Source organism: Rhizobium hidalgonense (assembly GCF_005862185.2).
Classification (GTDB): Bacteria; Pseudomonadota; Alphaproteobacteria; order Rhizobiales; family Rhizobiaceae; genus Rhizobium; species Rhizobium hidalgonense.
Genome location: NZ_CP054027.1, coordinates 1011997 through 1125030, shown reverse-complemented (window position 1 = coordinate 1125030; position 113034 = coordinate 1011997). Strand labels below are relative to the sequence as shown.

At 59.4% G+C, this 113034-nt stretch carries 112 protein-coding genes and 3 pseudogenes (2 of these 115 cut by a window edge); 63 read left to right on the top strand and 52 right to left on the bottom strand.

Features of this window, described 5'->3' with window-relative positions; genetic code table 11:
- On the bottom strand, positions 1 to 636 hold the 5' portion of the coding sequence (locus FFM81_RS05260) for a putative phage abortive infection protein (protein ID WP_138384935.1). It extends 177 nt beyond the left edge of the window; 636 of the gene's 813 nt are visible here — the first part of the coding sequence; the start codon lies at positions 634 to 636; its stop codon lies beyond the left edge, outside the window.
- Positions 637 to 811: 175 nt separating this feature from the next.
- On the opposite strand from FFM81_RS05260, the gene FFM81_RS05255 reads away from it, so the two are divergent.
- The 3 genes from FFM81_RS05255 (at position 812) to leuS (ending at position 5372) form a co-directional block, all read left to right on the top strand.
- A complete protein-coding gene (locus tag FFM81_RS05255; RefSeq protein WP_138384934.1) occupies positions 812 to 1453 on the top strand; it encodes a hypothetical protein in 642 nt (213 codons plus the stop codon).
- A 4-nt stretch (positions 1454 to 1457) separates the two neighbouring features.
- Entirely contained in the window at positions 1458 to 2513 is a 1056-nt protein-coding gene (locus FFM81_RS05250) for a helix-turn-helix domain-containing protein (RefSeq protein ID WP_138384933.1), read from the top strand.
- A 333-nt stretch (positions 2514 to 2846) separates the two neighbouring features.
- Positions 2847 to 5372: a leucine--tRNA ligase gene (leuS, locus tag FFM81_RS05245; RefSeq protein WP_138384932.1), complete on the top strand. Its 2526-nt coding sequence runs from the start codon at positions 2847 to 2849 to the stop codon at positions 5370 to 5372.
- Positions 5373 to 5636: 264 nt separating this feature from the next.
- Here the strand turns inward: leuS and FFM81_RS33315 are convergent, their stop codons facing one another.
- Positions 5637 to 5882, bottom strand: a complete 246-nt coding sequence (locus tag FFM81_RS33315; protein WP_375165025.1) for an HNH endonuclease — start codon at positions 5880 to 5882, stop codon at positions 5637 to 5639.
- A gap of 435 nt (positions 5883 to 6317) precedes the next feature.
- Here FFM81_RS33315 and FFM81_RS05235 point away from each other — a divergent pair, with 435 nt between their 5' ends.
- Entirely contained in the window at positions 6318 to 7694 is a 1377-nt protein-coding gene (locus FFM81_RS05235) for a peptidoglycan L,D-endopeptidase MepK (protein ID WP_138384931.1), read from the top strand.
- 226 nt (positions 7695 to 7920) lie between these two features.
- Here FFM81_RS05235 and FFM81_RS05230 read toward each other — a convergent pair whose 3' ends face one another.
- Positions 7921 to 8859, bottom strand: coding sequence for a sialate O-acetylesterase (locus FFM81_RS05230; protein WP_138384930.1), 939 nt, complete (start codon positions 8857 to 8859; stop codon positions 7921 to 7923).
- Between the two features lie 157 nt (positions 8860 to 9016).
- Here FFM81_RS05230 and FFM81_RS32630 point away from each other — a divergent pair.
- Positions 9017 to 9121, top strand: a pseudogene (locus FFM81_RS32630) (SOS response-associated peptidase); the annotation flags it as partial.
- Between the two features lie 383 nt (positions 9122 to 9504).
- Here FFM81_RS32630 and FFM81_RS05225 read toward each other — a convergent pair.
- A complete protein-coding gene (locus FFM81_RS05225) occupies positions 9505 to 10443 on the bottom strand; it encodes a sialate O-acetylesterase (protein WP_138385012.1) in 939 nt (312 codons plus the stop codon).
- Between the two features lie 293 nt (positions 10444 to 10736).
- On the opposite strand from FFM81_RS05225, the gene FFM81_RS05220 reads away from it, so the two are divergent.
- Both FFM81_RS05220 and FFM81_RS05215 read left to right on the top strand, forming a co-directional pair.
- On the top strand, positions 10737 to 12257 hold the full coding sequence (locus FFM81_RS05220) for an FAD-dependent oxidoreductase (RefSeq protein WP_138384929.1): 1521 nt from the start codon (positions 10737 to 10739) through the stop codon (positions 12255 to 12257).
- Between the two features lie 129 nt (positions 12258 to 12386).
- A complete protein-coding gene (locus tag FFM81_RS05215; RefSeq protein WP_138384928.1) occupies positions 12387 to 14669 on the top strand; it encodes a PBP1A family penicillin-binding protein in 2283 nt (760 codons plus the stop codon).
- Between the two features lie 204 nt (positions 14670 to 14873).
- Here FFM81_RS05215 and FFM81_RS05210 read toward each other — a convergent pair whose 3' ends face one another.
- From FFM81_RS05210 to FFM81_RS05180, 7 genes are all read right to left on the bottom strand, one after another.
- A complete protein-coding gene (locus tag FFM81_RS05210; protein ID WP_003565768.1) occupies positions 14874 to 15416 on the bottom strand; it encodes a GNAT family N-acetyltransferase in 543 nt (180 codons plus the stop codon).
- A gap of 188 nt (positions 15417 to 15604) precedes the next feature.
- Positions 15605 to 16297 carry an amino acid ABC transporter permease gene (locus tag FFM81_RS05205; protein ID WP_003565769.1) on the bottom strand — a complete coding sequence of 231 codons (693 nt, stop codon included), beginning with the start codon at positions 16295 to 16297 and terminating at the stop codon, positions 15605 to 15607.
- Between the two features lie 19 nt (positions 16298 to 16316).
- The gene (locus FFM81_RS05200) at positions 16317 to 17024 is read right to left on the bottom strand and encodes an amino acid ABC transporter permease (RefSeq protein ID WP_097533838.1); all 708 of its coding nucleotides are present in this window, start codon (positions 17022 to 17024) and stop codon (positions 16317 to 16319) included.
- Between the two features lie 56 nt (positions 17025 to 17080).
- On the bottom strand, positions 17081 to 17908 hold the full coding sequence (locus tag FFM81_RS05195; RefSeq protein WP_003565771.1) for an amino acid ABC transporter substrate-binding protein: 828 nt from the start codon (positions 17906 to 17908) through the stop codon (positions 17081 to 17083).
- A gap of 16 nt (positions 17909 to 17924) precedes the next feature.
- A complete protein-coding gene (locus FFM81_RS05190; RefSeq protein ID WP_003565772.1) occupies positions 17925 to 18665 on the bottom strand; it encodes an amino acid ABC transporter ATP-binding protein in 741 nt (246 codons plus the stop codon).
- Between the two features lie 7 nt (positions 18666 to 18672).
- Complete coding sequence (locus FFM81_RS05185; protein WP_003565773.1) at positions 18673 to 20148, bottom strand: NAD(P)-binding domain-containing protein; 1476 nt, start codon at positions 20146 to 20148, stop codon at positions 18673 to 18675.
- Positions 20145 to 21134, bottom strand: a complete 990-nt coding sequence (locus FFM81_RS05180; protein ID WP_037091671.1) for a LysR family transcriptional regulator — start codon at positions 21132 to 21134, stop codon at positions 20145 to 20147. Before FFM81_RS05180 ends, FFM81_RS05185 begins: the two co-directional genes overlap by 4 nt.
- Positions 21135 to 21300: 166 nt before the next feature.
- On the opposite strand from FFM81_RS05180, the gene FFM81_RS05175 reads away from it, so the two are divergent.
- The 4 genes and pseudogenes from FFM81_RS05175 to FFM81_RS05160 form a co-directional block, all read left to right on the top strand.
- Positions 21301 to 21783 carry a CMD domain-containing protein gene (locus tag FFM81_RS05175; RefSeq protein ID WP_003565775.1) on the top strand — a complete coding sequence of 161 codons (483 nt, stop codon included), beginning with the start codon at positions 21301 to 21303 and terminating at the stop codon, positions 21781 to 21783.
- Positions 21780 to 22355: a peroxidase-related enzyme gene (locus FFM81_RS05170; RefSeq protein ID WP_003565776.1), complete on the top strand. Its 576-nt coding sequence runs from the start codon at positions 21780 to 21782 to the stop codon at positions 22353 to 22355. Before FFM81_RS05175 ends, FFM81_RS05170 begins: the two co-directional genes overlap by 4 nt.
- 157 nt (positions 22356 to 22512) lie before the next feature.
- The gene (locus FFM81_RS05165; RefSeq protein WP_003565777.1) at positions 22513 to 23718 is read left to right on the top strand and encodes an MFS transporter; all 1206 of its coding nucleotides are present in this window, start codon (positions 22513 to 22515) and stop codon (positions 23716 to 23718) included.
- A gap of 26 nt (positions 23719 to 23744) precedes the next feature.
- Positions 23745 to 23834 (top strand): annotated as a pseudogene (locus FFM81_RS05160) (GYD domain-containing protein); the annotation flags it as partial.
- Positions 23835 to 24020: 186 nt separating this feature from the next.
- Here FFM81_RS05160 and FFM81_RS05155 read toward each other — a convergent pair.
- Together FFM81_RS05155 and FFM81_RS05150 are read right to left on the bottom strand one after the other, a co-directional pair.
- The gene (locus FFM81_RS05155) at positions 24021 to 25019 is read right to left on the bottom strand and encodes an ABC transporter permease (RefSeq protein WP_003565778.1); all 999 of its coding nucleotides are present in this window, start codon (positions 25017 to 25019) and stop codon (positions 24021 to 24023) included.
- Between the two features lie 67 nt (positions 25020 to 25086).
- Positions 25087 to 25764, bottom strand: coding sequence for an ATP-binding cassette domain-containing protein (locus FFM81_RS05150; protein WP_244597486.1), 678 nt, complete (start codon positions 25762 to 25764; stop codon positions 25087 to 25089).
- Positions 25765 to 26079: 315 nt separating this feature from the next.
- Here FFM81_RS05150 and FFM81_RS05145 point away from each other — a divergent pair, with 315 nt between their 5' ends.
- Entirely contained in the window at positions 26080 to 27060 is a 981-nt protein-coding gene (locus FFM81_RS05145) for an NAD-dependent epimerase/dehydratase family protein (RefSeq protein WP_003565781.1), read from the top strand.
- Positions 27061 to 27108: 48 nt separating this feature from the next.
- A complete protein-coding gene (locus tag FFM81_RS05140) occupies positions 27109 to 28098 on the top strand; it encodes a substrate-binding domain-containing protein (RefSeq protein WP_003565783.1) in 990 nt (329 codons plus the stop codon).
- Positions 28099 to 28157: 59 nt separating this feature from the next.
- Here the strand turns inward: FFM81_RS05140 and FFM81_RS05135 are convergent, their stop codons facing one another.
- The gene (locus FFM81_RS05135) at positions 28158 to 29036 is read right to left on the bottom strand and encodes a LysR family transcriptional regulator (protein ID WP_003565785.1); all 879 of its coding nucleotides are present in this window, start codon (positions 29034 to 29036) and stop codon (positions 28158 to 28160) included.
- An 8-nt stretch (positions 29037 to 29044) separates the two neighbouring features.
- Positions 29045 to 29212, bottom strand: a complete 168-nt coding sequence (locus FFM81_RS05130) for a hypothetical protein (protein WP_164895901.1) — start codon at positions 29210 to 29212, stop codon at positions 29045 to 29047.
- On the opposite strand from FFM81_RS05130, the gene ampC reads away from it, so the two are divergent.
- From ampC to FFM81_RS05085, 9 genes are all read left to right on the top strand, one after another.
- Complete coding sequence (ampC, locus tag FFM81_RS05125; RefSeq protein WP_003565787.1) at positions 29169 to 30323, top strand: class C beta-lactamase; 1155 nt, start codon at positions 29169 to 29171, stop codon at positions 30321 to 30323. The genes FFM81_RS05130 and ampC overlap by 44 nt on opposite strands.
- Before the next feature lie 345 nt (positions 30324 to 30668).
- The gene (locus FFM81_RS05120; protein WP_138384927.1) at positions 30669 to 31625 is read left to right on the top strand and encodes an NAD-dependent epimerase/dehydratase family protein; all 957 of its coding nucleotides are present in this window, start codon (positions 30669 to 30671) and stop codon (positions 31623 to 31625) included.
- A 76-nt stretch (positions 31626 to 31701) separates the two neighbouring features.
- On the top strand, positions 31702 to 32880 hold the full coding sequence (locus FFM81_RS05115; RefSeq protein WP_003565791.1) for a glycosyltransferase family 2 protein: 1179 nt from the start codon (positions 31702 to 31704) through the stop codon (positions 32878 to 32880).
- Entirely contained in the window at positions 32874 to 35876 is a 3003-nt protein-coding gene (locus FFM81_RS05110; RefSeq protein ID WP_003565793.1) for a trifunctional glycosyltransferase/class I SAM-dependent methyltransferase/polysaccharide deacetylase, read from the top strand. The genes FFM81_RS05115 and FFM81_RS05110 overlap by 7 nt, the downstream gene beginning before the upstream one ends.
- Positions 35877 to 35883: 7 nt before the next feature.
- Entirely contained in the window at positions 35884 to 36954 is a 1071-nt protein-coding gene (locus tag FFM81_RS05105) for a glycosyltransferase family 2 protein (protein WP_003565795.1), read from the top strand.
- Entirely contained in the window at positions 36951 to 38705 is a 1755-nt protein-coding gene (locus tag FFM81_RS05100) for an ABC transporter ATP-binding protein (protein ID WP_128397557.1), read from the top strand. The genes FFM81_RS05105 and FFM81_RS05100 overlap by 4 nt, the downstream gene beginning before the upstream one ends.
- Positions 38706 to 38710: 5 nt before the next feature.
- Positions 38711 to 39862, top strand: coding sequence for a glycosyltransferase family 2 protein (locus FFM81_RS05095; protein ID WP_375164582.1), 1152 nt, complete (start codon positions 38711 to 38713; stop codon positions 39860 to 39862).
- 514 nt (positions 39863 to 40376) lie between these two features.
- The gene (locus FFM81_RS05090) at positions 40377 to 40712 is read left to right on the top strand and encodes a hypothetical protein (protein WP_138384926.1); all 336 of its coding nucleotides are present in this window, start codon (positions 40377 to 40379) and stop codon (positions 40710 to 40712) included.
- Between the two features lie 354 nt (positions 40713 to 41066).
- Positions 41067 to 41273 (top strand): hypothetical protein, encoded by a 207-nt coding sequence (locus FFM81_RS05085; protein ID WP_003565801.1) that lies wholly within the window; start codon positions 41067 to 41069, stop codon positions 41271 to 41273.
- Positions 41274 to 41688: 415 nt separating this feature from the next.
- Here FFM81_RS05085 and FFM81_RS05080 read toward each other — a convergent pair whose 3' ends face one another.
- The 6 genes from FFM81_RS05080 to FFM81_RS05055 form a co-directional block, all read right to left on the bottom strand.
- Complete coding sequence (locus tag FFM81_RS05080; RefSeq protein ID WP_138384925.1) at positions 41689 to 41937, bottom strand: hypothetical protein; 249 nt, start codon at positions 41935 to 41937, stop codon at positions 41689 to 41691.
- A 102-nt stretch (positions 41938 to 42039) separates the two neighbouring features.
- Entirely contained in the window at positions 42040 to 42747 is a 708-nt protein-coding gene (locus FFM81_RS05075; protein ID WP_138384924.1) for a TfuA-like protein, read from the bottom strand.
- Positions 42744 to 43934, bottom strand: a complete 1191-nt coding sequence (locus tag FFM81_RS05070) for a YcaO-like family protein (RefSeq protein WP_138384923.1) — start codon at positions 43932 to 43934, stop codon at positions 42744 to 42746. Before FFM81_RS05070 ends, FFM81_RS05075 begins: the two co-directional genes overlap by 4 nt.
- 217 nt (positions 43935 to 44151) lie before the next feature.
- On the bottom strand, positions 44152 to 44577 hold the full coding sequence (locus tag FFM81_RS05065) for a helix-turn-helix domain-containing protein (RefSeq protein ID WP_003565809.1): 426 nt from the start codon (positions 44575 to 44577) through the stop codon (positions 44152 to 44154).
- Positions 44578 to 44627: 50 nt separating this feature from the next.
- On the bottom strand, positions 44628 to 44930 hold the full coding sequence (locus FFM81_RS05060) for a hypothetical protein (RefSeq protein ID WP_003565811.1): 303 nt from the start codon (positions 44928 to 44930) through the stop codon (positions 44628 to 44630).
- Between the two features lie 80 nt (positions 44931 to 45010).
- Positions 45011 to 45313: a hypothetical protein gene (locus tag FFM81_RS05055; protein WP_164895902.1), complete on the bottom strand. Its 303-nt coding sequence runs from the start codon at positions 45311 to 45313 to the stop codon at positions 45011 to 45013.
- On the opposite strand from FFM81_RS05055, the gene FFM81_RS05050 reads away from it, so the two are divergent.
- The 13 genes from FFM81_RS05050 (at position 45213) to FFM81_RS04990 (ending at position 57932) form a co-directional block, all read left to right on the top strand.
- Positions 45213 to 46097 carry a DUF6030 family protein gene (locus FFM81_RS05050; protein WP_138384922.1) on the top strand — a complete coding sequence of 295 codons (885 nt, stop codon included), beginning with the start codon at positions 45213 to 45215 and terminating at the stop codon, positions 46095 to 46097. The genes FFM81_RS05055 and FFM81_RS05050 overlap by 101 nt on opposite strands.
- 559 nt (positions 46098 to 46656) lie before the next feature.
- A complete protein-coding gene (locus FFM81_RS05045; protein ID WP_003565815.1) occupies positions 46657 to 47730 on the top strand; it encodes an endo-1,4-beta-xylanase in 1074 nt (357 codons plus the stop codon).
- A gap of 31 nt (positions 47731 to 47761) precedes the next feature.
- Positions 47762 to 48913 carry a glycosyltransferase gene (locus FFM81_RS05040; protein WP_003565816.1) on the top strand — a complete coding sequence of 384 codons (1152 nt, stop codon included), beginning with the start codon at positions 47762 to 47764 and terminating at the stop codon, positions 48911 to 48913.
- Positions 48913 to 49419: an acyltransferase gene (locus FFM81_RS05035; protein ID WP_003565817.1), complete on the top strand. Its 507-nt coding sequence runs from the start codon at positions 48913 to 48915 to the stop codon at positions 49417 to 49419. Before FFM81_RS05040 ends, FFM81_RS05035 begins: the two co-directional genes overlap by 1 nt.
- On the top strand, positions 49416 to 50318 hold the full coding sequence (gene pssM, locus FFM81_RS05030) for an exopolysaccharide glucosyl ketal-pyruvate-transferase (RefSeq protein WP_003565818.1): 903 nt from the start codon (positions 49416 to 49418) through the stop codon (positions 50316 to 50318). The genes FFM81_RS05035 and pssM overlap by 4 nt, the downstream gene beginning before the upstream one ends.
- A gap of 150 nt (positions 50319 to 50468) precedes the next feature.
- Positions 50469 to 51971, top strand: coding sequence for a lipopolysaccharide biosynthesis protein (locus FFM81_RS05025; protein WP_003565820.1), 1503 nt, complete (start codon positions 50469 to 50471; stop codon positions 51969 to 51971).
- Positions 51972 to 52002: 31 nt separating this feature from the next.
- Positions 52003 to 53034 carry a polysaccharide pyruvyl transferase family protein gene (locus tag FFM81_RS05020; RefSeq protein ID WP_003565821.1) on the top strand — a complete coding sequence of 344 codons (1032 nt, stop codon included), beginning with the start codon at positions 52003 to 52005 and terminating at the stop codon, positions 53032 to 53034.
- Between the two features lie 12 nt (positions 53035 to 53046).
- Positions 53047 to 53868 carry a hypothetical protein gene (locus tag FFM81_RS05015; protein ID WP_003565822.1) on the top strand — a complete coding sequence of 274 codons (822 nt, stop codon included), beginning with the start codon at positions 53047 to 53049 and terminating at the stop codon, positions 53866 to 53868.
- Positions 53869 to 53953: 85 nt separating this feature from the next.
- Positions 53954 to 54898, top strand: a complete 945-nt coding sequence (locus tag FFM81_RS05010) for a glycosyltransferase family 2 protein (RefSeq protein WP_025416848.1) — start codon at positions 53954 to 53956, stop codon at positions 54896 to 54898.
- 24 nt (positions 54899 to 54922) lie between these two features.
- Positions 54923 to 55807, top strand: a complete 885-nt coding sequence (locus FFM81_RS05005) for a glycosyltransferase family 2 protein (protein ID WP_003565824.1) — start codon at positions 54923 to 54925, stop codon at positions 55805 to 55807.
- Positions 55804 to 56787, top strand: a complete 984-nt coding sequence (locus FFM81_RS05000) for a glycosyltransferase family A protein (RefSeq protein WP_025416849.1) — start codon at positions 55804 to 55806, stop codon at positions 56785 to 56787. The genes FFM81_RS05005 and FFM81_RS05000 overlap by 4 nt, the downstream gene beginning before the upstream one ends.
- A gap of 213 nt (positions 56788 to 57000) precedes the next feature.
- Entirely contained in the window at positions 57001 to 57459 is a 459-nt protein-coding gene (locus FFM81_RS04995) for a glycosyltransferase family protein (RefSeq protein WP_003565826.1), read from the top strand.
- Positions 57456 to 57932, top strand: a complete 477-nt coding sequence (locus FFM81_RS04990) for a glycosyltransferase (protein ID WP_025416851.1) — start codon at positions 57456 to 57458, stop codon at positions 57930 to 57932. Before FFM81_RS04995 ends, FFM81_RS04990 begins: the two co-directional genes overlap by 4 nt.
- A gap of 40 nt (positions 57933 to 57972) precedes the next feature.
- Here FFM81_RS04990 and FFM81_RS04985 read toward each other — a convergent pair whose 3' ends face one another.
- The 4 genes from FFM81_RS04985 to FFM81_RS04970 all read right to left on the bottom strand — a co-directional run bounded on the left by FFM81_RS04985 (position 57973) and on the right by FFM81_RS04970 (position 64011).
- A complete protein-coding gene (locus tag FFM81_RS04985; protein ID WP_138384920.1) occupies positions 57973 to 58668 on the bottom strand; it encodes an SGNH/GDSL hydrolase family protein in 696 nt (231 codons plus the stop codon).
- A 151-nt stretch (positions 58669 to 58819) separates the two neighbouring features.
- Positions 58820 to 60127, bottom strand: coding sequence for an HlyD family type I secretion periplasmic adaptor subunit (locus FFM81_RS04980; protein ID WP_003565830.1), 1308 nt, complete (start codon positions 60125 to 60127; stop codon positions 58820 to 58822).
- A 15-nt stretch (positions 60128 to 60142) separates the two neighbouring features.
- Complete coding sequence (locus tag FFM81_RS04975; protein ID WP_003565832.1) at positions 60143 to 61906, bottom strand: type I secretion system permease/ATPase; 1764 nt, start codon at positions 61904 to 61906, stop codon at positions 60143 to 60145.
- 488 nt (positions 61907 to 62394) lie between these two features.
- A complete protein-coding gene (locus FFM81_RS04970; RefSeq protein WP_138384919.1) occupies positions 62395 to 64011 on the bottom strand; it encodes a right-handed parallel beta-helix repeat-containing protein in 1617 nt (538 codons plus the stop codon).
- Between the two features lie 689 nt (positions 64012 to 64700).
- On the opposite strand from FFM81_RS04970, the gene rapA2 reads away from it, so the two are divergent.
- Entirely contained in the window at positions 64701 to 65411 is a 711-nt protein-coding gene (rapA2, locus tag FFM81_RS04965; RefSeq protein WP_003565837.1) for a calcium-binding lectin RapA2, read from the top strand.
- A 117-nt stretch (positions 65412 to 65528) separates the two neighbouring features.
- Here rapA2 and FFM81_RS04960 read toward each other — a convergent pair whose 3' ends face one another.
- The 5 genes from FFM81_RS04960 to FFM81_RS04940 form a co-directional block, all read right to left on the bottom strand.
- Positions 65529 to 66233, bottom strand: a complete 705-nt coding sequence (locus tag FFM81_RS04960; protein WP_003565839.1) for a hypothetical protein — start codon at positions 66231 to 66233, stop codon at positions 65529 to 65531.
- Entirely contained in the window at positions 66233 to 68509 is a 2277-nt protein-coding gene (locus tag FFM81_RS04955) for a polysaccharide biosynthesis tyrosine autokinase (RefSeq protein WP_025416854.1), read from the bottom strand. The genes FFM81_RS04960 and FFM81_RS04955 overlap by 1 nt, the downstream gene beginning before the upstream one ends.
- A 47-nt stretch (positions 68510 to 68556) precedes the next feature.
- The gene (locus tag FFM81_RS04950) at positions 68557 to 69201 is read right to left on the bottom strand and encodes a hypothetical protein (protein WP_025416855.1); all 645 of its coding nucleotides are present in this window, start codon (positions 69199 to 69201) and stop codon (positions 68557 to 68559) included.
- An 82-nt stretch (positions 69202 to 69283) separates the two neighbouring features.
- A complete protein-coding gene (locus tag FFM81_RS04945) occupies positions 69284 to 70495 on the bottom strand; it encodes an SLBB domain-containing protein (protein WP_037091494.1) in 1212 nt (403 codons plus the stop codon).
- Between the two features lie 286 nt (positions 70496 to 70781).
- Entirely contained in the window at positions 70782 to 72206 is a 1425-nt protein-coding gene (locus FFM81_RS04940; RefSeq protein WP_138384918.1) for an O-antigen ligase family protein, read from the bottom strand.
- A gap of 309 nt (positions 72207 to 72515) precedes the next feature.
- On the opposite strand from FFM81_RS04940, the gene FFM81_RS04935 reads away from it, so the two are divergent.
- Entirely contained in the window at positions 72516 to 73115 is a 600-nt protein-coding gene (locus FFM81_RS04935; protein ID WP_003565849.1) for a transglutaminase-like cysteine peptidase, read from the top strand.
- A gap of 268 nt (positions 73116 to 73383) precedes the next feature.
- On the top strand, positions 73384 to 74712 hold the full coding sequence (locus FFM81_RS04930) for a UDP-glucose dehydrogenase family protein (protein ID WP_003565853.1): 1329 nt from the start codon (positions 73384 to 73386) through the stop codon (positions 74710 to 74712).
- A gap of 119 nt (positions 74713 to 74831) precedes the next feature.
- On the opposite strand, the gene FFM81_RS04925 is transcribed toward FFM81_RS04930, so the two are convergent.
- A complete protein-coding gene (locus tag FFM81_RS04925) occupies positions 74832 to 75626 on the bottom strand; it encodes a metallophosphoesterase (RefSeq protein ID WP_003565855.1) in 795 nt (264 codons plus the stop codon).
- Positions 75627 to 76177: 551 nt separating this feature from the next.
- Between FFM81_RS04925 and FFM81_RS04920 the strand changes: the two genes are divergently transcribed.
- On the top strand, positions 76178 to 76429 hold the full coding sequence (locus tag FFM81_RS04920; RefSeq protein ID WP_003565857.1) for a KTSC domain-containing protein: 252 nt from the start codon (positions 76178 to 76180) through the stop codon (positions 76427 to 76429).
- Positions 76430 to 76510: 81 nt separating this feature from the next.
- On the opposite strand, the gene FFM81_RS04915 is transcribed toward FFM81_RS04920, so the two are convergent.
- The 3 genes from FFM81_RS04915 to ung all read right to left on the bottom strand — a co-directional run bounded on the left by FFM81_RS04915 (position 76511) and on the right by ung (position 78900).
- Positions 76511 to 77116 (bottom strand): alpha/beta hydrolase, encoded by a 606-nt coding sequence (locus tag FFM81_RS04915; RefSeq protein WP_003565859.1) that lies wholly within the window; start codon positions 77114 to 77116, stop codon positions 76511 to 76513.
- Between the two features lie 12 nt (positions 77117 to 77128).
- Positions 77129 to 78061 carry a VOC family protein gene (locus tag FFM81_RS04910; protein WP_003565861.1) on the bottom strand — a complete coding sequence of 311 codons (933 nt, stop codon included), beginning with the start codon at positions 78059 to 78061 and terminating at the stop codon, positions 77129 to 77131.
- Positions 78062 to 78180: 119 nt separating this feature from the next.
- A complete protein-coding gene (gene ung / locus FFM81_RS04905) occupies positions 78181 to 78900 on the bottom strand; it encodes a uracil-DNA glycosylase (RefSeq protein ID WP_003565864.1) in 720 nt (239 codons plus the stop codon).
- 236 nt (positions 78901 to 79136) lie between these two features.
- Between ung and FFM81_RS04900 the strand changes: the two are divergent.
- The 3 genes and pseudogenes from FFM81_RS04900 to FFM81_RS04890 form a co-directional block, all read left to right on the top strand.
- Positions 79137 to 80558, top strand: a pseudogene (locus FFM81_RS04900) (phosphomannomutase); the annotation flags it as partial.
- Positions 80559 to 80597: 39 nt separating this feature from the next.
- Complete coding sequence (locus FFM81_RS04895) at positions 80598 to 82025, top strand: mannose-1-phosphate guanylyltransferase/mannose-6-phosphate isomerase (RefSeq protein ID WP_025417616.1); 1428 nt, start codon at positions 80598 to 80600, stop codon at positions 82023 to 82025.
- Between the two features lie 126 nt (positions 82026 to 82151).
- Positions 82152 to 82457 (top strand): hypothetical protein, encoded by a 306-nt coding sequence (locus tag FFM81_RS04890; protein ID WP_003565867.1) that lies wholly within the window; start codon positions 82152 to 82154, stop codon positions 82455 to 82457.
- 15 nt (positions 82458 to 82472) lie between these two features.
- Here the strand turns inward: FFM81_RS04890 and FFM81_RS04885 are convergent, their stop codons facing one another.
- Positions 82473 to 83429: an endonuclease/exonuclease/phosphatase family protein gene (locus FFM81_RS04885; RefSeq protein WP_003565868.1), complete on the bottom strand. Its 957-nt coding sequence runs from the start codon at positions 83427 to 83429 to the stop codon at positions 82473 to 82475.
- A gap of 278 nt (positions 83430 to 83707) precedes the next feature.
- Between FFM81_RS04885 and FFM81_RS04880 the strand changes: the two genes are divergently transcribed.
- Positions 83708 to 84724, top strand: a complete 1017-nt coding sequence (locus FFM81_RS04880) for an NAD-dependent epimerase (RefSeq protein ID WP_025416861.1) — start codon at positions 83708 to 83710, stop codon at positions 84722 to 84724.
- Positions 84725 to 84962: 238 nt separating this feature from the next.
- Here the strand turns inward: FFM81_RS04880 and FFM81_RS04875 are convergent, their stop codons facing one another.
- Positions 84963 to 85277, bottom strand: coding sequence for a hypothetical protein (locus FFM81_RS04875; protein ID WP_003565870.1), 315 nt, complete (start codon positions 85275 to 85277; stop codon positions 84963 to 84965).
- Between the two features lie 252 nt (positions 85278 to 85529).
- On the bottom strand, positions 85530 to 85682 hold the full coding sequence (locus FFM81_RS04870; protein WP_003581757.1) for a hypothetical protein: 153 nt from the start codon (positions 85680 to 85682) through the stop codon (positions 85530 to 85532).
- A 320-nt stretch (positions 85683 to 86002) separates the two neighbouring features.
- On the opposite strand from FFM81_RS04870, the gene FFM81_RS04865 reads away from it, so the two are divergent.
- The 6 genes from FFM81_RS04865 to FFM81_RS04840 all read left to right on the top strand — a co-directional run bounded on the left by FFM81_RS04865 (position 86003) and on the right by FFM81_RS04840 (position 92222).
- On the top strand, positions 86003 to 86710 hold the full coding sequence (locus FFM81_RS04865) for a CerR family C-terminal domain-containing protein (protein ID WP_003565874.1): 708 nt from the start codon (positions 86003 to 86005) through the stop codon (positions 86708 to 86710).
- Positions 86707 to 87717 (top strand): secretion protein HlyD, encoded by a 1011-nt coding sequence (gene hlyD, locus FFM81_RS04860; RefSeq protein ID WP_003565877.1) that lies wholly within the window; start codon positions 86707 to 86709, stop codon positions 87715 to 87717. Before FFM81_RS04865 ends, hlyD begins: the two co-directional genes overlap by 4 nt.
- Positions 87714 to 89459, top strand: a complete 1746-nt coding sequence (locus tag FFM81_RS04855; RefSeq protein ID WP_003565878.1) for an ATP-binding cassette domain-containing protein — start codon at positions 87714 to 87716, stop codon at positions 89457 to 89459. The genes hlyD and FFM81_RS04855 overlap by 4 nt, the downstream gene beginning before the upstream one ends.
- Complete coding sequence (locus FFM81_RS04850; RefSeq protein ID WP_003565880.1) at positions 89456 to 90583, top strand: ABC transporter permease; 1128 nt, start codon at positions 89456 to 89458, stop codon at positions 90581 to 90583. Before FFM81_RS04855 ends, FFM81_RS04850 begins: the two co-directional genes overlap by 4 nt.
- A gap of 1 nt (position 90584) precedes the next feature.
- The gene (locus tag FFM81_RS04845) at positions 90585 to 91697 is read left to right on the top strand and encodes an ABC transporter permease (RefSeq protein WP_003565882.1); all 1113 of its coding nucleotides are present in this window, start codon (positions 90585 to 90587) and stop codon (positions 91695 to 91697) included.
- A gap of 129 nt (positions 91698 to 91826) precedes the next feature.
- Positions 91827 to 92222, top strand: a complete 396-nt coding sequence (locus tag FFM81_RS04840; RefSeq protein ID WP_003565884.1) for a DUF1236 domain-containing protein — start codon at positions 91827 to 91829, stop codon at positions 92220 to 92222.
- Positions 92223 to 92321: 99 nt separating this feature from the next.
- Here FFM81_RS04840 and FFM81_RS04835 read toward each other — a convergent pair whose 3' ends face one another.
- The 5 genes from FFM81_RS04835 to FFM81_RS04815 form a co-directional block, all read right to left on the bottom strand.
- Positions 92322 to 92759: an EamA family transporter gene (locus tag FFM81_RS04835; protein WP_003565886.1), complete on the bottom strand. Its 438-nt coding sequence runs from the start codon at positions 92757 to 92759 to the stop codon at positions 92322 to 92324.
- 40 nt (positions 92760 to 92799) lie between these two features.
- Positions 92800 to 93843 (bottom strand): Gfo/Idh/MocA family protein, encoded by a 1044-nt coding sequence (locus FFM81_RS04830; RefSeq protein ID WP_003565888.1) that lies wholly within the window; start codon positions 93841 to 93843, stop codon positions 92800 to 92802.
- Between the two features lie 9 nt (positions 93844 to 93852).
- Positions 93853 to 94638: a ThuA domain-containing protein gene (locus FFM81_RS04825; protein WP_003565890.1), complete on the bottom strand. Its 786-nt coding sequence runs from the start codon at positions 94636 to 94638 to the stop codon at positions 93853 to 93855.
- Between the two features lie 194 nt (positions 94639 to 94832).
- Positions 94833 to 95174: an SMR family transporter gene (locus FFM81_RS04820; protein ID WP_003565892.1), complete on the bottom strand. Its 342-nt coding sequence runs from the start codon at positions 95172 to 95174 to the stop codon at positions 94833 to 94835.
- An 18-nt stretch (positions 95175 to 95192) separates the two neighbouring features.
- Positions 95193 to 95756, bottom strand: coding sequence for a TetR/AcrR family transcriptional regulator (locus FFM81_RS04815; RefSeq protein ID WP_003565894.1), 564 nt, complete (start codon positions 95754 to 95756; stop codon positions 95193 to 95195).
- A 203-nt stretch (positions 95757 to 95959) separates the two neighbouring features.
- Between FFM81_RS04815 and FFM81_RS04810 the strand changes: the two genes are divergently transcribed.
- Both FFM81_RS04810 and FFM81_RS04805 read left to right on the top strand, forming a co-directional pair.
- Positions 95960 to 96349, top strand: coding sequence for a group II truncated hemoglobin (locus FFM81_RS04810; protein ID WP_003565896.1), 390 nt, complete (start codon positions 95960 to 95962; stop codon positions 96347 to 96349).
- A gap of 2 nt (positions 96350 to 96351) precedes the next feature.
- Positions 96352 to 96723 (top strand): DUF423 domain-containing protein, encoded by a 372-nt coding sequence (locus FFM81_RS04805; protein ID WP_003565898.1) that lies wholly within the window; start codon positions 96352 to 96354, stop codon positions 96721 to 96723.
- On the opposite strand, the gene FFM81_RS04800 is transcribed toward FFM81_RS04805, so the two are convergent.
- From FFM81_RS04800 to FFM81_RS04775, 6 genes are all read right to left on the bottom strand, one after another.
- Complete coding sequence (locus tag FFM81_RS04800) at positions 96720 to 97091, bottom strand: bleomycin resistance protein (RefSeq protein ID WP_138384917.1); 372 nt, start codon at positions 97089 to 97091, stop codon at positions 96720 to 96722. The two genes, FFM81_RS04805 and FFM81_RS04800, sit on opposite strands and share 4 nt — an antisense overlap.
- On the bottom strand, positions 97088 to 97402 hold the full coding sequence (gene hmuQ, locus FFM81_RS04795; RefSeq protein ID WP_003565902.1) for a heme-degrading protein HmuQ: 315 nt from the start codon (positions 97400 to 97402) through the stop codon (positions 97088 to 97090). Before hmuQ ends, FFM81_RS04800 begins: the two co-directional genes overlap by 4 nt.
- 9 nt (positions 97403 to 97411) lie before the next feature.
- The gene (locus FFM81_RS04790) at positions 97412 to 97684 is read right to left on the bottom strand and encodes a hypothetical protein (RefSeq protein ID WP_003565904.1); all 273 of its coding nucleotides are present in this window, start codon (positions 97682 to 97684) and stop codon (positions 97412 to 97414) included.
- Complete coding sequence (locus tag FFM81_RS04785; RefSeq protein WP_003565905.1) at positions 97681 to 98088, bottom strand: DUF2325 domain-containing protein; 408 nt, start codon at positions 98086 to 98088, stop codon at positions 97681 to 97683. The genes FFM81_RS04790 and FFM81_RS04785 overlap by 4 nt, the downstream gene beginning before the upstream one ends.
- 107 nt (positions 98089 to 98195) lie before the next feature.
- A complete protein-coding gene (locus tag FFM81_RS04780) occupies positions 98196 to 99509 on the bottom strand; it encodes a TonB family protein (protein ID WP_138384916.1) in 1314 nt (437 codons plus the stop codon).
- Positions 99510 to 99566: 57 nt separating this feature from the next.
- The gene (locus tag FFM81_RS04775; protein ID WP_003565909.1) at positions 99567 to 99989 is read right to left on the bottom strand and encodes a hypothetical protein; all 423 of its coding nucleotides are present in this window, start codon (positions 99987 to 99989) and stop codon (positions 99567 to 99569) included.
- A gap of 178 nt (positions 99990 to 100167) precedes the next feature.
- On the opposite strand from FFM81_RS04775, the gene hemP reads away from it, so the two are divergent.
- The 7 genes from hemP (at position 100168) to FFM81_RS04740 (ending at position 105176) form a co-directional block, all read left to right on the top strand.
- The gene (gene hemP, locus FFM81_RS04770; RefSeq protein WP_003565911.1) at positions 100168 to 100350 is read left to right on the top strand and encodes a hemin uptake protein HemP; all 183 of its coding nucleotides are present in this window, start codon (positions 100168 to 100170) and stop codon (positions 100348 to 100350) included.
- Positions 100351 to 100358: 8 nt separating this feature from the next.
- Positions 100359 to 101408 (top strand): hemin-degrading factor, encoded by a 1050-nt coding sequence (locus tag FFM81_RS04765; RefSeq protein ID WP_003565913.1) that lies wholly within the window; start codon positions 100359 to 100361, stop codon positions 101406 to 101408.
- A gap of 11 nt (positions 101409 to 101419) precedes the next feature.
- Positions 101420 to 102343 (top strand): heme/hemin ABC transporter substrate-binding protein, encoded by a 924-nt coding sequence (locus FFM81_RS04760; RefSeq protein WP_003565915.1) that lies wholly within the window; start codon positions 101420 to 101422, stop codon positions 102341 to 102343.
- 2 nt (positions 102344 to 102345) lie between these two features.
- Complete coding sequence (locus FFM81_RS04755; protein WP_003565917.1) at positions 102346 to 103455, top strand: FecCD family ABC transporter permease; 1110 nt, start codon at positions 102346 to 102348, stop codon at positions 103453 to 103455.
- Positions 103456 to 103478: 23 nt separating this feature from the next.
- On the top strand, positions 103479 to 104273 hold the full coding sequence (locus tag FFM81_RS04750) for a heme ABC transporter ATP-binding protein (protein ID WP_025416872.1): 795 nt from the start codon (positions 103479 to 103481) through the stop codon (positions 104271 to 104273).
- A 147-nt stretch (positions 104274 to 104420) separates the two neighbouring features.
- Positions 104421 to 104765, top strand: coding sequence for an ElaB/YgaM/YqjD family protein (locus FFM81_RS04745; RefSeq protein ID WP_003565920.1), 345 nt, complete (start codon positions 104421 to 104423; stop codon positions 104763 to 104765).
- Between the two features lie 9 nt (positions 104766 to 104774).
- Positions 104775 to 105176 carry a hypothetical protein gene (locus FFM81_RS04740; protein WP_003565922.1) on the top strand — a complete coding sequence of 134 codons (402 nt, stop codon included), beginning with the start codon at positions 104775 to 104777 and terminating at the stop codon, positions 105174 to 105176.
- A gap of 287 nt (positions 105177 to 105463) precedes the next feature.
- Here FFM81_RS04740 and FFM81_RS04735 read toward each other — a convergent pair whose 3' ends face one another.
- A complete protein-coding gene (locus tag FFM81_RS04735; protein ID WP_003565924.1) occupies positions 105464 to 106021 on the bottom strand; it encodes an RNA polymerase sigma factor in 558 nt (185 codons plus the stop codon).
- A 10-nt stretch (positions 106022 to 106031) separates the two neighbouring features.
- Positions 106032 to 106238 carry a NepR family anti-sigma factor gene (locus FFM81_RS04730; protein ID WP_007630755.1) on the bottom strand — a complete coding sequence of 69 codons (207 nt, stop codon included), beginning with the start codon at positions 106236 to 106238 and terminating at the stop codon, positions 106032 to 106034.
- A 253-nt stretch (positions 106239 to 106491) separates the two neighbouring features.
- Between FFM81_RS04730 and FFM81_RS04725 the strand changes: the two genes are divergently transcribed.
- The 5 genes from FFM81_RS04725 to FFM81_RS32620 all read left to right on the top strand — a co-directional run bounded on the left by FFM81_RS04725 (position 106492) and on the right by FFM81_RS32620 (position 111904).
- Positions 106492 to 107286 carry a response regulator gene (locus FFM81_RS04725; protein ID WP_003565927.1) on the top strand — a complete coding sequence of 265 codons (795 nt, stop codon included), beginning with the start codon at positions 106492 to 106494 and terminating at the stop codon, positions 107284 to 107286.
- 192 nt (positions 107287 to 107478) lie between these two features.
- The gene (locus FFM81_RS04720; protein ID WP_025416874.1) at positions 107479 to 108474 is read left to right on the top strand and encodes a sensor histidine kinase; all 996 of its coding nucleotides are present in this window, start codon (positions 107479 to 107481) and stop codon (positions 108472 to 108474) included.
- 420 nt (positions 108475 to 108894) lie between these two features.
- The gene (locus FFM81_RS04715; protein WP_025416875.1) at positions 108895 to 110256 is read left to right on the top strand and encodes an NAD(P)-dependent oxidoreductase; all 1362 of its coding nucleotides are present in this window, start codon (positions 108895 to 108897) and stop codon (positions 110254 to 110256) included.
- A 15-nt stretch (positions 110257 to 110271) separates the two neighbouring features.
- On the top strand, positions 110272 to 111585 hold the full coding sequence (gene preA, locus FFM81_RS04710) for an NAD-dependent dihydropyrimidine dehydrogenase subunit PreA (RefSeq protein ID WP_003565932.1): 1314 nt from the start codon (positions 110272 to 110274) through the stop codon (positions 111583 to 111585).
- On the top strand, positions 111479 to 111904 hold the full coding sequence (locus FFM81_RS32620) for an SEC-C metal-binding domain-containing protein (protein WP_245271519.1): 426 nt from the start codon (positions 111479 to 111481) through the stop codon (positions 111902 to 111904). The genes preA and FFM81_RS32620 overlap by 107 nt, the downstream gene beginning before the upstream one ends.
- Positions 111905 to 112006: 102 nt before the next feature.
- Here the strand turns inward: FFM81_RS32620 and prfH are convergent, their stop codons facing one another.
- Complete coding sequence (prfH, locus tag FFM81_RS04700; protein ID WP_003565934.1) at positions 112007 to 112618, bottom strand: peptide chain release factor H; 612 nt, start codon at positions 112616 to 112618, stop codon at positions 112007 to 112009.
- On the bottom strand, positions 112605 to 113034 hold the final stretch of the coding sequence (locus tag FFM81_RS04695; protein WP_003565936.1) for an RNA ligase RtcB family protein. The gene runs 761 nt beyond the window's last position; 430 of the gene's 1191 nt are visible here — the last part of the coding sequence; its start codon lies beyond the right edge, outside the window; its stop codon occupies positions 112605 to 112607. Before FFM81_RS04695 ends, prfH begins: the two co-directional genes overlap by 14 nt.

Below are 113034 nucleotides of genomic sequence, written 5' to 3'. Positions count from 1 at the left end.
GTGGCTTGTCAGCTGGCTCCGGAGTAAATTGCCAAATCGATGCTTTTCATCGGGTGTAAGCTTAGTATCGGTCTTGATCCTGATCAGAATGGTGTAGAGGAGGCGGTAATATGGCGCAAATGTACTCTCGTATCGATTGTGCACGCATTGAAGATAGATGTCTGCGACTGATTCTGTCGTGAAATGATCTGCGTCCAGACGGTCGGCTTCCACCCAATATTTCATTTCGAACTGAGCACGTTTGAACGCTTCGGTACCGGTGACCCGATCACCGTAATTAGGTTCTTTTTCGCGAGAACTCCCTTTGTAATTGTCGCTGTAACGAAATTCGACATCGTCTCGCGCTTCGCGAAGAAGCCTTAGCAACTCGTAGAACGTGCGCTCAAACCGCTGCAAATGCTGGTCAGTGGCTGCATCATCGATCTGCTTCTGCTGTTGTCGTAATGTATAAAGTACTGCGACGAATGCGAGGGCCGAGAAAAGAGCATTAAGTGCGCCGAACGCGTCGCCCCATTGGCCCAAAATTTCTGGTTTCCAATCAAAGCCGATTACCGGCGCAATATAGGGCAGCATTGCCCATCCAAACCAAACGGTCAGAGCGGTGGCGCTAACGCCAACAACCAATAATCTTTGCATCTGAGTCCCTGTTTTTGACGACGGTTCAACATCGCCTTGAATAGGTCAAGTCTAAAATATGACGCCTGAAGGCGGTTACGCGGAAAACAACCGCTTTTCTGAATGGCCACTTTAAAAGTTGACGGCGATAATTTTTTCGAGCACAAATGAGGTCGAAAATATTATCGAGGCTCACATGGTCGCTATCCATCTTTACGTCGACGAAATTGAAATCAACACGCGCCTTTCGGCGTTTGATGTAACCCGCAAAGAGTTGATCAATGTCGTCAGGGAAGTTGTTGGTGCTCGAGCGGACGCCGTCGATGATGATCCGATAACCGCCGCTGGTTTGTTTGCCTACATTCATGGCACCCGCAATACTCGCGCGCTTTTTCGCTCCAAAGGCTGGCGGCACGAGCGCAGGGAAAACATCGAAGCGGTTAGGCACTTTGAGCGCAATCTCAAGGTGATCTATCAAAGCGTTGACGTGGCGTGTGACGAGAAACACGTGCCGCAGGCAATTTCCGGGAAAGGGAGCGGGGCAGAGCGGGCTATTGATCAGGCTCAGGGGAGCCTTTTCGCAGACGGCGAGCTTGACGCGGTGACGTTCCAGCCTGTAACGGCTGCGCCGTCCGGTGTTTGGTTTTTCTGCGTGTCCGTCAATGGGGAAGACGTACGTGCAGAACTTTCAAAGGCTGCTGGGGTTTCAAACGGAAATTTCCGGCAGTTTGAAGAACGTATTTTCATCATCCGCAAGGGTGAGTGGGAAAGTGTTCGTGTGAAGGGAGACATTGAGCCGGACGGTGTTGAGTTCGAACCCGTAATACGCCGCAAGTAGGAAAATGTTCAATTTCACAAGGTTGGAACTTGCTAGACAGCGGCGACGAGTGACGGCGAAGGCGTTGGCAGAATTGGCTGGCATCGCACCTGTCACGTTGTCTCGCATTGTCAACGCTCAGCAAACGCCTGACGACAGCACCGTAGATGCGTTGGCAAGGGCCTTGAAATATCCCCGTGATTTCTTCTTTCTCGATGATGTGAACCCTATTGATGTTCAGGCTGCCAGTTTTCGCAGCTTGACGTCAATGAGCGCAAGGGAACGGGATGCTGCTCTTTCGGCAGGCGTGTTGGCGTTTGCTGTATTGGAATGGGTCAAGCAAAGATACGATTTGCCACCCATCGATCTCATCGATCTCAGCCATGAGCGAGACCCCAGCAAAGCTTCACGTCTTTTAAGACAGCACTGGGCGATAGGTGAGAAGCCCATCAGCAATATGATCAAGTTGCTCGAGACCAAAGGCGTCAGGGTTTTTTCGCTCGCCGAGGAAACGAAAAAAGTTGATGCGTTTTCCTGCTGGCGTGACAACGAAGCCTTCGTGTTCTTGAACACCTTCAAATCGGCAGAACGAAGCCGCTTTGACGCCGCCCATGAGCTTGGGCATCTCGTAATGCACAAGCACGGAGGGCCGCAGGGGCGTGAGGCTGAAAACGAGGCGAACGCCTTTGCATCGGCATTTCTCATGCCGCATGACGATCTGGTTTCTCATGTTCCTTATGTGAGCAGTGTCGAGCAGATCATAAGAGCTAAGAAGCGTTGGGGCGTTGCTGCGGTTGCTCTTGCATATCGGCTGAATAAGCTGGGACGATTGACCGAGTGGCAATATGTCCAGATCAATCGCCGCTATCGGTCCGCTGAGCCGGATGGCTTACCCCACGAAAAATCCGCAGTGTGGGAAATGGTGCTTAAGGATCTGTGGAAGCAAGGCGTATCAAAAAATCATATTGCGCGTGATCTTTTCATACCCACTCAAGAGATTGAGGATTTACTCTTCGGGCTGACGATCGATCCATCACCGCCATTGCGCAACGACAGCAAAGAGCGGTTCCGCTTGCTCTAATTCGCAAGTCATTCAAGGAAGGGTCCGTTCCGGACATTGCAATTAAACTCAAAACGTCCAAGTTTCCTCCCAGCACCTCTGCAACACTAACCGCGCCGCCGGCGTCTGGACAGGAAAGCGGTTCCGTGGCATCAAAAAAGACATGAACGCTGCGCGCACCAACTCACAGCTCCTACTCGCCATCATTCCGATGGTGGGTTAGCACGCGCTTGCGTTTCTAAGATGCAGCAACCCGCCGAAGAGGCGGGTTTTTTTGTTGCCATTCCTCTTCGGTCAGAAATTCAGCTTCCGGCCCCGCCCGGACCCGTCCGAATAGACAGAAGGGAATTCGCAATGCCATATGACCCCAAGACGATCGAGCCGCGATGGCAACGATACTGGGAAGAAAGCCAGACGTTCAAAACCGAGGACGACACAAGCCGCCCGAAATATTATGTCCTTGATATGTTTCCCTATCCGTCCGGCGACGGCCTGCATGTAGGCCATCCCGAAGGCTATACCGCGACCGACGTGGTGGCTCGCTACAAGCGCATGATGGGCTTCAATGTCCTGCACCCCATGGGGTGGGATGCCTACGGGCTGCCCGCCGAGCGATACGCCGTGCGGACGGGCATTCATCCCGCAATCACCACGCGGAGCAATATCTCGAATTTCAGGCAGCAGGTCCGGCGTCTGGGCTTTTCTTACGATTGGAGTCGGGAGATTTCGACCACCGATCCCGAATTCGTTCGGTGGACGCAATGGATCTTCCTGCAAATGTATAAGGCCGGCTTGGCCTACCAGGCAGACGTTGCTGTCAACTGGTGCCCAGCACAAGGTACGGTGCTGGCCAACGAGGAAGTGAAGGATGGCCGCTACGTGGAAACCGGAGACCCGGTGGAACGTCGCACGATGCGCCAGTGGATGCTGAAAATCACCGCCTATGCCGACCGCCTGCTCGCGGATCTGGATGAACTGGACTGGCCGGAAGGCATCAAGGCGATGCAGCGCAACTGGATTGGAAGATCGGAAGGCGCTGAAGTGACTTTCGCCATCGAGGACAGAGAGAGTTCCATGACCGTATACACCACGCGTCCGGAAACGATCTTCGGCGCGACGTTCATCGTCCTGTCCCCCGAGCACCCTGCTATCGATGCCATCACTTCCGTCGGCCAACGCGAAGAGGTCGACGCCTACCGCACCCGCGCGGCGGCAATGAGTGCGATAGCGAAGTCGCAAGCCCAGTCCAAAAGCGGCGTATTCACCGGAGCGTATGCGATCAACCCGGCGAATGGTTCGCGGATACCGGTATGGGTCGCTGACTACGCACTGATGAACTACGGCACAGGGGCAATCATGGCCGTTCCCGCCCATGACGACCGCGACCGCGATTTCGCTGAGGAGTTCGGGCTGCCGGTCGTCGAAGTCGTGTCGGCATCCGGCTCCCTCTCCGGCGAAGTGCCGCCTGCCGCGTGGACGGGCGAAGGCTCGATGATCAACTCCGGGTTCATGGATGGAATGGAGACGAAGACGGCAAGAACGGCAGCGATCTCGTGGATGACCGCGCAAGGCGTTGGCGTGGGGCGCGTCGAGTACAAGCTGCGCGACTGGCTGTTCTCGCGGCAGAGATACTGGGGAGAACCCTTTCCTATTCTGCATGCCGCCGACGGCAGTATCGTGCCCCTGCCGGAAGACGCCCTGCCATTGCTGCCTCCCGAACTGGACGAATATAGGCCAACGCCGGACGGGGAGCCGCCGCTGGCACGGGCGGGCGATTGGGTTCGAACAGTCGATCCAAAGTCCGGCATGGAAGCTCTGCGGGAAACCAACACGATGCCCCAATGGGCGGGATCGTGCTGGTATTACCTGCGTTTTGCCGATCCTCGGAACGTGACCGCGCCGATCGATCCCGAGAAGGAGAAATACTGGCTGCCCGTCGACCTGTACGTCGGAGGAGCCGAGCATGCGGTGCTGCATCTGCTCTACGCGCGCTTCTGGCACAAAGTCCTGTTCGACATCGGCGTCGTGACGTCCAAAGAACCGTTCCGCAAGCTGTTTAACCAGGGAATGATCCTGGCCTTCAGCTACAAGGATGCGGCTGGAAGGTACTATCGCCCGGAGGACGCGGCCGAGCGCGACGGCCGCTGGTATGTCGGAGAAATCGAGGTCGAGCGCCAGGTCGAGAAGATGTCGAAGTCGAGGCTCAATGTCGTCAATCCTGACGAGGTTGTCGAACGATACGGCGCCGACGCCATGCGTCTGTATGAACTCTTCATGGGACCATTGGACGTTGCCAAGCCGTGGCAAATGTCCGGCGTGGCCGGGGTCAGCCGCTTCCTCCATCGCGTATGGCGGATCGCAATTGGAGAGGATGGCACGTTGTCGAGCAAGATTCTGGACGCGGAGCCGTCTCGAGAGATCGCGCGCGTTCTTCACAAAACGATCAAGGCTGTCGGCAACGACATCGAGGCCCTGCGTTTCAACACGGCGATCTCCAAGCTGATGGAGCTGTCAAACGCATTGACGGGTCTGGACATCAAGCCACGGCCAGCAGTCGAATCCTTCGTTCTGCTGCTGGCACCATTCGCGCCTCACATTGCCGAGGAACTCTGGCGAATGCTGGGGCATCCGCAAAGTCTGTCGCATGAACCCTGGCCGACATACGACCCCACTCTCGCCGACGATGGTATCCGCGAAATTATCGTCCAGGTGAACGGCAAGCTGCGGGGAAGGATTCAGGCCGCTCCGACGATCAGCGATGGCGAACTCGTGGCGCTGGCTGCGAGAGAAGCTGACGTTGCGGCGAGGCTCAAGGGGAAGACCGTGCTGAAGGAAATTGTCGTCCCCGGGCGTCTCGTCAACTTCGTGCTCGCCGACTAGCGAATGAACGATTAGCCGTCAGCTTTTAAGCGTTGAGGAGCTGCTTCGCCGTGGCCGAGCTCTTTCTGCGGTCAGCATTTGCAAGAGCATAGAGGCGTTTTAGCCCGCCTCCTCCTTGGCCCAACGATATATATCAAACATCGCGGCATCACACTGCTCGAGTAAGCTCACGTTAGCGCCTTCTTGTCCTCATCAGCGCTTGCGAGGGTCGATTTGTCCGCCGCTGGGGGTGCTCCGGCTCCTGCGAGGGCCATACTTCACATGCTATACGCACGTCGCGGCGCTAGTCGCCAAAGCTCGCATCAATCTAGCTTTGGTAGACAGCCAGGTCGGCTTGGCCTTCTTGGTCCGACGCTCCTGATTGCAGGCGAAACAAACAAGATGAAGATTTTCGAGGCAACTGTTTCCGCCCTGGCTTGCGGGCTTGATGTGATCCCATGTGGCCAAGTTTGAGACCGCGGCGAGCCTATTGCGTTTGCGATCCTTGTTATGAAATCCAGGAAAAACCATTGGGGCCTCGCAAATACCGCATTGCCCGCCCTGAAGCTCGAATGCTTGCCGCTTTCGGCGGTGTCTGTACTTCGCGAGTTTGCTCAAGCGTGATTGCCCTACTGCAATGCCTGGTTGATTTAGGAAAGCCGCAATTCGGACCGCTGTCAATTCTCCTTAATGGGTACTTCCCGGCGCACTGCAGTCGCCATCCCGGCTTTGTCGCATCCGGCACGGTCGGCCAGCGCCCTCCTCGTTGACCGGCGGAAAGGCCGATTTGTGCTTAGCGTCCGACGAATGGGTGCACCGTCCGATTACGCCTCGATGGCCCGCGCCCTCAACTTCACGGCACCTCCGCTTCTCCTCGTTAGCAATTTGTTGACCATAAGCTGGCTTTACTGGACCTGATGGATGCGGAGGTTTCCGCTCGTCGTCGAATGTTTGGTGTAGGACGGGTTGTTCGTGTTGAAGTATCCACTGCAGGGATTGTCGAGCGGAGCCTTGGGCGGAGTTGCCACGCTCCTGTCGCGAGCAAAACGCTTCGCAGCGCAGACCATTCTGCCAGCCCTGTTTGCGCTGCCGGCTCTTGTCGGCTCTGCATCCTTTGCCTCAGCGGAAGATCGTGCCCTAAAGCTGTTCTTTACCCATACGGGCGAGAGGGCGACGATTACCTACAAGCGGGACGGAAAGTTCGATCCCAAGGGCCTTGCCCAGATCAATCGGTTTCTGCGCGACTGGCGACGGAACGAGCCGACTCGGATGGATCCGCGGCTGCTCGACCTGGTCTGGGAGGTGTATAAGCGCAGCGGCGGCAAGGATTATATCCACATCGTCTCCGCCTATCGTTCGCCCGCGACCAACAACATGCTGCGCAACCGCTCGCGCAGCACCGGTGTCGCCAAGAAGAGCCAACACATGCTGGGCAAGGCGATGGATTTTTACGTGCCCGGCGTGAAGCTTGCGACGTTGCGGGCAACTGCCATGCAGATGCAGGTCGGCGGTGTCGGATATTATCCGACCTCGGGATCGCCCTTCGTGCATCTCGACGTCGGCAATGTCAGGGCCTGGCCGCGCATGTCGCGGCAGGAACTCGCGCGCATATTCCCCAATGGGCAGACGATGCATCTTCCGGCCGATGGCCGGCCGCTGCCGGGATACAATCAGGCGGTTGCGAGCTACAAGAAACGCGGCGCCGCCGCCTCGATCCAGATCGCCAGCAGCGCTGGAGAAGACGAAGATGTGGCGGGATCGAGCACGCCTGGCGGCAACACTGGAGATAGCAAGCTGGTGACGGCGCTGCTGCCGGCGCCGAAAAGCCGTGCCTTGAATGCGCTGGCGCAGCAGACCGGCGTGGTCGAGCGGGATGACAAGGGCCCGGCTGGTGATGTTCCAGCTTTCCCGGTTCCGATACCGGCGATGCGCCCGGTCCCCCTGGCGCATGATGCGGGCGCGGCCGACACACTGGTGACTGCGTCGATCGGCCCGACCGATGCCCTTCCGGAGAGACGGCCGCCTGTATTGCCGGCCCACGCCCGTTTCCATCCCCTCGTTGCCGCACAGGAGAGTTCCAGGCGGGGCGTCGATATGATCGCCTCGCTGCCGATGACCGCGTCCTGGGAAGAAGCGAGATTCTTTGGATCGACATCCCAAGCGGCGCTGATGAAATGGGCGCTGCATTCTCCCGGCAAGGCGATCGGGTTGAGCGCGCCTCGCGTCTCGCCCCGTACGGTTCATCGTCAGGCGAATGTCGCGACCCCAGGTGAGGCTGTCATTCCGGTCGCCGCCGCAGGACCATTCGATGCCAGCCGGTTTATCTCGCCTCCGGAGGGCTGACGTCCATCATCAGAGCTTGATCCGATGAGATCAGTAAGCCGGTCCTCTGCTTCCTTTTCAGTCGTCACGTCTGGCGGCGGATAGATCGGCGCGCTGGACGACATCATCTTCGCCACCGTCCACTTCGTCGGAGAGCGGGGTGAAATCAATGACAAGTGATAAGGGGCCGATACCCGACGGGGCCGGGGCCGAAGCATGCGAGGGTGCGAAACCGGTTCAGGCAAGACTATCGCGAGGCTTCCAGGCGGCCACCCCCGCGCAGAAGGTTCAGCCAGGCGCGCGACACTTTCTCCGCGCCAGTGCCCCCGAAATGGCAATCGTCGTAGCGATCATCTCCATCGAGCAACATGTCAGAATTTACGCCCTCTCGGATACCGTGGCCGCTTTTTGACAGGGCCAGTTGCGCCCGCACTATCGCATTGTCTGGAATATGCTCCTTGAAGCCGCCGTTGCTCGGTTCCAGACATTTCGATGCGGTCGAAATGTAAACGGGCGCCTCCACGCCGTGCTGACGCAGCGTGTCAACCATCGACATGAAACGTTGCTGATAGGCCTCCGCAGTGGTGCCCAGAACGAGGTCCGCCTCACCTTGCACCCAGAGGACGCTCGTTATCCGATAGTTGGAATCCTGAAGCTGTTTCATTGTATCGACCAGCACTGGATTGATGTCGCCGCCTGCCGCCCATCGTGCGACCTCGGATCCAGAATATGCGAGAGGCGCGAGAATGACGCTGTCATACTGTCCCGATGCAATCAAATTGTTCGCAAGGAGCGTCCAGTATTCTCCCTTGGTATCGGTCGATCCAAGAAGTGGCGACGCCGCGACGAAGCACCGTTTGTCAAAGGCGTTGACGACGCGAGCGCCATAATTCGACCTGTGTCGTTGTCCACCGTCATTGGCCGCGTTCGATTGGCCAAGAATGAGCAAGACAGCCGTTCGATCGGTTTGAGTGGGGCAGGTCACAGAGGTTTTTGATTCATCCCCGATGAGGCGTTCCTTGTCGTCGAAAGTATATCGGCTTGGGGCCGCCGGCTTCTCTCCAACAACCGTTTTCCTCAGCGCGGAAAGTTGTGGCCAAGGAAAGATCTCATGTCTCGCACTCATGCCGCCAAGGAAGTATATGGCGATTAAGGCGCCCCCGCATACTGCCAGCGTGTTACGCATCTCGTTACCCTTTACTCATCACACAATGACATGGAGCCTATTGGACTAATCAAGGCCGGTCCAGTTATGCAATAGGGGTAATCCAAGCATCACTCGATATTGACGTCATTCATCGAAGACACATATCGAAAGACTATGAGTGCAGACGGAGTTTCGCATGTGCCGCCGGATCTACATCGATCAAGCGTTTGACGAGATGGCAAGAAATTTCGCTTTCGCTGAGCGAGGTGACGTCGATGACTTGGGTGATCGCCTCCCCCGCGTAAAAACCGTGAGAAACCCTGGAGCTGGCATCATTGATCAAAATTGATCCAGCGCCGAACGGGTTCTGCAATTAGATTAGTAACTTAAGGCTAATTGAATAGCTTCAGAACCATGTCATTCTTCTGCATATCGCGTCCCCCGGTCGCGAAAACCCCTGATACAAAGTGCCCCGCAAACTCCGCGGGGCATTTTGCTTTTCTGATCACCGAAGCAGGAAATTCCGGGGCTGCAACCGCGCCGATCGCGGCAAACAGCCGCGGCCGGTCGCTCGGCAAATGGGCGCTGCATTCTCCCGGTGGGGCAATTGGATTGAGCGCGCCTCGTCTTTGCCCGGGGCCGAGGCCGAAGCGTGCGACGGTGCGAAAACCGGTTCAGGCAAGACTATCGCGAGGTTTCCAGGCGGCCGTCGCTGCGCAGAAGGTTCAGCCAGGCCTGCGACGCTTTCTCTCCGGCTGTGCCCCCGAAATGGCAATCGTCGTAGCGGTCGTCTCCATCGAGTAGCGCGTCGGAATTAACGCCCTCCCGGATACCGTGGCCGCTTTTTGACAGGGCCAGTTGGGCCCGTACTATCGCATTGTCCGGAATATGCTCCTTGAAGCCGCCATTGCTCGGTTCCAGGCATTTCGATGCGATCGAAATGTAAACGGGTGCTACGACGCCGTGCTGACGCAACGTGTCGACCATCGACATGAAATGATCCCGATAGGCCTCCGCGGTGGTGCCGATAACGAGATCCGCCTCTCCTTGCACCCAGAGGACGCTGGTTATGCGATAACCGGAATCCTGAAGCTGTTTCAGCGTATCGACCAGCACAGGATTGAGGTCACCGCCTGCCGCCCACCGGGCGACCGCAGATCCCGAATATGCGAGAGGTGCGAGGATGACGCTGTCATTTTGTCCCGATGCAATCAAATTGTTCCCGAGAAGCGTCCAGTACTCTCCCTTGGTATTGCTCGATCCAAGAAGGGGCGACGCCGCGATGAAGCACCGTTTGTCAAAGGCGTTGACAAGGCGAGCGCCGTAATTTGACCGGTGTCGCTGTCCACCGTAGTTGGCCGCGTTCGATTGGCCAAGAATGAGCAAGACAGCCGTTCGATCGGTTTGAACCGGGCAGGTCACAAGCGTTTTTGAGTCATCCCCGATGAGCCGTTCCTTGTCGTCGAAACTATATCGGCTTGGAGCCGCTGCCTTCTCTCCGCCAACCATTTTCTTCAGCGCGGAAAGTTGTGGCCAAGGAAAGATCTCATGTCTCGCGCTCATGCCGCCGAGAAGGTACATGGCGATCATGGCGGCCCCGCCGACTGCTAGCATTTTGCGCATGGCGTCACCTTTAATCATCATCCGATGACTAATCGAGGCTGGTCCAGCCACGAAGGTTCCTTTACACCAGCCATTTCTGCTTGCTCGGGCGTGATCTCACTGACTTCGTGGAGATCGACCCCGTCGCCACTCTCAACTATAGCCCGGACCAGCGATTGCAATTATCCGATTGGGTGAGAGATCCTGCCTGCTCGTAAGCAGCGTGCAGTAGCATGAAGAAAGTCCCGTTGCTCCAAGCGGAACTTTTGTGTGCCTTCTCCAATTTAGCTAGTAGTTGTTCGGAGATGTCCGCCATGAATGTGAGCGACGAAAGAACCGTCTCCTTGTGGGCTGCGCTTAGGGTTATGCCCGACGCGACACCACTCACGCGGAACGATGAGGCTGATGCCGTTGTCATCGGCTCCGGAATTGCCGGCCTGTCGGTAGCCTACGAGCTCGCCCTTGCGGGGCAGAAGGTTGATGTCATCGATCGCGGCCAGATCGGCAGCGGTATGACGGCGCGCACGACGGCGCATCTATCATCCATATGCGACGACTATTTCTCCAAGTTGATCGACCTCCGCGGGCGGGACGGGGCGCGGCAATTCTACGAGAGCCAATCGGCCGCGATCGATCGTATCGAGGCGATCCAGGGGACCGAAGGCATCGCCTGTGATTTCAGACGCGTCGACGGGTTTCTGTTTCCATCGTCCGAAGGACAGGAAGCCGATCTCAAACGAGAATTCGACGCCGCGCTGCAGATCGGCGTCGCGGTCGAACGAGTCACGGGCCTGCCATTTGCGGAATTTTCTGCGACACCCGCCCTTCGTTACACCAGTCAGGCGACATTCCATCCGCTCAAATATCTCCGTGGGCTGGCTGCGGGCATTCGCGCTCGCGGCGGCAAACTTTTCTGCGATACAGTGGTCGAGGCGGTCGAGGAGACCGAAGGCGGTGTGCGCGTGTCGACGAGTTCCGGCTTCACCGTCACCGGAAAATCGGCCGTGGTCGCCACCAATTCGCCGATCAACGACCGTGTCGCCATCCACACCAAGCAAGCGCCCTATCGCACCTATGCGATGGCCTTCGAGATCGACCGCGGGGCGATCGCCGATGGGCTCTATTGGGACATGGAAGATCCCTACCATTACGTGCGCCTGCAACCCCGTGACGGCGCGACGGATTTTCTTATCGTCGGCGGCGAAGACCACAAGACAGGGGCCATCGACGATGCCGAAGAGCGCTTCGCCGCTTTGACCGCCTGGACCAGGCGTCTGGTGCCCGATATTGGCGCCGAGACCCATCGCTGGTCGGGCCAGGTCATGGAGACGATCGATTACGCCGCCTTCATCGGCCGCAATCCCGGCAATGACCGGGTTTTCGTCGTCACCGGCGATTCCGGCGAAGGTATGACCCATGGCGTGGTCGCTTCGCTGTTGATCCGCGATCTCGTTCTCGATGGCGACAGTCCGTGGCGGGAACTTTACGAGCCCTCGCGCAAGACGCCCCGGGCGATCGGCGATTACCTGATGGAAAATGCGACGGCGATCAAGAATTTCGCAGAATATGTCGCGCCCGGCGAACGCGAGTCCGTCGACAAGCTACGGCCCGGAGAAGGCGCCATTGTCCGAGAGGGCCTCGCCAAGATCGCCGCCTTCCGAACAGAGGATGGGACCCTCTACAAACGGTCGGCATCCTGCACCCATATAGGCTGCCACGTGCACTGGAATTCCCTTGAACGCTGCTGGGACTGCCCTTGCCATGGCTCACATTTCGCTGTCGACGGCACCGCTTTGAATGGTCCGGCTGTCTCGCCCTTGGCCGACATTTGGTAGCCAAGTCTGTCCTGGCGCCTGTCGGGCAACTGCGCCTATATATTCAGGCCGCCCCTTTGCGGTAGAACACTCAGCGTCGCCCCATTATGAAGCTAATGCTTGATGGGAAGGAGCCTCTTGCGGTAACCGATGCCTAATCCTCCCAAATCCTCCAACGAAAGCGTCAGCAACTCGAGCCAGGCTGGCCATCAGACAGCGGATTCGGCAGCGCCGGTGGACGCACCGGATTCGCCAGAATCCAACCGGGCTGGCGACCGGCAACAGCCCGACGGATCGTTCGGCCAAAGTCGACAGGCTGTGCGAAAACTGTTTCATGCGCTGCGCCAGGATTTGAAGGCGAGTTCCGCCTTGCGAAAGAGCAAGACGGTCGCTTCGAACCTGAGGACGAATCTGGGAGGATTGACCCGGCTGGAAAAGCCATCAGCTGCGGCAGCCGCACTGATCAAAACCGGGCGCGGTATTCGCAGCCTGCGCACCAAGTGGCGTCACTCCGGCCGACGCGCTCCGTTTGCTGGCCGCTGGTGGAAATTGACGATGGGGCTGGTCTTTGTCGTCTGTCTCCTCGTCGCAAGCGTTCTGGTGTGGGCGCTGAAGGATGTGCCGTGGAGCGAGATCCGCGACGGAACGTTGAAGCCCGTCGTGGTGCTGGAAACTGCAGACGGCGCACCGTTGGTAAGGCAGGGACCATATCAAGGCCCCTATGCTCAATACGACCAGTTTCCGCCCGATCTGATCGATGCCGTTCTTTCCATTGAGGATCGCCGCTTCATGGATCACTTCGGTATCGATCCCCGGGGGATCGGAAGGGCGCTGCTGCGGAACCTGAAAGCCGGCTCGGTGGTAGAGGGCGGCAGCACGATTACCCAGCAACTCATCAAGCTGCAATATCTCGACAGCGATCGAACCATAAAACGGAAAATACAGGAGTTTGTCATCGCCGTTTGGCTGGAGTGGAAGCTCGGCAAGCGGGAAATCCTGACACGCTATCTCAACAGCGTCTACCTTGGAGCGGGCGCTACCGGCATGCCTGCCGCCGCGCGGATCTATTTCAACAAGGATATCGGCGACCTCAACCTGCCGGAATCGGCGATGCTGGCGGGATTGCTGCGGGCGCCGAGCCAATGGAATCCGATCGACAATTTCGAAGGCGCCCGGCAGCGCACCATCGTCGTTCTCGACGCGATGGCTGCGAATGGCAAGATTACCGCGCCAGCGGCGGTTGAGGCCAAGGCGAGCTTTGCCAAGCTGAATCCAACGACGCCGACGCCGCGCTCGGGAAGCTGGTTTGCCGACTGGATCTCGCCGCAGGCGAGCGAAATCGCCGGCTCCTCGCCGGGTTCAACGACAGTGCGCACGACGCTGGTGCCGCGGCTGCAGCAGATCGCCGAAAGCGTGGTGAAAAGAAGCCTGGGCGGGGAAGGAAAGACAGTCGGAGCATCGCAGGCCGCGCTGGTGGCGATGACGCCGGACGGCGCGGTCGTTGCCATGGTTGGCGGGCGCGACTATAAGGCCAGCCAGTTCAACCGCGCCGTTACTGCGATGCGCCAGCCGGGTTCCACCTTCAAGCTGTTCGTCTATTACGCAGCCTTGAAGGCCGGGCTCACTTTGTCCGACCAGGTTCTGGACGCACCCATCGACATCGACGGCTGGTCGCCGGAAAATTCCGGCGGCAACTATCGCGGCTGGGTGACACTTGCCGAGGCTTTCGCGCGGTCGCTCAATGCCGCCTCGGTGTCGCTTGCCCAAGAAGTCGGGCTGGACAATGTGATTGCCGCAGCGCGTGAGCTCGGCATCGATGCGCCACTTGCCAATACCCCGTCCCTGGCGCTCGGCACATCCGAAGTCAATCTGCTTAACCTCACCAGCGCCTATGCGTCCGTCCAACTCGGCAGGGCGCCCGTCACACCCTGGGGCATCATCGACTTTCAGGCGGCAGGACAGCCGAAGACGTTTCGGGTGGGCCAGCAAGCAAAGCCGAATGTCGATCTTTCACCCTACCAGTCCGATCTCCTCGGTCTGCTGCAGTTGGTGGTCGAGCGCGGCACCGGGCGTGGAGCCGACCCCGGCACGTTTGCGGCCGGCAAGACCGGCACCAGCCAGAACAATCGCGATGCCTGGTTCGTCGGCTTCACCGAAACGCTCGTCGTCGGCGTCTGGGTCGGCAATGACGATGACGCGCCAATGCAAGGGGTGACGGGCGGCGCCTTGCCAGCGCATATCTGGCGGGACTTCATGCGCGCGGCGATGGCCGAACCGACGATCGGAGTGCGATCGACAGAGGCTGTGACCGACGGCCAAAGCGCGCCGCTGTCATGCAACATCACCGCCTGCGCGCGAAGCTACCGGTCCTTCCGCCCATCCGACTGCACCTATCAGCCATATTCCGGCGGCCGACGGCTCTGCGAAAAATGATGCGGCGTAGATCGAGCGCCAGGCAGGTCGGCTGGTCGCCGGGAATGTCTCTCGGCTCTGGTTGCCGTACGGTTTTCCTGAGCCCCGTGGGGGAATTAGTGGGTTAATTGGCCAATCGCAGGGCTGTGTCTTCCTGCGAGTTGCCGCGTTCCCCGCGGCACACTTTGCCCTGCCGCGCGCGTGACTTTTCAGGGATGCGTCAATCTACGCTTCGAGCGACTTCCTCATTCTTATCAGAGGAACGCTGGCGCCGCCGCGGGCGTCTTCCACTCGCTCAACGGCGCGATATCCGCAGGCGAGATAGAGCGGTTCGCCCGATAATGTCGCCATCATCTCGATGTCCCGAAAACCTTCATTGCGCGCCGCTTCCTCGCAGAGGGCCATGATCAGCCGTCCGACGCCGCGACGCGTGACGTTCGGGTGGGTGTACATCGCTCTGATGCGCGCCGGGTCCGTTGCCGGATCCAGCAGAGCCGCATTGCGGCCGGACGTGCTATCGCCGCCGTAAAGCGTTGCTCGCCGGCTCCAGCCACCACAGCCCGCCAAACCGCCGTCGATCTCGATGATGAAATAGGTCCCGTCCTCGATCAACTGGCTATCCAGCCCCATGATGGCTCGGCTGGAAGCAATCTGTTCGGGGCTGAGAAAAGGTCTCTGGTTCTCCGCGATGGCGGCATCCATCAGGGATTTGAGGTCGGCCAAATCACTGTGGCCGGCGAGGCGATGCCTGAATTGCTGTCGTTCCATCTCCCGCCGCCCTTCGACTGGCGACCGATCGGGCCAGTCTGCGGCACGTCGTCCCGTGCATCCCTGCCTGCATCCGCGCCGCTGGCCATTCTAGCAAGTCGGGGTCGTGAATTGAAGCGGCTTGAGCAGATTGCCGCATAGCCGATGACCACATCTGCGCGACGCGCACGCCGGTTCGCTGGCCAGCCTCAGGTCCGCACACGAAGCGCCCGCTCGGTTCTATCGGCGATCTGGGTGACGGCATAGGCGATCGCCATGTAGATCACGACGGCGACGAGGAAAGCCTCGAGGTAGTAGAAGTTCAGCGCGGCGGTCAGTTGCGACTGCGCGAAGATATCGACCACTTCGATGGCGAAGCCGAGCGACAGCGCCTTCATGATCACCATGAACGAGTTCGCCAGATCCGGGATCGCCGCGACGATCACCTGCGGCAGCATGACCCGGCGGAAGAGCTGGCTCTTCTTGTAGCCGAGCGAATAGGCGGCATCCGCCTGGCCGGTGTCGAAGGAATTCAGGGCGCCCTTGACCACTTCGGCCTGGAATGCGGCGACACAGGCGGTGAGCGCCACGATGAGCGTGACCCAGTTTGGGGTCGAGTGACCATTATAGTCGACGCCGACGAGTGACGTCAGGAACTGCAGGGTCGATGGAAGGCCATAATAGGCGAGGAAGATGACGACCACCATCGGGACGCCCTTGAAGGCGACCTTGTAGGCGACGACGAGCTGCCGAAGCACGGGAACGCGGCGGTATTCGACCATGGCGAACAGGCTACCGATGATCGTCGAGAGCACAAAGACGGCAAGCGCCATTGCAAGGGTCAGCGGCACCGCGCCAAGGATTTCCCGGAGATCGGGGAGAAGAACGTCGATATCGAACATTATGCGCTCCTTCCTTCACTCAGACGCTTGCGATCAGCGTCGCCCGAGCCGGCGCAGCCCTCGGAGCGAACTTCGCCGAACGGAGCTCGAAGTAGCGGACGATCAGCCATGCGGCCAGGCACAGCACCGAATAGAGCACAGCCAGTACCAGATAGGTTTCGAACTGATACTGGTTGTAGTCGCGCTCCATGACGAGATGGGCGGTCGCCATCACGTCGGCGGCACCGATATACATGACCAGGGCGACGTTATGGATGAGATAGATGATCGCGTTTCCGTAGCCCGGCAGCGCGATATGCACGGCCTGCGGGGCCAAGACGCGCAGGAGCTTCTGCCGGAAGGAATATCCGAGACTGTCGGCGGCGTCGTGCTGGCCACGCTCGACGGCGAGATAGGCCGGCCTTAGGACTTCGGAGAGATAGCCGCCGTGATAGAGGCTGAGGCCGAGCATCGCGGCGACCGTCGGCGACACGAAATCCTCGACGCCGAAAATGTCCACGAACACCGGAAGCCCGTAGAAGGCGACGAACAACTGTAGCACGACGGGCACGCTCCGGGCGTATGATACGTAGAGATCGGCCAGATGGCTGATCACCGGTATCCTGCGCACCCGGAACGTCGTTGCGATCAGGGCCAGCACGAAGCCGGCGACCATGGCCGTGAAGGTGATCGCAAGCGTCAGCGGCAGGGCCGAAAGCAGCTCGGGAATCATGATGGACAGGTCCACTTTGGAACGCTCCTTCTTTCAGTCTTTGGCCTGATCGCCGGTATCGCAGCCCGGCGTCACTTCATGTATGCGGTGATGTCCTCGCCGAACCATTTCTGCGAGAGCTTGGCGAGCGTGCCATCGGCCTTGAGTTCCTTCAGAGCCTTGTCGACACCGTCGGCGAGCGCCTTGTTCTCCTCGGAGCGGTGGATCAGGACGAAAGTCTCGTTGATCGCCACAGGCTCGCTCGCCTGGACCTTCAGCTTCTGCTGGTCGATCACGGTCTGCTCGCCGAGGTTCGACGGCAGCACAAGCGCGTCGTACTTGCCGTTCTCGACCTCCTTCAGCCGGTCCGGGTACGGAATTCCTGCGCTCGAAGCCGTTACCTCAATCTTATAGTCGGGGTTCTTTTCCTGCCACGCCGTGGCGAACTTGTAGATGCCGCCGCCCGCCGTCACCGGCACGATCTTCTTGCCGACGAGGTCCTTCATCTCCTTGATGCCGCTGTCGGTGCGGCTGTAGATCTTGATCAGGCTGGCGCCGATCGGCGCTTCCGGAATGAGGAACTGCTTCTCGCGGGCTGGCGCGCGATAGTAGCCGCCGGTCGCAATGTCGTATTTGCCGGTCGCCAGACCCGTCTCCTGGGCGATGTCGGCAGCGCCTTCCATCACGAACTTGTATTGGGGCAGCTTGGCGTTGATCGCCTTCAGGACGTCGGGCTCGTAGCCCTGCGGCTCGACGCCGATGGCGCCCCAGGATAGCGGCTTCGATTCCGCCGCGGTGGCGATCTTGATCGTCCGGAAAGCGTCCTCGGCAAAGGCTGCGCCCGCGGTTGCGAGAGCGATGGAAACGCCGGCAACGGCGAGGCCGAAGCTGCGGCGGGAAAGTGAACTCGAAGAAGTCATTTCTGGAATCCTTTCTCTATTGGATTGCACGCTCGGAATTGAGGAACTGGGCAAGGCGTGGGTTGGAAGGCGTATCGAAGATTTCTGTCGGGCTGCCGTCGGCGGCGACGACGCCCCGGTCCATGAAGACGATGCGGTTCGAAATGTTCTTGGCAAACTGCATCTCGTGGGTGACGAGAAGCGAGGTGATGCCGGAGGACGTCACGTCCTTGATCACCTTGAGAACCTCGTTCACGAGTTCGGGATCGAGAGAGGACGTCGGCTCGTCGAAGAGCATGACATCGGGCTTGACCGCCAGCGCTCGGGCGATGCCGGTTCGCTGGAGCTGACCGCCGGAAAGCTGTGACGGGTAGTTGTCGAGCTTGTCGGAAAGGCCGACCCGCTCGAGCTCCCGCAGCGCGATCGTGCGGGCTTCGTCCCTGGATTTGCCCTGCACGACGACGAGCGGATCCATGACGTTCTGGATGACCGTCATGTTCTTGAAGACGTTGAACTGCTGGAACACCATGGCAGTGCGCAGCCGGATCGCCTGCACCGCAGCCTTGTCCGGGCGGGCGAAGTCCATCCTGATATCGTCGAACGCGATCGTTCCCGATGCCGGCTTCACCAGATGGTTGATGCATTTGAGAAGCGTCGTCTTGCCGGTGCCGCTCGGACCGATGATCGACACCACGTCGCCGCGCTTCACTGAGAGATCGACGCCGTTCAGGATCTGCGTGCTTCCGTAGGAGAGCTTTAGGTTGTTGATCTCGAGCATTTCAGTCTCAGGTCCTTTCGGAGGAGATTTGGGCAAGCGTTTCGGTTTCGCCGTCCGCCCATTCGTCGCCGAGCAGTTCCGGGGTGTCGAAGGCCTGGAGATTTTCGAAGTGCGTCTCCCGGTCTTCGACAAAGAGCGATCGGACGATGCCACGGGCAAGGCGATCCGCGCCTTCGCTGATCGCCGGGATGTCGCCCGTGAGCTTGCCGTGGCTGAGCGTCGCCGGGAAATTGAAGCAATGGAGGCTTGCGAGAGTCGGGCATGAACCCGGCTCCCTTTCAAGGAACTCGAATGCATCCCCCAGATCGGGCGATCCCTCGAGTTCTGCGTTCGCCGTTCCGGCCGGCGTCGGGAAGCGGTCGCGCCAGAGGCGAATGTGCGGTTCGAAGGCCGCGAGTTCCGGCCTGGTCGTCAGGTCGATCTTGAAACCGGTGCCGAAGATCAAAAAATCGATGGAATAGCTGGCCTTCGACGTCGTCACGACGAGCTTGTCGCCGTCCTGCCGCAGCCCGGTGATCGGGCTTTGGAGATGAAGGTGGGCCTGTTCGAAGGCGCTGACGCGCATGACGCTCGGACGCGGCGGCGGCGTCTGCTGGCCCATCGCATAGTTGAGGAAGCGCCACTTCCATTCGTCCGGCAGTCCGGCGAAGCCATGGACGACGCCCTGGCTGCCGATGCCGGTGAACTTGTTGATCCGCGGCAATTCCGTCCGGCGGACGAACATGTCGAGGCGGCCGGCACCGGCTTCGAGCGCGGTCGCGGCATTGTCCATCGCCGACGCCCCCGCACCGATCACCCCTACCCGCTTGCCGCGCAGCGCGGCGAAGTCGATCGCATCGGCGGTGTGCGCCCAGAACCTGCGATCGATATTTTCGGCAATGTCGGGCACAAAGGGGCCGCCGAGACCGTCGCGGCCGGTTGCGAGAACCACGTGGCGGGCGATGATCTTTTCTCTACGGCCATTCTCGCTGCAGGCGAGGTCGAGCATGCCATCGTCGCGCGGCAGGATCGCATCCACCGAGACGCCGTTGCGCACCGGCAGCTCGAGCACCTTCCGATACCAGATCAGGTAGTCCATCCACGTCTCGCGCGGCGCCCGGTCGAGCGCCACCCACGCTGCGCTGCCGAAGCGCGCTTCATAATAGGCCCGGAAGGTGAGCGCCGGCAGTCCCATCGCGGGGCCAGTGAGTTGCTTGGGAGATCGAAGGGTGCGCATCCGGGCGAAAGTGACCCACGGCCCTTCCTGCCCGGCCGACGCCTTGTCGAGGACGACATGGTTGGCGACGCCAAGGCGCTTCAGCATTCCGGAAGCGACGAGGCCCGCCATGCCGCCGCCGATGATGACGACGTCGATGACGGGCTGGCCATCAATTTCGCGGGCGGGAACCCACGCCTTGGCGGGCAGCTCCAGCCAGGAAAGGTCCTGGCGAAGACGCGCTTCGAGGGCATCAAGATTGTGAGGATTTCTGGAGAGGTCGCTCATGCGGGCGCTCCTTCGGAGATCGCAGCCTGCCCGTAGACGGTGTCCGCCAAGGTTTCGATGCCATTTGCCTCCAGCAGGCGGCAGCCCGGCATCTTCAACGCTTCGAGCCGCGCGGCATCGATTGCGGCGGCGACCGTCGGTGCGAGCGGCAACGCCGTCGCGGAGATCGCACCGAACAGGAACGGAATGGCCTGGTCGAGCACTCGCATGACGATGCCATCCAGAGGCACGCCGCAGACGGTCGCGGGCTCGACGATGGCAATGCCAAGGCCTGCGCGCACTAACGAGAGCGCAGTCAGCGAGGCGTTGACGTCGATGATGCGATCGGGGGCCACCCCTGCCCGTTCCAACGCCTCGTCGACGCGATGACGAAGCCGATACGGGTTTGCAAGCGTGATAATGCGACGCTCGGCAAGATCGGCCAGGCGAACGACGTCGTTCGCAGCGAGAGGATCTTCGGCGCCGATTGCGATCACGCACGGTGCTTCCGCGATCCAGTGGATGTCGAGACCGGGATGTTCGAGCGGCAGGCTCGATATTCCAAGATCGGCCGAGCGGGCGAGAACAGCCTGCACGACGTTTTCGGCGGCGAGCGCCTGAATGTGGAGATGACGCGGGATCAGGTCGGGTGAGACGGCGGCCAAAGCCTGCGGCAGGATTCCCGCGGCAAGAGACGGCGTCGCCGCGATGGTCAAGGTCGCGGGCTCGTCGAGACCGATCGCTTCGGCCCGTTCGCGGATGTGGGTCAGGCTGGCGAGATGACGTTCGACCTCGGCATGGAAGCGCAGACCGCGCGACGTCGGCTGGATGCGCGGACCGCTTCTGTGAAGGAGCGCGTAGCCCAGATCGGCTTCCAGGTCCTGGATCTGCCGCGTCACTGCCGGCTGCGAGCGGCCGAGCAGCCGGGCTGCGCCGGTGACGCTGCCGGCCGACATTACCGCCGCAAAAGCTTCGAGTTGCCGGATGTCGATCGGGTTTTTATTCATATTCAACATGAACCACCGCCATCCATGCTTTGGAAGCATGACGTTTCTATAATTTGAGTGGACAATAGATAATTATTTCACATTGATTGCAAGCCTTCATGCTATTTTGACATAATGAACTTCAGACCTATCTAATGCTCTCCCGCGAGAAGCAAAGGAGCTTGCCTTGACGCTCATCGAAACTCTTGCCGCCGTCAGACCCGGCTCGGCCCTGGGCGAGGCCATGGAAAAGCGCGCGGAGATCCTGCGCCTCAGCGAAGCCGCCCACGACGCAGTCCTTCTTCCGCGGGACGCCGGCGGCCTGTCGCATGGCCTCAGGGCGGCGCTTGCCGCCCGTATGGCCCGTCACAACCACGACGAAAAACTGGCGAAGCACTACGATGAGCTCGTTAAAGATGCCGCCGAGGCATCGACAGCGCCGCTCGCCAGGCTGGGTACGAGCGTAACCGACGAGCGCATCGCAGAGATCGTCCGCCATGCGGACCGCCTGACCGTCGCGCCGCGCGAGGCGACGCGTGCTCACATCGAGGCACTGCGCAGCGTCGGCGTCAGCGACGCCGACATCGTCCGGCTCTCGGAACTGGCGGCCTTCGTGAACTATCAGGTGCGCGTCATCGCAGGGCTGGCGCTGATCGGAGCAAGACAATGAGCGAAGTCATCCACAGCTTCACCACAACGGTTCCCCGCTGGCAGCCCTATGTCGTGCCCGTCGATCTCGCGACCGCGACCGAGGAGCAGCGCGCGGCGATGCAGGTGACGCCGTCCAACAAGGGCATCTCGCCCTATGTGCTGACGCTCGCTCACGATCCGGAATCGCTCGCCGTCCGCTCGCCGCTGTTCAATCTGATCATGTACGGCAAGGACGGGCTGTCTCCGGGTGAACGCGAGCTGGGCGCCACCGCCGCCTCCATCGTCAACCGCTGCGTCTATTGCGCCGCCGTCCATTCGTCCCGCTTCATCAGCCACACCAAGCGGACGGATGTGATTGACTCCATCTTCGCCGACGGGCTCGATGCCGAGCTTGACGAGCACCTCCAGGCCATCTTCGACTTCGCCGCCCGTCTCTCCGCGACGCCGCCCGAAGCGGCGGAGGCGGACGCGCAGGCTATCGCCGACATCGGCCTCTCCGAGCTTGAAGCCCTGGACCTCGTCTTGTCGTCTGCCATCTTCGGCTGGGCGAACCGCTTGATGCACACGCTCGGCGAGCCGGTAAAAGATTGATGCCGTCAGCAGCGCTGCCGATCGCCGCGATGCCGGGGATGGGCTAGCGCCGAGATCGATCGAAGCAGGTGTCGGAAAACCGAGCGCCAGATCAGGAGAGTAACAGTGTTTGCCGGCGCCGAGCCGGTTTCTCAAAAGCAAGATGAGATCGAGGCCGATGAAAGAGGTGCGAAGCATTCAGCCGATGACATGGCTTTTCGCAGCCCGTTCTTTGCGCGACTTCGGCGACGGGTTCGTCGCCATCCTGTTGCCGGTCTATCTGCTGGCTCTCGGCTTTTCGCCGCTGCAGGTCGGCGTCGTTGCCACCGCATCCCTGTTCGGCTCTGCGCTCCTAACCATCATCATCGGATTTCTTGGCGCGCATCATGATCTCCGCCGCCTGCTTCTGGCCGCCGCTGGCTTGATGGTCGCCACTGGTATCGCTGTACCCATGATCACCGACTATGGGTTGCTGCTGGTGGTCGCCTTTGCCGGCACGATCAATCCTTCGGCCGGCAGTGTGAGCATCTTCGTGCCCCTTGAGCACGCGGTCGTTGCCCGCGAAGCAACCAGCGCCGATCGCACGATGATGTTCGCTCGCTACAGCCTCGTCGGGGCCCTCGCGAGCGCCGGCGGCGGCCTCGCCGCAGCGCTGCCCGATGTGATGACGCGGCTGGGGATGGCGCAACTGACTTCGATCAAGCTGATGTTCATTGTCTATGCGCTGGTCGGCATTCTCGGCAGCCTTTGTTATGCACGCATACCGCCGCGTCCGGTGCGTCACGAAACCGACATACCGGCGGCACTCGGACCTTCACGCGCCATCGTCCTGAAGCTCGCCGCGCTCTTTAGTCTCGACGCCTTTGCTGGAGGTTTCGTGGTTCAGTCCCTGCTCGCCCTGTGGCTGTTCGAACGTTTCGATCTTTCACTATCCGAAGCCGGAGTGTTTTTCTTCTGGACGGGTCTGCTGTCGGCGTTCTCATTTCCTGTCGCCGCTTGGCTATCGAAGCGGGTGGGGCTCATCAATACCATGGTGTTCACCCACGTTCCGTCCAGCATTGCCCTTGGCCTCGCCGCATTCGCACCCACCTTGCCCCTAACGGTCATATTGCTGCTCATTCGAGCCGCGCTCTCGCAGATGGACGTGCCGACCCGCTCTTCCTATGTGATGGCCGTTGTCACCGAGGCGGAGCGTGCCGCAGCCGCAAGCTTCACGTCGGTGCCGCGAAGCCTCGCCGCGGCGGCCAGCCCAGCACTCGCAGGTGCTCTCTTCGCTGCATCCTATCGGGCTTGGCCACTCCTCATCTGTGCCACACTGAAAATCACCTATGACCTGCTGCTGCTATGGCAGTTCCGGCACCTCAAACCGCCCGGGGAAGGTTAATGGATCGCCTGCACAGATCCTCGCAACTAAACGGCAAACTCCATGGGTTCTGGTACGTCTTCGGCGAGGTTGACGGGTGGAATTTGTGGGAGGCGCCTGACAACGCATCGATGGCCCACCGGCAACTAGGCCGCAGCACCGCGATCTTTCGGACCGCCCTCGCGCTCAAGAGTCGCGTCGCAAGATCGCTGCACAGTGTTGCGCGATTTGCGAGGCTAAGGGTTCATCAATCTGTTCGGGCTGGCCCCTCACCGACGGCCAGTTCGCTGCTATTTTGCGGCGTCGGATCGAGGCGTCTTCGTCTACTCGCTCTGCCGCAAATTCCGGATCCGATCGAACAGCACCGCCAGCACGATCGCTCCGCCGATAAACGTCCCCTGCCAGAACGCATTGATGCCGAGCAGGCCGAGGCTGTTGCGGATCACTTCGATCAGCGCCGCCCCGACCAGGGCGCCGAAGGCCGTGCCGACGCCGCCGGCGAGGTTGGCGCCGCCGATGACGGCGGCGGCGATCACCTGAAGCTCCATACCGGCGCCGATATTGGTGGTGACGGCGCCGAGCCAGCCGGTCTGGACGATGCCGGCAATGCCGGCCGAGAGCGCCGAGATCATATAGACGGCGACTTTGATACGGCGCACGGGAACGCCGGTCAGGGTCGCGGCATGCTCGTTGCCGCCGATCGCGAAAATATAGCGGCCGAACCGCGTCCAGCGCAACACGAAGCCGGTGAGCAGCGCCAGAATGACCATGTAGAGCACCGGATTGGCGATGCCGAAGAACCAGGCGCCGCCGCCGAGTGCCAGGAGCTTGTCGTGATCGGGGCCGAACTGGAAGACGACGGTGTTGTTCGAGGCGACCATCGCTAGGCTCCGCGCAATCGACAGCATGCCGAGCGTCACCACGAAGGGCGGGAAATTGAGATAGGCGATCAGCACGCCGTTGAAGGCGCCGATCACCAGCGCCGTGACGATCGCCGCCGTTATGCCGATCTCAATGGAGTAACCGGCGTTCATGGTCACCGCCAGCACCATGCTGCAGAGGCAGAGCACCGATCCCACCGACAGGTCAATGCCGCCGGTGATGATGACAAGCGTCATGCCGAGCGCGATGATGGCGACGAAGGTGACGTTGCGGGTGATGTTGTAGAGGTTCTTCGCCGTCGCAAAGGAATCGGTGGCGAAGGACAGGAAAAGGCAGGCCAGAAGCACGGCGATCAGCACCCAGAATGTCTGGCCGCCGACGAACTCCGCAAGCCGGCTTCGCTGCTTCTGTGCAATTGTCTGGTCCAGTGTCACTGCCATTTCGACCTCTCACTCCAGATAGACATTCCCGTCGGCGGTATTTCTCCCGCGGGATAAGCGGCGCGCATCAAACCTGTTCGATGGCGCCTGTTATCAGACCCGTCACTTCCTCAGGCGAACTCGCGGCAATCGCCTTGTCGGCGACTTTCCGGCCGCGGCGCATGACGATCACCCGGTCGGCGACGGTGAAAACATCGGGCATGCGATGGCTGATCAGCACGACCGCGATGCCGCGGTCCCGCAGCTCGCGGATCAGATTGAGCACCTCGGCCACCTGGCGGACGGAGATCGCCGCAGTCGGCTCGTCCATCAGCACGATCTTTGCTTCCGACAGCATGGTGCGCCCGATCGCCACCGCCTGCCGCTGGCCGCCCGACATCTGCTTGACCAGATCGCGCGGGCGAGTTTCCGATTTCAACTCCTTGAAGATCTCGCCGGCGCGCCGGTACATCGTCTTGTAATCGAGGACGCGAAACGGGCCGATGCCGCGGCGGAGTTCCCGCCCGAGGAAGACGTTGGCGGCCGCCGTCAGATTGTTGCAGAGCGCCAGATCCTGATGGACGATCTCGATGCCGTGCTGGCGCGCCTCGACCGGGCGGTGCAGGACGATGTCCCGCCCCTCCAGACGCATCGTGCCCTCGCTCGGCCGGAAATTGCCGGCGATCATCTTGACCAGCGTGCTTTTGCCAGCGCCGTTATCGCCCATCAGGCCGACGACCTGGCCGGCTTCAAGCGCGAAGGACACGTCGTTGACCGCCTGGATGGCGCCGAAATGTTTTGAGATATTGGTGAGTTCGAGAACCGCGACCAGCCGACTACCCTCCCCGGAACCTGCAGGCCTGCCTTCGCCGCCGGTTGCCGGTTGCCAGTCAGACGCCTGCGATCTCGCTCGGCCGATCTCCTCCCGGAAAAGCGATTGCGTTCATTAATGCAAAAGCGCCAGGAATCGTCAATCAAATGTCGGCTAAAATAGCCCCTCATCACAAAAATCTATTTTGTACGACAAATACAGATTGACGCCGGAAACGCGTGCATATTAGCTGTTACTGGGGAGAGAGGTATGCTGATCCTTGTCACCGGGGCTACCGGCAAGGTCGGGCGGCGCTTCATTACTGGGCTGCTTGACGAGCCACGATTTTCCAAAGCACGCATTCGCGCGCTTTGCCATAATCGCGTGCTTGCGGAGACCGACCGCATCAGTGTCGTGAAGGGCTCGATCGCCGACAGCGAAGTCGTCGCGGCGGCGATGGCCGGTGTCACCCATGTCGTGCACCTCGCCACCTGTAAGGAAATCCCTGCCGATGTCATGGATATCACTGTCAAGGGCCTGTTCTGGCTGCTCGAGGCGTTCCGCACCAGCCCCACGGCAAAACAGTTCATCCTAATCGGCGGCGATGCCGGCATCGGGCATTTCTTCTATCGCCATGACGGACCGGTGACCGAACAGACGCCGCATCGCGCCTATCCCGGATGTTATGCGCTCTCCAAGGTGCTGGAAGAGGTGATGCTCGAGCAGTTCACCATCCAGTACGGCATCAACAGCTGCTGCCTGCGGGCGCCGTGGATCATGGAGAAGGACGATTTCAGGTTCACGCTGTCCTTCGGCGACGATGTCTTCGGCGGGCCGGACTGGAAGACGCTGGTGCCGCCGGCCGATGCCGAACGTTACGCGCATGATGGCACGGTGCCGCTGCTACGCGATGCCGACGGCCGGCCGCTGAAGCGCAATTTCGTGCATGTCGATGATCTCGTCGCGGCGATCCTTGCGGCAATCGACAATCCGCGCGCCAAGGGCGAGCTTTTCAACATCTCGATGGATCGACCCGTCGATTACGGCGAGGTCGCAGCACACCTGGCCCGCACCCGCGGGCTCGGTTCGGTCGACATATCAAGCCAGTTTCACTCGAACTGGATGGACAACAGCAAGGCCAGATATCTCTTGGACTGGGAACCGGTCTACGATCTGGAGAAGCTGATCAATTCGGCTTGGGACTACCAGCGTTCGAAGGAGGAGCCTCGGGTCGTCTGGTATCCAGGTTGATGACGCGGCGGGTGCAGAAGCGCCCGTCTTTTTCAATGGGAGGAAGCTATGAGGAAGGCATTATTGCTTACAGCTGCAGTCCTGGCGCTGACGGCCGGTCAGTCCCTGGCCGCCAAGAAGCAGCTGGTCATCGTCGTCAAAGGCCTCGACAACCCGTTCTTCGAGGCGATCAACCAGGGTTGCCAAAAGTGGAACAAGGAAAACGCATCCGCCGAATATGAATGCTTCTACACCGGCCCGGCATCGACCTCCGATGAAGCCGGCGAGGCGCAGATCGTCCAGGATATGCTGGGGAAAGCCGATACCGCCGCCATCGCCATCTCGCCCTCGAACGCCAAGCTGATCGCCCAGACGCTGAAGACGGCCAATCCGAGCGTTCCCGTCATGACGCTCGATGCCGATCTTGCAGCTGACGACGCAGCGCTGCGCAAGACCTATCTCGGCACCGACAACTATCTGATGGGCGCCAAGATCGGCGAATACATCAAGAAGGCCAAGCCGAACGGCGGCAAGATCTGCACTATCGAAGGCAATCCCGGCGCCGACAACATCCTGCGCCGCGCCCAGGGCATGCGTGACACGCTGAGCGGCCAGAAGGATCTCCCCGCCCTGAAGGGTGAAGGCGGCTGGACGGAGGTTGCCGGCTGCCCTGTCTTCACCAATGACGATGGCGCCAAGGGCGTTCAAGCGATGACCGACATCCTCGCCGCCAATCCCGACCTCGACGCCTTCGGCATTATGGGCGGCTGGCCGCTGTTCGGCGCCCCGCAGCCCTATCGCGACCTGTTCAAACCGATGGCCGACAAGATCGCCAAGAACGAATTCGTCATCGGCGCCGCCGACACGATCGGCGACGAAGTGGCGATCGCCAAGGAGGGACTGGTCACCGCGCTCGTCGGCCAGCGGCCGTTCGAAATGGGATATAAGGCGCCAACCGTGATGATGGACCTGATCGCTGGGAAGAAGGTCGAGGATCCGGTGTTTACCGGGCTGGATGAATGCACCAAGGATACTGTCGACACCTGCATTCAAAAGTGATGCTGGCATTCGATAAATGACGCGGCTCGGAGCGTCCACGCGTGTGGGCGCTCCGATGATCATGCCGGGGTCAGTTGCGAACCCAGCCAATCCGTAAATGCGCGCATCGCCGCCGTGACCGGCCGCGATTGCAAGCGCGTCAGCCAGTAGCTGCCGAGCGATATGGCGGTGGCGAAGGGCTGGACGACCGCGCCTGACGCCAGATGCCGTGTGAACATCGATGGCGGCGCGAGCGCGATGCCGAGCCCCTGGAGGGCGGCCTCCATCATGCCGACGGAGGAATCGAAGACGATGCCGGCATTGACCTGCGCTGCCGGCGGAACGCCTGCCGCCTGAAACCAGGTGCTCCATTCATCGGTTCGATAGCTGCGCAGCAACGTCGCGCCGGCAAGGTCTGCGGGCGATTGCAGATGTTCCGCCAGCTTGGGGATGCAGAGAGGCGACAACGGCGCTTCGAACAGGCGTTGCGCCTCGGTGCCGTGCCAAGAACCGCTGCCGAAGCGGATGGCGAAATCCAGCCCTTCGGCGGCCGGATCGACCCGGTTGTTGTTGGTGGAAATGCGGAGATCGACAAAGGGATGCCGGCGCTGGAAATCCGAGAGCCTCGGCAACAGCCAGCCAACGGCAAATGTCCCGACAACGCCGAGGAACAGCAATTCCCGCACCTGCCCGGCTTCGATCCTGTCCAGCGTCGTCGCCATCTGGTCGAACGACGCCGTCACCGTCGGGAGCAGCGCTTCGCCTTCCGCGGTGATTTTCAAACCGCGGGGGAGACGCTGGAACAGGGCCACCCCCAATCGCCTCTCCAGGCCTTTGACCTGCTGGCTGACGGCCGCCTGAGTGACGCAGAGCTCGATCGCGGCGCGGGTGAAGCTCAGATGCCGCGCGGAGGCCTCGAAGGCGCGCAGGCCATTCAAGGGGAGGAATTGCCGAACCATTGTGAGCCCTAGATTTTCTTTTGGCTGCTGCGAGATATCATCATTTGTGATTGCAAAATAGCGCCGTTAAACGTCGTCGCCATCGGCCTTTGCGCCGCTTTTGGATGCCTGTCGATTTGGAGGATGACGGCTATGAAAAGCATTGGGATAAGCATTTTATCGGCATCTATGCTCATGGCCTGCGCTGCCACAAGCGGTTTTGCCGCCGACGAAACCAAGATCAAGACGATCACGGATGCCGCGATCAAGCCGATCATCGAGAAATATGCCATCCCCGGCGTTGCCGTCGCCATCACCGCCGACGGCCAGGACCACATCTTCAACTATGGCGTCGAATCCAAGGACACCGGCAGGCCGGTGGCGCCGACCACGCTGTTTGAGCTCGGCTCGATCAGCAAGACCTTCACGGTGACGCTGGCATCCTATGCGGAAGCAAGCGGACAACTCTCACTGTCGGACAAGGTCGGCAAGTTTCTGCCGGCGATGAAGGGAAAGCCATTTGGCGATGTCACCCTGATGACTCTGGGAACCCACACGGCTGGCGGATTTCCGCTGCAGCTTCCCGATGAGGTCAAAACCGAAAAACAGCTGTTCGGCTATTTCGAAGCCTGGCAGCCCTCCTATGCCGCTGGGACGCAGAGAAGTTATGCCAATCCCAGCATCGGCATGCTCGGCTATGTCGTGGCGAAAGCCATGCACGGCGATTTTGCGGCTTTGATGGAGGGCAAGCTGTTTGCCGCGCTCGGTTTAAAAAGCACCTATATCGACGTGCCGAAAGCGCGGCTGGCGGATTATGCGCAAGGTTATAAGCGCAGCGGCGAGCCCGCCCGGATGACGCCGGCCATGCTTTCGGCCGAAGCCTATGGCGTCAAATCCACCGCGGGCGACATGATCCGTTTCGTCGGCGCCAATATGGGCCTGGTCAAGCTCGACGAAAAATTCCAGCAAGCGATCACCAACACCCATATCGGATATTTCAAAGCAGGGGCGATGACCCAGGATCTCATCTGGGAGCAATATGCCTATCCGCCGAGCTTGAACGGCCTGTTGCAGGGCAATTCACCCGCGATGCTGGAGACCATGCCGGTTTCGGAACTGCAGCCACCGATGAAGCCGCGCGCCGATGCGTGGATCAACAAGACCGGTTCGACCAACGGCTTCGGCGCCTATGTCGCCTTCATCCCCAAACAGCGGCTCGGCATCGTCATCCTGGCCAATAAGAACTATCCCAACGAGGATCGCGTCGCCGCAGCCTATCAGATATTGACCGCGCTCTCGGCCGACTGAAGCGGAACGGCCGGCCGACTTAAGTGCATGCCGGACCGGGCGGTCCGAGCAGAGCGCACGGCATCAACTGAATTACGGAAATTCTGCGTCGCGCTTGCGAAAATCGAGTAGGACTTTAGCCCGATGCCGAGCTGGCGCCCTCGTGATACACAAACCAGTGCGATCGACGGATGCGATCCGGCGCAGATAATCCGATGCCGAATCGACGGGCACTACTTTAAGTAAAACCTATGAATAATTAAGATTAATAAGGGAGTATTTCCTGGAATATTTCTAATGAATTGCCACGACTTAAAGGTGATGCTAATAAACGCTCACATTCTTAACGTCACAAGGCACAATGCAATGAAAAGCGTATTGATTTCTGGCGGTGCTGGATTTATCGGCTCGCATCTGTGCGACCGGCTTTTACTTAGAACCGACGTCCAGAAACTGGTGGTCGTTGACAATCTCTGGACCGGACTTTTCGGCAATATCGCCCACATCCGGGATCCCCGCTTTCACTTCGTGAAGTCGGACGTCGAGACGCTGCGCAGTTCTGAAAAATTCGATGAAATTTACCATCTTGCGTCCCCGGCATCGCCGCCTTGGTATATGAAGGAACCGAAGAGGACGATTTCCGCCAATCTTCTCGGAGCACTCCGGCTGCTGGAGCTTTTGAAGAAGGGCGGGCGCTTCGGCTTCACCTCGACCTCCGAAGTCTATGGCGACCCGCTGGTGTCGCCGCAGCCGGAATCCTATAAGGGCCAGGTAGACTGCACCGGACCTCGCTCGTCCTACGACGAGAGCAAGCGCTGCACGGAATCGCTGCTGTTCGAAATGCAGCGCACCGAGGGGCTCGACCTCAAGGTCGTGCGTCCCTTCAACATTTACGGCCCCCGCACACGGCCCGATGACGGCCGCGCCGTTTCCAACTTCATCACCCAGGCGCTGGCAGGCCGACCGATCACCGTGTTCGGCGACGGCAAGCAGTCGCGCAGCTGGGGCTATGTCGACGACGTCGTCGATGGTTTCGCGCGATATTTCTGGATCAATGAAACCGACTACAAGGGACCTCTGAACGTCGGCAACGATCGCGAGATTTCAGTTCTCGAAGTCGCGCAATATGTGTCCAAACTGGTCGGCGGCGTGCCGATCGTCTTCGAGCCATCACCGCCGCAGGACCCGACAAACCGACGGCCTGATCTGACCAATGCGAACTACGTCATGCCGGAGTGGTCGTGCAAGGTCTCCTACCAACAGGGCGTGGCCATGACGCTCGACTGGTTCAGGGAAAGATTGACGGCGGGCGCGGCGGAATAAGCCATCACGACTTTCAACGCTCGCGTCATTAGACGCGAGCGGCGTATACTCAGGGGTGCGATTTGAGAGAGTGGTAATGCGTGAATCAATACCGTCCGATCTGAAGGATGTGAATTTCCCCGTACCGATCCACTATCTCGATCTGGCATCCGACCATATCGACGCTGCGTCGTCTCCGCTCTCCAATGGGCTGGTGGTCTTTCTGTCGGATGGTCTTCCCGTCGGACAAGCCTACATCGAAAGACTGGAAACTGCAGCGGCACTGGCCGAGCGTGTCGTGCGGCCGGATACGCTCGAGCATATCGCTCAAGTCGCGCAAACGCCGCTTCGCAATCGCGAGGTCAGCATTCTGATCTGCACCAAGGACCGGCCGGAGGAACTGCGCCGGTGCCTGGCCTCGATCCCCGAACAATCGCTCCGCCCCGCAGAGATCATCGTCGTCGACAATGCGTCGGCTGGCGATGCGACGCGTCGCGTGGTTGAAGAGGCTGGCGTCACTTACGTCCGCGAAGATCGGGTCGGGCTGGATTTTGCCCGCAACGCGGCGGTTCGCGCGGCGAAAACCGAGTTCGTCGCCTTTACCGATGATGACGTGGTGCTTCACCGCCAATGGCTAGAGAACCTGATGAAGGCATTCGACCGGCCGGAGATCGCCTGCGTCACCGGGCTGGTGCTGCCCGGAGAACTCGCAACGCCCGCGCAATTCATCTTTGAAAAACACTGGAGTTTCGGCAGGGGTTATCTCCGGCAGGATTTCGACCAGGATTTCTATCGCCTTCACAAACGTTACGGCGCTCCGGTCTGGACGATCGGCGCCGGCGCAAGCCAGGCCTTCCGCCGCAAGGTTTTCGACGAGATCGGCCTGTTCGATGTCCGCCTCGATATGGGTGCGGCCGGCTGCTCGGGTGATTCAGAATATTGGAACCGGCTGCTGCATCACGGCCATGTCTGCCGCTACGAGCCGACGGCGGTCTCGTGGCACTTCCACCGCAAGGATATGAAGGGGCTCGCCAAACAGATCTACCAATATATGAGCGGCCATATCGCCGCACTGCTGGTGCAGTATCAACATACCGGCAATGGCGGCAATCTCCGACGCATTCTGCTTTCGTTTCCGAAATATTATGCCGGCAGGCTGCGCAAAAGATTGCGCAAAGGTGCGACGTCGGACGACTTCTTTTTGAAGCAGGAGATGCTCGGAAGCATCAATGGCGCCTTCTATGTTCTGCGCCGATGGAAGATGCGAGCATGGTGACGACGGCCGCGCCCGATATCTCCTTCCTCATCCCTGCCCATAATGCAGGCGATACACTTGCCGAATGTCTTGCCAGCCTGCAGCGGCAGACCCGATCGAACTGGCAGGCCGTGGTGGTCGATGACGGTTCGAGCGACCGCACCTGGGAGATACTTCAGGGCATCGCAGCAACGGACGATCGGATTTTCGCTGCCCGCCAACCGAATGCCGGCGCAGCCGCGGCGCGGAACCACGCCGCCAGATTGGCGGCCGCCCCCCTGCTCTGCATGTTGGATGCCGACGACTGGGTAGATCCGAGCTTCGTCGAAACCCTGCTGCCGGTGGCAGCGGATGCATCTCCAGCGACTATTGCCTATTGCTCCTACCGCCGTGTCGCGCCGGATGGCCGGCAGATGCAGGTCGAACAGGCTCCGCTCCTGGCAGGGAATATCGCCAAGCGCGAATTCTCTTCCTTTTGTGCGCTTGCCGTCCATACGGTCGTCTTTCCCAAAAGCCTTTTCGACAGACTCGGAGGTATGGATGAGAGCTTGCAGACCTGCGAGGACTGGGATCTGTGGCTGCGCATGGCCTTTGCAGGCGCCGAATTTCGCCGTGTGGACGAATGCCTGGCTTTCTATCGCATGAAGGCGGGATCGCTGTCCGGCGATCCGGTCAAAATGGTTCGTGACGCCATTTGCGTGACGAGTAAGGCAGAAGCGCTGCGCGTGCAGCACGGCTTATCGGCCGAGGAGCCGGAGGCGGGTTGGATCACGCCCGCCGTCAGCCAGTTGCGCATGCTTGCCTGGGTCGTCGCGGCCAAGCTCGATTCGACCTTGGATGTTGCAGCCCTGGCAGCACTCCTGCCCGAAATACCGGACGCTGCGGGCTACGAGAGCTTCTTTGCCGGCGTGATCCTGCACGGCCTGCAGACCGGCCTGCTCCCCGACCGGACCGACGATCTGATCGATGCGCTCGACAAATGGCAGCCGACGTTCCTTCGGCTCATCCAGTTGATCCAGCGTCATTCCTTCCCCGGCACCGGGCGCAAGATCACTGAATCTGCCTGCTGGCAACTTTCCGCCGCGAACTTTTTGCGCTCCTTCACGCTCGGCAATATTCAGGTGGCCAGTGTCGAGATCGGCGCGCTTTCCAGGATCCCCAAGACTGAGCAAGCCGATACGCTGATCATGCACTGCTTTGCCGGTGCAGAGCATGTCGGCTCCTTTGTCGGGCCATTCTGGGGGGATCTTTCGATCCGGGCGCAGATCCGACTGATCATGTATGAGATGAAAGCTGCAGAACATCTGCAAAATCCGCATACGCTCGCCTATTTCAGTTCCTGGACAAGGGAAGCGCTGCGTGGCTACAGAGCCTTCGGCGGGCTGATCATCCACAATGGCCGGCGGCGAGGACGTTTCGAACGACTGATGGTCCACCTCGGGCGCAACGCCCTGCTGGCCAGCGCGCCAAGCGACAAGCAGGACTACGATGCTCGGCTGTCCGACATCCTGCGGGATATCGAGCGCCGTTTGGCGCCACTGTTTCGAGATTCACCTCAGTTGCCGTCAGACAAAAACGAAGGGACTGCGCCCGTTCGATCAGAAGAAGAATATTGGGAGCATATCTTCGAACGTCCCGATCCATGGAATTACGTCTCGGTCTACGAACAGGTCAAATATGCGCAGACGTTGAGCCTGATCCCGCAGGGGATCGACAAGGCGCTGGAGCTTGCCTGTGCCGAAGGCATTTTCACCGAAAAGCTGGCGGCAAAGGTCGGCCGGATGACGGCCACGGATATTTCGCAGCGGGCAATTGACCGGGCGGTCGAGCGGTGCCATGGCCAAGACAACGTCGAGCTTCTCGTTCTCGACTTCGTCAGACAAGATCTTCCGCCCGAACAGGATCTCATCGTCTGTTCGGAGGTCCTCTATTACATGAAGGATGAGGAGATGCTTGCCGCCGTCTGCCGAAAAATGGCGGCGGCTTTGAAACCGGGCGGCTATCTGGTTACCGCCCATGCGCATATCCGCCGCGACGAACCCAACCGGACGGGTTTCGACTGGGGCAATCCTTTCGGTGTCGGGACGATCAAGCGGGTTTTCGCCGAACAGGCCGGGCTCGCCCTGGAAGAGACTGTCGATACCGAGCTCTACGCGATCCACCGCTTCCGGAAAGGCGCCGTCGCCAGTCCTGCCCTGCGGATCGAGCGGCATGGAACGCCGTTGGATGTCGATGTCGCGAAGCACGTCATCTGGGGCCCCGACGGCGTCGACCGCGAGGTGGCTTGGACGAACGAGCTGACGACCTCGGTCCCCGTTCTGATGTATCATCGGATCGCAGAGGAAGGACCCGCCGCACTCCAGCGCTTCCGCACGCCGCCGGAGATTTTTCGCAAGCAGATGCAGTTCCTGCGGCGGCAGGGTTTTTACACCGTGACGGCGCCGACCCTCGCCGATCTTTTACGCAGCGGCAAGCCGATCCAAGGCCGGCCCGTCATGCTGACATTCGACGACGCCTATGTCGATTTCCTGGCGAATGCCTTCCCGATCCTGACCGAGAATGATTTCAGCGCCGACGTCTTCGTCGTCAGCGATAAAGTCGGCAGCCGCTCGGATTGGGATTCAGCCTATGGCGAAACTGCCGCCTTGATGACGTGGGCAGATATTCAGGTGCTGCATCAAAAGGGCATCAGCTTCGGCTCCCACCTCGCCACCCACAGGCCAGCCAGTGCGATTGACAACGAATCGCTGCTGGCCGAAGCCATGCTGTCGCGCAATGCGCTGCAGAGCCGGCTTGGCGGAGCGGTGGAGGCAATCGCGCTGCCCTATGGGGCGACGGATTTCAGGGTGCCGGGCATTCTTGCCCTGGCGGGCTATGGCCTCGGCTTCACGACACGACCGGCAAAAGCCACCCTCTCCGACAATCTCTTCGCTCTGCCACGCATCGAGGTCCGCGGCGATCGTCCGCTTGACGCCTTCCCTGAACTCATGGGCCTACCGGGCGCCTTTATCGGATGACGACGCCATGACTGCTGCTACAGCCCCTTTGATCACCATCGTCATACCGGCTTACAACGCCGAGAAAACGCTTTTGGAAACATTGGGAAGCGTCTCCAGTCAGTCCTACGACAAGCTGGAGATCCTGGTGGTCGACGACGGATCGCGGGATGGCACCTTCGATCTTGCCCGCGACTATGGCCTGAAAGATGACCGGGTTCGTGTTCTCCGCCAGGACAATGGCGGGGTTGCGCGTGCGCGCAACCATGGGATCAGAGAGGCGCGCGGCCTCTATATCGCCCCCGTCGATGCCGACGACATATGGCATCCCGAGAAAATCGAGCTTCAGCTTCAGGCGCTGAAAAAGTTTCCGGACGGACACGGGGTTGCCTATAATTGGTATGCGGCGATCGACGAAAACGGCATCATCTTCGGCCATTCACGCCCGGTCCTGCATCAAGGCGATATCTTCGAACTCCTGCTCCGGGAAAACTTCATCGGCAATGGCAGCACGCCCTTGATGCCGCGGGCGGATGTCCTTGCCTGCGGCGGTTATGACGCCGGCCTGCGTGATGCCGGCGCCGAAGGGTGCGAGGATCTGAAACTTTATCTCGCTTTGGCCGAGAAATTGCCGTTCGCGCTGGTTCCGGATTTCCTCACCGGTTATCGCTTCACCCGGGGGAACATGTCCAGCAACGCCCATCGGATGCTGAAATCCCATGCCTTGGTAATGGCACCGATCGCTGCGCGTTATCCGCAGCTTGCGCGCGATATCCGGGCGGCCCAGTTCAACACGGCGCGCTGGTATTTCAAGAAGGCCTTTTTTGACGGCGATTACCCCCAGGTGAAAAAGCTGGCGCCGATGATGGCCGGAAAATACACCCCGCAGCTGATCATCTACGGCATGCGGGACAGCTGGCGCCAAGCCAAACGCCAAGGCATCGCGATGGCAAAGCGCGCCCTTGGCAGACCCCCGGCCCGGCCGAAAACCCGCTTCGCAGGTGCAGTCCTTCCACAACCTGGAACGGCATTCAGCGATCGTTTCACGACCGTCCCCGTCAAGGACGCAGTGAAGCCGACCGGGGGCAGCCGACCATGAATAGGTTTCGAAAACCCGCTCCCGCCAAACCGACAGGCGCCTATAATCTGATCATCGCGGCTCGGTTCCGCGAGCTCCGGCAACTCGTACCGGCGCTGCACCTCAAGATGACGGTGATGATCATCCTCGGCATTCTGACAGGTTTCTTGGAAATGGTGGGGATCACTTTTCTGGTCAGCCTCGTCTTTCTTCTCGGGCAGCAAGGCCCGGTTTCCGGCTCCGGCGCTGCATGGCTTCCAGCCTTTTTCGGCAGCATCGACCTCAGTCTTTCAAAGCCAGTGCTGATCGGGATCCTCGTCGGCTCCATCCTGTTACGGATTTTTCTCGGATGTGCCAATGCGCTGATTGCAAGCGCCATCAACCACCGCATCAGTGATCGCGTGCGGGATCGTCTCTACGCCAAGGTCTTGACCATACCCTTCCAGCGCTTTCAGGATTACGAGCGCAGCGACCTGATCAACGTCATTGCAACCGAATCTTATGCGGTATCGTCGGCGCATGCCAACCTGGTGCGTCTGGGAGTCAATTTCGGCACGATCGTTATCTTCGGCATCGGCATGCTGGTCATGGCCTGGCCGATCGCCCTGCTTGGGCTCGCCTTCGGCTTCATCCATAATTTCGCGCTCGGTCTTTTTGCCGGCGCCTACCGCCGCCTCGGCGCCTCGGCACTGGCGGCGGTGGAAGCCTTGACCCAGTTGAGCTGGACAACGCTGCAGACCTTGAAGGCCGTCAAAAGCTTCGGCTTGGAACCGCGCCACCAGCAGCTTTTCGAAGCGCTTTCCCGCGACGTCGGCCAGACCTGGCGCAAATCGGACCGGATGGGGGCGATGACCTCGCTCCTCAGCGAGGTCCTGACCTTCGGAGTCATTCTGACGATCATCCTGTCCTCGGAATTCCTGCCGGTGGATTTCAAGGCGGCGCTCTCGGCCACCATCCTTCTTTACCGGCTTCAGCCGCATATCAAGGGATTCGATTCCCAGATCCTCAGCCTTTACGAGATGGAAGCCTCGCTGCAGAACGTGCTGGCGCTGCTATCGGAAAAAGACGACACCAAACAGACCTCGAAAGGGCAGCCTGTAACCCGCCTGGCAGATGCGATCGTCTTCCACGATGTCTCATTCGCCTACGAGCGTGCGAACGCCGCGGCTGTCAGCCATCTCAATTTTTCGATCCGAGCCGGTGAGACAACGGCGCTGACGGGGCCAAGCGGTTCCGGCAAGACGACGATCCTCAACATGATTCTCGACCTCACCCGGCCGACCCAAGGCAGGATCACGGTCGACGGCAGGGATCTCGCAACAATCGACCGCTCCAGCTGGCTGCAACTACTCTCCGTGTCGGGCCAGGACGTCGAACTGATGGAGGGCACGGTGCTCGACAACATCAGATTTCGTCGCGATATCTCGGAGGATGATATCCGCTGGGCCGCCGATATGGCCTGCGCAACCGAGTTCATCGAAGAACTACCGTATGGTTTCGATGAATGGCTGGGCGACGAGGCGATCCGGCTTTCGGGCGGGCAAAGGCAGCGCATCGGCCTGGCGCGCGCCCTCGCCGGCCGGCCACAGATCCTGCTGCTGGACGAAGCCACGAGCGCGCTCGACGAGGATACCGAGATGCGGGTGTTTGCCGCGATGAAGGAAGACGCCGGCAGGACGCTGATCGTTGTCAGCCATCGGCCCGCCGTCGCCCGACTGATGAAGAACCGGATCGATCTCCGTCCGCCCTCACCGACCTCCAGGCTGGGGTGACGGCTATGAAGCTCGTGACGATATCAGGGATTGAGGTGGCGGTCGTCATACCCGCCTATAATGCCAGCCCCTACCTTGCCCAGACGCTCCAATGCGTTGTCGATCAAACCCATAAGGCCCTGGAAATCATCATTGTTGACGACGGCTCAACCGACGAGACGGCGTCTATCTGTCGCCGCTTCGCCGCCGCCGATCCAAGGATCAAGCTTCTGTCGACAGAAAACCGCGGCGTCGCTGCGGCCCGTAATATCGGCATTGCGTCATCGACCTCAGACTATATCGCCTTTCTCGATGCGGACGACCTCTGGCATCCGACCTATGTCGAGCGCATGCTTTCGGCTCTCCATCCCCTCCCAGAGGCCTGGGGGGCGGTCTACGCTCTTCACCGCTTTATCGACACCGAGGGATATTGCACGAAATCAGGCTCGTCAGTGAACGCCCGGGACTGCATTTTAGCGCGTCATCTCGTTTTCCGCTTCGTCGGCAATGGCAGCGGTTTCATGGTTCGCCGCGCTGTCGTCGATAAGATCGGCGGCTACGATCCGCGTTATGCCAGGCAGGGGATTGGCGGATGCGAGGATTTCGATTTCGAACTCCGTACGGCAGAGCATTTCAAAATCGAGACGGTGCCGCTGGGTCTGGTGGGATACCGCCTTCACGCGGAAGCCATGTCTGCCGACAAATCGCGGATGGCTCGATCGCTACTGGCGGTGAGCGAGCAATGCATTGCCCGCAATCCAGAACTGCCGGCTTATGTCGTCAGTTGCGCCCGTGCCTCGGCGCATCTCTATGCATTTTCAAAATATGCCAGTTTGAAAGATTGGCAGAGCGCCGCGACTTCGCTGAAATACATCTATGATCATAGCCCGACGCTCGCTGCCAGCGTGCTGGTCAGATTGATCCTTACGAAAGCCAGGAGAGCCGCACGCAGGACCTTGCGCAAAGCCTGGCCGGTCGGGCGGAAAACAGAAAGGAATGTCAAGAAATTCGAAGAGATAGACCCGCTTTCCCCCTTGGTGGGCGGTTGGTCACGCTTCAGAACGAAAGCATTGCTCCGGCGCCTGTCGGAAATCGATCGGGCTGGTGGATGCTGTGCGGCGACCTCGTCAGCCGGCCTGATGCCTGGCGGCCGAGCATTGTCAAATATCCAAAGTTAGAGATCTCCTCATTCGACCGCCGTCATATTATGTTCCGAAATTTGAAATGTCCCCGAATATCAGTAAGTAAAAATAGAGATTAATTCGGGGAAAAAGCATTCACCCCAATAATAACATGTGACAATAAAGGATTTGCCTGCGATCATACCTTTGCACTGTGCAAAACTTCCTACTGGAGGACCCGCCACCACCCCGGCGGGTTCTCAACTTGTTTCACGACAAATCGCCGCAGGCGCGCGCCCGTATTGCTGCCTCAACATCGATACATCTTGTTTCGGATGGTGATATTTCATTGGTGCGGTCGCCGTGATGAGCAACCTCCATCACCGGCAAATGAAGATGGAAGCGCTGTCTATCCCGGGAATATTTCCACCGATGCTTCAACTCACAACTGAATCCCCTTCGAGCAGGAACGTTATCTGGCCGACAGGAAACTGTCATTAAGTCGATATTATTATCAGGTAGACATCAAAAAGTATAATATCCATGCGTAACAACAGTGCATCTCATAATCATGACCAGACTTAATTTAATAGTCATGCAATTTATATTGAAACACAACCTCTATCTGAAATTAGAAATTTTACCTTTTGATAAATTTCGACTTGCTCTATCCGATTTTCGAACCCAACTCATTGACCATTACATTTCTACGGATATCCGCATGACCGCTTCCCAAGGAGAAGAAAACTTCCGGAAAACCATCCACGGTTTTCAATTACATAGAAAGCTTGCGGTATCGCTGATGAGTGTGTCACGGCTGAAGGACCAACAGCTGGGGATGGCCGCACGCCGCATAGGTGCCGATGCAGTTCGCCGTGGCGCGATGACGACATTGGAGAAGCATTGATCTATAGTATACTGATAATCAACCGATTTTATAGTTCACTGCGTCCCACCGGACCAGGTTCGGCGGCGATGGTCGGCCTATCGTTTCGAACCTTGGCACAGGATCTGGCGCCTCCAACGGAAAATTCGCGGCATCGGGATGCCGACCCGTCGCTGACGCGTTTCCCGATCCGAGACAATCGATAGTTGGCAATGCGACGTCGTCCCGTTTCGTCCGCCGCAAAGGTCTTATGGTATGCCAAACCTGTGTCGAAATGGTCGCACCTCGATAGCGAATTAACCCTTCATAAAGCATTTGCTTGCTCAACTTATAATTTGTGTCATGGTGACTGTAAGTAGTGAGGGAGCCGACCTGATGAGTGATATGGCATCGCATATTCCGGAATTTGGTTACGATGAGCGCGTCATGATCTGCCGGAAGCAGATCGAAAAGGCGGTCTATCAGTTCATTGCAAACACGAAGGTTGACGGATGCGATCCGGCGGAGGTCGCCATGGCCATCGCCGACATAGCCGACGATTACATTCTCCTGCTGGCTCAGAAGCGTAATCTGACCCATTGATCAGGGATCGACCATTGGTCGGCCGATCGCCCGGCAGCTGAACGCAAAGTCGCCGCCGCTTCCCTGCCAGGAGGTAACGTCAACGTGATCGTTTATCACGCGCTATATTAAACCCTCAGGCTCAAACCGACCGGCGACAATCAGACTTCTCCACCTACAATTCAGGACCGACTGAAAAACCTCGGCGAGCCACGGGCGTCCGTCTCTGCGCCTGATCCTCCCCGCAATCGAGTGAACGCCCGCTTCGGGAGATGACTGCGCTTTTGCACCAGCGCACGCAAAATCGCGAAAACCGGTTGATTTTCGCGGTCATCCACATGAGCTTGAACGGTGAACATTCAACGGCGCGTCAAGCGACGCGCCGTTGTTTTAATGCATGTCGTCCCCCACGCTCTACGCTACCCGACGCCATGCATTAATGGCTTCTCACACTCGCTTGCGGAACCGGCGGACGCAATTCTGCCAATTCCCTGGGCAACCCCTCCCCCAGTTCCTGCTTCACCGCCTCGAGCGCCAGATCGAGGCAATTCGTCGCGAACGGCAGCTTGACATCCTGTGCGACCTGCCGCGCATAGGCGATCATCCGCGCCAGCGCGATGAGTTCGTTCAGACCGTCCTGCGCCCCCTGGTCTGCATTTATCTTGGCAATCGATGTCACGTCCATGACCATTTCTCCAACGAATTGAAGGAATGATACGCGCGTAGACGGGGTCGAGCCCGTGAAAAAAGCGTGACACAACCCTTGGTGAAGACTGCTGCCTTCGCTTTACAATGCAGGACGCGTATGGAACGCGGTTGCGTGCAGTTTCCCGGGCAGATCGGCCTTCGAACGGATGTTGGGGGCTTCCTGCACGGCTTTCAGCAATTCCAGGGCATCGATGCGTTTTTGATCGACGGAATTCGAAAGGAGTGCCGCCAGCAGTCGCGGACGGTCCGGCTCAGCGATACCGGCACATTGCTCGACGATCGCCCGCCACGTCCGCTTCTTGAAAAAGGTCGCATCTGCCGCATCTTCGAGTTCCTGGCGCAGCCCAACTGCCAGCAGTCCGCCATCCTCCATCGAATCGAGGGTGGCGCTGACATTGACGAGCGGTATCGTCAGCGGCTTGCTGCCGAGTGCCGTCGGCGCGTGCACGAGTGCGACGGCGGCATCGTCGACCAGCCGGCCGGTGCGATAGTCTTCGAAAATGCGGCCGATCCCGATCATCCCGAATGAATGACATTCCGCCGCCCGCAAGGCGCCCATGCTTGCTGCCCCGAAAACCGCCACGCCGAGCGAGAGAGCATGGAGAATTTCCTTATGTCGAACCGGTGCGGCATATTCAAAACCGCCGTCGATCAAGCCGATGACATTGGCGCCCTGCTCCACCTGAGCCAGGACATCGCCCTGCATGGCGGGCGGCAGAACGCGCAGCGCCTCGCCAGCAAGCGATGCCGCATCGGGAAGACTGGGACCTGCGAAAACGATCTTCAAAATCCTATCGCCTTGGCCAGAGCCCTTGTTCCAAATCGCCGAGCGCGCCCTCCCTCCGGATTTTCGAGCTCGGGGATAACCACCTTGACGACGCTGAAGGGAAGCGTGTCGTTGCTGAGCAGAACTCGGATCACCGAAGTGATCCCTCGGTTGCGCAGAGCGTCAAGCACATGCTGCAGCAACTGCGTCAAATCCTGTTGCCGATATCCTGGCGCCCCCTCACGGCGGAGGGCGGCTGACGGTGCGGCAACCGCATCGAAAGCTTGCCGCATCAGCGGCGGAAGGGATCTCGAGAAAGTTGCAGGAGAAATATCGTCCCTGGCGCCGCTGATATAGGTCAGCCGGGATTGCACGGCTTCCGTCACCGCCCGAATGGCGGCGCGGACGGGAGACGGATGCGCCCCGGTGCCGCCCGTCACTTCGACGAGGCGAATGCCCCTGTCAGCGTAAAGATGGCTGGAGCCCGAAACCAGCTCCCCAGGACCCAGCATGGCGGTGAAACAGGGGACTGCGATGTCGCTGGTGATATCGAACAGCCTGAGCGCCAATCCCGATGCTTCGATCTTGTCGACCAGCCCGTTAAGGGCATCGTCCTCAAAGCCGCGGGGATCGACGCAGCCGAAATAGAGATCGGCTTCCCCGCTCACCTGCCACAGCACCTGAGCGTCACGCTCGATACGCTCCAGCACGCCATGAAAGATTGCCTCCTCAGCGCTGTTTCCCGAAGCCAGGCCATCCGACGACATCCAGTATCGCGCGTCACGCGTCCGGTCGAGCACCACCGTTTCGAAAGGAATGTGGATCTCGCCGCCCGTGAGGAGATTGATGCCGGCAACCCATTCGGTCTCGTCATCCGGCCCGAGATCGGGTTTATGGACGGCGGTCAGGCAGTTCAACCGGTCGACCTGGTAGCCCGTCGTCTGGAGGCGGGAAGAGGAACCATGGATGCGCTTGACGAAGGGTTCGCCGGCAACCGCCCGTTCAAGCGCCTCCATGACCGTGGATACCTTGGCGTCCAGATCGGTCACGCCCTTTCCCTGAGCAATGACGATCGACCGCGAATTCGGGGCATAGGCACACCAGACAGGGATTCCGATGTGGTCCAATCCAGTATGTCGCGCAACCCTGGTGATGCCGAACTTTTCCAAAAAAGGTTCAACACGGGAAAGAGTTTCCCCCGGCGATATGATCCTATCGGAATAGTGGGCCCGGTGTGTCAGAATGCCGCCTCACCCGTCGCCGTCACTCCGCAGAAGCTAAGCCAATTGATAAGGGCTGAATTCATGGCGCACCGGCATAGCGATGGGTTATCATCAACAGCTCCTTGATCGAAGAGCGGACCGGTCGCCATTCGTCTCGTTCAACGGCAGATCGCCGAAAGTCTGCAGGCGGCACGATGCGCCCTCAGCCGTTAATAACCGGATCCTGCAACTCACCGTCGATTTCCGATAGCCCCGCGACGGCCAGACTTTTCGCCAGTGCCACCAGTTTTTGCCTGATATTCGGATCCTCGATGGCGATGAATGCCTTGTTGAGCGCCAGCCCCTCCTTCGAGGACAAAAACCTGTTCAATTCGCTCGTCTCGCCTTCGATCGGTCCGGAACCACCGTTCTCGAAGAAAAAACCGATGGGCACACGAAGAATCTCGGATATGCGCTGAAGACGGCTGGCACCTATTCGGTTTGCACCTTTTTCGTATTTCTGGATCTGTTGGAAGGTAATGCCCAGAAGTTCGGCCAGACCGTGCTGGGTCATCCCGAGCGTCTTTCGCCGGACCCTCACGCGGTTGCCAACATAGACGTCGATCGAATTCGGGGATTTAGCCTTCATGTGAATAAGTCTCCCACTTTATCAGCATGCCCAGCCGTATAATGGAGAGTTTAAGCAAAAATGCAACTAAAAGTAAATATTTCATAGGGATTTTTTTGGGCGCTGCGCATAGTAAAAACAACCTGTGGATTATTGCAGCGGATGCCCTTGGAGCGGATGCGCATCGCACTGTCGCGCGTACTGCTGCTCGAAATCAGGGCTGCGGGACACCTGCTTCTAAAGAGGCCTTTTGAGCCACGGCAAACTCGGCAAAAACGGCATGCTTTCGACATAATCAAACGGGCCTTGTCTAAGCCGGTATCCAGAAGCAGCGTGCTTAGGGTGTTTTCGACCAGAACTTGTTTCAGCAGCATGAAGTGATCATCCCTCAAGTAACAAGCAAAATATATAATCTGGAGTTTTACAATTAAAGACAAAACCAGCGGCAACTGCTTCATAGAGCGACGAGCGACAGGGCAAACCGTTCGCGATCGAATCGGTGATGCGCCTTCGCCGAATCTGTCGCGTCTATCCTGATGGTGATGCACAAAGGCGCCCAATTGCCGACATGAAGCCAAAGATATTTAACGGATAAATGTATACTGCTGGATTTAGACAGCCCGATCGAAACCCTTCTCGCACCGGAGAAGACAAGCTTGCCCGAGAATTCGTCCGCAAATGCAAAACAGCCATTGGGAAAACCGAAGATTCCCGTGGTCTTCTGGTTGCTGCTGACGATCTCCCTCTCGCTGGTCATGGGGACGGTGCTTCTTTCCAACGATATGAAACACTTGAAGACGGTGAGCCATTATTTTGGCTTCGAGCTCTTTCCCGCTGATGTTAGGCCGCCTCCCCCCAAAGCTCTTCCGCGCCCGACGCCGCCTGCCGCCTTCAAGCTCCCCTTGCATCTCATCGAACCGCCATTGGCACAGACCGCGGCGACTTTCCTACGCACATGGCGAATATCCGGGCCGGCAATGTGTGCCGCGCTACGCGATGCCGGCATCGCAACCAGCGATTGGGTGGCGGCGAGCTTTAACGCCGATACGTTCGAATGCTTTTTCGAACATGGCGGCAAGCGGGAGAAGGATCAGCTTCCGAGCTCCATCTTCGTCATCGTTCGCGGCGACGCCGCTGGCGCGATCAACAATATGCGGGTGAAAATCATCAATCCCGAGACAGATCAAAACGGCCAGCTCGATCCCGGCATTCTGCGGATCTTCGAAACCATGTTGCGACAACCGCAATGGCTCGATTTCCATGAGACGCTGAACGCGATCAGGGATTTGAAAGACATCAAGGAAGACGGCTTCGGAGCCAGTATCAACTTCACCCGTGAAGTGCTCAATCCCGGGCGCTATAATTTCACGCTGTCGCTGGATGCGACCTCGGGACCGCAGAAAAGAACAAGAAGCTATTTTTCCGACAGAACATGGCTTCCATCGCCGGAGCCCACGGCCGAGAACGACGTACGCTCGGCACCGGCATCCACGCCTGCCGATGCCGAGGGACCGGCAACAAAGCCGGACCATCCGCATTAAAGCAATTTCAGCAAAAATGCGGAGCGGTATGCCGTTGCGAATTGCGTGAAAACGAAGAAAAAGAGCATATCCGTGATTCCGAAAAAACGGATATGCTCTAGGGGCTGCCGAGATTATGCGGCGGCTATCACACCATGTAACTTGCACCCTCGTGATGCCTCAATGCAACCACAAGGAGGCTCTGATCAGCGCTGCAAACAGGATGACAATGACGCCGGCGACGCCGAGGACAAGGGCTGTGAACGGCCGGACATCGAGCAGAGATAAATCGTTTCGGACAGTCGCCATAAAAAAACGGCATTTTGAAATGCCATATGAAAACAGCTCATCAGATAGCTAAACCGATCTTCCATCGCGAGCGCCCTCTAGAACCGTATGTGTCTTGGAGGACAGCTGGAAAGTCTAGCATATACTGACAATATCCCCTGGTTCGAAAGTATATTTGAGGTTGCATTACTTTATTGAATTGAACGCGAACCCCGCGATGGATCGTTGCCGGCTAGTCCAGCCCCTCAAAATTGCGCCGCGGACATGAAAAAAGCCAACAGTGAGAGATAAAATGAATAGAAGACGTTTCCTCGCCTCGATTCCGCTTGCTCTGTTGTATGCCAATGCCGGCGACGTCCTGGCACAGGTGCCTCCGGCGAGCGGGTTGCGCCCCCTTGCCGACAGCAAGGCGTTCCGACTCGGATCGGCAATCGACCTGCAGAACATCACCGACCCAATCGCTTCCGGGATTTACACCGACAACGTCAATTCGATAACGCCGCGAAACGAGTTGAAATGGAATGCCACAGAAAAGAGACCGGGTGTTTTCAATTTCAAGAGTGCCGACCTTATGGTTGCATTCGCGCGAAAAAACAACATGAGGGTTTATGGCCATACGCTGATCTGGTATCGCGTCCCGGAGTGGGTCTCGGACATCGACGACGCAAAGACAATTCAGGCGGCGATGAACCGTCATATTAAACAGGTTGTCACTCGCTATAAGAACTCGATCGACGCTTGGGATGTGGTGAACGAGCCGTTGGAATATGATGCGCCGGATATGCGGGATTGTGTTTTCCGACGCCTTCTTGGCGACGATTATATCCGTATGAGCTTCGACATGGCGCACGAGGCCAATCCCGGGGCGACGCTGGTGCTCAACGAAACGCATCTGGAGAAAAAATCCGACGTGTTCGAACAGAAGCGCGCGCGCATCTTGAAGATCGTCGAGGATCTCGTCGCCAAGAAGACGCCGATCGGCGCCGTCGGGCTGCAGTCGCATTTCCGCCCCGGCCTCGACCGAATCGATCCGGAAGGAATGGGCCGTTTCTGCGCGGCGCTGAAGGATATGGGTGTCGGCGTTTTCATCACCGAACTCGATGCCTCCTGCCACTTTTTGAACCGCGACAAAAGCTTCACGCCGGCGTCATACGCCGATATTTTCAGCGACGTGATCACCGTGGCGGCCGAACATGGCGACTTGAAAGGCGTGACGGTATGGGGCATGTCGGAAAAATACGGCGAGCACGATGAGAAGGACGCCGGTCCCGGCGCGGTCTGCACCAAGCGCGTTAATCTCTACGACGAAAACAATGCGCCGAGAAGTGCGGTTGATGGCATCCGACGGGCAATAGAGGCGATGTGATGCGCAAGACAACGGAGACGTCGACAGATTCATGAGAAAAGCCGTTATTTACGTGGAAAAGTTTTTGCCTGCCAGCCAGGCATTTGTTCTCAATCAGGCGGTGGCGTTTCGTTCCTTCGAAGCTGAAATTCTTGCCGGTTCGCGAATTTCTTCCGCCCATACCAAAAAATCCACTGTTCCGGTTCATGACATCCGTCGGTCTCCCGTTGCGCGGGCCGGTGAACTGCTTCTGAAAATCCCGCAGATCGGCCTTCCCTTTCTCTTTCCCGCGATCGGTAATGCCGATCTCGTTCACGCCCATTTCGGCAAAAACGGTTATGTCATAGGCCCCTTAGCTCGTGCCGCAGGCAAACCGCTGGTCACGACCTTCCACGGCTTCGACGCCACCTACGGCGGCGATCCGAAAAAGCCGGGCGGCTTCAACCAGGTGCGCTTCTTCGCCAAGGGCCGCAGTGAAATGGCCGGCTGGAACAGCTGGAATATTGCCGTTTCCGACTTCATCCGTGACCGGCTGCTGGCTCTCGGTTTTCGCGCCGACCGGGTCTTTCGCCATCATATCGGCATCGATCTCGATCTCTTCAAAATGGAGCCCCGTCCGCGAAAAAAGGGATTAGTGGTTTCAATTGCCCGCTTCGTCGACTACAAGGGCCATCGATTCATGATCGACGCGTTGTCCCGCGTGGCAGCGGCCGGCACGCCGGTCGAATTCGTCATGGTCGGCCAGGGTCCGTTGAAAGAGGAAATCGAAGCACTGGCGCGTCGTTCCTTGCCAAGCGTCACGATCCATGAAAATCTGTCGCAGACTGAGATAAGGGATCTGCTCGCCAGTGCAGAGCTTTATCTCCATGGCAGCGTGACCCTCGACAACGGTCACGCCGAAGCTTTCGGCCTCGCCAATCTGGAGGCGGAAGCCGTCGGGACTCCGGTCGTCGCATTTCGCTCGGGAGGCGTGGGCGAAGCGATCGAAGAGGGGAAAACTGGTTATCTCGTGGAGGAGCGGGATGTCGCAGGAATGGCGGAAGCGGTCGGAAGACTGCTCAACGACCGGGCCCTGTGGACAGCCTTCAGCGCGCGGGCACCGCTTCTGGTGGCCGAGCGCTTCGACTTACGTCGTCAGACGGGGATGCTCGAGGACTATTACAGTTCCGTGCTAGACGAATATTCCAGCCGGGGTCGGACTTGATGGTGCAGACGGGAAAAAAGCCGAAGTGGGGACTGAATGTATTTCGGCCGCTGCGGAATGGAATTGTGACGGCCAAATGGCTCTATTATACGAAGTTCTGGGGAATGGACATCGATCCGACCGCCAGCTTTTCGCTCAGCGTGCGGTTCGACAAGACCAACCCGAAGGGATTGCATATCGGCGCGGAAACCTATGTCGCCTTTGAGGCGGCGATCCTGACGCATGATCTCACGCGCGGGCTCTACCTTCACACGAGAATCGGCAAACGCTGCTTCATCGGCGCCCGCAGCATCATCCTGCCCGGCGTTGAAATCGGCGACGAATGCGTCATCGGCTCCGGCTCGGTGGTGACCAAAAGCGTTCCGCCGCGCTCGCTTGTGGCGGGCAATCCGGCAAAGGTTATTCGCAGCAACATCGAGATCATTTCACGTTACGGACGCATGGCACGCGAGGATGAGGCGATCTCGCAGGTCGTCACGCATTTGCCGACTGGAGAAGCACGATGAAGATGTTTGCCTACCGCGGGAAACACGAGAATTTTGGCGACGAGCTGAACCATTGGCTTTGGGAGCGCCTGCTGCCCGGCTTCTTCGACGAGGACGAAGGGCAGCTCTTTCTCGGCATCGGTTCGATCCTCTACGACAATTTCGATCCGAACATGCAGAAGATCGTCTTCGGCTCAGGTTATGGGGGCTATACCAACCCGCCGAAGGTCGACGGCAACTGGACCTTCTATTTCGTGCGCGGAAAAAAGACCGCCGAAGTCCTCGGCATCGATCCGAGCTACGCCATCGGCGATTCGGGCATCCTGACGCGCAGCTGCTGGGATGCCAAAAGCATCGAGAAGCGCTATCCTGTCTCCTTCATGCCGCACTACGAAAGCGCCATGTACGGCAGTTGGGATAAGGTCTGCGATCTCGCCGGCATCCACTATATCGATCCGCGCTGGTCGGTGGACAAGGTTCTGACCGAAATCAGCGCGTCGCATAAGGTCGTCTCCGAGGCGATGCATGGCTGCATCATATCAGATGCGTTGCGCGTTCCATGGCGGGCGATCCGCCCGATCGCGCCGGGCAATCGTGCCAAGTGGTACGACTGGGCGAGTGCGCTCGATCTGGAGATTGATTTCGACCCGATCGGCCCGTCGAACCTCGTCGAAGTCGGAGCGTCGCTGGTACGGAAAAATACCACCCTGTTGAAGAACATAACGTTCCGTCACCGCCGGATCCGGCAGCTGACCGGAAATTACGTCCTCGGATCGACAGTCAAGACATTGCAGCGGGTGGCGGAGAAGCCGGGTCAGCTCAGCACTGATGAGGCTATCGCAAGAGCACACGAGAGAATGCTGGTCGAACTGAACCGGCTGAAGCAAGATTTTTCCAAGAAAACGGCAAGCGCCCTTTAAGGTCGCAATCGGTTTCGCGATGAGGCAACAAAGCATGATGCTTTCCAACTCCATCAATCCTCTCTGCGCCGGCAAGGGGCAGAGGCATTTTGGATCGGTATGCGGCCCGCTTGAATGGTCGATGTTCCAGACGGCGGGAGCGGTGCGCCCATGAGCAGTGTGACCGACCGACTGATTCAGGGCAGCATCTGGCTGAGCCTGTCTCGCGCCATCGTCAACGGGCTTTCGGCACTCAGCACCTTTGTGCTGGCCTGGTATCTCGTACCGGCGGATTTCGGTCTCGTCGCCATTGCGACGACGATCCAGGTCATCTTGAGTTCGGTCACCGAACTTTCGCTCAATCAGGCGCTCATCCGCCACGAGTCTCCGAGCGAAACCCACTTCAGCGCGGTTTGGACATTGAGCGTGACAAGAAGCGCCATATTGGCGCTGCTGTTTGCCGCCGCGTCTTATCCGATCGCCGAATTTTATAACGAACCTCGGCTGACCAGCGTGATGCTTGCCCTGAGTTTCAGCCTGCTTCTCAGCGGTCTCGCCAATCCGCGGCGCGTCATGCTCCAGCGCGATCTGATCTTCTGGCAGGAATTCGTGCTGAACGTCTCGCAAAAGCTGGTCGGTTTTGTCGTGACAGTGGCAATTGCCGCCATCTATCAAAGTTATTGGGCGCTCGTTATCGGCACGCTTGCCTATCAAGTGACCAATATCATCGTGTCCTACACCGTCTTGCCATTCTGGCCGCGCATAACCTTCCGCCATGCCCGGGAACTGTTTTCCTTCTCCGTCTGGCTGACGGCCGGACAGATCGTCAATACGTTGAACTGGCGGATCGAGTATCTGCTGATCGGCAAGATGCTCGGCGCCACGCAGCTTGGTCATTATACCGTCGGCAATACGCTTTCGACACTGCCGACGCGCGAGGCGACGGCGCCGTTGAACCAGACGATTTATCCGGGTTTTTCCAAGGTCCGCAACGATCCGGTCCGCCTCATCGCAGCCTATCAGCGCGCGCAGGCGCTTCTGGCTGCGGTGGCGCTTCCGGCAGGTATCGGCATGGCTGTTGTGGCTGATCCGATGATGCGGCTGGCCTTGGGAGAGAAGTGGGCTCCTGCGATCTTCATCGTCCAGGCACTCGCATCGGTCTTCGCCTTGCAGACGCTCGGTTCGCTCGTCCAGCCGCTGGGCATGGCGAAGGGCCATACCAAAATGCTGTTCATCCGCGACACGCAGATGCTGGTGGTTCGCGTTCCCATCATCATCGCCGGCCTGATGATGGCCGGGCTTCCGGGCGTCGTTTACGCGCGGGTGTTGACGGGTCTGATTTCCACCGTCGTCAACATGCTTCTTGTCAAGCGGCTGATCAATCTGCCGTTCCTCCAGCAGCTCGCGGCAAATTTCCGCGCGCTTGCCAGCGTCGCCCTGATGGCCGCCGGCGTCTGGGGATTGTCGCATGTCTTGAACACCCCCACCGACAAGCCGGCGCTGGCCCTGCACCTTGCCGTCCTCGTCGTCACCGGCGGTATTCTCTATATCGGTTCCAGCTTTGTCCTTTGGCTCGCAATGAAGAAGCCAAATGGCCCCGAAACCGAAGTTCAGCGTATCGTCGTCAAGTTCCTGTCAAAAGCCAAGCGTATTGCCGTTCCCAAGTCGGCTTAAAGCAAAAACGAACATTAACAAGTGAGGCAAAATGACCAGCCTATCCAGATCTGAGCTGATCGCAAAACTCAATGGAATGATCCATGATTGCCTGAAGGACTATGTCTCGCGCGACGAGCCGCTCGCCATTCTCGACTTCCCCGACATCCGCAATTGTGGCGACTCGGCGATCTGGCTGGGTGAGATGGCCTATCTCCAGGATCGTTTCGGCAAGCGCCCGGATTATGTTTCCAGACTATACGACTTTTCCGCGGAAGAGCTGAAACGGCGAGTTCCCACAGGCCCGATCTTCATCCACGGCGGCGGCAATTTCGGCGATATCTGGGTTGCCCATCAGGATTTCCGTGAGGCGATCATGGAGCGTTTCCCGGATCGGCAGATCATCCAGTTCCCGCAGTCGATCCACTACAGTTCGCCTGAGCGCATCGAGCAGTCGAAACGGGCAATCGGGCGCCACAAGAATTTCGTGCTGCTCGTGCGCGACGAAGAATCGAAGGAATTTTCCGAGAAACATTTTGACTGCACGGTCCGGCTATGCCCCGATATGGCTTTCGCCATCGGCGCGCTTCCGCAAAGGGCGACGCAAATTCCCGTCCTAGCCATGCTGCGCGAGGATGCGGAACGGGTTGGCGGCACCGATCGCAATATCCCTTCCGACATTCCTGTGGAAGACTGGATCACGGAGTCAAAACGGAAGGTGAATATCGCCAAGAAGCTGGGCGTAGCTTCGGCCTATCTCGCATTGAAGCCAAGCGAAGTTGCCTTGCGCAGGCTGGACGCCGCCGCGCACAACCGCTTCGAACGCGGCATCAGCCAAATCTCGCGTGCCCGCGCAATCGTGACCGACCGCCTGCACGTCCATATCTGCTCGGTGCTGCTCGGCCGTCCGCATGCCGTGCTGGACAACAGCTACGGAAAGATCCGCCGCTTCATGAATGCCTTCTCCGGCGGCACGGATCTTTCCTACAAGGCGACCTCGCTCGAGGACGGGATCGAGTGGGCGCGTCACCAGGCGGCCCAACGGCGTATCGATAACAAAGAAGCTATGAGCCTGCGGGCTTAAGGGGGTTATTCGATGCCACTTGTCACCTTCATTATCCCGGTCCGACATCAGGACAATGCCCGCGACTGGAGCAGGCTGAAGGCAAATCTCACCCAAACCGTGGCCTCCATTTCCAATCAGACCAATGGAGATTGGCGCGGGATTATCGTGGCGAACGAAGGTGCCGACCTGCCTGATTTGCCGGAAAAATTTTCCGCCGTGCGGGTGACTTTTCCGCCGAACGACCTGCATGAACTCGGCAAGGGCAGCAAGGAAGACTTCCTCGACGCCTTCCGGGCAGACAAAGGCCGGCGCGTCCTGAGCGGCATGTTGACCGCCGCCGATAGTCGCTTTTTCATGATTGTCGACGACGATGACTTCGTCAGCTCTCGCATCGTGCAGCACGCATCCGAAAATCGGGACGCGAACGGGTGGACGATCGACCATGGTTATATCTGGGACGATGGCGGCAATTTCCTGTTCGGCCACGATGATTTCAGCCATCTCTGCGGCACTTCGCTGATCATTCGTGCCGATCTCTACGAACTCCCCGGTCGCTTCGAGGATGCTTCGCTCGACTGGATCAAGTCGATGCTGGGCAGCCATGTCCGCATTGCGAACATCCTGTCCCAACGTGGAGCGCCGCTGACGAAACTTCCCTTTCGCGGGGCAGTCTATCGGGTTGCCCATGGCGGCTCGCACAGCCAGGCACCGAGCCTGCTGCGGCAGTATTTCCTGAACCGCGGCGTGCTCACCAAACCGCGGCGGTGGTTGCGTAATCTTCGCAAGCTGAGGGTTCTCGGCGAAAATCACCGGCGCGAGTTTTTCGGCAAAACACGGTCGAACCCCGCGTAAGGCGCCGATCCCGTTCAAACATCGCACAGGCAGTTCAAAATATGAGGCTTTTCGCTTTCGACTTCACCAAGAGGGTTGGTCACTGATGTCGGATCTATTCGTCAGCGTACTCTTTTCCTCCTACAATGGCGCCAGCCGCCGGCTGCGCCATACTTTGGATTCCTTGGTGCGCCAGGAGCTTCCTCATGATCGATGGGAACTGATTGCTGTCGACAACAACAGCAATGACGACACGTTCGATCTTTTGACGTCATTTAGCGACAAGCTCCCCATCACCATCCTGCAGCAGCGCAAGCCGGGAAAGTCCGGGGCGCTGAATTTGGCTCTGGATCGGGTGAAGGGAGATCTCGTTGTCTTTACCGATGACGACATACGGGCCGAACCGAACTGGCTGAGAGCCATCGTCGACTGCGCCGTCGCCCATCCGGGCTATGGCGTCTTCGGCGGCAGGATCGTCCCCGATTGGGAAAAGCAGCCGAAAGGCCGCTTCATCGAGTGGATTCCGATGGGATCCACCTTTGCAATCGTGGATGAAACGCAAAGCGGGCCGTGTGACCCGACAAAGGTCTGGGGCCCCAATACGATCATCCGGCGGGAACTGCTGGGAACCAGTGTGCGCTACCGGGAAGATATCGGTCCTCTCCCGGGAAAGATATTTGCCATGGGGGAAGATGCGGAGATCATCATCCGTCTGGCGGCAAATGGCGCCAAATCCTATCGATGCGCCGAAGCCGTGGTTCATCACTGGATTCCTGCATCCAGTGTCACCGAGGATTGGGTGCAGAAACGCGGTGAGCGTCTTGGCTATGGCATGCCGGCGCTCTTTCCCGACGAGGTGCCTGGAGGAGTGCGGCTGAGCGGAGTTCCGCTTCCGACCTGGATCGAAAGCGCGCAATGGGCATTCCGGGCAGCCACGCTTTATCTCCTGCCGCAGTCCAAGAAGCGTTTCTGGGCGATCTGGAAATATTACTACATGCGGGGTTATCGTGCGGGAATTCGCCGATATGCGCCGCAGACGCTGGCGCGGTGATCGATTGATCCAGGAGGCGGTAATTTGAAACTCTCGGTGCTCATCAATAATTTCAATTATGGCCGCTTTCTCGGCCCATGCATCGATAGCGTCCTGTCGCAGGCCTACCCCGACTTCGAAGTGGTGGTGGTCGACGACGGATCGACGGATGATTCCCGCGAGATTCTTGCCTCCTACGGGGATCGGATTTTGGCTGTCTTGAAGGAAAACGGCGGTCAAGCCTCGAGCTTCAATGCAGGTTTTGCGGCGGCAAGCGGCGATATCCTCTTTCTCCTTGACGCCGATGATGCGTTTTTGCCGGGCAAACTCGCACGGATTGCCGAGATCTACGATCGCAACGAGATCGACTGGTGTTTCGACCGGGTGACGACCGAGGAAAGCGACCAGCCTTCTGCAGAATTGCAGGTGACGCTGTTCGACAAGCGGGACACGCTTCGCAAGGGAGGCTTTCCCTCGCTTCCGGTCCCAACATCGGGCCTGAGCTTTCGCCGCAGCCTGCTGTCGCAGATATTGCCGATGACCGTCGCGGCAGATGTCGTCCTCAGCGACAATTATATCAAATTTGCCGCAGCCTTTCTCGGCCGCGGCGCCATCGTCGAAACACCGCTGACCTTCCAGCGCATTCATGCGTCGAACCGCTATACGGGCACAAGCAGGGCAAAGACGCTGCGCCCGCGGATCATGATCGCGACAGGGCTGGAACTGGCCCGCCGCTATGATGGGCTGCAGATGCTCGGCAAGAGCCTTGTGGCCGGCGGCATCGCCGAGACTACATCGCTGCTGAAGCTCCGGAGCGAAGCGCGCAACACGGTCGCCGGTGGTCCGTTCGGCGATGCTGCCGCAACCGAGGTGGCCCTGATGGCGGCGCGCAAGCGTTTGGGAAATATGCTGCGGAGGGGACAGTCATGACCCAGCAGGAAACTTTGCCGCACGCATCCCTCGGCACCGATCAGGCAGCTGATGCGCCATTGAAGATTGCCGTCGGCGTGCTGACCTATCGGCGCCTGGACGGGATCGCCAAGCTGCTTGACGTCATGACGCGCCAGATCAGGCACCCGGCCCGCCCCTATCATCTTACCATGGTGATCGTGGACAATGATGCGGCCGGCAGCGCAAAGGCAACGGTGGAGGGCTTTGGCCAAACCGGCGCCTACGACCTGATCTATGTCGTCGAGCAAAACCAGGGCATCCCCTTTGCGCGCAACCGCGCGCTGGATTCGGCGCCTCCCGGCACCGACCTCTTCTGCTTTCTCGACGACGACGAATGGCCGGTCGACGGCTGGCTGGACGCTATGCTGGAGACCCGCGAGAAAAACCGCGCCGATTGCGTCTATGGCCCCGTCCAGCCAGTCTATCCCGAAAATCCGCCGCAATATTTCATCAAGGCCCGGGTATTCGAGCGCAAGAAGAACATCGACGGCCAGCGCATCGGTTATGCGGCTTCGAACAACGTCATGTTCGACTATCCGCTGATCCGCTCATGGAATCTTCGCTTTGAGGAGAAGATGCGCTTCACCGGCGGTACGGACTATCTTTTCTTCAATCAGGCCATTCGCCGCGGCATGCAGATTTTCTGGGCTGACAAGGCACTTGTCTATGACATCGTTCCTGCGAACCGGATGACCTGGAAATGGGTATTGCAAAGACAGTACCGACTTGGCAATACCTTCGCAGTCAGCGAGGTTTTGCATGGCAACCTCAAACGCCGGGTCTACCGGGCGGCATATGGCGCCACGAGAGTCGTACTTGGACTGGCGATGCTGCCGGCAATCCTGATTTCACCCTACTGGGGCATGCGAGCCCTCACCCATGTTCTGCGCGGCGCGGGCATGGTCAATGGGATCCTCGGACATGCATACCAGGAATATAAGCCCAATGCCGCTCTCTAATATTGTTTACGGGAGCTTGTTTCGGACGAGTTTTAACGCATCTTATGTTCCAAACCAAAACATCATTTTTGATTGGCCCCCGCATGAACGTCAAGGCTTCGACCAACCCTGCCAAGAATGGTACAGTTCAACGGTACGCTCGGGACACAACCGCTGTTCGAACAAAACGGTTTTTCGCTCTTTCCGTCGGTCAAATATAGGAGATGCCTGTCTATGACTGAGAAAAAATTAAAGGTTCTCGCTGCCTCGTCAGGCGGCGGCCATTGGGAGCAGCTGATGGCGATGCGCGGCGCCTTCGAGGGCTGCGATATCGTTTTTGCAACGACCATCCCCGGCTTGCTTGCCAAATATGATATTCGCGACGGGCTGGTCCTTCCCGATTGCAGCCGCGACTCGATTACCATGTCGATCCGATGCTTTTTCAGCGCCTTCGCCATCGTTATCAAGCAAAGGCCCGACGTCGTCATTTCCACAGGTGCTGCACCCGGGCTTTTTTGCCTGCTTGCCGGCAAATTGACGGGCAAGCGGACGATCTGGATCGACAGCGTCGCCAATGTCGAGAAGCTGTCCCTGTCGGGAAAATTGGCTGGCCGCATCGCGACACTGTGGCTGACGCAATGGCAGCATTTGTCGCGGCCTGATGGTCCCCACTACGCAGGAGCTGTGCTTTGATCCTTGTCACCGTCGGAACACAGCTGCCGTTCGATCGCCTCGTCAAGGCCGTCGACACCTTCGCAAAGGATTTGACCAGGCCGGTTCTGGCGCAGATCGGCAAGGGCAGCTACACGCCACAGAATATGAAATGGATCAAGAATATCGAGCCTGCGGACTTCGATAGCGTCTTTCGCGACGCGACGGTCATCGTCTCTCATGCGGGGATTGGCACTGTGCTGACTGCGAAACGTTTTGGAAAACCGATCATTCTCGTGCCCCGGCAGGCGTCGCTCGGCGAGCATCGCAACGATCATCAGCTCGCAACGGTAGGCCAGCTTGCCGGCCGGCCGGGCATCTATGTCGCGCATAGCGACGAGGATCTAAAAAACTATCTTCTCGACGATCTGGACAGCCCCTCTCGCGAGGACCCGTCCGAGCTTGGACGCGCTTCGCTGGTCAACTATCTTAAAGGTTATCTCGCGACAGTCTGAACCCGAGAGCGCGATAACGCGCTCTCGGCAGCGGAGGTCTTCATTCTTTGCAATTGCCGCCGGCAATATGTTTGACAAGTTCCGGCACGATGATGTCGGATGCAATGTCAGGCAGAGGATGGGCGCCATCCGGAATAGCCGCAGCCAGATCCCCCGGCGTCAGACGCTGCCAGTTCGGCCGGTGGTCGACAAACTCCAGACCCCGTTTCTCTGCCTCCGCCTGATGGGCCGAGATGTAGCTGCCGACAAAGGGGCGGATCAGGCCGCGCAGTCCCGAAAACGGATTCATCGCCATGACGATGATCCGCGATTTTGGTAGGCGCTGCCGAAGCTGGTCTAGGATGTCGCCGATATCCTTTCGGCTTTGCGCAAGCGACACGAAGCGCTGTAATGCTGCGTCGTTAGCATAAAGTTCGATCAGAACGATATCCGGCTCTTCGGCAACGACCCGATCAATCTGGGTCAGAGCCCATAGCGACGTCTCGCCACTCTTTGCAACGCTCCCGATTTTCACCGGCCTCTGCAGGCAGGCTGCAAGCCCTGTCTCGAGAGCGGGCTGCCACCCTCCCCGGGCCGTCAAAGATGTTCCGAAAGCGACTATTTTCAACGGCGGGGAATTCCCGGCATAGCCGCTTTTGGGGGTTGTGAACATCACCAGACACACCAAAAGCAGAAGCCATCCATAGGCCGATCGTCTCTCAATTGGCACCGCTCGCCAAAGCCGCAAACTTGTCATAGAGCAACCATATCTCGGCGGAACCGATAGGTCACGCTTCGGAAATCCGGTTGAAAGGGCAGCCATGCCGTTCTTGACCCAAGCTGCAGCAGGCTCGAGGCAAATTCATGAAGATGAGCTCATGCCGGTAGTGACGGCGGCCGAGCCGCCATCACTCCTCGCGAAATACGTGCTGCATCTGATCGGTCAGCGGCTTCGTCAGATAGGAGATAACATTTCTGTCGGCGATCTTGATGAAGACTTCGGCCGGCATGCCGGGGTAGAGCTTGATCGACTTCAACTTGGCGATGCTTGCAGCTTCGGGCTGGACGCGAACGGGATAATAGCTGATGCCCGTCCGCTCATCCTTGACGATATCGGGCGCGATCGACGTGATCTCGCCGCGCACATCAGGCGTCGTGCGCTGATCGAAGGCGCTGAAACGCACATCGACGGACTGGCCGACATGAAGCTGGTCGATATCGCGAGTGGAGACTTTCGCTTGAACCGTAAGATCGTCATTTTCGGGAACGACGAGCATCAGCGTCTCACCCGGATTTATGACGCCGTTCACCGTGTGAATGGAAAGCTCGTGAATGCGCCCACTGAGCGGCGCAGTAATGTCGAGACGGCGAAGTTGATCGAGGGCGGTGCCTCGGCGCTCTTCATTTTCGGCGATCTTCGCCTCAACATCGGTCAGTTCCTTGGCGATCTCCGAACGGCGATCCTCGTCCAGCTGGATCGTCTGGCGATCAATCTCGATTGCCTTGCCTTCGGCCTCCGCCTTTGCGGCAATTTCCTGGCCGCTATTGCCCTGGAGATCGGCGCGGGCGCGCTTCAGCGAATTCAGCCGTTGAAGCGTGACCAGCCCCTTCTTGTAGAGCGTATCGACGCCTTCGAGCTCCTGTTCGATCAGCCCAAGCGAATCATGGGTCGCGTCGATCTGAACGACCAAGCCCTTGATCTGCTCGGCCAGCTGATCCTTGCGCGACGCCAACTGGCTTTTCATGCCGACCAGCGCCGATCTGCGGCTGTCGAACAACTTCGTCTCGCCGTCGAGCAGATCCCGTGCCGCGGTGCTGGATGTCAGATCGCTGATGTTTTCCGTGACATTAAACGACTCGGCGTCGATCCGTTCGGCTTTCAGCCGGGCCCGGCGCGCATAAAGCTGAGCGAGTGTGCTCTCAACGATCGAGAGCTGTGCTTTTGTCGTCGTGCCATCGAGCTGTATCAGGACTTGCCCAGCCGTCACATGGTCATTTTCGGAGACCAGCAGTTTCGACACGATGCCGCCGGTCAGGTGCTGGATCTTCTTGACATCGCCATTGACGACGACCACGCCTTCGCCGATGACGGCGCTCGAAAGTTCCGTCGTTGCCGCCCAACCGCCAATGCCGCAAACGAGTGCGATCGACAAGGCGCCGACAATGGCGACATGACGATTGAGGGAGCGTTTCGATTCACTGATGACTTTGCTCACAATCTTCCTTCCGGCCTATTCGGCCGCGTTGCCGTCGACGACGACTTTTAGCTGCGCCACGCGCTCGGCAATCGATGTACGCGCCGGTTCCGGCCGGCTGACCCGCGCCAGAACTTCCTCCTTCGGACCGAATGCGATCATCCGGCCGTCCTGCATCATCAGCACGAAGTCGCAGACCGCCAGTACGCCGGACCTATGTGCGATGACGACGACGATGCCGCCGCGTGCGCGCACGCTCATGATCGCGGCACTCAGCGCCCGCTCGCCTTCTTCATCGAGATTGGAGTTCGGTTCGTCGAGCACGACGAGGAAGGGTTCGCCGTAAAGCGCTCTTGCAAGCGCGATACGCTGTCTCTGGCCGGCCGAAAGCGCGGCACCCCCTTCGCCGATTTCGGTTTCGTAACCGTTCGGCAGACGAAGAATGAGATCGTGGACACGCGCCGCCCGCGCCGCGGCAACCACCGCCTCAGGCGACATCTCCTTGGCGAAACGACAGATATTCTGCGCAACGGTTCCAGAAAACAGTTCCACATCCTGCGGGAGATAACCGATGTGGCGGCCGAGCGCGTCGCCATCCCACTGATCGAGCGCTGCGCCATCGAGGCGGATGGATCCCCTGACGGTCGGCCAGATGCCCATCATCGCCCGCGCCAGCGACGATTTGCCCGAGGCGCTGTAACCGATGACCCCGAGGGCGCTTCCTGCTCTCAATCCGAAGCTGACATCGGAAACAACCAGGCGCTGGCCCGCGGGCGGCCCGCTTGCCAGCCCTTCGACCGTCACCTGCTTGGAAGGCGCCGCCAGCGCCAGCGGTGCCGGAATTTCCGGAATGGTTTTCAACAGGTTCGCAAGCCGCGCCCAGCTTTGCTGGGCGGAAACGAAACCGCGCCAATTCCCGATCGCGGCTTCCACCGGCGCCAGAGCACGCGACGTCAGAATGGAGCCCGCGATGATGATGCCCGAGGAGGCCTGCCCTTGAATGACCAGGATCGCGCCGGTCGCAAGCGTTCCCGATTGCAGGGCAATACGGAAAATCTTCGACAAGGTCGCATATCCGTTCCCGACATCCGACGCCTGCCGGTTGATGAGCCGGAATTCACTATTCTTGCGGTCCCAGATTTCAGCCATGGTGCCGGCCATGCCCATGGCGTGAATGACCTCGGAGTTGCGGATCGAGCTCTGCGCAAAGGCATTGCGCATATTGGCGGCTTCGGATTGCCGTTTTGAGAGCGTCCGCGTTCCCTGGTTGGTCATGAACGTCAGGATGGCGAGAACCAGCGATCCACCGATCGCGATATAGCCGATCGCCGGATGAAACATGAAGCAGATGACGATATAGAAGGGAAGCCAGGGCAGATCGAACATCGCCGTCGGGCCCATGCCGGACAGGAAGGTCCTGATCTGGTCGAAGTCGCGCAACGGCTGAAGCCCGTCCCCGCCGATCTTGACCTTCAACGGCGCCTTGATGAGCGCCCGGAACACCCGTCCATTTACCATCTCGTCGAGCGCACCGGCGACGCGCACGAGCATTCTGCTTCTGAGAACTTCGAACGCGCCCTGAAAAGCGTAAAGGGTTAACGCAAGTATTGCGAGGGCTGCCAGCGTCGGTATGCTTTTGCTTGGGATGACGCGGTCATACACCTCAAGCATGAAGAATGAACTTGTGAGATAGAGAATATTGATGAGCGCGCTGGCTATGCCAATAAAGACAAGACCTCCCTTGCATTTTCGCAAGGCTTTGGATGGCTCGCTAACGTCCGCCGCTGAACTCTGAAACACCAAGTAATCCCTCTCTTACCGCATCGCACGCAGGTATACACCAGCGCCCATTGCAGTTACAGGCCACATCAAGCCCGATCATTGACATAGTCGCATCTGGATGTCGGCACCCGTGCCGAATCTCCGCTTGCAAGTTCACAACTAATATAAGAATCCCACCGAAAGATGACCGAAAATTGGAAATTTTTAGCGCGCGACTTCAGGGACCCTGACTTGACACTACGATAAATATACCGGCCCAAGCAAGTGAAAATCCAAGAACCGCCCAATAACGGATCAAAGCGCGGGCAGCATCGCGCGCATAGACACCCTGTTTACTAGGACGTTAACTATAGATTCAATCTAGTTGCTCTGCTTATGGCGGCGGGAATATTGTCATCCTTTAGCCCGATTTCTACAACCGGCAGCAATTCATCACCGTGCATCGAAATCGAGAAACGTCAGCCGGACGAAGGTGGCCGACCGACGCTATCTCGTCTTGGCGTGTTTCACACCAACAGATGCGAGGCTTGGCTGGAATGGAATGCGTCGACATTGATGTAAACACCCAGCGAATCCGTATCGATGTGCGAAGCGCCGTCAGAAATTTTGTACTGGAAGGATTCGCTGACCTTCCCGCTGAGGCCGGCGAGCTTCGCTGCGTCCACGGTGTAGGTGTAATCGCCATCGCTCTCGATATGGATGACACCGTATTTCCCCGTAACCGTCAGTCCGTGTTTGTCCACGGCACTGTCGCCAAAGCGGCGGAGCAGCACGCTTCCGTTGGCGGCGCTGTCGTTTTCGAGAAGGTTTCCATGATACGCGCCACCGGTATCGGCGGAAATCTTCAGGCTGTCATGGACTGCGACAATCTTCGGCGCGGCGACTGTCGGCGTAGGCGCTGTCGGCGTTTCCGTGACCGGCACTGGGGTGCTGGGCTGCGGCGGTATTTCCGCAGGGTGCTCGACAACCGGTGCCGCAGGCGTCTGCTCCTGGCTCGGTGACGTGTCACCACCCGTGGTGCCGGCGCTGTCGAGCTCGGCCTGCGCTTGCTCGAATGTCTTGTTGTCGCCGACAAAGAACGTGTTTTGGGCGGCGATTGCGGGCGGCATCGTCAGAGTCGATACATCGCTGTCGATAATATTATCGTAGAAGGAGCCCGATGCAGGCCGGTCGACCTTAAGCGCCGAGGAGGACAGATCGTCAAAGACGTTGTCATGAACATCGATATTCTCGCGGATATAGACGGGATTGCCGGCGGCGCTGACCAGAACCCCATACACCCCGCCGTGAATATAATTCCCGCTGATGTCGTAGTTCTTGGCATCGCCCTGATCGCCAAGGCCGATGCCATAGGACCAGCTGTAGCCGCCATATCCCGAGATGTCGTTGTCGTGGATGGATATATTGGTGCCCGCCTGAGCGCTCAACCCGAAGCCGCCGCCGACCAGTGTGTTGCCCTCGACCAGAGCATCATGAGCTCGGACCAGCACCAGAACCCCTTTGGCGCTATTGGTTTGCGTTTGCTCCAGATGATTGTCCTTGACGAGAATGTTGCTGCTGTCGTTGAGCTGAATTGCGTCTGCGGCACTTCCCTGGCTGTTGGTGACGGTGTTGTTGATCAGGGTGACGCCGTTGACCTTTTCCATCCAGATCCCGTCGGAATGGACACCGGTCAGCGTGCTGTTCTGGATGGTGATGTTTTGGCTGCTTTGGAAGCTGACGGATCCGGGCTTTCCGGCAAGCCCCGTATTCGTTACCTCGACATTCCGTACGACCCAGTTCGACACGTTCCCTGCATATATCGCGTTCGCTCCAGTATCAGCGATCTTGATATTCTCGATAACGATATTCGAGGCCTTGGAACCGTGGATGCCGTCGTTGCTGCTGTGAATGACCGGGGCGTCGCCAAGACCGTAGCTGCCAATGGTGATCGGAGCCGTGACGCTTCCGGAGTATTTCAAATCGAATTGTTCATTGAACACGCTACCGGCAGCAAGCAGCACGCTGTCGCCAGGGTTCAGCCTCAGGGATTCGACGGCAGACAACGTCGCAAAAGCCGAGTTCTCCGTGGTTCCGCTATTATGATCGGATCCTGTCGCTGAATTCACGTAGTAGACGGTCATGCTTTGATCTCCCCCAAGGTAATGGAAATCTTCTAAGCGTGGACCCCTCTCCGGCAGCTAAAATGAAACACTAAAATTCTTTCTATCTGTCGATATTCTTCACCGTCTGGCGTATTTTCTTCGTCGGTGACATATTCTTCATGGCGTTAAAGTTGTATCACACGAAAGAAATACATCTCTACTAGAACCTCAATTTAATAGCAGCCGTTTATGTATCCGGCGGATTGCTGTGGTCATGGCGCCACAACGGCGAAGGTTTCTGCCGCGGCGTATCCGGCGATGGAAATGACAGTGATGAAGCTGGGATGATGTGCAGTCGCGAAGTCCGGGCAACGCACCAAAATTACGAGTGAAGAATGGTAGCCCAATGTGATTATTTGACATTCTCACCTTCATGGAGGTGAATATCTGTATTCCTATTGATCATCTCCGAATAAAATCTATTACCTTTCGAAGAAATCAACGTAGTTGTCGGCATCCCCGCGTATTCGCTTATTATTAGTGCGCCAAGCTCCAAGTGCTTCGTCCCCTTAACTCGGTTGCATGTGTGCCATTATTGCACACATCGCACGATTAATGTTCATCCTCAGTTAATCTTAGCCTTGACTCGATGTATTAACACATCCTTAATCCCACACGTCGCTAAGGTTAAAATTGGCCAGCGAAGATCAATTCATGGAGAGACAACAATGGCTATTCACGCAACCGACGATACTGCCACATTTCTGGAAACCGACGTCATTTCGGGAAATCTGCTTACTAACGATTCATCCGACAACGGCCACCTATTCCTGCGGGCTTTCGATCAGCAGAGCGTTGGCGCCAAGCAAGGCAACAGCCAGGTCACCGAAATCCAGGGCGACTACGGCACTTTCTTCGTCAAGCCGGACGGCAGCTACACCTATGTTCTGAGCGACGCTGCCAAGGTCAACTTCACCAACGGTGAGTTGCTTCAGGAGAAGGTCTCCTACAAGATCTCCGACGGTAGCGGCCATACCGACGTTGGCCTGTTCACTCTGAACATTCAGGGTGTCACCCAGGTGAAGCCAATCGCAGTCGACGACCACTACAGCTTCAACGAAGGCAGCGCCATCAGCGGCAACGCTCTGGACAATGACATTGCCGGCGACAATGGTCATCTATTCCTTCGTCAGTTCGCCGGGACGAACGTCAACGGCAACCCGAGCGCAACGACCGACGTCGCCGGCACCTATGGCACGTTCCACGTCAAGGCGGACGGTTCATTCACCTATGATCTGGCGGCAGATATCGCTCCGGGCGATCACGTCACGGAAACAATTCAATATTACAAGATCTCCGACGGCGAAGGTCACACGGATGCCGGCGTGCTGACGCTCAATATAACAGGCACGGATTTTGTTTCGGGCGCCAGCGTCTGATCATTCATCTAATCAATTGACGACGCCCGCCGCTCAAGCGGCGGGCGCTGCTGCCCATCAAGCCGTGGCTGACGGCCGTTCTGATTCCGCAGCTGTTTTCCGTAGAGTTACCGACGATTACTTGCTGCAGCGCTGCCGGAATCGCGCTGTCGCTCCGTCCCCAAGCTCTGTCCAGGTTCGATCGAAGATCGGGCGCAGTTGGGGGCTGATTTCTTTGATGGTGGCGTTGACCCTGCAACGGTCGCCAAGTTTCAGCATCGTCAGGAGATCGCTATCGAGCGCAGTCTTTGCTGCTGCAAGCGTTGCATTGGTAAGATCGTTCCAGAAGTAAAATCGGGTCAGAATTATCGCCTCGTCGTGGGGCGCAAGAGCGACGGACCGCGTCATCATTTCCGCAACTGAAAGCGGCTCTTCAGCAATTACAGATTGGACGGCGGCGAGACGAAGCCAAAAGTTGCTGTTCGTCGGCATGCAGGATAACGCATGTTGCAGATAGTGTCGGGCGCTCGATGCCGCGGCAGCCCAGGCGTCATATTCGACGTTCACGTTCTGGCGATCGAGTTGCGCCAGAACAAGTGTCACACCGGCGGCGACAATATCGGAGCGACAATAATGTCCATCGACAATGTCGATAGTCCGCGCTGCGTATTTGGCTGCAATATCATCGCTGACGGTCTCGCCGCGCTCGATCCGTTCAGCGACGATCGAAATACTGGCGGTTCTAATCGAAGCGTACAGCTCTCTGCCGGCCAGCGCCGCAAAGGCGGCGGTGGCGACAAGGAAAGCAATCCGTGTGACCGAAACGAACGGACCGCGAAGCATCAGCTTTCAGTGTAGTATCGCGAGTAACGCTTATAATAATACTCACTGGAGCCGAATGTCCGGTAAAGCTTCATCTGCGACGGATCGACCTTGGTCAATATGGCGCCGACGCATTTCGCATAGAGCTCCGGCTCGGACAGCAGCGTCGACTGCACGACCTTGCGCGATGTCTTTCCCCACTCGATAACGAAAACCACCGCATCGAGCTTCGAGTTGATGGCGCGCGCATCGACGACCGGCGCCAGGGGCGGCAGGTCGACGATAATGTAATCGAAGCTTTGACGCGCTATTTCAAGAAGTTGGTCCATGCCGCGTGATGCAAGCAGCTCCGACGAATGCGGGACACGATACCTTGCAACCGTCGGCAGAAATGCAAGCTTTGTTTTGGGATCGAGAAGGATTAGATCCTTGAGTGGACGGCCATCGACGATCGCCTCGAGCAAGCCGGCCTCGGCATGGCGGCCGATCGCCCGGGTGGCACCGGGATTGCGCATGTCGCCGTCGATTAGCAGACAGCGGGCCCCCTGCATTGCCAGGAGCTTGGCAAAATTGATTGACGTCGTCGACTTCCCCTCGCCGGGCAAGCTTGATACCACGCCGATGACCTTGCAGCGCTGATCGGCCGCGCTGAGGTCGATCGCAATCTTGGCGCTTCGAAGCGTCTCGGCAAAGGCCGAGAGCGGGTGCTCCTCGACATAGGTCGTAGTCTTGCTACCCCTGGCGATGCTTCGAGGATTGCTGGGATCGACGAGCGTCGGATCATCGACGTTATCGTCAACCAGCGGCATGACGCCAAGCGATTCGACATCCAGCACTTCCTTGACGTCATCACCGGTCCGGAAGAACCGATCCCGGAATTCCCGGAACGCACCTATGCCGCTTCCGACCGCACATCCGAGGAACATCGCAAAAGCGACGACAAGGGCTCTCTTCGGAGCACTCGGCTTCGTCGGCGTCTCCGCCATCGTGATGATGCGCGCAGCGGTAATCGGGAAGCTCTGCTGCTGAATGGCTTCCTGGTAACGCGTCAGGAAACTCTGATAAAGATTCTTGTAGGTATCGCGCGTGCGCTCGAGTTCTCGAACCTGCACCTGCGTTTCACCGGCTGTCGCGGCAATGCCAGTCGCCTTTGTGACGCTGTCACGCAAAGAATTTTCCCGTGACTGCGCGACCTGCAGCTCGCTCTGATAGCTCTCGGCGATGCGGTTCAACTCATCGAACATGAGTCTCTTATATTCTTCCATCTCCGCACGCAGCCGAACCGCCTGGACGTGATCGGGACCGAGCCGCGCCTCGATTTCCGTCTCAAGCTTGGAAGCCTCGAGATATTTCTTGCGCAGGTCGTTGGAAATGGAGCTGTCGAGCACATCGGTGACGATCGCATCGGTCTGCTTGGCGTCGATGATCGATTTGACGCGCGCATATTTTGCCTCGGCCTTCGCAGTCTCGGCCTGGGCATTGATCAATTGCGTGTTGATCTCGGTAAGCTGCTGCTCGCTGATCAGCGTACCGGATCCGGCCTCTACAAGCCCATGCTCGCTGCGGAATTTCTGAACCGCAAGGTCGGTGTCCAGCGCCTGCTGCCTGAGTTCTTCGATACGCTCCTGCAGCCATTCGCCGGCCCGGCGTGTCGCCTCATATTTCGAATTGAGTTTGTCGACCAGATAGACATCGGCAATGGCTGCGGCGATCTGACGCGCCATGTCGGGTGACTGCGAGGTATAGCTGACATCGAGAACGTAGGATTTTCCGACACGTTCGACATCGATATTGCCGGCCACAGTTTCCGCAGCCCACCGCCGCCTCATTTCCATATCGGGGGCGACCGCCGCGTCGTCGGCAAACCATGATTTGAAATTGAATAAAGACTTCAGCGTTGCGACTGAAAACAACGAATTCCGCTGTGCGTTGAACACCGGATCGTCGACCAGTTTCAATTTGTCGACGACAGCATAGGCGATCGTGTCGGACTTCAACAGCTCGACCTGGCTGAGCACAGTTCCTTCGTCATCGTCCATCTGGCCGAAAGCCGCCAGCTGGTTGATGACCTGATTGTCGCTGCGGTCGATCAGCACGCTTGTGTCGGCGGTGTAGACAGGCACCGACGTCAGGACATACACAACGCCGAGAATGGCGAAGGCAAACGCGCACGCCGCAACCATCCGCCACTGTCGGCGGGCAATCGCGATGAGCTTGTCGAAATCGATGAAGTCAGCTTCGTTTCCCGTATCGCGGGAGGGGTCGATACGCGGCGTAAGTTTATCTGGCGATAGCAATTTCGATCTCCAACAAATCAAGCGCTAAGATCTAAGGGCAATTCCAGCTATTGTATGACCGCGACACTCGGACTCGTCGACTGCGTCGTGTCGGAGGACAATTGGCCTCGAGAAACCCTCAGCTTACCGGCAGTCGTGGCGGCGCCTTCAAACGGCGTTCCGTCGTCCGAACCCGGCCCTGTCCGGCCAATCGACCCATTATTGCCGATACCGGATGCGGCCGCTGCGGTACTTCCACCCGGGCCGAGCGCCGCGGTTCCCCCTTCAGCGAGGACCTTCGCAAAGGCGGCCAGCAGCGGCGCAAGGTTCGGATCGGTGCTCGCCTCGGCGACAGCCTTTTCGATGGCCAGCTTAGATAGCGGATCTGTTACCTGGCAGCTATTTGCGGCGCGCCCAAGGCCGGCACCGATAGCGGCCATCTGTGCGGCATCGGCTTTCTTGGCCTGCTCGATTACCGGCGCAAGCGCCTCACTGCTGCTCCCGACCAACGCGCGAACGCGCGATGACAAAACCAGCGGGTCGGACACGTCGAGCAGAGAGGCGGGATTGGTCGTAAATCCACTGATGTCGATGGAAGTCAAACTTGAAAGCCTCACGCAAACTGCCGCGAAAGCGCTCGAACTCATGCCGGCAAACGCTGCCACCGCGATTCCGCTATATGCAAGCCTACGATACACACTCGACCTTGCCATAACTGCGCTTTCTTTCATAAAATCCCCGGCGTAGACGGCCGGCTCCGATTGTTTGCAACCGGCACCAGCCCGCCTATCTCAATCAATTGCCGAGATCCTGGACCGCGTTGCGGGTATCCCTCGCGTCGTCCGTTACTCCGGAAACAGTGGACGATACCGAGTTTACGATGTCAAGGAACTTGACCAATTCAACCGAGTCCGAATTGGAAATATAGATAATGTCCTTGTCTTCCATCTTGAATTGCTGAACGGCAAACAAGGTTGCCGGGTCCCGCAGATTCGCGCGGACGATCACCGGAACCGTCTCACCCGCAAATCTCGTCGTGTCGACCTGCATCGCTGCAACCGTTTTCTTCGGGACCAGGCGATAGAGCAGGACCTGGGCCGGATCGGCACGGTCGTCGCGCAAACCGCCCGCCTTGGCGATCGCCTCTCCAAGGGTCAGGTTAGACTCTTCGAAATCGAAGCGGCCGCTGACGCCTGCGGCGCCGAGCGTAAGATAGGTGCGGCGCTCATGATCGATCGAGATCGTATCGTCAGGCGCAACATAGATATTTTCCGCCGGGTTCTTCAACAACGTATTATAGGCGACGGTCGCCGTCTTGCCGCGACGCTGCAGCGTTACATTCGTTTCGATATTGTTGGTCGTCAAACCGCCCGCAGCGGAAATGACATCGAGAACACGCTCACCGGCCGGGCTGATCTCGACACGCTGGGGATTGTTGACGTCGCCGAGCACGGCAACTTGGCTGGAGCGGCTTGTCGTGGTGGTGATGACCACCTGCGGCTCGATCGCGCGGCTCGCCAGGCGATCTTCGACATCCTGCTCCACAGTCTCCTTGAGGCGACCGGCAGCCGGAACACGACCCGCATAAGGAATTGTGATCGTTCCGTTTCTATCAATGGTCTGGCTTGGCAAGGAGATATAATTGCCAGGTCGGCTGCCAGCATCGGACGGAATGAACAGACCGCCGGACTGAGCTTCAAAGATGGCGACTTCGACGACGTCACCGAAACCGAGCGGAATTTCAGGCGGCCCACCGCGACCACCGCCGAACCCCTTGAAAGACGTCGGCTGCGGAGAGGTAAAATAGGGCAGAACATTTTTGCTGAGATCGATCAGGGCGTAGTCGATGCCGACGCGACGCTCCTTCGTTGTCACTTTCACCGCCGCATCTCGATCAACATCTTTATGATCGGGTCCGGATCTTGGCAACGACGTGCAGCTTGCTAATATAGTGGTTAGCGCTACAACAATGGCGACGCGTGTACTAACGATACGAGAACAACCCATAGAATAACCTGTGTTGACGCCCCTGAAGCTACTGCCCCGCAATCTGGCAAAATACAAGACAATCCCCGATCAATAACACTGAAGGCCGATTAACATTCCCCTAACTGTGGCAGGCTGGCAACGCCAAGCCCTTGAGGAAGCGAAAAACGACCCAGTCCAACTTTTCTGGTGTCGTAACAACCCGAAGGCTAGACCCGCTATAAAATTTCTTGCGTTTCAGAGTCAACAGTTCGCACCTGCACAATCGCTATTTTTCAAAAACCTTCATAAACCATCCATTTAAATTTCAGTTGGTAAGCGGCCGCTCATATGCCACATCCGCCCCTCCATTGCTGCGCCCAAGGCTTATGGCGACAACCGCACTGAGGATGGCGGAATAAAACACTGCAAAACCAGGTATTTGCAGGGAGAAATCGACTACGGCGTGAAGGGCGACCAGAACCGTTGCGGAGATGCCAAGAAGAACGCAATGCCTGAGACGCCGCCTTTGGGCGAGCCCCTGCCAGAACACCCTGGCAAGCACTGAGAAGACAATGATCGCCGCAACCGTGAACAATATCCCGAGGCCCAGAAATCCTTCGAGATAGAAATTATGCGCTCGGTCGAAGATCCCGAAAATTCCGCAGGCTGGATCGCGGTAGGCGGAAAATACCGTCCGGAAGGTTCCGAGGCCGGTCCCGGTTAACCAATGATCCGAAATGGCACGCCATATGCCCGGCAGGATGCAGAACCGATCATCATCCTCGAGCCGCCGCTCTTGCGCGCGCAAAATCGCCCGACCTGCAAATACCGTCAGCAGCCCGACGACGAAACCGATCGCCGCGAGGAACTTCAGCATCGAACGCCATCCCGGCGCCGATTTCAGATAGCGCCGCGAGCCGTTCCAATTCATGACCAGCCAGGGAAAATAAATGAGAGCGGCAACAAAGGTCGCGAATATGCCGGCGCGCGAGCGGCTCAGCATCAGTGCGGTGAAGCATGCGCACAAGAGCAGCATGTAGATCCACGATTTCACGAGAAGCGTGTTTCGGCCGGGCTCGCCAGGTGGATGGTTCGAATAGGAACGGGCGATGTCTCTGACCAAAGTCAGCATCAGCAGTGTTCCAAGCCCGAGGAAGGTCGCCGCGGTATTGCGGTTGACGAACACCGCCGTCAGGCTGTCGAGGTAGGCGTGTTTCTCCACGACGACCAGCATGTTGGGAAACAGTAAAAACTGCAGCAGGCCGAAAACAGCAATGACGCCCGCAGCAAGCCCGAGGCCGGCCAGCACTTTCCTAGCGCGCCGATCAGTATCGCATAAGAGAAGCCCGGTTAGGAACGTGACGAAGGGCAGCGCCACCCAGAGGATCGACGCAAGCGTGTCGGCGGGCTCGACGGAGATCGCCGCGTAATCGGCGCCCGCCAGGTCACGGGCGGCGTTCCAAGCGGGATTAGCCAGCCAGTGCGACGGCAGTTCGATCGTCTGAATCAACGTCCACCCCGTGAGAACGATCAGCAGAAACAACGCGATGTCGAATACCCATCTACTCTGCCTCGGCTCACCGAACAGAAGTCCCGAGATAAATGCCAGAGCAAACATTCCGATCGCCGCGAAGGCGAAAGGAAAGGGCGTGACGCTCCCGAACGGAATGAGTGTCAGTATAACCAGTCCGATAAAGGCGAAGAGAACAACCTCTTGCAAGATCGACCGGTTGATGAGGTTGGATGACATTTGAATTCGTTTACCAGAGTAGGCGGGAGCCCAAGCCATTGCAACCGAAGCGGTTAATTTACTCGTACTAACATAGGTTGAACATCAAACACTTGCGTGCTAAAGTGTAACAGAATTCCACATCGTTTAAAATTGTCGCAAAAGGCTTAAGCCAATCGAGACAAGACCCGGCTATGCTCCTTCCAAGCAGCAGAAACGGGACAGAAGTTCTGCGTCCAATACTTGGAAGATCATCAGACGGCCATGCCATTGACCGAGAAAAAAGGCAAGCCTGATCTTAATCGGTGGCCCTGAACCGGGATTTAAGAGATGAAGAAAACATTCGTTACACTTCTGGCTCTGGCCTTTACAGCAGGAAACGCCTGCTCGGCATTTGCCGCCGGTCCCGCAGGTTTCGCACGCGGCCTGAATGGCGGTTCGGCGGTCAGCTATATCTCTGAAAAAGGCAAGATCATTCCGCCCTTCGCCCAGGTATTGTTCTGCGCCCAAAACCCGTCCGAATGTCGCGACAATAACGGTCTCGCGGTCGTCACGCTCACCGATGAGCAGATGCTGCAACTGAAGAACGTGAACAGCACGGTCAATCGGACGATGATCGGTCGCAACGATCCCCGCAACGAGTTGAACGGCGACGTCTGGAAGGTCAATGTCCGCAGCGGCGACTGCGAAGATTTCGCACTCACCAAGCGCAGCCGGCTGATTGCCATGGGCTGGTCGTCGCGCGCTTTGCGGATTGCGACGGCATACACGCCCTCCGGTGAAGGGCATGCCGTCCTGGTGGTCAGAACGGACAAGGGCGACCTCGTGCTCGACAACAGGCAAAGCAGCATCAAGAACTGGCGGGACACCGATCTGCGCTGGGACAAGATTCAATCGGGAACAGACCCTTATGTCTGGTACCGGCTGTAGAAATTTCGGCTGCGGGAGAACCAAACCTGACCGTCCGGAATTGAAGTCGAGCCGTCTCTGACGAACGGCTCGACTTGTCACATTACCCACACAAACCTATGATTTTAGCTGTCGAGAGGCGGCCGGCGACGAATTGCCGTGCACCCAGTTCGATTTTCGATGTGGGTATCAAAGCGATCTTCGATATTGTCTTTTCGCCCAGATTAAGTATGACGGACGCCATGCTGCGACGCAGCATGATGTCCTACTCTAATGATTTGAGGGAACTATGCGCATCACGATGATTGGATCAGGCTATGTCGGCCTCGTTTCAGGCGTTTGCTTTGCGGATTTCGGCCACGACGTCATCTGCGTAGACAAGGATCTGAGTAAGATCGAAGCCCTTCGCGAAGGCCGCATTCCGATCTACGAGCCGGGTCTGGAACAATTGGTGGCCGAAAATACCAGCACCGGTCGGCTGTCGTTTTCGACGGATGTCGGCGAAAGCGTCCGTGGCGCCGACGTCGTGTTCATCGCGGTCGGCACGCCATCCCGGCGCGGCGACGGCCACGCGGATCTTTCCTATGTCTATGCGGCTGCACGCGAGATTGCCACCTATGTGGAAGGTTTCACCGTGATCGTCACAAAGTCGACCGTACCGGTCGGCACCGGTGACGAAGTCGAGCGCATCATGCGCGAAACCAATCCTGCGGCGGATGTCGCCGTTGTTTCCAATCCGGAATTCCTGCGCGAAGGCGCGGCAATCGAAGATTTCAAGCGTCCCGACCGTATCGTCGTCGGGCTGAATGACGACCGGGCACGCGAAACTATGACCGAGGTCTATCGTCCGCTTTACCTCAACCAGTCTCCCTTGGTCTTCACCACCCGCCGCACATCGGAACTGATCAAATATGCGGCTAATGCGTTCCTGGCGATGAAGATCACCTTCATCAATGAGATTGCCGATCTCTGCGAGCGGGTCGACGCAAACGTCCAGGACGTGTCGCGCGGTATCGGTCTCGATGGCCGTATCGGCGCCAAGTTCCTGCATGCCGGTCCGGGTTACGGCGGCTCTTGCTTCCCCAAAGATACGCTTGCTCTTGCCAAGACGGCTCAGGATTACGACGCGCCGGTCCGTCTGATCGAGACGACGATCTCGATCAACGATAACCGCAAGCGGGCGATGGGACGCAAGGTCATCTCGGCCGTCGGCGGGGACATTCGCGGTAAGAAGATTGCGATTCTCGGCCTGACCTTCAAGCCGAACACCGACGACATGCGCGACAGCCCGGCGATTGCCGTTATCCAGACCCTGCAGGACGCCGGCGCCCAAGTGGTCGGCTATGATCCCGAGGGCATGGAGAACGCCCGCAAGGTGATCGAGAACATCGAATATGCGAGCGGCCCCTATGAAGCGGCCGCGGGTGCGGATGCGCTTGTCATCGTCACCGAATGGAACCAGTTCCGCGCGCTCGATTTCAATCGCCTGAAGCAGTCGATGCGCGCTCCGGTCCTGGTCGACCTGCGCAATATCTACCGCAGCGACGAGGTCCGCAAACACGGCTTCGCCTATACCGGCATCGGCACCAATCTCTATCAGGATTCGACAAACGCCTGATAGGTTCTGGTGAACCGATAATCATCCTGACGCCGCGGAGCAAAAAACCGCGGCGTTTTGGTTTTTGGCGCACCGCGCCGAAAAGCCTGAACGGTTCGGTCGGCATCACGCCTTCAGATCTAATTAAGGAGCCCGACCCGCGTTCCTTTTATCGTCAGCACGGTCAGCCGGCCCGTCGCCGAGACTGCGGTGTCGATGCCGATCCGTTGCGGACCGAATGTCGGGGTTCGCGCCGGAGTATGCCCGTGGATCACCAGGACGGGAAGCTGCGGCCCGTCATCCAGGAAGGGTTGGCGGATCCACATCAGGTCGCTGTCCTTCTGCTTCTTGAGGTCGATGCCCGGTTTGATGCCGGCATGGACAAAGACCACCCTGCCCATCCGCAGCATGATCGGCAGCGATTCCAGGAATTGGATATGCCGCTCGGGGATCATGTTGCGAATGACGCGGGTAATCATTTCGCTTCCAGCCGCCGACTGCAGCAGGTGTTCGATATCGATACCGTATGAGTGCAGTGTCTCCGTCCCGGCAAAGCCGAGCCATTCAAGAATGCGCGCCGGTTTGCGATAGAGCTTCACCAGCTCCGCGTCGTGATTGCCGCACAGAGCGAAACGCTGAAATCCCGCCGGCGGGTTCTTGCTCAGGAACTCCAGCACCGCGCTCGAATCAGGCCCGCGATCGACATAATCGCCGAGCATGACGATAAGTTTCGGCCCCGGAATGCGCGCGGCATCCTCCTCAATGCGGCGATGCGCCTCGACGAGCTCTTTATAACATCCGTGAACATCGCTCATCGCATAGACGGCAGCGAATTCGCCTTCGGCAAACGTCAGCCGAGCGCGTCCTTTGCGGCTGCCGGCCAGTATCGGTATCTGTTGTCGCCACGGCGCGAGATAGTTAAACATGTAACCCATTTATGAGGTCCGACAGCCCGCGAGGTTGTCGGAAAAGCTCGATTTCCTGCCCATCCTTGCAAAAGTATCAGGCTCACTGTTCAAAAAGAAATTGGCGTGATCACGGCCTCATCCAAACTGTAACCGGAACCCGGCGTGAAAAAGCCTATACCGCGGGCACTTCAGCCTCGCGTCGAATCATGCAGATCGGCTTTCCGAGGCACATCGTCTCGCCCTTTACGCAACGCACCCGCGACAGCGAAATTACGATTGCGAGAAACGGTAATCTCTATTCCGCCATTGGAAGGGAATCACGGTTAATATTGCGCTGTATTTTGGTAGATGAGCGTTAATTCAGGGTTAAGCCGTATTATTCGTTCCAGCAACGGCTGTGTCAGTCGCCAGTTCTCCGGACCACAGAATTTTCGGCAACGGGATTTCCACAGGGGACACCTCCGAAAAAGCTGCAAAAATCAACTATAGAGAGAGCCAGTAGAAAAAAATGAACGTTTAAGCTTATCATGCTTGACGCTACTGCAGCGGCGCATGATGATGGCGTATTGCGAGCGTGAATGACTTTCTTTACCGGAAATCTCAGATCCAAAACTGCGGGGTGCAAAGTGGAAACTGCGGTTGATTCGAAACTTATCGAGGCGATCACCTACGACGAAGACAGCCGGCATCTACGGGTCTATCTGACAAACGGTCAGAGGCGGGAATATGAAGGCGTTCCAAAGGGCGTTGTCGTCGGCTTGACGATGGCGGAATCCCCGGGAAATTTTTATATGACGGCAATCAGGGGCAAATATCCTCCCCGTCCCTGATGATCTATCATTCCAGCTAGGATGCGGGACCGGCATTCACCGGCCCCGCAAATCAGCGCCACCGACCGGCGGCGCAATCCATCAATAGCCACTGAAGAAATCGCGAACTGCATCGATCTCGAGCGGCGCAATTTCATGGCCGCCGGGATGCCAGACCGTTCTGACGTCCGCGCCGCGATCCTTCAAATGCACCGACAGCGCCTCGGTCACCGGGACGGGAGCGATCGGATCCCGTTTCCCGGCCGTCACCAGCACCTTTCTCCCCGCAAGAGTTCCATGGGTTTCGGGCTGAAACGGAATGAGCGGGTGCATCAGAACGGCGGCATCGAAGATGCCCTTTTCGATCAGCACATTTGCAAGAATGTTTGCGCCATTCGAAAAACCCAGACCGAGAATTTGGGAAGCCTGGTGTTCGTCAGCCAATGCCTTGACATAGGCGGCCATCTTCTCCGTCGCCCGTGAGAGGTCGGCCATGTCGTAGACCCCTTCCGCGGTGCGCCGGAAGAACCGCGCCGCCCCATGTTCTGACACGTCGCCGCGCGGCGAGAGAACCGTCGCTTCGGGCAGCAGGCGCCGACCGAATTCGAAAAACTGGTTCTCGTCGCCACCGGTGCCGTGCAGCACCAGCAGGATGGGTTTATCAGGCGCACCGGCATGCAGCCGGTGCACATATCCAGCTTCGGTCATATCGCCCACTCCTTACGCTTCGAGCGGCTGCAGGTGCTGCTCGAGCAGCGCGCGAAGATGGGCGTGCTGCTGCGGCAGCTTCAGGGCTTCGCCGAGATGGGCCGTATCCTCGTCGTGGTCAAAGCCTGGCTCATTGGTCGCGACCTCGAACAGCACACCACCCGGCGTGCGGAAATAGATCGCCCAGAAATAATCGCGGTCGATCACCGGCGTGACCTGATAGCCGGTGTCCATCAGCGCCTTGCGGACTTCGAGCTGCTTCTCGCGGTTTTCGACAGCGAAGGCAACATGATGGACGGAGCCGGCGCCGGGAAGCGCGCGGGCAATGTTGGGCATCGTCTCAAGATCGATGAGATGTGCGCCGTTGCCTTCGGGCTTGATCAGCCGCTTGACGCCGTCCCTTTGCTCTCCGAGCTCATAGCCCATGAATTTCAGGAGCTCGGCGGTGGCGCCCTCGTCCCGCAGCCGCATGGCGACGGAGTGGAAGCCACGAATGGCGTGATCTTCGCTGATGCCGCCATGCGTCCAGGGCTGGCGGGCATCGTCCTTGACCTCGACGAGCGCAAAGCCGTCGCCATCGGGACCGGAGAAGTTCAGCCGCTTCTCGCCGAAGCTTTCTTCGGCCTTCAGGCCGCTGACATTGAGCGCAGCAAAGCGATCGTTCCAGAAACCGAGCGAGCCTTGCGGAACGGAAAACACCGTCGTGCCGACCTCCCCGGTGCCGGGACGGCCCTGCGCCATCTTCGGGAACGGGAAATAGGTCATGACAGAACCGGGCGCTCCGGTCTCGTCACCATAATAGAGGTGATAGACATCGGGCGCGTCGAAATTCACTGTCTTCTTGACGCGGCGCAGGCCAAGCGCGTGGGTGAAGAACTGGTTGTTGGTTCGGGCGTCCTCCGCCATCGACGTGACGTGGTGCAGACCCTTGATCTGATCGAGCATGTGATACCCCTTTCTTGCCCGCGGCGGGCGGGCTTTCGATGGAGCTAAGATGCGCGCTGAAACTCCGTGGGAACAGTCCCTCAGACCAAAACGCATTGTCTACTTTTGGTGAACGAACGTTAACAGGCGTTCACAACTGGATGTTCTTGGGGATCGGCCGGCAATTGCCAGTCGATTGGCGACCGCCCGCGCGACTGCAGAAAATCATTCGCCTTCGAAAAATGCCGGCAACCGAAAAACCCGCTATGGGCCGAAAGCGGCGAGGGATGTGGCGCCCTGAGCACGAGATGTCGCGTCGTATCGACAAAGGCGGCCTTGCGCTGGGCATAGGAGCCCCAGAGCATGAAGACGACGGATTCGCACTCGTCGTTGATTTTGCGGATGACCGCGTCGGTGAACTTCTCCCACCCCTTGCCCTGATGAGCCGCCGCTTGGCCCTCCTCGACCGTCAGCACGCTGTTCAGCAGCAGCACGCCCTGTCTTGCCCAATGTTCGAGAAAACCGTGACGCGCCGGCGCTATGCCAAGATCCGTCTGCATTTCCTTATAGATATTGACGAGGGAGGGCGGGATGCGCACGCCCGGTCGCACGCTGAAGCACAGCCCGTGGGCCTGCCCCAACCCGTGATAGGGATCCTGACCGAGAATGACGACCTTGACGCTGGAGATCGGCGTCAGGTCGAGGGCGCGGAAATATTCACTGCCTCGGGGGAAAATCCGCTTACCGACCTGCTTCTGCGCGACAAGAAAGGATTTAAGCTGCTGCATATAGGGGCTTGAGAACTCACCCGCCAGAGCGGCTTTCCAGCTCTCTTCGAGACTGACTGATGTATCGCTCATCCAGCAAACCCTTCGCATATGACGAAACAACGGACACACGGTTCTAACAAAATCGATCTACGCTGCAATGCCTGTCGGCGCGGCAATGGGTCGACGACTTCGGAATCGACTGGAGAAGATGACAAGAGGCTGTCCGAGACACGGTCGTCCGTGTTTAACTATATGACGGCTTTGGTATTTACGCCGGCAGGCGGCCTGAGTAGAACTTTGATGATAAACTGGAGACATGTCTTCAAATGAAATTCGGCACGAGCGGTCTTCGCGGGCTTTCAGTGGATCTCAAGGGACGCGCCTCTGCGCTTTATGCGACGGCGTTCGGCAAATATCTGCTGCAGACCGGCAAGGCACAGGCCGGCGACGCCATTCTGGTCGGCCGCGATTTTCGCGATTCGAGTCCCGATATCTCGGGAAATTGCGCCGGCGCACTCGCCGCGCTCGGCTTCCGGGTATTGGACTGCGGCAATGTCCCGACACCCGCCCTTGCCCTCTATGGCCTCGAGAGCAACGCCGCATGCCTGATGGTTACCGGCTCGCATATTCCCGCAGACCGCAACGGCATCAAGTTCTATCGCCCCGACGGCGAGATCGACAAATCGGACGAAGCTGATATCACCGCACGAGCGGCCGAGATCGAACGAACCGGCGAGGCCGTTGCGGAGGCGCCGGCCAAGACCGAAGATCATGAGGCGATCTGCCGTCAACTGTTTTTCGAACGCAATGCCGGCCTGCTTCCGCAGGGCGCGCTCTCCGGCCTGAAGATCGGCGTCTACCAGCACAGCACCGTCGCCCGCGACCTGCTGGTCGAGGTTCTCGCCCATTACGGCGCCGAAATCATCGCTCTCGGGCGTTCGGAGAGTTTCATTCCCGTCGACACCGAAGCTGTTTCCGACGAGACGGTCACATTGATGAAGCGCTGGGCGTCCAAGCACACGTTGGATGCGATCGTCTCGACCGATGGCGACGGCGACCGCCCGCTGGTGGCAGACGAAACCGGCACGCCGCTACGCGGTGACCTCCTCGGCCTTGTCGCAGCCAATTTTCTCGGCGCCGGCACGGCGGTGACACCGGTGACCTCCAATTCCGGCATTGAGGCTGCGGGCTCCTTCGCCGTCAAGCGCACCCGCGTCGGCTCGCCCTTCGTCATTGCAGGCATGGAAGAGGCCGTGGCCGCCGGCGCGGATCATGTCATGGGCTTTGAGGCCAATGGCGGACTGCTGACCGCAACCCCTTTCGATATCAATGGCAGAGTCGTGCGCGCCCTGCCGACGCGCGATTGTTTCGTGCCGATACTGGCGATCTTGTCGCTCGCCGCCGTTCGCAGACAGCCGCTATCTGCCGTTGCCGCCTCCTATCGCCTGCCCTTTGCCGCCGCCGATCGCCTGGAGAATTTTCCGGTTGAGACGAGCGCGGCACTGATGGAATATCTTCGCGCCTCCGATGAAAATCTCGTCGCTTTCCTGCAGCCGATCGGGGAGCTGGCGACGAAATCCGACATCGACGGACTTCGCGTGACGCTGAAGGACGGCAGGATCATTCATTTCCGGCCCTCCGGCAATGCGCCTGAGATGCGCTGCTACGTGGAAGCCGGAAGCGAAACCGCAGCCCTGGATCTGCTGAAGACAGGGCTCAAGACAATAACGGACTGGGCAGACGCCCGCCAGCATGCCACGAACAAGCTTTCTTCAAGGAACCCGCCTATGACGCAGAAAATCGTTCCCGTGATCATGGCCGGCGGCAAAGGCACTCGGCTCTGGCCGCTTTCCCGTGCCACCGCACCAAAACAGTTCATCCAGTTCGTTGGCGACAAGACGCTGTTTCAGGAAACCCTCGCACGCGTTTCCAACCCGGAGCTCTATGAAGCCCCGATCGTCGTCACTAATGAGGAATTCCGCTTCCTAGTCGCCGAACAGGCCCGCGCGCTGGGCGTCCCGCTTGCCGCGGTGCTGCTCGAGCCGGTCGCCCGCAACACCGCCGCAGCGGTGGCCGCCGCCGCCACACTTGCCGCCGAACTCTTCGGCAAGAACGCCATCATCCAGATGCTCGCCTCGGATCACGAGATCCTCGCCGACAAGAGCTATTTCGATTGCATCCGCATCGCCCGCGATGCTGCGGCCGATGGCAAGCTGGTCACCTTCGGCATCAACCCCACCGAGCCGGCAACCGGTTACGGATATATCGAGATCGGCGATGCACTCAAGAACGGCGCCCACAAGGTCAGCCGCTTCGTGGAGAAACCGGCCTTGAAAGACGCCGAGCGCATGCTCGCCGACGGCGGCTTTTACTGGAATTCCGGCATCTTCATGTTTCCGGTGACCGAACTCCTTGCCGAACTGCAGGAATATGCGCCCGACGTGCTGAAGGCGGCAAGCAAGGCCGTTTCGAAGGCCAGCCGCGACCTCGACTTCACCCGCCTCGACGCCGATCATTTCGCCAAGAGCCCCGATATCTCCATCGATTACGCGATCATGGAAAAGACCTCGAAAGCCGCGGTCGTCCCATCGCCGTTCAAATGGTCGGACATGGGAAGCTGGGATGCGGTCTGGAAATCAGGCGCACGCGACGACAATGGTAACGTCGCCGCTGCAAACACGACCGTCGTCAACACCCGTAACTCCCTCGTCATGACGCATGGCGTGCATCTTGCCGTCCAGGGTATGGAGGATGTGGCCGTCATCGCCAGCGAAGACGCGGTCTACGTGGGACCGCTTAAAGACAGCCAGAATGTCGGGCAGTTGGTCAAGATGCTGGCCTCTTCTTCCGCCACCGCCAAATTCGCTGAAACCCACCCGACATCCTACCGCCCCTGGGGCGGCTATACGTCCATCTTCAACGGCGACCGTTTTCAGGTGAAGCGCATCTTCGTCACGCCCGGCAAGAAGCTTTCGCTGCAAAAACACCACCATCGCTCCGAACACTGGGTCGTCGTCAAGGGAACGGCCGAGGTGACGGTCGGAGAGAGCGTGCGGATGCTGCGCGAGAACGAGAGCGTCTATATCCCGCTCGGCGAAGTCCATCGTCTCGCCAACCCCGGCAAGATTCTCCTTGAACTGATCGAGGTGCAGACGGGCTCCTATCTCGGCGAGGACGACATCATCCGCATTGTCGATGAGTTCGGAAGAACGTAAGATCCTAACCGAACCAGCGGCGAGGCCTAGACGGTGCGTCACCTTTCCGGTGCGATCGCTGTTGAGTTCGCTATCGGAACTCTCGTAGAATGCACGTACCGAAGACATGACCGGAGATATCCACTGATGCGCATCTTGCCCGCCCTCGCCGGATTTCTTTCAATCATGGCCCCGGGAATGGCGTTTGCCGAAACCGGAAAGATGCGAACCGCAAGCGAGGCTGAAATCCGCGAGCACCTGCCGGGCACGTCGGAACTGAAAGAAAGCAGCAACGGTTACGAATATCGCCAGGGCAACGCCAATGGCTATAAAATAACCAATGGCCAAGTGTGCGTCCGGTTTCCCAACAAGTCGACCGACTGCGTCAACATAAAGACCGACGGCGAGAAATTTCAGATGATCGACAAGAAGGGCGGCAGGACGAGATTTTGACTTTGACCGGCAGGCTTATTTTGCCGGTGAAGTCTCACCGTTCCTGTCGAGAACGAATTCGGCGATTAGACCGGAATGGTTCGAGCCAAGATTGTCATCGAGACGTCTGAGCGATATCAGATGAAGCGGGGGGCGCGCAAATACGTGATCGATGGCGATCCCCAATGAGCCGGCAGCTATCGGCCATGTCGCCGGTTCAGGCGCAATCGTCTTCAATCCCTGTTTACGCAGGAAAGCCTGGATGCTCGGGGCGATCGACGATGAGTTGAAATCCCCTGACAGCACTACAGGGCCGTCGATCGAACCAAGCGCTTTGGCGAGATCTTCCAGTTCAGCCATCTGGAAATCGTCGAAGTATGGCTTGCTCAGATGCGCCGAGACCAGATTGATGGTTTCGCCGCCGAAGTCGACGCTGGATATGACCAGCCTGTTTTTTCGCAGACTGCCCATGCTTGCGACCTGCCGGCTGACGAACGGGCGTTTGGACAGCACCAGCGTATCGCACGTATCCTTCCCGGTGTCGCAGCCGATATGATAGGGATAGGCCTTGAACAATTGCTGCAGATGGAAGGTCAGCGGCTTGGCTTCGAGCAAATTGACGACATCGGCATTCGACGCGATCACCATGTTTGTGATGGCAGTCGAGTTCGTCCAGTTGTCGATTGCGATGTTGAACGACATCAGACGAAAAAGCGGTAGCCTGTCTGTACCTCTGTCGTCCCCCGAAAACTCGCGCAGCATGATGACGCCGTGAGCGATGAGAAGAAGCGAGACAAACAGCAGGACGAAGCCGTAAATCTGTCGCCTGACAGCCAGGATGACAAGGCTGGCGGCAGCAAAGAGGACGCCGAAATGAACCTGAAAGCTGTAGAGAAAGGACAGCAGCCAGAAGTTCGTGACATAGCGCAAGGACACGATCGCGATGGCAACGGTCAGAAACGCGCAGAGAATCCAATAAACAATCTCTCTCATCGATTCCGACCTGCTTGCAGACGACCCGCCGGCCATAACATGCAGGCGGCCATGCCGCAATGCAGCATAACAGCCGGTGGCTGCGGCTGACCCGCAAACCATATAGACGGCTTCGGCCACCCGGCGGGCGGTGAAGGGATAGGCCGACGACCGCGGCAATGACGGCCGCCGCCTTCTCTTTCAAAGACCTATCGACTCGGCCTCTTCTTATCTTGTAAGTGGGGTCACGTGATACGGAGTCGGCTCTTTGCCGTCGGCAGGAGTCGAGAAAGATGGGAATGCGCTACTTCATTACAGGCACAGCCGGCTTTATCGGTTTTCATCTGGCCAGGCGCCTGCTGCAGGAAGGGCACGAGGTCACAGGTTTCGACGGCCTCACTCCCTATTACAACGTCAAGCTCAAGGAGATGCGTCATGCGGCCCTCTCCCAGTTTCCGGCCTTCAAGCCGGTCATAGCAATGCTCGAGGACCGGCCAGCGCTGGAAGCGGCTGTTGTGGCGGCCAAGCCCGACATCCTGATCCATCTTGCCGCCCAGGCCGGCGTGCGATACAGCCTGGAAAATCCGGAGGCCTATCTTCGATCGAACGTCGAAGGCTCGTGGAACATCATGGAAATCGCCCGGCGCGTCGAAATCCGTCACCTGATGCTGGCCTCGACATCATCGATCTACGGCGCCAATGCAACCGTGCCCTTTCACGAGACCGACCGCGCCGACGAGCCGCTGACCATCTATGCCGCGACGAAGAAGTCGATGGAGTTGATGGCGCATAGTTATGCTCATCTGCACAAGATTCCGACCACGGCCTTTCGCTTCTTCACCGTTTACGGCCCATGGGGCCGGCCCGACATGGCGCTGTTCAAATTCACCAAGAACATGCTCGAAGGCCAGCCGATCGAGATCTACGGCGAAGGCAATATGAGCCGTGACTTCACCTATATTGACGATCTCGTTGAGGGGATCGTCAGGCTGTCGGCAATCGCCCCTGGCGAAGATAACCGCCTGGACAACGTGGCTGTCGAAACGCTCTCGCGCCAGGCGCCTTTTCGGGTCGTCAATATTGGCGGCGGCCAGCCGGTCAGCCTGATGGATTTCGTCGAGACGGTGGAAAAAGCGCTCGGCCGTCCGGCCATCCGCAAGATGCTGGCGATGCAGAAGGGTGACGTGCCGCGCACCTTCGCAGCCCCGGATCTGCTGGTGGCGCTGACGGGTTACAAGCCGGATACGACTTTGGATGTCGGCGTCAAAGCCTTCGTCGACTGGTATCTCGACATGCGCGGCGAACTCGACGCCTAACTCATTTGCCGAACTAGAGCAATTCCAGCAAAAGTGCGTAACGGTTTTGCGTCCGGAATTGCGTGAAAACAAAGAGATAGGGCATTTTCGTGATTCGAAGAAGAACGGAAATACTCTAGCTGCGGCCGGTCTCAAGCCGTCGCGTGACACGTGGTTCAAGCGCGTTTTAGCTCGTGGTTCTTATGCCTGTCGTTATCCCGGAACCGCTACGCGCTTCCGGCCGACATGCATCAGGATGTCAGCGGAGAATCGTCACCGCCTCTACGATGTCTACGGCCGTCGAAAACACGTAGTCGACGACAACGGTCAGGCTCTGCGAATAGGTTTTGAGCCGATAGTTTTCACCTTCGACCGTCGCGGGGCTGCGCAGAACGAACGGCATTCCCGGGCGCACGAAACCCGCGCGCGTCGTCAGCGGAATTTCGGACGAATGGCCGATGGCGGAGGTGTACATCAGGTCGCGGCCAAGGCTGGCGGGGCCGATGGCAAGCGCCGGCCCGGCCGCGGCCGTGATGGTCAGAGTCAAAGCGATGGCGGCAAGAATCTTGTGCATGTCGAAGTCCCCGTTTGCGGATTGGCGGGCGCTGCTTCGCCCCTCTCCAAACGATCGACGCGTCTGTCCACGCTCCGCTCGCTTTCATGAGACCACTCTACACATCAGTATTTGCAGGGCTTTTAAGCGGATCGGTCAAATTTTACGAAATTTGATTTTCTCTCCCGATCGTCTCTGGCCAGACCGGAAAACGCTTCCACGGCTCTCGCCAAGGCGAGATCGGCGGAGTGCCGATGGACGCTGATCGCAATCTTAAAGAACGCGATCCAGCTTCTTGTTGATATGCAGGTTCGGCATCAATCCCGCACTCTGCGCGGCGTGATAGGATTCGCGCGCCGCATCGAACGAGATCGACCACATGATGGCGCTCAAGAGCAGCGCAATAATATAAATTTGAATACGCATCTCATCGCCGATACGGAAAGAGCAAGGCAGTTTTGTGTCAAAAAATGACCGCGGAAATAGAAAAAATCGGCGGAGTTTTCGCCCCTGCGTTTGAGGGCAGACATATTAGTGTCGCGAAAATCAGCGACAATGGGTGGCTACCTGTTAGCAGCCAACCCCGAGGCTTGGTTTCCCACCCTGAAACCCTCAAAGTTCCGTTCGCCACGGGCCTCTATGCTTTTTTGGCCGACGAGCCTGAGTGAAAAGCCCACAGCTAAAGCCTTTCCCCGAAAAATATATCAATCGATTGACTTATTTGATGACCTGCGTTATAAAATATCATGAACCAAGAACACGACAGCCAAACCCCGCCAGCATCCGCCCGCGCCGAGGCCGCGCGGCAGAAGATGTTGGCCGCCGCCCTCGACGTCTTCGGGCGCTACGGCTTTGACGGCGCCTCGACACGCCAGCTGACCGAAGCCGCGGGCGTCAATCTGCAGGCGATCCCCTATTATTTCGGCAGCAAGGAAGGACTTTACATCGCCACCGCCGAATATCTGATGGCCCGCATCGATACACATGTCGGCGACATGCGGGCGCGTATCGGCACGCATCTCATGGCGCTCGATGCCGCCGGCGAAACACTCGGCGAAACCCAAGCCCGTCTCTTCCTCACAGAAATTCTGCAGACGATGGTGACGCTTTTTGTCGGCAAGGAATCCGAATCCTGGGCACGCTTCCTGATCCGCGAGCAGATGGAGCCGACCGAAGCCTTCACCCGTGTTTATCAGGGCATCATGCGGCCGATGATCGAGATGGGCCGGCGGCTGATCGGCGCCATTCTGGGTGAAGATCCCGCCTCGGAGCATGTACGCCTGCGCACCTTCACCCTTATTGGCGGCATCCTCGTCTTTCGCGTCACCCATGCCGCCGTGCTTGCCCAGATGGAATGGGACGGAGTCGGCCCGAAACAGGTGGAAATCCTGCGCGGCCTTACAGCTGAACTGGTCGACATGCTCGGCCCGTCAACCAAAGGAGGCGCAGCATGAAACGTCTCCTCCCCCTCGCCCTGCTTCTCCTCGTTGCGGCAGGCGCTGCCTGGTGGTACGGCCTGCCCGAAAAGCTCGGCTGGCTGCCCGAGGCTCGCCGCGAATTCGTCCTGTACGGCAATGTGGATATTCGCCAAGTCTCGCTCGGCTTCCGGGTCAGCGGACGCCTCTCCGAACTCCGCGTCGACGAGGGCGATGTCGTCAAGAGCGGAACGGTTTTGGCGAAGCTCGACGCCGCGCCCTATGACTTCGCCGTCCGCTCCGGCGAGGCCAATGCCGCGGCCCTTCGGGCAACGCTCGACAAGCTGAAGGCAGGCCCGCGCCCGACTGAGATCGCCCAAGCGCGCGCCGCTTATGATGAAAGCCTCGCCGATCTCGAAAATGCCAACCTTGCCTACGACCGAGCCCGCCAGCTTCGCCCCCAGGGCACGATTTCCGAGGCAAGCCTCGACCAGGCGACCGCCGCGAAGGCAATGGCCGCCGCCCGCTCCCAGTCCGCCAACGAGGCGCTGAAGCTGCTGCAGGAGGGTTCTCGCGTCGAGGATATCGCCGCAGCCGATGCGCAAGTAAAGGCGGCGGAGGCGACGCTCGCCTCGGCCCGCACCTCGCTCGCCGATACCGAATTGCGCGCCCCGAACGACGGCGTCATCCTCTCGCGTGTGCGGGAGAACGGCGCGATCGTCTCGCCGGCCGATACCGTCTTCGTCTTGTCCCTGACCGAGCCCGTCTGGGTGCGCAGTTATGTCGCCGAGCCCGATCTCGGGCGAATCCACCCCGGCATGAAGGTTTCCGTCACCTCCGATACGGCACCCGACAAGCCCTATGAAGGCACGATCGGCTTCATCTCGCCGGTCGCCGAATTCACCCCGAAATCGGTGGAGACGCCGGAGCTGAGGACCGACCTCGTCTATCGCCTCAGGATCGTCATCGACAAACCCGGCCCGGATCTGCGCCAGGGCATGCCGGTCACCGTGCGGCTTTCGACGCCTGCGGCAGACGGACGATGACCGCCGCTCAAACCCATCGGGGCGACGAGCCGCTCGTCCGGATCGACGGCGTCACCAAGCGCTTCGGCGACGCGGCCGCAGCCCTCGACGCAGTCTCCGGGGCGATCGGCGGCGGCGCCATCACCGGCCTCGTCGGTCCTGACGGCGCCGGCAAGACGACACTCATCCGCCTGATGACCGGCCTGATGCTGCCAGACGCCGGAACGGTCGAGGTTCTGGGCTTCGACACGAGGAAGAATGCCGCCGGCATCCAGGCGGCGATCGGCTACATGCCGCAACGTTTCGGCCTCTATGAGGACCTCTCGGTGCAGGAGAACCTCGACCTCTATGCCGATCTGCGCGGCCTGCCGAAGAGCGAACGCGCCGGCGCTTTCGAGGAGCTACTGACATTCACCGACCTCAAGCGCTTCACCGGCCGGCTCGCCGGCAAACTCTCCGGCGGCATGAAACAGAAGCTCGGCCTTGCCTGCGCGCTGCTGAAAAAGCCGCGTCTGCTGCTGCTCGACGAGCCGGGTGTCGGCGTCGACCCGATCTCGCGCCGCGACCTCTGGAAGATGGTGGAAAACCTGACGAAGGAAGGCATTGGCGTGCTCTGGTCGACCGCCTATCTGGACGAGGCCGAAGCCTGCGACCATGTGCTGCTGCTGAACCAGGGGAAACTGCTTTTCTCGGGAAAACCGCAGGAGATGACCGAGCGTGTCAACGACCGCGTCTTCCGGGTCTCCGGTGTCGCCGGACGGCGCCGGCAGGTGCTCGCCGAACTCCTGCAGGCCGATGGTGTCATCGACGGCGTCATCCAGGGCGAGGCGATCCGTCTGGTGGCCGGCAAGGACAAAAAGCCCGATATCGGCAAGGCCGGCGACGGTGCATCGCTGGCCCCTGCCCCGCCCCGCTTCGAGGATGCTTTTGTCGACATGCTGGGCGGCGGCCCCGGCGGTCGATCCAGGCTTGCCGAAGCGCAAGAGCCGCTGAAGGCCGAGGGCGACCGGCCGGTGATCGAGGCCAAGGGCCTGACCAAGCGCTTCGGCGATTTCACCGCCGCAGACGACATCAGCTTCGATATAAGCCGCGGCGAAATCTTCGGCCTGCTCGGCCCGAACGGCGCCGGCAAGTCCACCACCTTCAAGATGCTCTGCGGGCTGTTGAAGCCGACAGCAGGCGAAGGCCGCGTCGCGGGTTTCGATCTCCGCCGCGATGCGGCCGAAGCCCGCAACCAGCTCGGCTACATGGCGCAGAAATTTTCGCTCTACGGCGATCTCACAGTCATGCAGAACCTCGAATTCTTCGCCGGCGTCTATGGCCTTCACGGGCAGCGCAAGCGCGATCGCATCGAGCTGATGGTGAGCATTTTCGATTTCGGACGCCACGCCCGTGAACCCGCCAAGGACCTGCCGCTCGGCCTCAAACAACGCCTGGCGCTTGCCTGCGCCGTCATGCACGAGCCGCGCGCCCTCTTCCTGGACGAACCGACCTCAGGCGTCGATCCGATCACCCGGCGCGAATTCTGGACGCATATCAACGCGCTGGTCGAAAAGGGCGTCACCGTGCTCGTTACCACCCATTTCATGGATGAGGCGGAATATTGCGACCGCATCTCGCTGATCTATCGCGGCCGCTCGATCGCGCTCGGTTCCCCCGATGAGTTGAAGGCCCGCGTGGCGACCAAGGAGCAGCCGGACCCGACAATGGAGGACGCCTTCATCGCACTAGTACAACAATCGGAAGCGGAGGATGCCGCATGAGCGCGTCTTCCGGCCGGCGACGGCGTTTGTTTGCCCTCGTGCGCAAGGAGAGCTTTCAGGCGATCCGCGATCCGAGCAGCATTCTCATTGCCTTCGTGCTGCCGCTCATCCTGCTCTTTCTCTTCGGTTACGGCGTCTCGCTCGATACCAGCCGCACCCGCATCGGCCTGGTGACCGAGGCGATGACGCCGCTGACGCAGGATCTGTCGGCCAGTTTCCAGGCCTCGCGCTATTTCGATGTGGCGATCGGCCGTGACCGGCGCCTATTCGAGGAAGATCTCGTGATCGGCAAGGTCCGCGGCATCGTCATTATCCCGGCCGAGTTCACCACGCGCTATAGCGCCGGCAACAGTCCCTCGATCCAGGTGATCGTCGACGGCTCCGACCCGAACACGGCGAATTTCGTGCAGAATTATGCGCAGGGCGCGGTCGCCAACTGGGAGCAACAGAGACAGGCGGATGTCGCCAAGCGCAATCCCGCCATCGCGGTCGAGCAGCGCTTCTGGTTCAACCCGGAACTCACCAGCCGCAATTTCCTCGTGCCGGGCTCGATCGCTATCGTCATGACGCTTGTCGGCACGCTGCTTACCTCGCTCGTCGTCGCCCGAGAATGGGAGCGCGGCACGATGGAGGCGATGATGGCGACGCCGGTGACGGCGGTCGAACTGCTCGCCGGCAAGATCCTGCCCTATTTCCTGCTCGGCCTCACCTCGATGACGCTCTGCGTGCTGCTGTCGGTCTTTCTCTTCGGCGTGCCGTTTCGTGGCTCCGTCGCCGCCCTTTACGCCTTGTCGGCCGCTTTCCTGATCCCGGCGCTCGGCCAGGGCCTGCTAATCTCGACAGCGACGAAGAACCAGTTTCTCGCCTCGCAACTGGCGCTGATATCAGCCTTCCTGCCGGCCTTCCTGCTCTCGGGCTTCCTGTTCGAGATCAACTCGATGCCTCAAGTCATCCAGTGGATCACCTTCATCGTGCCGGCGCGTTACCTGATCCCCAGCCTGCAGACGGTGTTCCTGGCCGGCGACATCTGGCCGATGTTCGGGAAGGCCATTTTCGTGATGCTGACGATCGGCGGCATCATGTTCGTGCTCGCCGCACGCAGCACCCGAAAGAGGATCGGCTGAGATGGGATGGACAAGGCTTTACGCCCTCATCGTCAAGGAATTGCTCGCCGTGCTGCGCGATCCCAAGGGCCGCGCGATCCTGATCGGCCCGCCGATCGTTCAGCTTCTCGTTTTTTCCTATGCTGCCACACTTGAAGTGCGCAATGTCGACGTCATGGTCCTCAACCGAGACAGCGGTCATTGGAGCCAGGAACTGATCGAGCGTATCGATGGTTCGACGACCTTTCGCAACATCGCGTTCGCCGCGAGCCAGGCGCAAATCCAGGTAGCGATCGATAACCAGACCGTGATCGCCGCCGTCGAGATCGGTCCGGATTTTTCGCGCAACATTGAGGCCGGGAGCCCCGCAGACCTGCAGGTCGTGCTCGACGGCCGCCGCTCCAACGCCTCGCAGATCGTCGCGAGCTACCTCTCGCAGATCGGCGCGGCCCTTGCCGCCGAGACCCCGGTCGGCAAGCGCGCCGGCACCGAATTTGTTTCGACCGTGCCCCGGAACTGGTTCAACCCGAACCTCACCTACCAATGGTTCATGGTGCCGAACCTGATCGCCAGCATCGCGCTCCTGATCGGCCTGATCGTCACGGCCTTGTCGATCGCCCGCGAGCGCGAGCTCGGCACCTTCGACCAGCTGATGGTCTCGCCGCTGCGCCTGCACGAGATCCTGATCGGCAAGCTGATCCCGCCGATGATGATCGGCCTCTTCCACATCACCGTCTATATTCTCGCTGCCGTCTTCCTGTTCGAGGTGCCGCTGCGCGGCTCGCTCTTCCTGCTTTACGGCAGCGCCATCTTCTACCTCGGCTCGGTCGCCGGCCTCGGCCTCTTCATCTCGGCACTGTCGATGACCCAGCAGCAGGCGATCCTCGGCGCTTTCCTGTTCATGGTCCCGGCCATGCTGCTGTCGGGCTTCGCGACGCCGATCGAGAACATGCCGGCATGGCTGCAGCCGATCACCCTGATCAATCCGCTGCGTTATTTCCTGGTGATCGTCAAAGGCGTTTTCCTCAAGGATATTCCCTTGAGCGAGGTGGCAAACCAGACGATCCCGCTGGCGCTGATCGCCACGGTCACCCTCAGCGCCGCCGCCTGGCTCTTCCGCCGGCGGCTGGAATAATCCCATCCCACGCATGCTGAGCCGCCTCACAGAATGTGAACCGGCCTTCCAAAGCGTGACTCTCTCCTACCGGAACCTCCGATTGGCGCGGTCGTTACTCAAACGCAACCCCAGCAAAGGAGAAGCAAAATGTACAAGATTCTACTTGTCTCCAGCGCCCTTGCGCTGTCGTCGCTTGCCACCAATGCTCTGGCTGACGGAGCCGTGACCGGCGCTGCCGGCGGCGCCATCACCGGCGCGATCGTCGGTGGTCCCGTAGGTGCTGCCGTTGGCGGCATAGCCGGCGGTGTTGCCGGCGCCGTCGTCGATCCGCCGCCGCGCGAGGTCGTCACCTATGTCCAGCAGCAGCCTGCTCCGACCGCTTCCGTAGTGGTTGAGCAACCGATCGTCGTCGGCAAGCCGCTTCCGGCTGATGTCGTCGTGACGCCGGTGCCGGACAATCCGAAATATGCCTATACGGTCATCAACAATCGACATGTGATTGTCGAGCCCCGCACCCACCGCGTGGTGCAGGTGATAGAATAATCAACCAACCGAAGCCGCCTGCTGCGGCTCGGCAACTTTCGGCCCCGCTTCGGCGGGGCCTTTTTGCTTTTGTGAAAACGCATGACGCTTGTCGTTGATTCAGGCCCGGTAGGCGACGAGCACGGCACCTGCCGCAATCATGATGACGCCAAGCCAGTTCGGAAGCGTCAGGCGTTCGCCCAGGAACAGCACCGCAAAGACGGACACGAAGACGACGGATAGCTTGTCGATCGGGGCGACCCGGGCAGCATCGCCGAGCTTCAGCGCCCGGAAATAGCAAATCCAGGATGCGCCGGTGGCAAGGCCGGAGAGCACCAGGAAGAGCCAGCTCCGGCTCGACACCGAGGACGGCTCCTGCCAATTTCCTGAGATAGAGACCATCATGCCCGCTGCCAGCAGGATAACGATTGTGCGAATGAAGGTCGCGAAATCGGAATTGACGTTCTCGACCCCGACCTTGGCAAAAATCGCCGTGAGCGCTGCAAAGCCGGCGGAAAGAAGCGCCCAAAGCGGCCAGCTTGTCATAAGGCTTTTCATGCGGCGTTCCTTGCCCCGTTACACCTCATCCCAAGGCAGATCAGACCTTCAGTTCGCGCCGCTCGCGCTCGGTCACCATGGCGAGATCGAGCACCTTCTGCAGGTTGGCGGCGTGGCGGAAGTTCGGGTCCGGCTGGACGCCGGTTGCCACGGCCTCGGCAAAACGCTCATAATTGGTCGCCACCGGTTCAACCTCGATCTGCGTCCAGGTGGCGGTTTCGACACACTCACCGAGGCAGCCATGCAGCTCCGAACCGCCGGGACGATGGATGACCTCGAGGCTGCCCCTCTCGCCATAAATGCGCAGCTTCAGCTCGTTCAGATGCCCTGTCGCCCAGCGGCTGGCATGGATGACGCCGAGCGCGCCATTGGCGAAATCGACGGACATGGTGAAGCTGTCATTGGCATCGAGCAGATATTCGCCGATCTGGCCGCCCGGCGCCTTGTTGAAGGTCTTCAGCCGCGCAAAGACGTGGTCGATATCGGTCGCCGCGCCATAGGCGGCGAAATCGAGGATATGGATGCCGACGTCGCCAAGCACGCCGTTCGAGCCGTGGCCGGTGGAAAGCCGCCACAGCCACGTCGATTCCGTGCGCCAATCGCCCCAGGCACGCGACACCAGCCAGCTCTGGAGATAGGAGGCTTCCACATGCCTGATCGTGCCGAGTTCGCCTGATAGCACCATCTCGCGGGCGCGCTGCAATGGCGCGACATTGCGGTAGGTCAGGTTCACCATATTGATGACGCCCGCCTTTTCAGCCGCCTCCGTCATCTCCAGCGCCTTTGCATAGTTCTCCGCCAGCGGCTTTTCACAGAACACATGCTTGCCCGCGGCAATCAGCGCCATCGTCGTCGGATGATGGATCCGGTCGGGCGTGACGTTCGTCGCCGCATCGAATTCACCCCAGGCGATCGCCTCCTCCAGCGAAAGAAACCGCTTTTCGATGTTGAACTTGTCGGCGAAGGCCGAAAGCCGCTCGGGATCGGTGTCGACGGCGCCGACCACCGTCACGCCGTCGATGAGCGGAAAGCGGGCGAGCTGGTTTTTCGCCATCACCCCCGTGCCAAGAACGAGTAGTCGCATGGATGCTCCTCAGCGGTAACCGGCTTCGCCGGCCTGGTGCAGTTTCGGGCCGCGTTCGACGATCGGCTCCAGTGCCTTTTCTACCGGCACATTTGGAGCGTCGGTGATACCAGTCAACGATCCCTCAGGGTTATAGGCCCACTTGACGCCGTTGATCAGCACCTTCTGGACGGTGGTGTCGTGATAGGTCGGATAGGTCTCGTGGCCGGGACGGAAATAGAAGATGTTGCCGGCGCCGCGCCGCCAGGTCAGGCCCGAGCGGAACACTTCGCCGCCCTGGAACCAGGAGATGAACACCGTTTCGAGCGGCTCCGGCACCGAGAACTGCTCGCCATACATTTCCTCGTTCTCGAGCTCGAAATGCTCGCCGATGCCGGCGGCGATCGGATGGCGCGGGTTGATCGTCCACAGCCGCTCGCGCTCGCCCGCCTCGCGCCATTTCAGCGCGCAGGGCGTGCCCATCAGCCGCTTGAAGATCTTCGAGAAATGGCCGGAATGCAGCACCAGCAGGCCCATGCCCTCCCAGACGCGCTTGGCGACCCGCTCGACGACGTCGTCGGATACTGCGCCGTGGTCCTTGTGGCCCCACCAGGTCAAAACATCGGTTTCGGCCAGGCGGGCCTCGCTCAATCCGTGTTCCGGCTCCTGCAGCGTCGCCGTGGTGGCGGAGATCGCGGGATCGCTGTTCAAGGCATTGGCGATCGCCGTGTGCATGCCCTCGGGATAGATGCCCCGGACGATCTCATTGGTATTCTCGTGGATGTTTTCACCCCAGACGACGGTGCGAATGGCCATGATGTGCTCCTGTGTAACCTGGAAGTATCGATAGGCGGGAAGCAAAAGAATTCAAAGCGCTTTGGAAAGTGGCGCTGGCTGCGCCTCAGTCTCCGCCGCGTCCAAGCAACACATAGCCCTTTGTCAGGAATTTGACAAAGGGGAAAATCTCTCTAGTGAGGTGCGAAAAAGCTCTATGAAATATTGCAGCGATATCAATGCGAAACGGATTTCGAGAACAGGTTGACGACGAGCACGCCCGATACGATCAGCCCGAGCCCGACGACGGCCGGCAGGTCGAGCCGCTGCTTGAAGAATATCAAGCCGACCGAGGAAATTAGAACGATTCCCAAAGCGCTCCAAATCGCATAGGCGATGCCGACAGGGATGCTCTTCAGCGTCAGCGACAGGCAATAGAAGGCGGCCGCATAACAGGCGACGACGAGCGCCGTCGGCCCGATGCGGGTAAACTGCTGCGACAATTGCAGCGCGGTCGTGCCGATGACTTCGAGCGCGATGGCTGCAAAAAGCAACCCGTAGACGGCGGCCTGGCTCATGACGAATTCCCTTTCGGATTACTTCCCGGTCAGTTCCACAAGGCGGCCGATCAGATTCCGCCTCAGGGCGCCGTCAATATCGTGGCTTTCCAGCGTATCTGCGAACCACAGACCATCGGCGGCGAAACGCACGATCTGTGCATCGAGGGAGGAGTCGGTACCGACATATTCCTCCGCCCGCGCCTGGACCCACTGACGCCAGCGACGGCGCAACCGGGGTTCGGCAAGAAGCGCGATCGTCACCTGCGTCCAGTTCCTGGAATCATCGGGACGATCTTTCAGACCGGACACCGCACTGACATAGGCGCGGGTGAAGCGGCCCTGCGGCAGCGGATCGCCGCGCATCAATTCGTCGATATCGGCGTCGAACTTTTCAAGCAGGCTCTCGAACAAGGCATCGAGCAGCGCATTCTTGGTCGGGAAGTGATGCAGCAGCCCGCCCTTGCTGACGCTGGAGGCGGCAGAGACTGCATCGAGCGTCACTGCCGCCATGCCTTCACTGGCGGCAAGACGCGCCGCGACATCCAGCAACTGCTGGCGCACGAGAGCGGGCTGTTTCTTGCGGTGATGAGCGTTCGACATGCAGATAAAAGATACCGTCTGGACGGTTTTGTCAAGGAGAATTGCCTGGACTCCCTACGATCCCGGCATTTATGCGCGAAATGCCGCGGCAGCTTGATGACAGTTGCGATCATTTTCCATCAGGTGCATGAAGGATCGGGGGATGGCTTGGGGAATGGCTTGGGGAATGGCCAAGCGAATGGGACGGCATCGGGGATGACTTCGTGACGGAAAAGGTCACCACACTCTATGAAGCGATCGGCGGCGATCCTGCCGTGCGGGCACTGACGCACCGCTTCTACGCGCTGATGGATACGCTACCGGAGGCAAAAAACGTGCGCGCGGTGCATCCGGCAAGCCTTGAGGGCAGCGAGGTGAAATTCTACGAATATATGAGCGGCTATCTCGGCGGCCCACCGCTCTATACCGACAGACGCGGCCATCCGCGCCTGCGCAGCCGCCACTTTGTCGCCGAGATCGGACCTGTCGAGCGCGACGAATGGCTGCTCTGCTTCCGCCGCGCGCTCGACGAGACGATATCGAGCCAGGCGCTGCGCGATCTCATCTGGGCGCCGGTCGAACGCCTCGCCCATCACCTGCAGAACAAGGAATAGTCATGAGCCCGAACGCGCGCCTGGAGCCGGCGCTTTATCTGTTTGCCGGCCTGTTCGGCGTCGCCGGCGTGGCGCTGGCCGCCCTTGCCGCCCATGGCGGCGGCGAGGCCAATCTTGCCGCATCCGCCTCCGCCATGTGTCTTGCCCACGCCCCTGCCCTTTTGGCATTGGCGCTCGGGACCGCCAGGCTCAGAACCGCCTGGCTGGCCGGTTTGTTAATGATCATCGGGACGCTGCTCTTTGCCGGCGACCTCGTCACCCTGCGTTTTGCCGGTTCCGGCCTCTTCCCCTATGCCGCGCCGACCGGCGGCTGGGCGATGATGCTCGGCTGGCTGGCCGTTGCGGCAGGCGCCCTGTTTCGCGTCCGAACCTAATCGCGCGGCTGCGGTATGCGGCCGAAGCGGAGGAGATTTCCATGCGGATCGTGGATGTAGAATTCCTCCATGTTCCACGGCCGCACTTCCATTTCGGTCAGGCGCTCGACGCCCTTTTCGCGATATTCCGCATGAAGCGCGCCGATGCCGCCGCCGCGGAGATAGACGGAGGTCTTCTCGCAGAGACTAACATCCTCGGTACGCCAGAAATGCAGCTCCATATCGTCGCGTCGCAGGATGAGATAATCCGGCGCCTCGTAGACGATATTGGCAAAGCCGAGTTTATCGCGATAGAAGGAGAGCGTCTCGTTGATATCGAGTGACGGCAGGACCGGCAGAACCTCGATGCGGTCGGGGTCTTCGTTCATATGCCCTCAATCACGTTAAAACCCTCAAAAACCGGCGGTCCCTTGTACATCGCCTTGCGGTCGCCGGCATTGCGGTGCGCCGCGCGAAAACTCTCGGACTTCGTCCAGTTCTGAAAATCCGCTTCGCTGCTCCACAGCGTGTGCGAGGAATAGAGCGTATAGCCTTCCTCTTCGTTGAGCTTGCCGCGCAGCAGGCGGAATTCGACGAAACCGGGCACCTCAGCCAAGCTGGAGTCGCGATTGCGCCAGACCGTCTCGAAATCACCTTCGCTCCCGGTCGCAACCTTGAAGCGGTTCATTGCGATATACATGCGATCTCCTTACGCCTTCCTCTTGCCGGCCCTTGCGGCACGCGAGGGAAAGGCGAGAACATTATTGCCGTTTGCCGTCGCTTCGCCAAGCGGCCTTGTGGCCGCCTCCCCAGGCATGCGCGCTTCCCAGGTCGGGAACAGCGCCACATTCTGATAGATCTGCTGGCGTTCGGCATGCTGCCGGAAAACTTCGAAGAGCTCGGGCACAAGGCCCTCGCCATTTTGGGCGGCGAGCTTGTGCAGACCGATCATGGTGAAACCGTCGGGACGCTGGTCGTTCATCGGGAATTGTCTCGTTCGTTCATCGTCTGCAGCGCACGTTCCAGGCTGGACTTGCTGCCGTTGCGAAGCGGGATAAAGGCCTTGCTGAACTTCTTGCAGCCGGTCTTCACGCGCAGGCAGGCATCGTGGCTGATACAGTCGATCGGGCAGAACACGCAATCAACAGAGGGAAGCAAAGTATCGATGCGGGAAACCGCTTCGCGCAGGCCGCCGTCATGATGAATGAGCTCGGCGCCGAAATTGCTGGCGATCTGGCGCAGATGCGCCACCTGGCAGTCACGCCCGCCGACATAGAGGAAACTGCGGCCATCCAGTTTGGATCGTCCGTTGGATGCCTGGCTGGCCTCCTCGCCCGCGCTGTCGCGGACCTCCCGGTTCGAACCCTTCTTGCCCTTGCGAGCCATATGCCACCCGTTCGCTCGTTGATCGTCACACGATTCCTGCGTGTGCGGGTGGACCTTATTAAACTTGATTTTTAGAGTAAAGTATAAAGTTGATTATTTTTGTCATATTATCGCGGTGTCACCTCAACCGGAAAGGTATAAGTGCGCGAGGATCCGACCATATTGTCCGGCATAGCCGGAAGATTGCAGGAAGCCACCCTGCTAAGAGCGGCCCGATCCACTTCAGGCAAGCTTGACCCCCGGACGATGCCCGATGCCGTAATATCGCCGCTGGGACTGATCGTGATGCGGACCGTTAAGCTGGCATGAGCGGTCCGATACCGCGCCTCCATCCGGTCGACGCAGCGGAATAATCGCGTCACAAGCCTGCCTTTGTAATTGGCTTCCGACACGCCGCCAGATCCATTCCTTCCACCCGAAGTGCGCGAATTCTCACTGGAGTTGGCGTCTACTTGCCCGTCTGCAGCGCCTCTGCGCGCCTCCTGTTTGGCATCCCCCTCCGAACCTTGGGCCTTTTTCGCCGGCTGTTTTCTTTCCACCGGCTTTATTTCAGCGGGCTTTTCCAGCTTCGGTTTCGGCTGCGGCTTCGCAATCTCTACCGGTTCCGGCTCAGCAGAAATCTCAGCCATCTCGACCGGCTTGATCTCCTCCCGCTTGGAGGGCATAGCGGCCACCATCGGCGGCTGAGCTGATATTACCGGGGTCTCTACCGGCTGCTCGGGCACCACCGTTGACATCGGCTGTGCGACGGAAGTTTCCGCAGGCTTTTCCGATACAAGAACTTCCGGCTCCGCGGCCGTCATCGTCTCCGCTGACTGACGTGTAATCTCCTGCGTCGGTTGAACAGCCTCGACAGGCTCCGCATCGGTCGCCTGGGCGGCCTGTACCTCCGCTGTCTCCACTGGTTTGACCTCATCCGGCTCGACAGCTTCTGGAACGATCTCTTCCTGTATCGTGACGTCGGTCTGGCCGGCTGCGCTCTGCTCGGCGTCGGAACTGCCGAGCATAACGATGCTGATCGCTTCGCCTGCTTCCATCAGCGTCTCGTCCGAGGGCATGGGCATAATGGCGAGCAGCGCCGCGGCCAACGCCGCGTGGAAAATCACCGAGCCAACACACGTCAGCGCCACCCGCCGTCGCACCGCCTTCGGCTCGTCTTCCTGCTTCTCGACCGCCGCATCCATCGGCGGCGCGGGCGCGGGAGCGGTCGGTTCGGCTTCCGGATGGTCGGGAAAGGAAGCGATCTGCGAAAATCGCGTGTAGTGGATCACCGTCTCGCCGGCCGGCTGCCTCTGTACGTTGCGCAGTTCGGGAAGCTCGTGGCCGGGGTGCATGCCTGGTATATTGTCGTTCAGGCTGCTGTCGGCGTCCGCCTCCCCGATGAGCACCTGTCTCGATCTGGACTTCGCTGAAATCGCCATTGTGTACGCCTCGGACAGCCGGAAACAAGTCCGCCGGGGATCATCCCCGGCGTTATCTTAGCCCTCGAAAGGAACGGATATCTGCGAGCGGGTAACGAGACCCTTCATGCATTCGCCGGCAGCCGGCCCGTCGCAGACCGGCGTGTCGTTGATGAGGATGCGAGTCACGCTCTCACATTTGACATTCGGCATATCGAACTGGCGCACGCGCTTCTTGCCCTGCGGCAGGTCGCGGAAATCGAGCACGGTGATGCGGTCGACGGCGTTCTTGTCATTGAAAAAGGCAAGCTCGAAGGAGATCTTGTTGATCGGCGCCTGAAGATCGTTTTCGGCAACGAAGGTCATCATGCAGCCCTTTTGCGATGGCGCCAGCGCATTGAGTTCAACATCCAGCTTCGCGCTTGCCGCATCCTGCGCTTGGGCTACGCTTGAAACTGCCATCACTATGCCGGCCGCAACAGCCGCAAACCTCACCGTCATCATCTTCTCCGCCATTGTCGCGAACCGCCTCGATGCGGCCTCAAATCGGCAATCTCAAAAACTTGACTTTATTAGTCTCCTATTGCGTCTTTAAAAAACTATGAGTAAGAAAGTCAAGATAATTGTCATCACAACCGGGGACCCCTGATCCCCGGCCCCACGGAATTGCCAAACCGAAATGATGGTTGAAAAGCCAGATAACTTTAAGCACGCGCCGCTGCAGAGCGAGCCTGCGGCGCAGCACCGGACCGTCGAAAGCGCGGATCTTTTCCGCGGCACGAACGAGATCATGATCAGACATGACGGCTTGCTCTATCGCCTGAAGATCACCCGTCAGGGCAAGCTCATTCTCAATAAGTAGGGTAAGACATGACCGAGCAGACAAGAGCGACGCCAGCCGAAATCCGTGCGTTTCGCGCCGAAAATCCGAAGATGCGCGAGCGCGAGATCGCCGCCCAGCTGAAGATCTCGGAGGCGGCCCTCGTTGCCGCCGAAACCGGCATCAGCGTGACCCGCATCGACGGCAGCGCGACAAAACTTCTCGAACGCGTGGCCGGCCTCGGCGAAGTGATGGCGCTGTCGCGCAATGAAAGTGCCGTGCATGAAAAGATCGGCATCTTCGAAAACATCAAATCAGGCGCACAGGCCGCAATCGTTCTCGGCGAGAATATCGACCTGCGCATCTTCCCGAGCCGCTGGGAACATGGTTTTGCCGTCTCAAAGCAGGATGGCGATCAGGTGCGCCTCAGCCTGCAATATTTCGACAAGGCCGGCACTGCCGTGCACAAGGTGCACCTGCGCCCGAATTCGAATGTGGAAGCCTATCACGCGATCGTCGCCGAGCTGAAACTCGAAGACCAGTCGCAGGACTTGGTCGAGGCCAGGGTCTCGAATGCCGTCGACGAAGCCGCCGATGTCAGCCGCGACGAGCTGCGCGACAATTGGAGCAAGCTCAACGATACCCACGAGTTCTTCGGCATGCTGAAGCGGCTGAAGATCGGCCGTCAGGCGGCCATCCGCAACGTCGGCGACGATTATGCCTGGAAGCTCGACGACACCGCGACGGCTGAGATGATGCACGCCTCGGTGAAGTCAGGCCTGCCGATCATGTGCTTCGTCGCCAATGACGGCATCGTCCAGATCCATTCCGGCCCGATCTTCAACGTGCAAGCGATGGGCCCGTGGATCAACATCATGGACCCGACCTTCCACCTGCATCTGCGCCAGGATCACATCGCCGAGACCTGGGCCGTGCGCAAGCCGACCAAGGACGGCCATGTCACCTCGCTGGAGGCTTACAATGCCGATGGCGAGATGATCATCCAGTTCTTCGGCAAGCGGCAGGAAGGCTCCGACGAGCGCGCCGAATGGCGCGAGATCATGGAAAACCTGCCGCGCGCAGCAAGCGTGGCAGCATAAGGATCAGTGCGATGACGATGCGTAACAATCTGCGCCGCCCCTGGCAGCTAGCCCTGACGGCGGCCGTCATGGCACTGCCGCTGATCCCCGCGGCGCCGGCAGTCAAAGGCTTCGCCTTCGTCCGTGCCGCACAGGGCGAGGAAAAGAAGCTCGACACGTCGCGCCTGGTTTCGGTCGGCGGTGACATCACCGAGATCATCTATGCGCTCGGCGAGGAAAATCGGCTGATCGCCCGCGACACGACGAGCCTCTATCCGGAGGCGGCGCTGAAGCTGCCCAATGTCGGTTACATGCGCGCGCTTTCGCCGGAAGGCATCCTGGCCATGAACCCGACCGCGATCATCGCTGTCGAAGGTTCCGGGCCGCCGGAGGCGCTGACCGTGCTGAAGAATGCCAGCGTGCCCTTCGAGACCGTGCCGAACACCTTTACCCGCGACGGGATCGTCGCCAAGATCGACCGAGTCGGCGCGCTGCTCGGCGTGCCCGACAAGGCGAAGGCGCTTGAAGAAAAGGTCGCGGCCGATCTCGACGCGGCGATTGCCGATGCCGAAAAGCGTCCGGAGGCCGAGCGCAAGCGCGTTCTCTTCATCCTCAGCGCCCAGAACGGCCGGATCATGGCATCGGGCACCGGCACGGCGGCCGATGGCATCGTTAAGCTCGCCGGCGCCGTCAACGCCGTCGGCGTCTTCCCGGGCTACAAGCCGCTGACGGACGAGGCGATCATCGAAGCCAAGCCCGACATCATCCTGATGATGAACCGCGGCGATGGCGCGGGCACCAAGAACGAGGACCTGCTGGCGCAGCCAGCAATCGCACTGACGCCGGCCGGAGAGAAGAAAGCGATCATCCGCATGGACGGCGTTTACCTGCTCGGCTTCGGTCCACGCACGGCCGCCGCCGCGCGTGAACTCAACACGGCGATCTACGGGGGCTGATCATGGCCCTGTCGCAAGCCATGGAACGAGGGCGACACTTCCCGATGGCAGAGATCCGCGCAAGCCGGCAGGCAGGCGACAGAACCCGGCTCGCCTTGCTGGCGATCGCCTTGCTCGCCGCCGGCTCGATCTTCGCGATGCTGTTTTCGGTGACGACGGGCGCCTCGGATGCCTCGATCCTCGACGTCATCGCCAATATGGCGGGCTCCGAGGCAGCGCTCAGCACGCGTGACCGGATCATCATCTTCGATATCCGCCTGCCCCGCGCGATCCTCGGCTTCCTGATCGGCGCCTCGCTGGCCGTCTCCGGCACAGTGATGCAGGGCCTGTTCCGCAACCCGCTCGCCGATCCCGGCCTCGTCGGCGTCTCCTCCGGCGCAAGCCTCGGTGCAGTCACCATAATCGTGCTCGGCGGCGGCCTTGCGGCTCCGCTTCAGGCACTTCTGGGCATCTACGCCCTGCCGGCGGCCGCCTTTAGCGGCGGCCTCATCACGACGCTGCTGCTCTACAGGATCGCCACCCGTCATGGCCAGACCTCGGTGGCGACGATGCTGCTTGCCGGCATCGCGCTCGGCGCGCTCGCGCTGGCGCTCACCGGCCTGCTGATCTACATGGCCAACGACCAGCAGCTGCGCGACCTGACCTTCTGGAGCATGGGTTCACTGGCCGGCGCCACATGGACGAAGATCGCCGCCGCCGCCCCGATCATCCTGTTGTCCTTCATCGCCCTGCCCTTCATGGCCCGCGGCCTCAATGCCGTCACGCTCGGCGAGGCCGCCGCCTTTCATATGGGCGTGCCGGTGCAGCGCCTGAAGAATATCGCGATCATCGGTGTCGCAGCGGCAACCGGCGCCTCCGTCGCCGTCAGCGGTGGCATTGGTTTCGTCGGCATCGTCGTGCCGCATATCCTGCGCATGGCGGTCGGCCCGGACCATCGTTTCCTGCTGCCGGCCGCAGCGCTGCTCGGCGGCTCGCTGCTGATCTTTGCGGACGTGCTCGCCCGCACCCTGGTTGCCCCGGCCGAACTGCCGATCGGCATTATCACCGCGGCGGTCGGCGGGCCGTTCTTTCTGTGGATCCTGCTGAAGCAGCGTTCGCGCCTTGCCCTGTGAGCGACGTTGCAAATGGTAATCAGATGATCGAAGTTTCCGGCGTCTCGGTGCGCCTTTCCGGCAAGGCCATCATCAACGACGTCGCCTTCACGGCAAAATCAGGCGAGCTGACGGCGATCGCCGGGCCGAACGGCTCCGGCAAGACGACGACGATGAAGGCCATCTCCGGCGAACTCGGCTATGAGGGCTCGGTGCGCATCGGCGGCGATGAGGTGCGAGGGCTGAAACCCTGGCAGCTTGCCGCCATCCGCGGCGTGCTGCCGCAGGCAAGCACCATCTCCTTTCCCTTCACCGTGCGCGAGATCGTCCGCATGGGCCTGACATCGGGCCTCAACCTCAATCCCGACAAGGCCGAGCAGACGGCGGCAGCAGCCCTTGCCTCGGTCGACCTCACCGGCTTCGAAGGCCGTTTTTATCAGGAGCTCTCCGGCGGCGAACAGCAGCGGGTGCAGCTTGCCCGCGTGCTCTGCCAGATCGCCGCGCCCGTGGTCGACGGCAAGCCCTGCTGGCTGCTGCTTGACGAGCCGGTCTCGAGCCTCGACATCAGCCACCAACTGACCATCATGACGCTTGCCCGTAATTTCTGCCAACGCGGCGGCGGCGTCATCGCCGTCATGCATGATCTCAACCTGACGGCGCTTTTTGCCGACCGCATCGTGCTGATGAAATCCGGCCGCCTCGCCGCCGCCGGCAGTATTGGTGACGTGCTTACGGACGAAACGATGCTGTCGGTGTTCGGCTGCGCGCTCAGGATCAACCAGGTGCCGGCCGACGGCACGCCCTTTGTGCTCGCCCACAGCGCCGTTTCCCAGGCCTGACCACCGCCGGCGGAACTTTTGATCGTCCGGCACGTTTTTCGGCAGTGATCTGGGTCAATGCCGGGCGATATAATTCATGCAACGGACGATGGTGACCCAGGTGCGAATTAGGCGGGCTTGCGCGCGCCCCAGCCAATGGAGACAGCCATGAGCTATTCGATTTTCCAGTCCAGCCGCAGCCGCCGCAACGGTACTTTCCACAATTTAGAATCCGGCATCGAGGAGCAGATCGAGGCGCTGCGCGACGAGCTCGCGGAACTGACCCGACTCGTCGGCAAGAGTTCGCGCCACCAGGGCGAAAAAATTCGCAGCCAGGCCGGCGTCGGATATGAAGAACTGCTCGGCCGCAGCGAGGATCTGCTACGCGAATTGCAGCGCGGCTATGAACTCGGCACGACGGAAATGCGCGAGACCGTGCGCAAACATCCGCTGGCAACCATCGGCGCTGCAGCCGTCTTCGGCCTGGCCATCGCCTTCCTCGCCCGCCGCTGAGGAAGCGCGATGCTCTCGATCCTCAGCCTCGTAACGGGCGCAAGCGTGCACCGAACCGTTGCACGCGCCAAGCGCAATAGCATCTTCATCGCGCTCGCAGCGCTTTTTCTCCTCACCGCCTACGCGCTGGCTGTCACAGCAGGCGCCATCTGGCTCGCTCGCATCTACGGCGCGTTCGGCGCCGTTCTCTTCCTCGCCGTCTGCGCGCTATTGATCGCCATCATCGCGCTGGTGGTAATGGCGGTCATGAATGCCCGGGAAAAGCGTCGCGCCCGCGAGCGCCGTGCGGCGATGGAATCTATGGCAACTGTCGGCCTCGGCCTCATCCGCGCCCAGCCGCTCCTGACCGCCGGCGTGCTGGCGGCCATCGTCGCGGCCAATCTGGTGGGGTCGAAGCGGGAGGAAGACTAGGGGTGCAGATCGCTCCCTGATACGGAGCACCCACCTCTCCTCCTCATTTCTGTGCCTGTCACAGGAATCCAGCACGGCGCGTCCGCGCCGTGCGTAACTCCATACGTCCTTCAAAGTAGTCTCTCGCGCCCAAGGACTTAGGCGCACTGGATTCCTGTGACAGGCACAGAAATGAGAGGTGAGTCCCCGAATGGCAACGCATCCGCGGATTCTGGTCCTTCCCCGCGGCAAAGACCGAGAGGCCGGCGCCCCAAGGGCAACCGGCCTTCCTCGCAATTATAACTTTCTCAGAACGCAAACGCCTTCGAGGTCAGCGGCGCGGACGTTGCATCCGGGCCGAAATCGGCCTCGCCTGATATCTGCAGCAACTCCTGCAGGCGCTGGCGGGCGCGGTTGACGCGGCTCTTGATGGTGCCGACCGCGCAGCCGCAGATTTCGGCGGCTTCCTCGTAGGAAAAACCCGAGGCGCCGACGAGGATGATCGCCTCGCGCTGATCCGGCGGCAACTGGTCGAGCGCCTTCTTGAAGTCCTGCAGATCCAGCGCGCCGTATTGCGAGGGGTGCATCGCCATCGATTCTGTGAACAGCCCGTCGCTGTCCTGGATTTCGCGGCCGCTCTTGCGCATCTGGCTATACAGTTCATTACGCAGGATCGTGAAGAGCCAGGCCTTCATATTGGTGCCCATCTCGAAATGATCCTGTTTGGCCCAGGCCTTCATGATGGTGTCCTGGACGAGATCGTCGGCACGATCGTGCCGCCCGATGAGCGAAATTGCAAAGGCGCGGAGACTTGGGAGGGCCGCCAGCAATTCCCGCTTGAAGCTGGGTTGCGCTTTATCTTCCATGCGGACGATCCTATTCGGCCATCTTGGCAGAAGCCATCATTTCGGCATGGTCGAGCTTTTCGAGAAGGTCGAGAAACCGGTCCGGGATCGCCTCCTCCTGCGCGGAGGCATAGAGCGACCGCAACCGGACGCCGATTTGATTGTTCGGGTCCAGGATGTCGCTTGCCCGCAGCTCCAGCTTGCGCTGATCGGCTGCTTCTTTCTTGCGTGTCGTCATCAATTCGTCTTCTCGCCGGTTGTCTGTTGGGGCGTGCATGGGGCTGATCATGATTTCAACCATCGACACCGACCCTTCGCCTGTCGCTGTCGCCGGGATTTTTTACTGCATGGGTCAAAACGCTACGCCCTTTCTTCGTCGGCTTGAATAATGCGGCGCGACAAAAAAAGTTCCTGCCGTTCCGGAACTTTTTTAGCAAGGCGACGTTAACCGCTCATTGGACCAATGACCGGCCTGCATACGGGAGCCCTTAATGACACTTTCCACTCGAATTGCGCCGCACCTTCCTTATCTGCGCCGCTATTCCCGCGCCCTTACCGGCACTCAGACTTCGGGCGACGCTTATGTCGCCGCCGTTCTCGAAGCTATCATCGCCGATCTCACCATTTTCCCGGATACGGCGAATGACCGGGTGGCACTCTACAAACTGTTTACACAATTGTTTGGTTCCACCGCCGTCCAGATTCCGGAGCCGACTTCACCCTATGCCTGGGAACAGCGAGCCACCCTGAACCTTTCGAAGGTTTCGCCGGGCGCCAGACAGGCCTTCCTGCTTGCCTCCGTAGAGAATTTTCGCGTCGCCGAGATCGGCGAAATCCTGGAACTCGAAGAACAGGATGTCATGCGTCTGCTCGACATGGCCTCGCAGGAGATTTCCCGTCAGGTTGCGACCGATATCATGATCATCGAGGACGAACCGCTAATCGCCATGGATATCGAGCAAATGGTCGAAAGCCTCGGCCATCGCGTTACCGGCATTGCCCGCACCCATGCCGAGGCCGTGGCGCTCTACAACAAGACCAAGCCGAGCATGGTGCTGGCCGACATCCAGCTGGCCGACGGCAGCTCCGGCATCGACGCCGTCAACGACATTCTCAAGACGTCGAGCGTGCCGGTGATCTTCATTACCGCTTTCCCGGAAAGGCTTTTGACCGGCGAGCGCCCAGAACCAACATTTCTTGTCACCAAGCCCTTCAACCCAGACATGGTCAAGGCATTGATCAGCCAAGCTCTTTTCTTCAACGAATCGACCAGAGTGGCCGCCTGAGACGCAATTTTCCGGCCTTCGGAACCAAATCGCTAAAACAGACGTTCCGGTGCTAACCGGGACGCTCCGGTGGCTTTAACGGTTTTTGCAGCGCTTTGTTCTAGAGTTGACAGGCGGGGCCTCGAGGGCGCTCCCTTCAGCGAGGTTCAAGATGTCACAAGGAAAGGCGGCCGAGTGAATACGACTGAACCATTGTCCGGCATGCCTTTTACCTTCGAAGGCAAAGCCGCAATGATGGAACGCGCGCTCGGCAGCGCCGGGATTTCAATCCTCTGCCAGGACGCCCGGCTGTCGATCTTCTATGCCGAAAATCTGCCGCCGCATTTCGCAGCGCTCTTCACGCCGGGCGGCGGCGATGCCGTCCTGTTCGGCGACACGCACGGCCGGTACCTGACGGCGCTGAAACAAAAGGTGCTGGAAAGCGGAATCCCCAACAATGCCGAGGTCGAGATCGACGTCGACGGCGAAATGCGCACCTATGAACTGAAGATCCAGCGCACCGGCAAACGCGGCACCCATGGACTTCTGTCGGTGATGGCGGAAGTCACCGAAAGCCGGCATCGGGAAAAAGTGCTGAAATCGCTGTTGCGCGAACTCTCGCACCGCTCCAAGAACCTTCTCGCCATCATCCAGGGGATCGCCACGCAGACGGCGCGCAACACACTCTCCCTCGACAGTTTCCTGCTTAAATTCCGCGGACGGCTGCAATCGCTTTCCAACTCGCAGGATCTGATCACGGATTCGAGTTGGCGCGGCGCCTATCTGTTCGAACTTGCCGAAAAGCAATTCGCTCCCTACTGGCCGGAAACGGCCGGTTCCATGCCGATCTACGGCATCAACGCCCATCTGACGCCGAATGCCGCCGTGCATCTGGGACTCGCCCTCCACGAACTCATCGTCAACTCGGCCTCCTATGGCGCTATCTCCGGTGGCGCCTCCTCGATCACGTTGAATTGCCGCGACGCCATGATCGGCGACAGGCAGGCGATCGAAGTCACATGGGCAGAGGTTCTACAGAACCAGACGGAAGTCCACGAATTCAGCGACAACAGCTTCGGCCGCACCGTGCTCGAGCGTGTCGTGCCCTCATCGGTCAACGGCAGGGCGGAGCTGAACCTCGTTCCCGGCCGCATTGAATATCGTCTGACCATTCCGGAAACCGAATTCGAGATCTTCAAGCGTGCGTGAAAACGGGAACTGCGCGTGAAACGGGATTGGCGAACGGAAAAACAGCCGGTGCGAGGGCGGCGCACCGGCTGTCTTCACTCACCGGGAGGGGACCGTGAGTACGTCCGGATAGTGGGTTGGGGGCGCGCATGTTGGGTCGATGCGATCACCATCCGGATATCGCAATAACGACGACATCGAACATTGGTTCCCCGCCAAACAAAAAAAATTCGACTTTTTTCAATCTTTTTTCGGATGCCCTCCTCCCGCCGCTCGCCCAATCATTTCGCCGGCAGGCGCCTGTAGAATTTATGGCGACAAAACAGTTACTTACCCGATGGCATCCAAGGTCGGTCCGTCAAAATTTTACCGTTTGATAAATTTTTAAACCTGAGTTACCTTTTTCCTCACAGGCCGTTTACCAATAATGAGGGAACTTCAATGGAACGACTGGAAACTGGGATTCATGCCGGCCGGCTTTCGCCTGCCGACTATGAGGCTAATTTTTCCGATCTGCATCCGCGCCTCGACAATCATGAGGCGCTGGTCGCCGCCGACCGCTGTTATTTCTGCTACGACGCGCCGTGCATGACGGCCTGTCCCACCTCTATCGACATCCCGCTGTTCATCCGCCAGATTTCGACCGGCAATGCGCTTGGCTCGGCAAAGACGATCTTCGACCAGAACATCCTCGGCGGCATGTGCGCCCGCGTCTGTCCCACCGAAGAGCTCTGCGAGCAGGCCTGCGTGCGCAACACCGCCGAAGAACGCCCCGTCGAGATCGGCCGCCTGCAGCGTTATGCGACCGATGCCGCCATGCAGGCCGGCAGGCAGTTCTACGCCAGGGCCGAGCCGACCGGAAAGACCATCGCCGTCGTCGGCGCAGGACCGGCCGGTCTTGCCGCCGCCCATCGCCTGGCCGTGAAGGGCCATTCCGTCACCATTTATGACGCCCGGGAAAAATCCGGCGGCCTCAACGAATACGGCATCGCCACCTATAAGACGGTCGACGATTTCGCCCAGCAGGAAGTCGATTACATCCTCTCAATCGGCGGCATCGAGGTTCGCCACGGCGCTCTTCTCGGCCGAGATTTTTCGCTTGCCGATCTGCAGGCGCAGTATGACGCCGTCTTTCTCGGTATCGGTCTTGCCGGCGTCAATGCTCTGCGCATCGACGGGGAGAACCTCCCCGGCGTCGACGACGCCGTCGATTTCATCGCGGCACTGCGCCAGGCCGAAGACAAGGGCGATATCGCCATCGGCCGCCGTGTCGTCGTCCTCGGTGGCGGCATGACGGCGATCGACGCTGCCGTCCAGGCAAAGCTGCTCGGCGCCGAGGAGGTGACGATCTGTTACCGCCGCGGCAAGGAACACATGAATGCCTCCGAATATGAGCAGGATCTGGCAAGCTCCAAGGGCGTCATCATCCGCCACTGGCTGGCGCCGAAGTCGATCCTGTCGCAGGACGGCAAGGTCGCCGCGATCGAAGTGGAATATACCAAGCTTGTCGAAAGCCGCCTCATCGGCACCGGCGAAACCGGCGTGATCGCCGCCGACCAGATCTTCAAGGCGATCGGCCAGAGCTTTGACGCTGCGGGCCTCGGTTTGCTGCGCATGGAATCCGGACGTATCGCCGTCGATGTCGAAGGCCACACCTCGCTCGACGGCGTCTGGGCCGGCGGTGACTGCGTCTTCGGCGGCGACGATCTCACGGTTTCCGCCGTCGCCCACGGTCGCGACGCGGCCGAATCCATCCATCGCACCCTCACCGCAGCAGCCGCTCCGGCTGTCGCGGTTGCCTGAAGGGGAGAGAGAACAATGGCTGATCTCCGCAATAATTTCGTCGGCATCAAATCTCCGAACCCGTTCTGGCTGGCATCGGCGCCGCCGACCGACAAGGCTTACAACGTTGAGCGCGCCTTCAAGGCCGGCTGGGGCGGCGTGGTCTGGAAGACGCTGGGCGAGGAAGGCCCGCCTGTCGTCAACGTCAACGGCCCGCGCTACGGCGCGATCTTTGGCGCCGACCGCCGCCTGCTTGGCCTGAACAACATCGAACTCATCACTGATCGGGACCTCTACACCAACCTCCGGGAAATGAAGCAGGTAAAGATGAACTGGCCGGATCGGGCGCTGATCGCCTCGATCATGGTGCCCTGCGAGGAGCAGGCCTGGAAGTCGATCCTGCCTCTAGTCGAAGAGACCAACGCCGACGGCATCGAACTCAATTTCGGCTGTCCGCACGGCATGTCTGAGCGCGGCATGGGCTCCGCCGTCGGGCAGGTGCCGGAATATATCGAGATGGTCGTGCGCTGGTGCAAGCAATATACCCGCATGCCCGTCATCACCAAGCTGACGCCGAATATCACCGACGTTCGCCGGCCGGCCCGCGCCGCCAAGGCCGGCGGCACCGATGCCGTCTCGCTGATCAACACGATCAATTCGATCGTGTCCGTCGATCTCGACAATTTCGCCCCCAATCCGACGGTCGGCGGCAAGGGCAGCCATGGCGGCTATTGCGGCCCGGCGGTCAAGCCGATCGCCCTCAACATGGTGGCCGAGATCGCCCGTGACCCCGAAACCTACGGTCTGCCGATCTCCGGCATCGGCGGCATCACCACCTGGCGCGACGCCGCCGAATTCCTCGTTCTCGGCGCCGGCAACGTCCAGGTCTGCACCGCAGCGATGACCTATGGCTTCAAAATCGTGCAGGAGATGATCACCGGCCTCTCCGACTGGATGGACGAAAAGGGCCATCGCAGCCTCGACGACATCACCGGCCGCGCCGTGCCCAACGTCACCGACTGGCAGTATCTGAACCTCAACTATATCGCCAAGGCGAAGATCGATCAGGACGCCTGCATCAAATGCGGCCGCTGCCACATCGCCTGCGAGGACACCTCGCATCAGGCCATCACCAACGTCGTCAACGGCCTGCGCCATTTCGAGGTAATCGAAGAGGAATGCGTCGGCTGCAATCTCTGCGTCAACGTCTGCCCCGTCGAGAACTGCATCACCATGGAGCCGCTTGCCGCCGGCACCCTCGACAAGCGCACCGGCCGCACCGTCGACCCGAACTACGCCAACTGGACGACGCATCCGAACAACCCGATGGCCCGCCAGGCAGCGGAGTGATCGGTCTGCAACGCCGCGGAGAAGATCGATCCGCGGCGTTGCGCTGAACCGGCAATGGATTTATGCCGACCATGTTGCACGATCGCAGCGTATCACGAAGAGGAGGCAGCCATGGCTCGCAAACACCTCACCGACTTCAGTTTTTGAGGTCACGTCGAAACGACGTAAATCCTTCCCGTCCGAAGCCCGGGTCAAAACCGGTTCGCAGATCGTTCATGGCGGTGTCGAACTGATCGAAAAACTCGGCCGCAACGATCCCTGCCCCTGCGGTTCCAGGAGGCGGTTTCAAGAACTGCTGCCTGCAATCCGGCCGTTATGACGGCATAGAGCGGGATCACTACTTTTAGAGACCGTGATTGAACGTGACGGCGCCCTTTGTCGAAGGGCGCCGTTTATTGTTGTGGTCGGACCCACAGCCGGATCACAGTTTAAAAGCCTTGACCTCGTTGCCCCGCTCGATGGTCCGATTGGCGATGAAGCGTCCGGATTTGGCCACCTCCTGCTTTTCAACCTCGATTTGATGCAGCATCGCTTCAAGCCGCCGAAGCGCCAGGGCTTTGTTGCGGTGTTGCGAGCGCTCGTCACGCGCCGTCACCATGAGACCGGTTGGCCGATGCAGAATGCGTACCGCGCTGTCTGTCGTATTCTGATGCTGCCCACCCGGACCGCCGGCTCTCAGCGTCTCGAAACGCAGGTCGGCGGGATCAATCACCACGCCACCCTCCGGGCCGGGCTCGATACGCTGAACCCCAACGTACCAGTTCTGCCGTTTGTGACCGAGACGCACCGGGCTCTTGAAGGTGAACCTGATCGAGCCGCAATAGCCGCTGGCAATCCGCTCCGCCTCGAGACCATCGAGGCTGATGATCGCCGACTTCGCACCGTGCCGATCCGGCATCGGACCGAGGTTCGCCTCGAAAGAACAGCCAAGCTCGATCGCCTCGCGCTCGAGGATGCCGAGAAGTTTGGTGAGCGCTATACGGCACTCCACCGGTCCGTTGCCCGACGTCACGAGAAGATCAATAGCGTTCATGGCCGCGCCCTCCTTCTCGGCGATAGTCAGGCTTTCGCCGACGCTGTTCCACCTCCGCCTCATCAACCGCCTTCTTGAAGGTGACAAGCGGCCGCAAGCTAGCAAGCCCAATGATCAGGCCGGCCTTTTCGAGGTCGCTCACGACCTGCCCCGCATCCTTGTAGGCCGATGCTGCTTCTTCGACGACGAGAGCCCGATCGTCGCAAATGGCGATCCCGCCCCAGGAATTGCGCAGCAGCTGTTCGCGTTCGGATCGGTTGCGGCCGACCCGCCCATGCATGGTGGCGCGGTCATATTTGCGTCCGGCCCCATGAGAGATGCCGCCGAGCGAACGACCGATCTCGGCACTGGTGACAACCACATGGCTGAGGCTGGCCCGAGATCCCGCAATCGGCGCGAATTCGCCGGGTGCGACG

Coding starts and splice junctions, on each gene's coding strand:
- FFM81_RS04775 (WP_003565909.1), bottom strand. CDS start 99,989: ATGACGGTGAGGTTTGCGGCTGTTGCGGCCGGCATAGTGATGGCAGTT.
- hlyD (WP_003565877.1), top strand. CDS start 86,707: ATGAAACGTCTCCTCCCCCTCGCCCTGCTTCTCCTCGTTGCGGCAGGC.
- FFM81_RS05185 (WP_003565773.1), bottom strand. CDS start 20,148: ATGAGCGACCTCTCCAGAAATCCTCACAATCTTGATGCCCTCGAAGCG.
- FFM81_RS04755 (WP_003565917.1), top strand. CDS start 102,346: ATGGCCCTGTCGCAAGCCATGGAACGAGGGCGACACTTCCCGATGGCA.
- FFM81_RS05145 (WP_003565781.1), top strand. CDS start 26,080: ATGCTGATCCTTGTCACCGGGGCTACCGGCAAGGTCGGGCGGCGCTTC.
- FFM81_RS04750 (WP_025416872.1), top strand. CDS start 103,479: ATGATCGAAGTTTCCGGCGTCTCGGTGCGCCTTTCCGGCAAGGCCATC.
- FFM81_RS04830 (WP_003565888.1), bottom strand. CDS start 93,843: ATGCGACTACTCGTTCTTGGCACGGGGGTGATGGCGAAAAACCAGCTC.
- FFM81_RS05255 (WP_138384934.1), top strand. CDS start 812: ATGGTCGCTATCCATCTTTACGTCGACGAAATTGAAATCAACACGCGC.
- FFM81_RS04930 (WP_003565853.1), top strand. CDS start 73,384: ATGCGCATCACGATGATTGGATCAGGCTATGTCGGCCTCGTTTCAGGC.
- FFM81_RS05230 (WP_138384930.1), bottom strand. CDS start 8,859: ATGCGTAACACGCTGGCAGTATGCGGGGGCGCCTTAATCGCCATATAC.
- FFM81_RS05250 (WP_138384933.1), top strand. CDS start 1,458: ATGTTCAATTTCACAAGGTTGGAACTTGCTAGACAGCGGCGACGAGTG.
- FFM81_RS05120 (WP_138384927.1), top strand. CDS start 30,669: ATGAAAAGCGTATTGATTTCTGGCGGTGCTGGATTTATCGGCTCGCAT.
- FFM81_RS05055 (WP_164895902.1), bottom strand. CDS start 45,313: ATGACCAGCGAGAGGGAGATCGTCAGCAGCAACCAGAAGACCACGGGA.
- FFM81_RS04730 (WP_007630755.1), bottom strand. CDS start 106,238: ATGACGACACGCAAGAAAGAAGCAGCCGATCAGCGCAAGCTGGAGCTG.
- FFM81_RS04815 (WP_003565894.1), bottom strand. CDS start 95,756: ATGTCGAACGCTCATCACCGCAAGAAACAGCCCGCTCTCGTGCGCCAG.
- FFM81_RS05080 (WP_138384925.1), bottom strand. CDS start 41,937: ATGGACGTGACATCGATTGCCAAGATAAATGCAGACCAGGGGGCGCAG.
- preA (WP_003565932.1), top strand. CDS start 110,272: ATGGCTGATCTCCGCAATAATTTCGTCGGCATCAAATCTCCGAACCCG.
- FFM81_RS05165 (WP_003565777.1), top strand. CDS start 22,513: ATGAAAGAGGTGCGAAGCATTCAGCCGATGACATGGCTTTTCGCAGCC.
- FFM81_RS05015 (WP_003565822.1), top strand. CDS start 53,047: ATGCCACTTGTCACCTTCATTATCCCGGTCCGACATCAGGACAATGCC.
- FFM81_RS04915 (WP_003565859.1), bottom strand. CDS start 77,116: ATGACCGAAGCTGGATATGTGCACCGGCTGCATGCCGGTGCGCCTGAT.
- FFM81_RS05060 (WP_003565811.1), bottom strand. CDS start 44,930: ATGCTGCTGAAACAAGTTCTGGTCGAAAACACCCTAAGCACGCTGCTT.
- FFM81_RS04865 (WP_003565874.1), top strand. CDS start 86,003: ATGAACCAAGAACACGACAGCCAAACCCCGCCAGCATCCGCCCGCGCC.
- FFM81_RS04760 (WP_003565915.1), top strand. CDS start 101,420: ATGACGATGCGTAACAATCTGCGCCGCCCCTGGCAGCTAGCCCTGACG.
- FFM81_RS05025 (WP_003565820.1), top strand. CDS start 50,469: ATGAGCAGTGTGACCGACCGACTGATTCAGGGCAGCATCTGGCTGAGC.
- FFM81_RS33315 (WP_375165025.1), bottom strand. CDS start 5,882: ATGGTTTTTCCTGGATTTCATAACAAGGATCGCAAACGCAATAGGCTC.
- FFM81_RS04855 (WP_003565878.1), top strand. CDS start 87,714: ATGACCGCCGCTCAAACCCATCGGGGCGACGAGCCGCTCGTCCGGATC.
- FFM81_RS04960 (WP_003565839.1), bottom strand. CDS start 66,233: ATGCTTCGCGGTCCGTTCGTTTCGGTCACACGGATTGCTTTCCTTGTC.
- FFM81_RS04845 (WP_003565882.1), top strand. CDS start 90,585: ATGGGATGGACAAGGCTTTACGCCCTCATCGTCAAGGAATTGCTCGCC.
- FFM81_RS04880 (WP_025416861.1), top strand. CDS start 83,708: ATGCGCTACTTCATTACAGGCACAGCCGGCTTTATCGGTTTTCATCTG.
- FFM81_RS04920 (WP_003565857.1), top strand. CDS start 76,178: ATGACTTTCTTTACCGGAAATCTCAGATCCAAAACTGCGGGGTGCAAA.
- rapA2 (WP_003565837.1), top strand. CDS start 64,701: ATGGCTATTCACGCAACCGACGATACTGCCACATTTCTGGAAACCGAC.
- FFM81_RS05090 (WP_138384926.1), top strand. CDS start 40,377: ATGACCAGACTTAATTTAATAGTCATGCAATTTATATTGAAACACAAC.
- hemP (WP_003565911.1), top strand. CDS start 100,168: ATGATGGTTGAAAAGCCAGATAACTTTAAGCACGCGCCGCTGCAGAGC.
- FFM81_RS05155 (WP_003565778.1), bottom strand. CDS start 25,019: ATGGCAGTGACACTGGACCAGACAATTGCACAGAAGCAGCGAAGCCGG.
- FFM81_RS05190 (WP_003565772.1), bottom strand. CDS start 18,665: ATGCTCGAGATCAACAACCTAAAGCTCTCCTACGGAAGCACGCAGATC.
- FFM81_RS05045 (WP_003565815.1), top strand. CDS start 46,657: ATGAATAGAAGACGTTTCCTCGCCTCGATTCCGCTTGCTCTGTTGTAT.
- FFM81_RS05225 (WP_138385012.1), bottom strand. CDS start 10,443: ATGCGCAAAATGCTAGCAGTCGGCGGGGCCGCCATGATCGCCATGTAC.
- FFM81_RS05105 (WP_003565795.1), top strand. CDS start 35,884: ATGACTGCTGCTACAGCCCCTTTGATCACCATCGTCATACCGGCTTAC.
- FFM81_RS04805 (WP_003565898.1), top strand. CDS start 96,352: ATGAGCCCGAACGCGCGCCTGGAGCCGGCGCTTTATCTGTTTGCCGGC.
- FFM81_RS04780 (WP_138384916.1), bottom strand. CDS start 99,509: ATGGCGATTTCAGCGAAGTCCAGATCGAGACAGGTGCTCATCGGGGAG.
- FFM81_RS04935 (WP_003565849.1), top strand. CDS start 72,516: ATGAAGAAAACATTCGTTACACTTCTGGCTCTGGCCTTTACAGCAGGA.
- FFM81_RS04950 (WP_025416855.1), bottom strand. CDS start 69,201: ATGGCAAGGTCGAGTGTGTATCGTAGGCTTGCATATAGCGGAATCGCG.
- FFM81_RS05065 (WP_003565809.1), bottom strand. CDS start 44,577: ATGAAGGCTAAATCCCCGAATTCGATCGACGTCTATGTTGGCAACCGC.
- FFM81_RS04885 (WP_003565868.1), bottom strand. CDS start 83,429: ATGAGAGAGATTGTTTATTGGATTCTCTGCGCGTTTCTGACCGTTGCC.
- FFM81_RS04970 (WP_138384919.1), bottom strand. CDS start 64,011: ATGACCGTCTACTACGTGAATTCAGCGACAGGATCCGATCATAATAGC.
- FFM81_RS04925 (WP_003565855.1), bottom strand. CDS start 75,626: ATGGGTTACATGTTTAACTATCTCGCGCCGTGGCGACAACAGATACCG.
- FFM81_RS05195 (WP_003565771.1), bottom strand. CDS start 17,908: ATGACTTCTTCGAGTTCACTTTCCCGCCGCAGCTTCGGCCTCGCCGTT.
- FFM81_RS05035 (WP_003565817.1), top strand. CDS start 48,913: ATGGTGCAGACGGGAAAAAAGCCGAAGTGGGGACTGAATGTATTTCGG.
- FFM81_RS05205 (WP_003565769.1), bottom strand. CDS start 16,297: ATGTTCGATATCGACGTTCTTCTCCCCGATCTCCGGGAAATCCTTGGC.
- FFM81_RS04740 (WP_003565922.1), top strand. CDS start 104,775: ATGCTCTCGATCCTCAGCCTCGTAACGGGCGCAAGCGTGCACCGAACC.
- FFM81_RS05040 (WP_003565816.1), top strand. CDS start 47,762: ATGAGAAAAGCCGTTATTTACGTGGAAAAGTTTTTGCCTGCCAGCCAG.
- FFM81_RS05135 (WP_003565785.1), bottom strand. CDS start 29,036: ATGGTTCGGCAATTCCTCCCCTTGAATGGCCTGCGCGCCTTCGAGGCC.
- pssM (WP_003565818.1), top strand. CDS start 49,416: ATGAAGATGTTTGCCTACCGCGGGAAACACGAGAATTTTGGCGACGAG.
- FFM81_RS05100 (WP_128397557.1), top strand. CDS start 36,951: ATGAATAGGTTTCGAAAACCCGCTCCCGCCAAACCGACAGGCGCCTAT.
- FFM81_RS05095 (WP_375164582.1), top strand. CDS start 38,711: ATGAAGCTCGTGACGATATCAGGGATTGAGGTGGCGGTCGTCATACCC.
- ampC (WP_003565787.1), top strand. CDS start 29,169: ATGAAAAGCATTGGGATAAGCATTTTATCGGCATCTATGCTCATGGCC.
- FFM81_RS05220 (WP_138384929.1), top strand. CDS start 10,737: ATGAATGTGAGCGACGAAAGAACCGTCTCCTTGTGGGCTGCGCTTAGG.
- FFM81_RS04735 (WP_003565924.1), bottom strand. CDS start 106,021: ATGGAAGATAAAGCGCAACCCAGCTTCAAGCGGGAATTGCTGGCGGCC.
- FFM81_RS04850 (WP_003565880.1), top strand. CDS start 89,456: ATGAGCGCGTCTTCCGGCCGGCGACGGCGTTTGTTTGCCCTCGTGCGC.
- FFM81_RS05215 (WP_138384928.1), top strand. CDS start 12,387: ATGCCTAATCCTCCCAAATCCTCCAACGAAAGCGTCAGCAACTCGAGC.
- FFM81_RS04995 (WP_003565826.1), top strand. CDS start 57,001: ATGACTGAGAAAAAATTAAAGGTTCTCGCTGCCTCGTCAGGCGGCGGC.
- FFM81_RS04715 (WP_025416875.1), top strand. CDS start 108,895: ATGGAACGACTGGAAACTGGGATTCATGCCGGCCGGCTTTCGCCTGCC.
- FFM81_RS05170 (WP_003565776.1), top strand. CDS start 21,780: ATGAGCGAAGTCATCCACAGCTTCACCACAACGGTTCCCCGCTGGCAG.
- FFM81_RS04785 (WP_003565905.1), bottom strand. CDS start 98,088: ATGGCTCGCAAGGGCAAGAAGGGTTCGAACCGGGAGGTCCGCGACAGC.
- FFM81_RS04725 (WP_003565927.1), top strand. CDS start 106,492: ATGACACTTTCCACTCGAATTGCGCCGCACCTTCCTTATCTGCGCCGC.
- FFM81_RS04985 (WP_138384920.1), bottom strand. CDS start 58,668: ATGACAAGTTTGCGGCTTTGGCGAGCGGTGCCAATTGAGAGACGATCG.
- FFM81_RS05085 (WP_003565801.1), top strand. CDS start 41,067: ATGAGTGATATGGCATCGCATATTCCGGAATTTGGTTACGATGAGCGC.
- FFM81_RS04910 (WP_003565861.1), bottom strand. CDS start 78,061: ATGCTCGATCAGATCAAGGGTCTGCACCACGTCACGTCGATGGCGGAG.
- FFM81_RS04945 (WP_037091494.1), bottom strand. CDS start 70,495: ATGGGTTGTTCTCGTATCGTTAGTACACGCGTCGCCATTGTTGTAGCG.
- FFM81_RS04820 (WP_003565892.1), bottom strand. CDS start 95,174: ATGAGCCAGGCCGCCGTCTACGGGTTGCTTTTTGCAGCCATCGCGCTC.
- FFM81_RS05210 (WP_003565768.1), bottom strand. CDS start 15,416: ATGGAACGACAGCAATTCAGGCATCGCCTCGCCGGCCACAGTGATTTG.
- FFM81_RS04835 (WP_003565886.1), bottom strand. CDS start 92,759: ATGAAAAGCCTTATGACAAGCTGGCCGCTTTGGGCGCTTCTTTCCGCC.
- FFM81_RS04890 (WP_003565867.1), top strand. CDS start 82,152: ATGCGCATCTTGCCCGCCCTCGCCGGATTTCTTTCAATCATGGCCCCG.
- prfH (WP_003565934.1), bottom strand. CDS start 112,618: ATGAACGCTATTGATCTTCTCGTGACGTCGGGCAACGGACCGGTGGAG.
- FFM81_RS05020 (WP_003565821.1), top strand. CDS start 52,003: ATGACCAGCCTATCCAGATCTGAGCTGATCGCAAAACTCAATGGAATG.
- FFM81_RS04800 (WP_138384917.1), bottom strand. CDS start 97,091: ATGAACGAAGACCCCGACCGCATCGAGGTTCTGCCGGTCCTGCCGTCA.
- FFM81_RS04825 (WP_003565890.1), bottom strand. CDS start 94,638: ATGGCCATTCGCACCGTCGTCTGGGGTGAAAACATCCACGAGAATACC.
- FFM81_RS04790 (WP_003565904.1), bottom strand. CDS start 97,684: ATGAACGACCAGCGTCCCGACGGTTTCACCATGATCGGTCTGCACAAG.
- FFM81_RS04745 (WP_003565920.1), top strand. CDS start 104,421: ATGAGCTATTCGATTTTCCAGTCCAGCCGCAGCCGCCGCAACGGTACT.
- ung (WP_003565864.1), bottom strand. CDS start 78,900: ATGAGCGATACATCAGTCAGTCTCGAAGAGAGCTGGAAAGCCGCTCTG.
- FFM81_RS05130 (WP_164895901.1), bottom strand. CDS start 29,212: ATGAGCATAGATGCCGATAAAATGCTTATCCCAATGCTTTTCATAGCC.
- FFM81_RS05180 (WP_037091671.1), bottom strand. CDS start 21,134: ATGAATAAAAACCCGATCGACATCCGGCAACTCGAAGCTTTTGCGGCG.
- FFM81_RS04895 (WP_025417616.1), top strand. CDS start 80,598: ATGACGCAGAAAATCGTTCCCGTGATCATGGCCGGCGGCAAAGGCACT.
- FFM81_RS04940 (WP_138384918.1), bottom strand. CDS start 72,206: ATGTCATCCAACCTCATCAACCGGTCGATCTTGCAAGAGGTTGTTCTC.
- hmuQ (WP_003565902.1), bottom strand. CDS start 97,402: ATGTATATCGCAATGAACCGCTTCAAGGTTGCGACCGGGAGCGAAGGT.
- FFM81_RS05010 (WP_025416848.1), top strand. CDS start 53,954: ATGTCGGATCTATTCGTCAGCGTACTCTTTTCCTCCTACAATGGCGCC.
- FFM81_RS04840 (WP_003565884.1), top strand. CDS start 91,827: ATGTACAAGATTCTACTTGTCTCCAGCGCCCTTGCGCTGTCGTCGCTT.
- FFM81_RS05140 (WP_003565783.1), top strand. CDS start 27,109: ATGAGGAAGGCATTATTGCTTACAGCTGCAGTCCTGGCGCTGACGGCC.
- leuS (WP_138384932.1), top strand. CDS start 2,847: ATGCCATATGACCCCAAGACGATCGAGCCGCGATGGCAACGATACTGG.
- FFM81_RS04765 (WP_003565913.1), top strand. CDS start 100,359: ATGACCGAGCAGACAAGAGCGACGCCAGCCGAAATCCGTGCGTTTCGC.
- FFM81_RS04875 (WP_003565870.1), bottom strand. CDS start 85,277: ATGCACAAGATTCTTGCCGCCATCGCTTTGACTCTGACCATCACGGCC.
- FFM81_RS05000 (WP_025416849.1), top strand. CDS start 55,804: ATGACCCAGCAGGAAACTTTGCCGCACGCATCCCTCGGCACCGATCAG.
- FFM81_RS04870 (WP_003581757.1), bottom strand. CDS start 85,682: ATGCGTATTCAAATTTATATTATTGCGCTGCTCTTGAGCGCCATCATG.
- FFM81_RS05110 (WP_003565793.1), top strand. CDS start 32,874: ATGGTGACGACGGCCGCGCCCGATATCTCCTTCCTCATCCCTGCCCAT.
- FFM81_RS05115 (WP_003565791.1), top strand. CDS start 31,702: ATGCGTGAATCAATACCGTCCGATCTGAAGGATGTGAATTTCCCCGTA.